The organism is Rhizobium sp. WYCCWR10014 (assembly GCF_001657485.1).
Classification (GTDB): domain Bacteria; phylum Pseudomonadota; class Alphaproteobacteria; order Rhizobiales; family Rhizobiaceae; genus Rhizobium.
The window spans coordinates 1-111,655 of record NZ_LXFU01000042.1 but is presented as its reverse complement, the minus strand read 5'-3'; the positions used below and the strand labels follow the sequence as shown (position 1 = coordinate 111,655).

At 59.5% G+C, this 111,655-nt stretch carries 86 protein-coding genes and 4 pseudogenes; 40 read left to right on the top strand and 50 right to left on the bottom strand.

What is annotated here, in order from left to right:
* Positions 1–119: 119 nt before the first annotated feature.
* From A6U98_RS37780 to A6U98_RS23505, 3 genes and pseudogenes are all read right to left on the bottom strand, one after another.
* Positions 120–215, bottom strand: a pseudogene (locus A6U98_RS37780) (CsbD family protein); the annotation flags it as partial.
* A gap of 43 nt (positions 216–258) precedes the next feature.
* Positions 259–459 carry a helix-turn-helix domain-containing protein gene (locus A6U98_RS23510; protein WP_064653254.1) on the bottom strand — a complete coding sequence of 67 codons (201 nt, stop codon included), beginning with the start codon at positions 457–459 and terminating at the stop codon, positions 259–261.
* Positions 460–877: 418 nt separating this feature from the next.
* Entirely contained in the window at positions 878–1,744 is an 867-nt protein-coding gene (locus tag A6U98_RS23505) for a transglutaminase family protein (RefSeq protein ID WP_064653244.1), read from the bottom strand.
* Positions 1,745–2,407: 663 nt separating this feature from the next.
* Between A6U98_RS23505 and A6U98_RS37775 the strand changes: the two are divergent.
* Positions 2,408–2,745: pseudogene (locus tag A6U98_RS37775) on the top strand (type II toxin-antitoxin system VapC family toxin).
* A 306-nt stretch (positions 2,746–3,051) separates the two neighbouring features.
* Here A6U98_RS37775 and A6U98_RS23500 read toward each other — a convergent pair.
* Positions 3,052–3,942: a LysR family transcriptional regulator gene (locus tag A6U98_RS23500; protein ID WP_064653242.1), complete on the bottom strand. Its 891-nt coding sequence runs from the start codon at positions 3,940–3,942 to the stop codon at positions 3,052–3,054.
* 98 nt (positions 3,943–4,040) lie between these two features.
* Between A6U98_RS23500 and A6U98_RS23495 the strand changes: the two genes are divergently transcribed.
* The gene (locus A6U98_RS23495; protein ID WP_082933977.1) at positions 4,041–4,295 is read left to right on the top strand and encodes a helix-turn-helix transcriptional regulator; all 255 of its coding nucleotides are present in this window, start codon (positions 4,041–4,043) and stop codon (positions 4,293–4,295) included.
* Positions 4,296–4,770: 475 nt separating this feature from the next.
* Here A6U98_RS23495 and A6U98_RS23490 read toward each other — a convergent pair whose 3' ends face one another.
* On the bottom strand, positions 4,771–5,454 hold the full coding sequence (locus tag A6U98_RS23490) for a YafY family protein (RefSeq protein WP_064653240.1): 684 nt from the start codon (positions 5,452–5,454) through the stop codon (positions 4,771–4,773).
* 104 nt (positions 5,455–5,558) lie between these two features.
* Between A6U98_RS23490 and A6U98_RS23485 the strand changes: the two genes are divergently transcribed.
* Positions 5,559–5,978, top strand: coding sequence for a DUF1761 domain-containing protein (locus tag A6U98_RS23485; protein ID WP_064653238.1), 420 nt, complete (start codon positions 5,559–5,561; stop codon positions 5,976–5,978).
* A 324-nt stretch (positions 5,979–6,302) separates the two neighbouring features.
* On the opposite strand, the gene A6U98_RS23480 is transcribed toward A6U98_RS23485, so the two are convergent.
* A complete protein-coding gene (locus A6U98_RS23480) occupies positions 6,303–7,010 on the bottom strand; it encodes a YafY family protein (protein WP_064653237.1) in 708 nt (235 codons plus the stop codon).
* A gap of 88 nt (positions 7,011–7,098) precedes the next feature.
* Here A6U98_RS23480 and A6U98_RS23475 point away from each other — a divergent pair, with 88 nt between their 5' ends.
* Positions 7,099–7,497: a VOC family protein gene (locus A6U98_RS23475; protein WP_064653235.1), complete on the top strand. Its 399-nt coding sequence runs from the start codon at positions 7,099–7,101 to the stop codon at positions 7,495–7,497.
* 148 nt (positions 7,498–7,645) lie between these two features.
* Here the strand turns inward: A6U98_RS23475 and A6U98_RS37770 are convergent.
* The 5 genes and pseudogenes from A6U98_RS37770 to A6U98_RS23455 all read right to left on the bottom strand — a co-directional run.
* Positions 7,646–7,764: pseudogene (locus A6U98_RS37770) on the bottom strand (NAD(P)(+) transhydrogenase (Re/Si-specific) subunit beta); the annotation flags it as partial.
* 981 nt (positions 7,765–8,745) lie between these two features.
* Positions 8,746–9,417, bottom strand: a complete 672-nt coding sequence (locus A6U98_RS23470) for a glutathione S-transferase family protein (protein ID WP_064653250.1) — start codon at positions 9,415–9,417, stop codon at positions 8,746–8,748.
* 195 nt (positions 9,418–9,612) lie between these two features.
* Positions 9,613–10,503, bottom strand: coding sequence for a LysR family transcriptional regulator (locus A6U98_RS23465; protein WP_197496432.1), 891 nt, complete (start codon positions 10,501–10,503; stop codon positions 9,613–9,615).
* 84 nt (positions 10,504–10,587) lie between these two features.
* Positions 10,588–11,331, bottom strand: coding sequence for an SDR family oxidoreductase (locus A6U98_RS23460; RefSeq protein WP_064653233.1), 744 nt, complete (start codon positions 11,329–11,331; stop codon positions 10,588–10,590).
* A 199-nt stretch (positions 11,332–11,530) separates the two neighbouring features.
* Positions 11,531–11,857, bottom strand: coding sequence for a YciI family protein (locus A6U98_RS23455; protein ID WP_064653231.1), 327 nt, complete (start codon positions 11,855–11,857; stop codon positions 11,531–11,533).
* A 349-nt stretch (positions 11,858–12,206) separates the two neighbouring features.
* Between A6U98_RS23455 and rpsU the strand changes: the two genes are divergently transcribed.
* Both rpsU and A6U98_RS38060 read left to right on the top strand, forming a co-directional pair.
* Entirely contained in the window at positions 12,207–12,446 is a 240-nt protein-coding gene (gene rpsU, locus A6U98_RS23450) for a 30S ribosomal protein S21 (protein WP_028734557.1), read from the top strand.
* 17 nt (positions 12,447–12,463) lie between these two features.
* Positions 12,464–12,592, top strand: a complete 129-nt coding sequence (locus A6U98_RS38060) for a hypothetical protein (protein WP_280950258.1) — start codon at positions 12,464–12,466, stop codon at positions 12,590–12,592.
* Positions 12,593–13,449: 857 nt separating this feature from the next.
* Here A6U98_RS38060 and A6U98_RS23440 read toward each other — a convergent pair.
* Entirely contained in the window at positions 13,450–14,349 is a 900-nt protein-coding gene (locus A6U98_RS23440; RefSeq protein ID WP_064653227.1) for a LysR family transcriptional regulator, read from the bottom strand.
* 118 nt (positions 14,350–14,467) lie between these two features.
* Between A6U98_RS23440 and A6U98_RS23435 the strand changes: the two genes are divergently transcribed.
* The 8 genes from A6U98_RS23435 to A6U98_RS23400 all read left to right on the top strand — a co-directional run bounded on the left by A6U98_RS23435 (position 14,468) and on the right by A6U98_RS23400 (position 22,355).
* On the top strand, positions 14,468–15,400 hold the full coding sequence (locus A6U98_RS23435; protein WP_064653226.1) for a ring-cleaving dioxygenase: 933 nt from the start codon (positions 14,468–14,470) through the stop codon (positions 15,398–15,400).
* A gap of 95 nt (positions 15,401–15,495) precedes the next feature.
* On the top strand, positions 15,496–16,185 hold the full coding sequence (locus A6U98_RS23430; RefSeq protein ID WP_064653224.1) for a hydrolase: 690 nt from the start codon (positions 15,496–15,498) through the stop codon (positions 16,183–16,185).
* Between the two features lie 70 nt (positions 16,186–16,255).
* Positions 16,256–16,546, top strand: a complete 291-nt coding sequence (locus A6U98_RS23425; RefSeq protein ID WP_064653222.1) for a XapX domain-containing protein — start codon at positions 16,256–16,258, stop codon at positions 16,544–16,546.
* The gene (locus A6U98_RS23420) at positions 16,546–18,528 is read left to right on the top strand and encodes an amidohydrolase (RefSeq protein WP_064653220.1); all 1,983 of its coding nucleotides are present in this window, start codon (positions 16,546–16,548) and stop codon (positions 18,526–18,528) included. The genes A6U98_RS23425 and A6U98_RS23420 overlap by 1 nt, the downstream gene beginning before the upstream one ends.
* 306 nt (positions 18,529–18,834) lie before the next feature.
* The gene (locus A6U98_RS23415; protein ID WP_064653218.1) at positions 18,835–19,266 is read left to right on the top strand and encodes a DoxX family protein; all 432 of its coding nucleotides are present in this window, start codon (positions 18,835–18,837) and stop codon (positions 19,264–19,266) included.
* A 351-nt stretch (positions 19,267–19,617) separates the two neighbouring features.
* Positions 19,618–20,526 (top strand): hypothetical protein, encoded by a 909-nt coding sequence (locus tag A6U98_RS23410; RefSeq protein WP_064653216.1) that lies wholly within the window; start codon positions 19,618–19,620, stop codon positions 20,524–20,526.
* Positions 20,527–20,769: 243 nt separating this feature from the next.
* A complete protein-coding gene (locus A6U98_RS23405; RefSeq protein ID WP_064653214.1) occupies positions 20,770–21,456 on the top strand; it encodes a YoaK family protein in 687 nt (228 codons plus the stop codon).
* Positions 21,457–21,518: 62 nt separating this feature from the next.
* A complete protein-coding gene (locus A6U98_RS23400) occupies positions 21,519–22,355 on the top strand; it encodes an alpha/beta hydrolase (protein ID WP_064653212.1) in 837 nt (278 codons plus the stop codon).
* Between the two features lie 150 nt (positions 22,356–22,505).
* Here A6U98_RS23400 and A6U98_RS23395 read toward each other — a convergent pair whose 3' ends face one another.
* Positions 22,506–23,234 carry an AraC family transcriptional regulator gene (locus A6U98_RS23395; RefSeq protein WP_245304560.1) on the bottom strand — a complete coding sequence of 243 codons (729 nt, stop codon included), beginning with the start codon at positions 23,232–23,234 and terminating at the stop codon, positions 22,506–22,508.
* Between A6U98_RS23395 and A6U98_RS37765 the strand changes: the two genes are divergently transcribed.
* The 4 genes and pseudogenes from A6U98_RS37765 (at position 23,208) to A6U98_RS23385 (ending at position 26,024) form a co-directional block, all read left to right on the top strand.
* Positions 23,208–23,600, top strand: coding sequence for a hypothetical protein (locus tag A6U98_RS37765; RefSeq protein WP_245304559.1), 393 nt, complete (start codon positions 23,208–23,210; stop codon positions 23,598–23,600). The genes A6U98_RS23395 and A6U98_RS37765 overlap by 27 nt on opposite strands.
* Positions 23,601–23,682: 82 nt before the next feature.
* Positions 23,683–24,516 (top strand): AraC family transcriptional regulator, encoded by an 834-nt coding sequence (locus tag A6U98_RS23390; RefSeq protein WP_064653209.1) that lies wholly within the window; start codon positions 23,683–23,685, stop codon positions 24,514–24,516.
* 153 nt (positions 24,517–24,669) lie between these two features.
* Positions 24,670–24,884: pseudogene (locus A6U98_RS37760) on the top strand (type II toxin-antitoxin system VapC family toxin); the annotation flags it as partial.
* A 531-nt stretch (positions 24,885–25,415) separates the two neighbouring features.
* Positions 25,416–26,024 carry a J domain-containing protein gene (locus A6U98_RS23385; RefSeq protein ID WP_064653207.1) on the top strand — a complete coding sequence of 203 codons (609 nt, stop codon included), beginning with the start codon at positions 25,416–25,418 and terminating at the stop codon, positions 26,022–26,024.
* Positions 26,025–26,558: 534 nt separating this feature from the next.
* Here the strand turns inward: A6U98_RS23385 and A6U98_RS36885 are convergent.
* Both A6U98_RS36885 and A6U98_RS23370 read right to left on the bottom strand, forming a co-directional pair.
* Positions 26,559–27,140: a L,D-transpeptidase gene (locus A6U98_RS36885; protein ID WP_156667885.1), complete on the bottom strand. Its 582-nt coding sequence runs from the start codon at positions 27,138–27,140 to the stop codon at positions 26,559–26,561.
* Positions 27,141–27,180: 40 nt separating this feature from the next.
* The gene (locus A6U98_RS23370; RefSeq protein ID WP_064653201.1) at positions 27,181–28,824 is read right to left on the bottom strand and encodes a hypothetical protein; all 1,644 of its coding nucleotides are present in this window, start codon (positions 28,822–28,824) and stop codon (positions 27,181–27,183) included.
* Between the two features lie 347 nt (positions 28,825–29,171).
* Here A6U98_RS23370 and A6U98_RS23365 point away from each other — a divergent pair, with 347 nt between their 5' ends.
* The 8 genes from A6U98_RS23365 (at position 29,172) to A6U98_RS23330 (ending at position 51,922) form a co-directional block, all read left to right on the top strand.
* Positions 29,172–35,933, top strand: a complete 6,762-nt coding sequence (locus A6U98_RS23365) for a hypothetical protein (protein ID WP_156667884.1) — start codon at positions 29,172–29,174, stop codon at positions 35,931–35,933.
* Between the two features lie 1,356 nt (positions 35,934–37,289).
* Positions 37,290–42,368, top strand: coding sequence for a hypothetical protein (locus A6U98_RS23360; RefSeq protein WP_156667883.1), 5,079 nt, complete (start codon positions 37,290–37,292; stop codon positions 42,366–42,368).
* 97 nt (positions 42,369–42,465) lie between these two features.
* Positions 42,466–44,013, top strand: a complete 1,548-nt coding sequence (locus A6U98_RS23355) for a hypothetical protein (protein WP_064653195.1) — start codon at positions 42,466–42,468, stop codon at positions 44,011–44,013.
* A gap of 602 nt (positions 44,014–44,615) precedes the next feature.
* Complete coding sequence (locus A6U98_RS23350; protein WP_064653193.1) at positions 44,616–44,984, top strand: hypothetical protein; 369 nt, start codon at positions 44,616–44,618, stop codon at positions 44,982–44,984.
* A gap of 95 nt (positions 44,985–45,079) precedes the next feature.
* Positions 45,080–46,792, top strand: coding sequence for a M48 family metalloprotease (locus A6U98_RS23345; protein WP_197496431.1), 1,713 nt, complete (start codon positions 45,080–45,082; stop codon positions 46,790–46,792).
* Positions 46,793–47,318: 526 nt separating this feature from the next.
* Complete coding sequence (locus A6U98_RS23340) at positions 47,319–49,232, top strand: AAA family ATPase (RefSeq protein ID WP_197496430.1); 1,914 nt, start codon at positions 47,319–47,321, stop codon at positions 49,230–49,232.
* On the top strand, positions 49,232–50,203 hold the full coding sequence (locus tag A6U98_RS23335) for a hypothetical protein (RefSeq protein WP_064653187.1): 972 nt from the start codon (positions 49,232–49,234) through the stop codon (positions 50,201–50,203). The genes A6U98_RS23340 and A6U98_RS23335 overlap by 1 nt, the downstream gene beginning before the upstream one ends.
* 12 nt (positions 50,204–50,215) lie before the next feature.
* Complete coding sequence (locus tag A6U98_RS23330; protein WP_064653185.1) at positions 50,216–51,922, top strand: patatin-like phospholipase family protein; 1,707 nt, start codon at positions 50,216–50,218, stop codon at positions 51,920–51,922.
* A gap of 540 nt (positions 51,923–52,462) precedes the next feature.
* Here the strand turns inward: A6U98_RS23330 and A6U98_RS23320 are convergent.
* Both A6U98_RS23320 and A6U98_RS23315 read right to left on the bottom strand, forming a co-directional pair.
* Positions 52,463–54,781, bottom strand: a complete 2,319-nt coding sequence (locus A6U98_RS23320; protein WP_064653181.1) for an ATP-binding protein — start codon at positions 54,779–54,781, stop codon at positions 52,463–52,465.
* Entirely contained in the window at positions 54,778–56,238 is a 1,461-nt protein-coding gene (locus tag A6U98_RS23315; protein WP_064653179.1) for a metallophosphoesterase, read from the bottom strand. Before A6U98_RS23315 ends, A6U98_RS23320 begins: the two co-directional genes overlap by 4 nt.
* Positions 56,239–57,175: 937 nt before the next feature.
* On the opposite strand from A6U98_RS23315, the gene zwf reads away from it, so the two are divergent.
* Entirely contained in the window at positions 57,176–58,642 is a 1,467-nt protein-coding gene (zwf, locus tag A6U98_RS23310; RefSeq protein ID WP_064653177.1) for a glucose-6-phosphate dehydrogenase, read from the top strand.
* 486 nt (positions 58,643–59,128) lie between these two features.
* On the opposite strand, the gene A6U98_RS23305 is transcribed toward zwf, so the two are convergent.
* The 13 genes from A6U98_RS23305 to A6U98_RS23245 form a co-directional block, all read right to left on the bottom strand.
* The gene (locus A6U98_RS23305) at positions 59,129–59,377 is read right to left on the bottom strand and encodes a hypothetical protein (RefSeq protein WP_064653175.1); all 249 of its coding nucleotides are present in this window, start codon (positions 59,375–59,377) and stop codon (positions 59,129–59,131) included.
* A 355-nt stretch (positions 59,378–59,732) separates the two neighbouring features.
* Complete coding sequence (gene ugpC / locus A6U98_RS23300) at positions 59,733–60,779, bottom strand: sn-glycerol-3-phosphate ABC transporter ATP-binding protein UgpC (RefSeq protein ID WP_064653173.1); 1,047 nt, start codon at positions 60,777–60,779, stop codon at positions 59,733–59,735.
* Positions 60,780–60,792: 13 nt separating this feature from the next.
* Positions 60,793–62,493, bottom strand: coding sequence for a beta-fructofuranosidase (locus A6U98_RS23295; RefSeq protein ID WP_064653171.1), 1,701 nt, complete (start codon positions 62,491–62,493; stop codon positions 60,793–60,795).
* A gap of 2 nt (positions 62,494–62,495) precedes the next feature.
* The gene (locus A6U98_RS23290; protein WP_064653169.1) at positions 62,496–63,389 is read right to left on the bottom strand and encodes a carbohydrate ABC transporter permease; all 894 of its coding nucleotides are present in this window, start codon (positions 63,387–63,389) and stop codon (positions 62,496–62,498) included.
* Positions 63,382–64,314, bottom strand: coding sequence for a sugar ABC transporter permease (locus A6U98_RS23285; RefSeq protein ID WP_003550718.1), 933 nt, complete (start codon positions 64,312–64,314; stop codon positions 63,382–63,384). Before A6U98_RS23285 ends, A6U98_RS23290 begins: the two co-directional genes overlap by 8 nt.
* A gap of 71 nt (positions 64,315–64,385) precedes the next feature.
* Complete coding sequence (locus A6U98_RS23280; RefSeq protein ID WP_064653167.1) at positions 64,386–65,678, bottom strand: sugar ABC transporter substrate-binding protein; 1,293 nt, start codon at positions 65,676–65,678, stop codon at positions 64,386–64,388.
* A 47-nt stretch (positions 65,679–65,725) separates the two neighbouring features.
* On the bottom strand, positions 65,726–66,736 hold the full coding sequence (locus tag A6U98_RS23275; protein ID WP_064653165.1) for a LacI family DNA-binding transcriptional regulator: 1,011 nt from the start codon (positions 66,734–66,736) through the stop codon (positions 65,726–65,728).
* Positions 66,737–67,137: 401 nt separating this feature from the next.
* The gene (locus tag A6U98_RS23270; protein WP_064653163.1) at positions 67,138–67,881 is read right to left on the bottom strand and encodes a ribonuclease activity regulator RraA; all 744 of its coding nucleotides are present in this window, start codon (positions 67,879–67,881) and stop codon (positions 67,138–67,140) included.
* Positions 67,882–67,901: 20 nt separating this feature from the next.
* Positions 67,902–69,065 (bottom strand): mandelate racemase/muconate lactonizing enzyme family protein, encoded by a 1,164-nt coding sequence (locus A6U98_RS23265; RefSeq protein ID WP_064653162.1) that lies wholly within the window; start codon positions 69,063–69,065, stop codon positions 67,902–67,904.
* 33 nt (positions 69,066–69,098) lie between these two features.
* Positions 69,099–70,196, bottom strand: coding sequence for an ABC transporter ATP-binding protein (locus A6U98_RS23260; RefSeq protein WP_064653160.1), 1,098 nt, complete (start codon positions 70,194–70,196; stop codon positions 69,099–69,101).
* Between the two features lie 11 nt (positions 70,197–70,207).
* On the bottom strand, positions 70,208–71,098 hold the full coding sequence (locus tag A6U98_RS23255) for a carbohydrate ABC transporter permease (protein WP_064653158.1): 891 nt from the start codon (positions 71,096–71,098) through the stop codon (positions 70,208–70,210).
* Entirely contained in the window at positions 71,095–72,054 is a 960-nt protein-coding gene (locus A6U98_RS23250; protein ID WP_064653156.1) for a sugar ABC transporter permease, read from the bottom strand. The genes A6U98_RS23255 and A6U98_RS23250 overlap by 4 nt, the downstream gene beginning before the upstream one ends.
* A 73-nt stretch (positions 72,055–72,127) precedes the next feature.
* Positions 72,128–73,606, bottom strand: a complete 1,479-nt coding sequence (locus A6U98_RS23245; RefSeq protein WP_064653154.1) for a sugar ABC transporter substrate-binding protein — start codon at positions 73,604–73,606, stop codon at positions 72,128–72,130.
* 205 nt (positions 73,607–73,811) lie between these two features.
* Between A6U98_RS23245 and A6U98_RS23240 the strand changes: the two genes are divergently transcribed.
* The 4 genes from A6U98_RS23240 (at position 73,812) to A6U98_RS23225 (ending at position 78,388) form a co-directional block, all read left to right on the top strand.
* Positions 73,812–74,522 carry a GntR family transcriptional regulator gene (locus tag A6U98_RS23240; RefSeq protein WP_064653246.1) on the top strand — a complete coding sequence of 237 codons (711 nt, stop codon included), beginning with the start codon at positions 73,812–73,814 and terminating at the stop codon, positions 74,520–74,522.
* Positions 74,523–74,576: 54 nt separating this feature from the next.
* Positions 74,577–75,743, top strand: coding sequence for a mandelate racemase/muconate lactonizing enzyme family protein (locus A6U98_RS23235; RefSeq protein WP_064653152.1), 1,167 nt, complete (start codon positions 74,577–74,579; stop codon positions 75,741–75,743).
* A 66-nt stretch (positions 75,744–75,809) separates the two neighbouring features.
* On the top strand, positions 75,810–77,171 hold the full coding sequence (locus tag A6U98_RS23230; RefSeq protein WP_064653150.1) for a mandelate racemase/muconate lactonizing enzyme family protein: 1,362 nt from the start codon (positions 75,810–75,812) through the stop codon (positions 77,169–77,171).
* Positions 77,172–77,188: 17 nt separating this feature from the next.
* Positions 77,189–78,388 (top strand): mandelate racemase/muconate lactonizing enzyme family protein, encoded by a 1,200-nt coding sequence (locus A6U98_RS23225; RefSeq protein WP_064653148.1) that lies wholly within the window; start codon positions 77,189–77,191, stop codon positions 78,386–78,388.
* Between the two features lie 144 nt (positions 78,389–78,532).
* Here the strand turns inward: A6U98_RS23225 and putA are convergent, their stop codons facing one another.
* On the bottom strand, positions 78,533–82,240 hold the full coding sequence (gene putA, locus A6U98_RS23220; protein ID WP_064653146.1) for a trifunctional transcriptional regulator/proline dehydrogenase/L-glutamate gamma-semialdehyde dehydrogenase: 3,708 nt from the start codon (positions 82,238–82,240) through the stop codon (positions 78,533–78,535).
* Positions 82,241–82,268: 28 nt separating this feature from the next.
* Positions 82,269–82,475, bottom strand: a complete 207-nt coding sequence (locus A6U98_RS23215) for a hypothetical protein (protein ID WP_064653144.1) — start codon at positions 82,473–82,475, stop codon at positions 82,269–82,271.
* A 151-nt stretch (positions 82,476–82,626) separates the two neighbouring features.
* Here A6U98_RS23215 and A6U98_RS23210 point away from each other — a divergent pair, with 151 nt between their 5' ends.
* The gene (locus A6U98_RS23210; RefSeq protein ID WP_064653143.1) at positions 82,627–83,121 is read left to right on the top strand and encodes an Lrp/AsnC ligand binding domain-containing protein; all 495 of its coding nucleotides are present in this window, start codon (positions 82,627–82,629) and stop codon (positions 83,119–83,121) included.
* 254 nt (positions 83,122–83,375) lie between these two features.
* Here A6U98_RS23210 and A6U98_RS23205 read toward each other — a convergent pair whose 3' ends face one another.
* On the bottom strand, positions 83,376–84,272 hold the full coding sequence (locus A6U98_RS23205; RefSeq protein ID WP_064653141.1) for a LysR family transcriptional regulator: 897 nt from the start codon (positions 84,270–84,272) through the stop codon (positions 83,376–83,378).
* A 94-nt stretch (positions 84,273–84,366) separates the two neighbouring features.
* Between A6U98_RS23205 and A6U98_RS23200 the strand changes: the two genes are divergently transcribed.
* Genes A6U98_RS23200 through A6U98_RS23190 form a run of 3 tightly spaced genes read left to right on the top strand, consistent with a single transcriptional unit; the run spans position 84,367 to position 86,816 of the window.
* A complete protein-coding gene (locus A6U98_RS23200) occupies positions 84,367–85,554 on the top strand; it encodes an MFS transporter (protein ID WP_064653139.1) in 1,188 nt (395 codons plus the stop codon).
* Between the two features lie 31 nt (positions 85,555–85,585).
* Complete coding sequence (locus A6U98_RS23195; RefSeq protein WP_064653137.1) at positions 85,586–86,332, top strand: SDR family oxidoreductase; 747 nt, start codon at positions 85,586–85,588, stop codon at positions 86,330–86,332.
* Between the two features lie 13 nt (positions 86,333–86,345).
* Positions 86,346–86,816 carry a cyclophilin-like fold protein gene (locus tag A6U98_RS23190; RefSeq protein WP_064653135.1) on the top strand — a complete coding sequence of 157 codons (471 nt, stop codon included), beginning with the start codon at positions 86,346–86,348 and terminating at the stop codon, positions 86,814–86,816.
* A 139-nt stretch (positions 86,817–86,955) separates the two neighbouring features.
* Here the strand turns inward: A6U98_RS23190 and A6U98_RS23185 are convergent, their stop codons facing one another.
* The gene (locus tag A6U98_RS23185; RefSeq protein WP_064653133.1) at positions 86,956–87,993 is read right to left on the bottom strand and encodes a class I SAM-dependent methyltransferase; all 1,038 of its coding nucleotides are present in this window, start codon (positions 87,991–87,993) and stop codon (positions 86,956–86,958) included.
* 180 nt (positions 87,994–88,173) lie between these two features.
* Between A6U98_RS23185 and A6U98_RS23180 the strand changes: the two genes are divergently transcribed.
* Complete coding sequence (locus A6U98_RS23180) at positions 88,174–90,171, top strand: GGDEF domain-containing phosphodiesterase (RefSeq protein ID WP_064653131.1); 1,998 nt, start codon at positions 88,174–88,176, stop codon at positions 90,169–90,171.
* Between the two features lie 397 nt (positions 90,172–90,568).
* On the top strand, positions 90,569–92,221 hold the full coding sequence (locus A6U98_RS23175; protein WP_064653129.1) for an acyltransferase: 1,653 nt from the start codon (positions 90,569–90,571) through the stop codon (positions 92,219–92,221).
* A gap of 11 nt (positions 92,222–92,232) precedes the next feature.
* Here A6U98_RS23175 and A6U98_RS23170 read toward each other — a convergent pair whose 3' ends face one another.
* Entirely contained in the window at positions 92,233–93,120 is an 888-nt protein-coding gene (locus A6U98_RS23170) for a LysR substrate-binding domain-containing protein (RefSeq protein ID WP_064653127.1), read from the bottom strand.
* Between the two features lie 112 nt (positions 93,121–93,232).
* On the opposite strand from A6U98_RS23170, the gene A6U98_RS23165 reads away from it, so the two are divergent.
* Genes A6U98_RS23165 through A6U98_RS23155 form a run of 3 tightly spaced genes read left to right on the top strand, consistent with a single transcriptional unit; the run spans position 93,233 to position 96,895 of the window.
* The gene (locus tag A6U98_RS23165) at positions 93,233–94,486 is read left to right on the top strand and encodes an aromatic ring-hydroxylating dioxygenase subunit alpha (protein ID WP_064653125.1); all 1,254 of its coding nucleotides are present in this window, start codon (positions 93,233–93,235) and stop codon (positions 94,484–94,486) included.
* A complete protein-coding gene (locus A6U98_RS23160; RefSeq protein ID WP_064653123.1) occupies positions 94,476–95,567 on the top strand; it encodes an FAD-binding oxidoreductase in 1,092 nt (363 codons plus the stop codon). Before A6U98_RS23165 ends, A6U98_RS23160 begins: the two co-directional genes overlap by 11 nt.
* Before the next feature lie 47 nt (positions 95,568–95,614).
* Complete coding sequence (locus A6U98_RS23155; RefSeq protein WP_064653121.1) at positions 95,615–96,895, top strand: Xaa-Pro peptidase family protein; 1,281 nt, start codon at positions 95,615–95,617, stop codon at positions 96,893–96,895.
* Positions 96,896–96,901: 6 nt separating this feature from the next.
* Here A6U98_RS23155 and A6U98_RS23150 read toward each other — a convergent pair whose 3' ends face one another.
* The 15 genes from A6U98_RS23150 to A6U98_RS23080 all read right to left on the bottom strand — a co-directional run.
* Positions 96,902–97,912: a GlxA family transcriptional regulator gene (locus A6U98_RS23150; protein ID WP_064653120.1), complete on the bottom strand. Its 1,011-nt coding sequence runs from the start codon at positions 97,910–97,912 to the stop codon at positions 96,902–96,904.
* A 56-nt stretch (positions 97,913–97,968) separates the two neighbouring features.
* Positions 97,969–98,967, bottom strand: a complete 999-nt coding sequence (locus A6U98_RS23145; protein WP_064653118.1) for a 4-hydroxyproline epimerase — start codon at positions 98,965–98,967, stop codon at positions 97,969–97,971.
* A 16-nt stretch (positions 98,968–98,983) separates the two neighbouring features.
* Positions 98,984–99,835 carry an ABC transporter permease subunit gene (locus tag A6U98_RS23140; RefSeq protein ID WP_064653116.1) on the bottom strand — a complete coding sequence of 284 codons (852 nt, stop codon included), beginning with the start codon at positions 99,833–99,835 and terminating at the stop codon, positions 98,984–98,986.
* Positions 99,832–100,680, bottom strand: coding sequence for a proline/glycine betaine ABC transporter permease (locus tag A6U98_RS23135; RefSeq protein ID WP_064653114.1), 849 nt, complete (start codon positions 100,678–100,680; stop codon positions 99,832–99,834). The genes A6U98_RS23140 and A6U98_RS23135 overlap by 4 nt, the downstream gene beginning before the upstream one ends.
* 5 nt (positions 100,681–100,685) lie before the next feature.
* The gene (locus A6U98_RS23130) at positions 100,686–101,831 is read right to left on the bottom strand and encodes a glycine betaine/L-proline ABC transporter ATP-binding protein (RefSeq protein WP_064653112.1); all 1,146 of its coding nucleotides are present in this window, start codon (positions 101,829–101,831) and stop codon (positions 100,686–100,688) included.
* 46 nt (positions 101,832–101,877) lie between these two features.
* Positions 101,878–102,729 (bottom strand): glycine betaine ABC transporter substrate-binding protein, encoded by an 852-nt coding sequence (locus A6U98_RS23125; protein ID WP_064653110.1) that lies wholly within the window; start codon positions 102,727–102,729, stop codon positions 101,878–101,880.
* 79 nt (positions 102,730–102,808) lie between these two features.
* The gene (locus A6U98_RS23120) at positions 102,809–104,155 is read right to left on the bottom strand and encodes an FAD-binding oxidoreductase (protein ID WP_064653108.1); all 1,347 of its coding nucleotides are present in this window, start codon (positions 104,153–104,155) and stop codon (positions 102,809–102,811) included.
* The gene (locus A6U98_RS23115; protein WP_064653107.1) at positions 104,152–105,669 is read right to left on the bottom strand and encodes an aldehyde dehydrogenase; all 1,518 of its coding nucleotides are present in this window, start codon (positions 105,667–105,669) and stop codon (positions 104,152–104,154) included. Before A6U98_RS23115 ends, A6U98_RS23120 begins: the two co-directional genes overlap by 4 nt.
* On the bottom strand, positions 105,662–106,573 hold the full coding sequence (locus A6U98_RS23110; protein WP_064653105.1) for a dihydrodipicolinate synthase family protein: 912 nt from the start codon (positions 106,571–106,573) through the stop codon (positions 105,662–105,664). Before A6U98_RS23110 ends, A6U98_RS23115 begins: the two co-directional genes overlap by 8 nt.
* The gene (locus A6U98_RS23105) at positions 106,570–107,286 is read right to left on the bottom strand and encodes a GntR family transcriptional regulator (protein WP_064653104.1); all 717 of its coding nucleotides are present in this window, start codon (positions 107,284–107,286) and stop codon (positions 106,570–106,572) included. Before A6U98_RS23105 ends, A6U98_RS23110 begins: the two co-directional genes overlap by 4 nt.
* A gap of 402 nt (positions 107,287–107,688) precedes the next feature.
* Positions 107,689–108,261: an S-(hydroxymethyl)glutathione synthase gene (gfa, locus tag A6U98_RS23100; RefSeq protein ID WP_064653102.1), complete on the bottom strand. Its 573-nt coding sequence runs from the start codon at positions 108,259–108,261 to the stop codon at positions 107,689–107,691.
* Between the two features lie 54 nt (positions 108,262–108,315).
* Positions 108,316–109,152 carry an S-formylglutathione hydrolase gene (gene fghA / locus A6U98_RS23095; protein WP_064653100.1) on the bottom strand — a complete coding sequence of 279 codons (837 nt, stop codon included), beginning with the start codon at positions 109,150–109,152 and terminating at the stop codon, positions 108,316–108,318.
* A 3-nt stretch (positions 109,153–109,155) separates the two neighbouring features.
* Positions 109,156–110,283, bottom strand: a complete 1,128-nt coding sequence (locus A6U98_RS23090; RefSeq protein WP_064653098.1) for an S-(hydroxymethyl)glutathione dehydrogenase/class III alcohol dehydrogenase — start codon at positions 110,281–110,283, stop codon at positions 109,156–109,158.
* 153 nt (positions 110,284–110,436) lie between these two features.
* Entirely contained in the window at positions 110,437–111,132 is a 696-nt protein-coding gene (locus tag A6U98_RS23085; RefSeq protein ID WP_064653096.1) for a dimethylsulfonioproprionate lyase family protein, read from the bottom strand.
* 15 nt (positions 111,133–111,147) lie between these two features.
* Positions 111,148–111,655: electron transfer flavoprotein subunit alpha/FixB family protein (locus tag A6U98_RS23080; protein ID WP_197496429.1), on the bottom strand; the 508-nt coding region annotated here is incomplete at its 5' end.

Below are 111,655 nucleotides of genomic sequence, written 5' to 3'. Positions count from 1 at the left end.
GCTGAGCCCTGTGCAATACAGAACTCAGCCCTTAAATCTAACCAGCCTTTAAACCGTCCAACTTATTGGGGTCAGTTCACCAGCGCGGGCTTAAAGTGAACTTGAGTGCTCCAATATGGCTATGCCTTATCGACGACCTTTTTCAGCGCGTCCTTGACATCGCCCTTTGCAACTTGGGCCTTGCCCTTGGCTTCCTGTAGGGCACCCTTTGTCTGTGTTCCTAGAGAAAGAAGTGCCAACGTCCAGGCGCCTGGTTCCTCAGTCGATGATCCTGTTGCGGAAAGCGGCGGCGATCAAGGCAGTGTCCTTATAAACGTTGAACTCGTCCTTTAAGCGGCCGATGTGTGTGCGCACCGTATAGACGGAACAACCCAGGATTATTGCAATTTCCTGGGCGCTTTTTCCCTCGCACATGAGCGTTAGTACTTCCTTTTCACGCGGCGTTATTCGAGGATCCATAAGCCACATATGGTGCTTCCGTTGCCCCTTTGACAGCCGGGATTGAAGATGAGGAGCGTACAGTTTGCGGCTTTGCAATAGTTGTCAATGCAGCGCTATATACTGTCACACATCTGCGCAGTGAGGGGCGCCTGAGGATTGCATATATAAGTCGGACAGAGCACCTAACCTTCCCTCTGCTGCGAGAGGGCTTACCCGTATCCCTTGATACAAAGACAGACAAATGGACCAGACCTTTTGTTCAAATTGAAGGTCCGCGGGCATACATAGATTCCTGTGAACTCGACATGGCCGTCATAGGCAACACCAAAGAGGTGCCGTCGAAGACGACGGCGGTCACGTTGTCGAACCTCCCTTGCCGTCCAGGGCATGGCGCGGGCGAGCCTGACATGGATTGCTAACTAAGGCGGGGTTTGCGTCATTTCGCTCCTGCGTTCGGGGCTGGTTGCTCAGTCGATATGGCGTCCGTCGTCCGTCCTGGAAGTTCCGGAGATCCGTCGGCATGTTCGATGGTGATGAGAACCGGACCGGCCTCCATCTCGCCGAACGGAGATGCAAAGGCGATCTCCGCTGCGTCACGCCCTACGCCGATGCGTACGAGACCGTCGAGATTCGCCTGCCGCGTGGCATCGAACAGCCACCATCGTCCATCGAGATATGCCTCGAAGACCGCGTGGAAATCCCGTGGCTCGAGGCCATAGGCGTAACAGGAGACGAACCGCGCGGGAATGTTGAGCGCCCGGCAGAATGCGATGCCGATATGCGAGAAGTCGCGGCAAATGCCCGCACGCTTGATGAGGCTCTCAGTGGCAGTCGTTTGCTCGTTCGAAGAGCCTCGCTGATAGTCGATGTTATCGTAGATCCAGTTACAGATCGCCGTGACCCTGCGATGTCCTTTGGGCATGGCGCCAAACTCCTTTTCCGCGAACGCAGAGAGGCGGTCAGACGGCACGAAGCGCGACGGCAGCAGGAATGGCATAATGTCGAGCGGGATGGCGTTCAAGGGAACCTCGTCGATCGTGTTCGGATCGGCCCGGAAGACGTCGAGCGTGACGTCGGCCTCATATCGGACGTTCAACGGGCCGGGCTGCGCGTAGAGGCTGAAATACCGGTTGTGGATGTCGGGAACGACATGGGCGCGCCGTTCGTGGCCAGGCGTGATAGTCAGCTGCTCGACCAGATCGTGGTGGCGCATGAGCTTCGCGACCTCTAGGTTGAAGATGAAGACCGTAGGCGACTTAACGTCGTACGATAGGTCGCAGCCTAGGGTGTAGCGGACGGTCATTGGAAGCCTATCGCGTGAGAGGTCCCTGCGAAACTCCGAAGGAACCGACAAGTTCCGACGCAGCTGTGAAGCCGCCGCCTCCGCGATCTATTCGAAGTCAACGTCGGCGACGGGTGTGTCGGGCCACTGGCTGTCGAGGCTCTCCATGTAGGGGACGCGGCCCCGCATGGACCTCAGCTATGGCCTATCGCGGCACCGCAATGTCGGGCCGGCTAGGTCGTAGTGCGTTGAAATCATTACAAACATGATGTCGCCATTCAGATCCGCTGTGGACTGTGTGGGCGGTTGTTTATCGATGGTAGAGATTTCAGAGCGCAAATCTCGGAAATACGTGCCCCGGACGGCTTATGCGGACGAACGCATTCTGCGCCCTCGTCTTGTTACCTAGCTGGTTGCCATGAGAGTTGCGTTGCCTCCGGCAGCCCCAGTGTCAATCGACGTCGACAATTCCTCCAGAACCAACCTGCTTCGGCCGGCCGCCCCGCCGCCTCGAGACCGCAGCGCTTGTCCGCCAGCCGTTGGCGACCCTTGCTCGCTTGGAATCGGGAAAACGCCTCATTGGCTGGGAGGAACCATGCCCGACGCCAAGGCAGCTCCGCGCCGCCGGAGCACCGCGTCTAAGTACTCGCAGACACCTTCATTTGGATTGATCATTTCCGCAATATGAATGCCGAGCTGCGTTGGGTCATCGAAGGCGATCGACTACTTTGTCACCCGAGCGTCATCGGCGAACTGGCTCTTGGCAGCCTGCGGGATCGCCGCAACGTCCTAGCCTTCTTACGGCTCAGCGCAAAGCGATCGTCGCCACCGCATGACGAAGTCATGACAATGATCGATCGACATGGCATTTTCAGCATGGGCATTGGCTACACTGATGCCCACTTGTTGGCGTCGATCCTCCTGGCGCAACGAGCAGCGTGCGGACAAGAGACAAGCGATTGCAGGCAGCCGCCGAAAAAGCGGGAGCTTCCCTGCACATACCCGTCGACAGATCCCATTGAGTACTCAGGCCGATCCTCCCTCGTCGAGAGCCGGTGTTTCAGCTATGGCAGCGATCGACATGCGCTGCTCCTGACCGGTCGAATTCTCGTGTCGACGTCCTGCCGGCCACGGCAAGGGCGCCCCTCCAAACAAATGAGCATACCAGGCGAAGGCGCGTCCGCGCCGGCGCCAGTTCGCGCACGGCTTGACCGGTTAAAAGGGCAGCCGCAGGAGGTTAGCGAAGCGCCGCTCGCAACGAGCGGGACCCGGGACCGACTGCCCCCGGCAAGCCGTTCCGCTTGAAGGGTACCCGTGTCGCCCTCACCTCACCTGCCCGGCCGCGCCAGCGACCTTGCGATATCGACGATGTCGTCGCGCGAGGCGGTTGGGTCCTCTTTATTCCAGGCAACGCCAAGCCCGATCCTGAAATCGATGCCCCTGACTGCCTTCAGCTCGAAGGCCCGGTTCGGCAAGCCCTCGGTCCATTCCGGCGCAAAGCCGATGCCGAGACCTGCCGAGACCAGCGACACCAGCGAATAGGTGTCGTCGCAGCTATAGGCGATGTTGCCGGTGAGATCGTATTCCTCGAACTTCTCGTTGAAGTACCGCTCTGTGTACGAGAGGTTCTTGCGATTAAAGGCGATGATCTTTTCCCCCCGCAGGTCGTCGATGGCGATCTCCGACTGCCCGGCCAGTGGATTGGTCCTGGCCACCGCCAGCAGATAACGCTCATGGGCGATCGAGGAGAAGCGCAACGAGCCGATGTTTTCCACCGGTCTGATGAAACCGAGATTGATCTGGCCGTTTTCCAGGCCACGGATGATATCGCCGGTATTGCCGCTTGATATATGGATGCGGATATCCGGGTACTTGCGGGCGATCTTTGCCAGAAACGCCGGCAGCACGCCGGTGGTCGCCGGATAGACGGTGCCGATCCTGATCTGCCGGATGGTCTTACCGGCCACCGCCCTGGTGATCTCGGCACTCAGATCGACCTCGCTCAGGATCCCGACGCAGCGCTCGTGGAAGATCTCCCCTGCCCTGGTCAGTTCCACCCGTCTGGTCGAGCGGATGAACAGGGGGCAGCCAAGTTCCCGCTCCAGCGCCTGCACATGATTGGAAAGTGCCGGCTGGGCGATGCGCACCTTGGCTGCCGCCCGGCCGAAATGCAGTTCCTCGGCCACCGCGACGAAATAGGAGAGCTGGCGTAGTTCCATGAGGGGTTCCACGATCGATGTGAGAATTAAGCAATTTATCTGAATTTAAGATAACTGGAAATCAGATATAATCGAAGACCCCATCTTAGGCAAGGTGGGTGAACGTGGCGAAGACGCTCGGCACGGAAAGGCATAGAGCGCTGATAGCGCTGCTGGTCGAGAAGCGGGAGGCATCAGGTCTCACGCAGACGGAGCTTGCTGACAAACTTGGCGAATACCAGTCGTTTGTCGCCCGCTTGGAAAGCGGCCAACGTCGCGTCGACGTCATAGAGTTCCTCGAGCTGGCGAGAATACTGAACTTTGATCCTTTGGACGCCCTGGGCCGACTTGTTAGAGAACCATTTAACAGCTGAGCCGCGACTCATTGCGACCTCGTGTCATCGACAGAGCCTGTAGCAGGAGAATCTTGAACAGATGCGAACCGCACACCCGTGATCTCATTGGAGCGGTGTAACGCCTATTTATGGAACTTTGATAGCGATTTTATCCTGAGCAAATAGGATGCGGTCTTTGATAAGATCATACCATCGAAACGGGATCTCCGCGGCAACCGTATTTCCAATGCATGGGTATCAGTGCTGAGGATCTGATCTCTCGTCGCGGGCGTTCATATACGGCGTGGCACGGATGTGGATCGATGGGCATTTCCCGGTTGGCGGATCAAACGCCCGGCCGAAGAAGCTATGTCTGCTGCATTAGATGTGTTCATTCTGTCGATCGGCGCTCCGGATCGCGCAGGCATCACCGGTATCAACTGATCGAGAGCCATAAAGGACACTGGCAAAGCGCACGGGAGTTTGCGACCGTTATCGATGCCGGTCGTTCGCTCTATTTCTCACTGAGCTTTGCAAGGTAATCCCGCAACAAACTCGCCCGCCGCGGACGAAAACTACCTCCGTTGCTTGAAAGGCTCTCGACCCGGTCGACCCTAAACATCCGGAAGTCATCACGCAGGCAACACCAGGCCAGAACCGTCAGGACGTGATCGCCGTACATGATGGCAAGGGGGCGAATGATGCGCCGGCTGGGGGTGTCCGCTTCATCACGATAGCCGATTTCGATTTCCTGCTCCTCCCAACACGCCTGCCGTATCGCTTGCAGATGCGGATGCGAGCCGTAGCGACCACTTGGCCGATAGACATGGGATATTGAATGCAGCAATTGCTGCTCGCGATCGTCCGGCAAGGTTGCGGCGACCTTGGCGAGCACAGCCTCGGCGGCACGCGCCAAGTCCGGGTCGCCCATCTGGCGCACTTCGCCTAGTCCCACGGTAATCGCTTCGATTTCCAGACGATCGAATGTTTGCGGCGGCAGAGCATAGTCCTCGATCAATCGATAGCCATAGCCGCGCTCGCCTTCAATTCGGGCGCCCGAGAGCCGCAACAGTTCGATATCGCGGTAGATCGATCGTACGGACACGCCACGTTCGACCGCCAGGCGTTCCGCCGTGATCGGGGGCGCCATGACGCGCATAAGCTGAAGAAGGCGCAGCAATCTATCGGGTCCGCTCATCGTCCAACTGCCGTGAAGTGTCAGTTGGGTACATCTATACCCGTTTCATCCACTTCACATAGCCATCAGCGTCCCGCGACGATATTTTAGAAAGAGAGTGAACCATGGTTTTCAGTGCATTTGCCCAGATCAGTCTCTGGGGCGTTCTCGCGGCTTCCGCGTTCGGCTTCGTATTCGGGGGCGTATATTTTGGCGCTCTGGTACCCCAATATTACGCAATCGCGCTGGGACGTGAGACCATGCCGCCCCCCAAGCTCGACATGCTGACCATCCTTGGCCCCTTCGTGTGCAATATCGTTATGATCGTCACGACGGCTGCGATCATGCACATGATTGGCGTTGTCTCGCTTACCGATGCCCTGTCGCTCGGACTGGTGATCGGCGTCGGTTATCTCCTTGCGATGTGCATGACGATCGCGATCAATCCCAATTTCCCCAGACCGTTCTACTACACAATGGTGAACGCGCCCTATCTCGTGGTCAGCAGTTTGGTGATGAGCGCCGTGCTGTTCCTGTTGCAGTAGGCCCATTATGCGCGCGAGCGCAGACGATGCATGGATTTTCGAGGTGCCGGAACAACTGCAGATGTGGTTTTAGAATAACCACGCCTGCAGTTTGCAAAGATGGTCAGGGCTACCTGAAGGTGCCTTTTCCTTTCTTGGTAGGCCGCGCTTGAAAATGAGCGGGCTTAGCCCGTCAACCCAGCCGTTGTGTCCACTTCTGTCATGCAGCCGTTTGGAAGCTGATGGTCCGCAATCCACCTTAAGCGGCCTGTCCGCTTGTATGGCGACCCACACGAAAGCGGATCGAAGTTTCTGACGATAAGGTCCGGTATTGGCCCATTGCAGTCATGGAGCGGGGCGTGAACGGGAAAGTTCGGCTTCACGCCACTGCAGCCATTGCTGTCTCAGCTTGCCTCTGGAAACGCCGATGGTCTCTTGGAGAACCTCAAGATTGAGGATGCGTTCGGTGCGAAAATGGCGAAAGGCTTGCTTCGATTCACACCACGCAATCAAGAGACAGTGCGCGTCCGCATAGCCCAAAAGCACGGGCCAAACGATACGGTGGGTTACCACGCCATTCACCGCGCAGTAGTCGAGCTGCATCTTTCGGCCCTCCCTGATCGCCCGCCTGAGCGGACGGGTGTCGAAGGTAGAGCCGTTGGTGATCTCTCCGGGTTTCAGGCCGACTGCAGGTTCGGCGATAAAGGGAAGCAGGTCGCTCGGTATTGCGGATGCGATCTTTGAGATGACATCCCGGGCGGCATTGGTGATGGCCGGGTCACCCAGCTTTTCCACCAATTGAACGCCGAGCAGGACGGCCTCGATTTCCTCCAATGTCAGCATCAGCGGCGGCATGTCGTATCGCGAATCGAGGACATAACCAAACCCAGTTTCCCCATCGATGGGGACGCGCTGGCCTATCAGGTGCGCGATGTCACGGTAGATGGTTCGTCGCGCGACCTCGAGTTCATCCGCAAGCTGCGCCGAAGTGACGGGGCGGCTCGACCTTCGAAGAATCTGGATGATCTGAAAAAGCCGTTCCGCTTTTCGCATAACTGCTGACTCCTGCTGCCACAACGCTGGCAGCAGGACTGTGTCACAAAAGCAGGCAAAGAGATTGTTACGGCTGAAGGAGAAAATTATGAAATTTGCATCCACCCGCCTCGTCGCCTCGGACATCAAAAGGATCGTGGCCTTCTACGAGCTGGTGACGGGCTACCGCGCGGACTGGCTTGCTCCCGTCTTCGCCGAGATCGTCACACCAGGCGCAGCTTTGGCAATAGGGAGCGCGGAGACGGTCGCTCTGTTCAAGGAGGGCAGTGCGGAGCCCTGCGCCAATAAAACCGCCATTCTCGAGTTCATGGTGTCAGACGTCGATGCAGAATTTGCACGGCTTAAGGATCAGGTCGACGTGGTGCACGCGCCAAAGGATTTGCCATGGGGAAATCGTACGGTCCAGTTCTCCGACCCCGAGGGCACCCGCGTCGCCCTTTATACACCCGTGACCGAGGCAGCGAGACAACGCTTCAGCGGTCGTTGATGGGCTGACAAGGTCTGCCAGAGATCAATCCTCGGCCAGGGCCCGCCCGCTTCTGACCGCAGTTGGCGCCCAGGGGCCGAGACGACACCTCCATGAAACCCGCCGGCTCGATGGTCGACGAACTTGCGCTGCAAGACCGAGGTTGATGGATCGCAGGAATCAGACCACTTACCGACTTCTTGGCATCGCCGTAGAACATCCGGGTATTCTCCTTGAAGAAGAGGGATCTTCGATACCGGAATACCCGGTCCCCTGCCCGCGCTCAGCCGCCGGCAGCGACACTTGTGACGAAAGGCTCACCGGCTCGGAAGAACTAAGTGGTCATGACGACGATGCCGATGCTGTTGCAGGTTTTCTCACATCGGTCCGCAATGGCGTCTCGTCCTACCCACCGACTAACCTGGGTGAGAACCACTCTATATGCTCAAGCGTGACCTTGGCGACCGATCCCACCTCAGGCCTTGAGGTGGAGGCGACCTGTGGGTAGAACTCGGACGAGAGAAACATAACTAAAGCGGTTCGCGCGGGTTATCGACCTTTGCGTCTTTTCAGCACCCTAAGGTCGAGCAGGTCAGTTGAGGCGTCCTACTGCAAAATTCGCGGTAAGGTAGTGGCTCGGCCGGAAATATTTTGTCGTTGATTACTTGGCGTCAGCCGGAGATGGATGCTCGTGTTGACGTGCCACTGTTCGATGGCACGAACAGCTGGCGACAGCGGCTGACAGAGCGCGGCGCTAAGCGTGGTCTTGAACCATATCGAACCTCCGACCCGACAATTAGGAAACTCGTCTTTGGGGACGCTATGCAGGCGGCAGACAGTACGTTCATCCGACTGGCTCGAACTCTGGACGGTCGCGTACTTTGTCTGGACACACCGACGCCCTGTGCCGAGCAGGCGTGAGTGTTCAACGAGGTGGTCGATAAAGCACCTGACGCGCGTCGACGAACACCGCATAGATTTCCTCGACCTCTCCGGGAATGAACTCCTCGAGAAGTACGAGTCACCCCTATTGGATCGCATCCTCCGCAGTCTAGGTTCCCACGGGCGTGATACTTACGCCCTCGGCTGCGAGTTGCCCCAGCGTCTCGCCGTGGTTTGCCTCCACAGAAACCGGGATTGATAGCCCCCCGCGCGCGGGGGGCTATCAAACCGGCGCGATCGCGTGGGCTTGCCAGACTTTCCGCTCTCGCAAATCATTGCTATCCGATAGCACTGTCCGTCCGAACAAGCATGGCGTCAGTTTTCCGGCTAGCGCGAATTACGCCAGTGCGGAGGATAAGCGCGCTCGTAACACGGGAGCTGTTCGATCCTGGCAATCCATCGCGAAACTGCGGGATATGAGGATTGAAGATCGTCAAGTCCGAGTTGGAGCGAGACGGCATCTGCGCTTTTCCCGACGCGCGCAAGGAACTGGACGCATGGGATCGCCGTGAAATCCGCGGCAGACAGCTGGTTGCCCGCCAGGAACGGTTGGACGGTCAAGAGGCCCTCCATCCATCTTAACGCTGCATGCGATTGAAGCGCCGAGGCCCTGATCCCATCTGCGTTGGTGCCAGCTTGTCCCCTGATCAACGGGCGGGAGACCCCGTCGTCCATCGGGTCGCGGGCATAATTGATGAATTCAAGTATACGCTGCCAGATTAGGCCTGCTTCCGAAGAGCTTTCCCCGAACAGTGCAGGATCCGGGAACTCGCGCTCAAGATATGCCATGATGGCGACGGACTCGTGGACAACGAAGTCGCCGTTCGCAAGGGTGGGCACTTTACCGCGGGGATTCAGTGCAAGATATTCCGGCGTCTTGCTTTCGCCCTTTGTCGGATCGAGGCGTTTGGAGACATAGGGAATTTTCTTGTACTCGAGCGCGATCATTGTCCGCCAGGAATTGGGGCTACCGCTAACCCAGTAGAATTCATAGGCCATGGAGGTCATCCTTTGTTCGGTCACCGGATAACCAAGATAGATGCTGCCGACCTGCGACATAACGTGCGACGATGCGATAACGTTTATTCGCCGGCCGAATGAATTGGCACGCTCGCGAACGGCCAAGAGGGTAACCTGTTGCAATATCCGGGTGGGTTCGGAGCATTGTCGCAGGCGCTTGTACGCCAGCGCCCTTCAGAAGTTCTTTAACAACTGCTGTAAGTAGTCGACGAACGCTCGCGCAGCGGGCTTTGCAGCCTGTCCGCTTGCAAAGAGAGCGTGGCTCTCGATCTCAGCCATTTCCCATCCCGGCAGGAGTCGAACGAGCTCTCCATTACCGATGTAACCGCGAAGAGAGGGGTAACTCGCGACGACCATGCCGAGACCCACGAGACTTGCGTTGATGCCGACTTCGCTACCGGTGATCGACAGGTCTCCAGCTGGCCTGACCGTGACCTGCTCGTCTCCCCTGTTGAACGTCCACTCGGAATTCGCGGCTGGCCCAGCAAGAATCGCACGGTGATTAGCCACCTCGTCCGGTGTGTTTGGCGCCCCGTGTTTTTCGAGGTAGCGGGGAGCCGCCGCGAGTATGAGCCGCCATCGTCCGAGCGACCGGGCAATGGCCGTCGAATCCGCGAGCTTGCCAAAACGGATCGCAACATCGACGCCTTCAGCGATCAGGTCCTGCCGCTGGTCTTCGATGATCAGTTCGACCTTGAGAGAGGGATGAAGCGCCATGAACTCCGCAAGGCTCGGCACGATGACCCGGGACGCAAAGATCGACGACGAAGCGACCCTGATGCGGCCGCGCAGTTCCCCATTACCGCGCACGTCGTGCTCTGCCTGGTCCAATGTGTCCAGCGCAATCTGCACGCTTGCGAGATAGTCTCTGCCCGCATCCGTCAACGTCACCGATCGCGTGGTCCGGACGAGCAGCGTCGCACCGAGTTGTTCTTCGAGAACAGAGATCAGACGCGACGCCGTTGGCTGCGAGAGCTTCATTTCTTTGGCGGCACGGGAAAAGCTTCCGGCGTGCGCAACGCGGACAAATAATCTCAAGGCTGCAAGTTGGTCACTCATCCACATGGACGTTAGTTTCCCCGCATCACATAAGCAACTGCAGAGGAGTGGAGGCGCCCGCGTCGGATGACATCGACGCGAGCGCCCTGATCATACCTGTGCCCAGCCGCCGTCGACCGTCAGCTCGATCCCGGTCACATAAGCGCTGTCGTCCGAAGCCAGGAACAAAGCCGGCCCCGCAATTTCCTCGCCCGTCCCCATCCGACCGAGCGGGATCAACGAAATGACATGGCCGTTGATGCCATCGACCTGTTCGGCGCTCAGTCCGGACTTTAGCAGGATATCGGTTGCAATATGGCCCGGCGCCAATGCATTGACGCGGATGCCGCGTGCCTTCAGGTCGGTCGTCCAGGTCCGGGCCAGCGAACGAAGTGCGGCTTTCGTCGCCGAGTAAACGCTGAAGTTCGGCAGCCCCTTTGAGCCGGCAATCGAGGTGTTCAATATGATTGAGCCACCATTGGGGACCAGCGGAAGAAGCTTCTGCACTGTGAAGAACGTACCCTTGAAGTTCGTGTCAACCGTCGTGTCAAAGTCGTCCTCGGTCACATCTTCGAGCGGCACGAGCTTTCCGCCCCCGGCATTGGCAAAGATGACGTCGACGCGGCCATACTTATCATTGAGATGATCGCGAAGGCGGATGGTGTCTTCGAGCTTGGAAACGTCGCCCTGGACGAAGTCTGCACCGATCTCGCGGGCGGCCGCCTCAACCGTCGAGCGATTGCGGCCGGTGATGACGACTTTTGCCCCTTCCTTGATAAAGAGGCGGGCGGTGTCGAGACCCATTCCCGTACTGCCGCCGGTGACGAGGGCGATCTTGTTGTCGAGCTTACCCATATTCGTTCCTTTCAGGTTTTCACGGCCGCCAGTGCGGCTCGTGCTCCAGAGATACGAAGGGTGGTGGTCTCCAATTAGACGGCAAAGTTGGATATGAGTTATCAACCCGCTGAATAGATCCGAACGGCAATTGAATATGAAAAAACCCTGCGGACGATCCCGCAGGGTCTTATGGACATCTGGTGCTGCCGAGTTCTGGCTAGTGAAACGGTACCCAAAGCGTCCTGATCTCGACATTAAGCAATCCGGACCGGACACCGGGATCATCCGTTCCGAGACGGGTGCCTTCTGCGAGGTCCGCGGCCCTGAAAATCGTGAACCCTCCGTCTTCGAGCTTCCCAGACAGACCGCCCTCCTCCTTCATGAACGGCCCGCTTAGGATAACCTTGCCCTCATCGTGGAGCGTGCTGACGTAGTTTACATGATCCATGAATCCAGGCTGTTCGTTATAGGGCGTGCCCTCGATCCAATTCCGGCCGGGCGTCTGGAATACAACGTAGTAGTGGGGTCCGTTCTGATCGATCATTGACGTTCTCCTTGGTTGCGTATCCGTGTTTCCCGGATCCGGTGGAGAAAACCTAAGGCTTGGGTGCCGAGGTCGGTAGCGGCTGAATTCGAATAACATTCATCCACCGGCTGAATGAATTGTCCGCACCTTGGACGGGAAAGCAGCTTGACGGTGTCGGCTGTGCGAGATCGCGATTGCATCGCCTTGAAAGGACCCTTCAATCGCTGGCAGAACTTACCTCTCGCCCCATTCGCGATCGTGCTCATGAAACAGAGACGACAGAGAATTTAGGCAAATGGTCCTCCAAGCCTTGATCATCAATGCGCGTGGATCTAATGAGGCGCGTCAGTGATCCTAGGAGTTTAGAATGCAAGTTCTGGTACGTGACAACAACGTTGAGCAAGCGCTCCGTTTTTTGAAAAAGAAGTTGCAGCGCGAGGGCGTATTCCGGGAGGCCCGACTTCGGGAGCGTTTCGAAAAGCCCTCCGAAAAACGTGCTCGTGAGAAGGCCGAGGGTATCAGGCGTGTCCGTAAACTTGCTCGCAAAAAGCTTGAGCGGGAAAGCGGTATTTCGGCCCCCAGGAAAGCAAGAGCTTCTGGTCGCTAATGGGGACCGAATGACGGATGTTTCGTCTCGCTGATGCCGCCGCTCCGCAGCGACGATGTCGGGCGATGATCGGTTCGCTGCTCTCCGACGACAATCGCCGGGTCAACGCGCAGTTCATCGAGGTATCCGGCGGTTTGGCGACCTAACTGCCATGATCGAGGGCGGTCGCCACGCTCCCATCGTTTGGTACGCTTCTCTGCAGCCAATCGACAGGCGTAAAAACCGCAGTCCGGCGCAATGCAGTCGCCGGAGGTTCCAGCATGGATACGGCCCGCTTGATGTCTGGTGGGCGTGACAATCGCAAGATTGGCAGACATGCCCCGCCCCAAACGAAGCCCGACATTGTTTGGGTCGGCCTAATAAGTGGAGCCCCGGTCACCACCTTCCGAACTGGTTATAGCTTACGCTCGGTTTAAACTGTCATGAACAGCGGTGACGTCCAAATGCGGGACTGATCCCTCTGTCTCGCTGTCAGGAAAAGCGGGTGTTGGCGGCCGTGGCTCAATCCAAGTCCAGGAAGCGGTATCTCGCCTGAGAGATCGCGTGGAAGAGGGCGATCGGTGACACGCTCCAACAGAAGTCGAAGCTCGACACCCTGAAGATCGACCGAGATCGAGCTCTTTGCGATCAGCTCGCTTCCGCGTGCCTCTAAAAACACCTCGGGAGCATGGACATGTGGCGGCGGCTGAAGCGCCTCCCCGATCTTGCTATAGCCGTGAAGCTTCGCGGCGACGACGATGCGTGCGTCGCGCAGGTCGGAAAGCTTAAGTTCGATTCCGTCGACGTCGCCATGTGTTGCCGTCCTGAAGCCGAGGGTGCCGAGCCCAGCGGCTGTTCTAGCGGACTGGTCACCGTGCCGTCGGCTCTTCGGGTATTCATCGACTTTCTCCAGGAGAGAAGCCGGCGGTCGCAGTCGCAAAAGGGTGAGATTTGATTCAGTCCCGATTGCCTGGATTGGCGCCTTCGAAGAATGCCGTTCAGTCCGGCAGGAGTTAGCGGCAACTCATTCCATAGTGGTCATGAACGCAGGGACCTGCTGCTCGAAGAACTTAGAGAAAGACGCGATGCGCGGCGGCAGCGACTGGTATGGCGGATAGTAGAGGGTCAGCCATAGATCCGGCGGCGACCAGTTTTTCAGAATATGAACCAGCCGCCCGGTGCGCAGATGCTCGGCGATATGGAATTTCGGCAGCATGGCGACACCGAGCCCGTCGGCCGCCATGCTCGCCAGGACTTCGCCGCTGTTGGCGCTGAACGCCCGCCCCGCTGAGATGTTGGCACTGCCGCTACCGTCCGACAACACCCAGTTTTCCCGCCTGCTCTCGCCGCTATATGCTAGGCAGTCGTCTGGGGTCAGCTCGCTCGGATGCTTCATTTCCATAAATCGGCTACCTGGCGCAGCCACCAGGATACGCCGGACCACGCTGATTTTCCTCCAGATCGTGAACTTGTCGGACGGCGCCGCAGAGATCCGGATCGCGAGGTCGTAGTCGTCGTCGATAATGTTGACGAGCCCGTCAGCGAGTGAAATCTCAAAACTTATCTTCGGGTACAACTCTTTGAAACCGGCCAGGATCGGGGGCAGAGCCTGCTGCCCGAACCAGGTCGGTGCACTGATCCGCAGGCGACCATGGTCAGCCTTGTGCGTGTTCATGAGGTCAGCACGTGCCTTCTCCAACGCCTCCATCGCCGGCTTAATCTGGGCTGCATAGATCGCGCCGTCGGTCGTCAATGAAACCTGCCGTGTCGTCCGCACGAAAAGCTGCACTCCCAACTCGTTCTCGAGTGCGGCAATCGCTCTGGTGACCGCCGCCGGCGTCATATCGAGCTCCCGCGCGACTTGCGCGAAATTGCGCTTTTCCGCAGCCATCAAGAACGTCCTAAGCGCCCTATAGTCGTTCATTTATTATTTCATCCTGAGCAATTCACTCGAAATCTTTATTGCAATTCCGGAGAGCAGGCAAGCGAACTAGATTTCAAGCACGCACAACGAACGACATCGGCGATGAAAGGAAAACATCATGATCAAGGATATCAAAGGGCTGCACCATGTCACCTCGATGGCTTCGGACGCCCGTCAGAATAATGCGTTCTTCACCGACGCACTCGGGCTTCGCCGTGTGAAGAAGACCGTGAACTTCGACGACCCGGCGGTATACCACCTCTACTACGGTGACGAGAACGGCACTCCCGGCACAGTCATGACCTACTTCCCTTTTCCCGACGTGATGCGCGGCCGCGCAGGCGTTGGCGAAGTCAGCGAAACGCAGTTCGCAGTCCCCAGGGGCTCGCTCTCGTTCTGGCAGGATCGACTGTCTGCAAAGGGAGCCGACAACCTGCAAACCGACACTGCCTTCGGCGCTGCCCGCCTCCTGTTCAAAGGGCCTGATGGCGAAGGGTTTGCCCTTGTCGAAGCGGAAAACGACGGTCGCAAGGCGTGGGACGGCGCCGGCATCGACGAAAGCGTCGGCATCCGCGGCTTCACCGGTGCAAAGTTCCGCCTGCATGACGCCGCTGCCACGTCCGAACTGCTCGGTTTCATGGGTTACCAGCGTGTCGAGACGGATGGCGATGTCACCCGCTTCGTCATCCCCGGCGGCAATGGTGCGGATACGATCGATCTCGAGGTTCTTCCGAAAATGCCTTTCGCAAGGCAGGGCGCGGGTTCGGTGCATCACATCGCTTTCGCCGTCGAGAACCGCGCAAAGCAGCTCGAAGTCCGCAAGGCCCTGATGGATACTGGATACCAGGTGACACCTGTCATCGACCGCGATTACTTCTGGGCCATCTACTTCCGCACACCCGGCGGCGTGCTCTTCGAAATCGCCACGAACGAACCCGGCTTCGACCGGGACGAAGACACGGCACATCTTGGCGAGGTCTTGAAACTGCCGGCACGCTACGAGCCCTATCGTGACCAGATCGAAGCCGGCCTGACCCCGCTCGCCGCCTGAGGTCGCTTTCCAACAATACGGCGGCATAACTTTCAAGACGTGCCACCTTCCCTGCCCCATTACCTACCTTCAACCTAGTCAAAGGAAGACACGAGATGTCCAGCAAGCTTCAGGTCCTCACCCCGCAGAACAGTCAGATCATCTTCATCGACCAGCAGCCGCAGATGGCCTTCGGTGTTCAGTCGATCGACCGCCAGGTCTTGAAGAACAACGTCGTCGGTCTTGCCAAAGCGGCCAAGATCTTCAACATCCCGACCACCATCACCACCGTCGAGACCGACAGCTTTTCGGGCAACACTTTCCCGGAACTGCTCGCGGTCGTTCCTGAGAACGATATCCTCGAGCGCACGTCGATGAACTCCTGGGACGACCAGAACGTCCGCGACGCGCTTGCCAAGCATGCCGCCGACGGCCGCAAAAAGGTCGTGGTCGCGGGTCTGTGGACCGAGGTTTGCAACACGACTTTCGCGCTCTCCTGCATGAACGACACCGACTATGAAATCTACATGGTCGCCGATGCCTCCGGCGGCACCTCCGTCGATGCGCACAAATATGCGATGGACCGCATGGTGCAGGCCGGCGTCGTTCCGGTCACCTGGCAGCAGGTCCTTTTGGAATGGCAGCGCGACTGGGCCCGCAAGGAAACCTATGACGCGGTCACGTCGCTGGTGAAGGAGCATTCCGGCGCCTACGGCATGGGCATCGACTATGCCGTCACCCACGTCCACGGCGGCGCCGAGCGGGTCAGCCATGGCAAGCGTATCGGCCCGAATCCCGCGAGGTAGAACCGTCATCACACCGGCAGGCCGCCGCCTGCCGGTGTGAACTGCTTCTCTCCAAGCAAGGTTATCCGCGATGAAAATCTATCTCCTGTCCCTCGGTGCCGGCCTGCTGGTGGGCGTGATCTACAGCCTGCTCAATGTCCGCTCGCCTGCCCCGCCCGTGGTCGCGCTCATCGGGCTGCTCGGCATCCTTGTCGGCGAGCAGCTCGTGCCCCTGGCAAAGAGCATCTGGGCCCGCGAGCCTGCCGCCGTCTCCTGGCTTCACCAGATAAAGCCGCACATGTTCGGGCACCTCCCGAAGGGCGGCGAAAACGTGGTGGCGGTGAACCCGCCCCATCAAGATTCGACATCGAGGAAAAGCTGATGACGACGCGCCGCACATTCCTGGGCGCAGCATCGAGCCTCGCCTTTTCGAACCTGTTTTCGACGGCCAATGCCGCCGATCCCACCAAAACCGGAGCCGCCGCCATGCACGCCGACATCGTCCTTCACAACGGCTTGATCACAACGCTTGATCGCACAAATCCGAGCGCCACCGCAGTGGCCGTCAAGGACGGTCTGTTCCTGGAGGTCGGCAGCGACAGCGACATCATGGCGCTGGCTGGGCCCGATACAAGGCTCGTCGACCTCAAGGGCAAGCGCGTGCTGCCCGGCCTGATCGACAACCACACCCACGTTGTGCGGGGCGGCCTTAACTTCAACATGGAACTCCGCTGGGACGGTGTTCGGTCGCTTGCCGATGCGATGGACATGTTGAAGCGACAGGTCGCCATCACCCCGGCTCCGCAATGGGTGCGTGTCGTCGGCGGCTTCACCGAGCATCAGTTTGCCGAAAAGCGCCTGCCGACGATCGACGAGATCAACGCGATCGCACCTGACACCCCGGTCTTCCTGCTCCATCTCTATGACCGGGCCTTGCTGAACGCTGCGGCACTCAGGGCTGTGGGCTACACGAAGGACACGCCGAACCCTCCGGGTGGCGAGATTACGCACGACGTCAACGGCAATCCCACCGGCCTGCTTCTGGCCAAGCCGAACGCCGGCATCCTTTATTCGACACTCGCCAAGGGACCGAAACTACCCTTCGATTACCAGGTGAATTCCACCCGCCATTTCATGCGGGAACTGAATCGGCTGGGCATCACCGGCGTCATCGATGCGGGCGGCGGATTTCAGAACTATCCAGACGACTATGCAGTCATCCAAAAACTATCGGACGAACATCAGCTGACCGTCCGGCTTGCCTACAACCTCTTCACCCAGAAGCCGAAGCAGGAGAAAGAGGATTTCCTCAACTGGACGGCCTCGGTCAAATATAAGCAGGGCAACGACTATTTCCGTCACAACGGCGCCGGCGAGATGCTGGTGTTTTCCGCCGCCGACTTCGAGGATTTCCGTCAACCACGGCCCGAAATGGCGCCGGAAATGGAAGGCGAACTTGAGGACGTGGTTCGAGTCCTCGCCGAAAACCGCTGGCCCTGGCGGCTTCATGCCACCTATGACGAAACGATCAGCCGATCGCTCGATGTGTTCGAGAAGGTCAACAAGGACATCCCGCTCGAGGGCCTGAACTGGTTCTTCGACCATGCAGAGACGATTTCCGATCGCTCGATCGAGCGTATCGCAGCGCTCGGCGGCGGCATCGCCACGCAGCATCGCATGGCCTATCAGGGCGAATATTTCGTCGAGCGCTACGGCCACGGTGTCGCCGAAGCCACTCCGCCGATCCGGCGCATGCTCGACAAGGGTGTCAACGTCTCGGCCGGCACGGATGCGACCCGCGTTGCCTCCTATAACCCCTGGGTCTCGCTGTCCTGGATGGTCACCGGCAAGACTGTCGGCGGCATGCAGCTCTACCCGCGTGCCAATTGTCTCGACCGTGAGACGGCGTTGCGGATGTGGACCGAAAAGGTCACCTGGTTCTCCAACGAGGAGGGCAAGAAGGGACGTATCGAAAAGGGCCAGTTTGCCGATCTCGTCGTCCCGGACAAGGACTTCTTCGCCTGCGCCGAGGACGAGATTTCGTTCCTGACGTCGGACCTCACCATGGTGGGCGGCAAGATCGTCTACGGTGCCGGCACTTTTGCCACCCTGGATGAAAGCGACATTCCGCCCGCCATGCCGGACTGGTCACCGGTTCGCAAGTTCGGCGGTTATGCCGCCTGGGGCGAGCCCGACGGTGCAGGCAAACACTCGCTGCGCCGTACGGCGATCACCTCCTGCAGTTGCGCCAGCGATTGCGGTGTCCATGGCCACGATCATGCCGGTGCCTGGACATCGAAGCTGCCTATTGCCGACCTGAAGGGCTTCTTTGGCGCCCTTGGCTGCTCCTGCTGGGCCGTCTGAGAACGCGGCCTATCGATACAAGCTCCTGTCCGGCACGATCTGGAGAGGGGCTTCCCGCAAACGAAGAGGCCAGGCGAAATGGCCGCAGCCCGGAGAAATCATGTCCGCTATTCCACTCGTTGAACCGGCTCAGCCAGCCGTTCAGATGATCGATCGACAAGACGGTCTCGCCTTTTGGCGTCGGGTCGATGGATCGTCAGCTCCTTCTCGGCAACATGGTCGCGCTGGTAAGGACAGAGAAAGCATTCAAGCTCCCGGTGATCGCTTCAACGTCGGCGCGATCACAAGTGTTTTGAGGATACTCCTATGACGACCATACATGCTCGAGAAACCTTCAGCTTCGCCGGCAAGGCCTTCGTCGCCGAATTCCTGGCATTGCTCGCGCTCTGCGCCGCCTACATCCAGGGTCCGCTGACGAAGGTTTTCGACTTCCAGGGGGCAGTCGCCGAGATGAACCATTTCGGGCTGGCTCCGGCGCCACTTTTTGCAGTCGGCGTGCCGATCTTCGAACTCGCCATGTCCGCCCTCATCCTTTCGGGGCGCTTGCGCTGGCTGGGAGCTCTTGCCCTGGCGATATTCACATTGATGGCGACATTCCTTGCCCTGCGGTTCTGGGAGATCCCGGCCGGACCAGAGCATTCGGCAGCCATGAACGGCTTCTTCGAGCACGTCGGTCTTAGCGGTGCCTTCGTCTTCGTTGCTATTGTCGACCTGCGCAAACGCGCGAGAGGAAAATAGAGCGCATCGTCCTATGCCTGCCATGATGACGTCAAATCCCTCCATCGCTGAGCCGTCCTTGCGGCCAACAAAGCCGGGCTGAGATCTTGAAAACGCACCGCGCTGGCGAGATCCACGAGGCCGTCATGCGACAGCTCGAGTATGAACTCGACCGCAAAAAAATGGCGGCGCGAAATCGCCGGTAACCAGCGATCGAAAGTACTTGCCCGGCCGGACTTTCGCGGCCCTATTATTACGAAAACGGCAATTCAATTGACGGAATTATTGCAATTGTCCACCTTTGACGCTTGGACCACTATCCCTTCACAGACAGATGCCCGCCGGAACCGACCTAACCATGAGGATGTATCCATGAGTTTTCCATCAGCTGGATTGAAATTCGCCGTCGCCGTTGCCGTAGCCACGATCATGGCCTCTTCTGCTACAGCCAGAGGGGCTGCCGGCAAGAACGTGGCGGTTGGCGCGCAATACGACACGACCCATGTCTATGTTCCGGTCACCGACGTCGATGCCTTTGCGGCGAGCTTCGTCGCCACGTTCGGCGGTGCATCGACCAAGCAGATCGTCGCCACGGTGACGCCGACACCGAGCAGCACGACCTCGCAACTGATCCAAACGCCCGCGGGCACAGTCTCGCTGTTCGGCTTCAAGACGCCGATCCCCTATCCCTTCGGCAAGGAACGGACAGGATACCTCGTGACGGACATGGACCGGGCGATCCGCGATGCTCGAAATGCCGGAGCCTCAGTCATTGTCGATGCCTTCCCTGACCCGATCGGCCGCGATGCCGTCATCCAATGGCCGGGCGGCATCAACATGCAGCTCTACTGGCACACCAAGGCGCCGGACTATCCCAAGTTCGATACGGTCCCTGAAAACAGAATATATGTTTCAAAGGATTCCGTCGGCGCCTTCATAGATGATTTCCTGACCTTCTCGAAGGGCAAGATCGTCTCCGACGACAGAAGGGCACCCGGCGTCGAGATCGGTCGCCAGAGCGACACCTACCGGCGCGTCCGTATCACATCGGACTTCGGCAACATGTCGATCCTCGTAACCGATGGCCACCTTCCTTACCCCTATGGCTATGAGACCACCGGTTACGCGGTGAAGGAGCTCGATGCAACCCTCGCAAAGGCCACCGCTTCCGGCGCGACCGTGCTCGTCCAGCCTTACAAGGCAGACAAGCGTCAGGCAGCCATCGTTCAGTTCCCCGGCGGGTACATCGCCGAGATCCACGCACCACTTGTCTCGGAATAACCGACCGCTCGGGCCTGGTGTGGCGGCGGACGACCAAGGATGCCGTCCATGTCGGTGGGACATCGAGGGGCGCTTACATCGAGGCATGCGTAGACAACGCCTTCAATACCAACCTGGCGGGTGCCATCGAGGCCATTCCTTAAGAGGTCGGCTCAACGACCCGCCAGGCCGGCGGCCACAAAAAAGCTGTCTCGGCGCCAAGCCGAGATTCTCCCGCAGCGGGACGGCAAAGGAAAAGCACGTATGAAAAAAATCTCTCTCGCAACAGTCTTGAGCTTCGACGCCGGATATGTCGATACAGCAGGCTTTCTGGCGCTTCAGGGGCTGTTCACGGCGCATGTCACAGGCAATTTCGTGACATTCGGCGCAGCCGTCGTGCTCGGCACGTCCGGGATCATCGCCAAGCTTCTTGCTCTGCCGGTCTTCTGCGCTGTCATCCTCGTAACCAGGCTGGCGAGCTTCTGGCTCGCCGGGCGCAAATACCCGGTTTTAAGCACGATGATGAGGGTGAAGCTTCTGTTGCTGGTCGTGGCGGCAGTCCTTGCGGTTTCCTATGGTCCTTTCCCGAAGGGAGACGGATGGCCGGCGATCCTGACGGGCATGGTGCTCGTGGCCGCGATGGCTATCCAGAACGCCGCCCATAAGATCCATCTGGCGAAGGCACCACCGACGACGATGATGACCGGCAACACCACCCAGATCATGATCGATTTGGCTGATGTCATTCGCGGCGAAAGCCTGGAAGCGAAAAATGCCGCTAAGAAGCGGATGATCAAGATGCTGACGAGCGTCTGCGCATTCGCCCTCGGCTGCGGTGTCGCCGCCGCGGCCTTCATGTGGCTTGGCATCTGGTGCCTTGCGATCCCGCCACTGCTCGGTCTCTTGGCGCTGATCGCCGAGATCGAGACACCGGAAGGCGACGCGAAATAGCTGCTCACCCGCGATCGGCAACCAACATTTTCCACCCCCACCTCAATCAAGGAGACAAGAGAATGGGCTACATCACCACCAAGGACGGCGTCGAGATCTTTTATAAGGATTGGGGGCGGAAGGATGCCCAGCCGATCGTCTTTCATCATGGCTGGCCCCTCTCATCGGACGATTGGGATGCGCAGATGCTGTTCTTCCTGTCTAAGGGTTACCGCGTCGTCGCCCATGACCGTCGGGGTCACGGCCGTTCGGCACAGGTTTCCGACGGACACGACATGGACCACTATGCCGCCGACGCCTTCGCTGTCGTCGAAGCGCTCGATCTGAAGAATGCCGTTCATATCGGCCATTCGACCGGCGGGGGAGAAGTCGCCCGCTACGTCGCAAAATACGGCCAGCCGGCCGGGCGCGTCGCCAAGGCGGTTCTCGTTTCCGCCGTACCGCCGCTGATGCTGAAGACCGAGACAAACCCAGCTGGCGTCCCGTTGGAAGTGTTCGACGGCATCCGTAAGGGCGTCGCCGAAAACCGCGCGCAGCTGTTCATCGACTTCCCCACCGGTCCGTTCTATGGCTTCAACCGGTCCGACGCGAAGGTCTACCCGGGCGTCATCCAGAATTGGTGGAGGCAGGGCATGATGGGCAGCGCCAAGGCCCATTACGATGGGATCAAGGCCTTCTCCGAAACCGATCAGACGGAAGACTTGAAGGCAATCACCGTTCCGACGCTCGTCATGCATGGCGATGACGACCAGGTCGTGCCGATCGATAATGCCGGCCGGCTGTCGGCAAAACTGCTGCAGAATGGGACTTTGAAAGTCTACAACGGCTATCCGCACGGCATGTTGACCACCCATGCCGATGTCCTGAATGCCGATCTTCTGGCATTCGTCGAAGCCTGATTGGTCAGTCCGGGTGCGGCTTCAGTGCCGCATCCGGACCGCGCAAAACGCGTCTGAAGCTGTTTTCACCATGATGTTATCGGCGACTTTCCTTGAAACCGAGGTCGAGTGAAAAGATCGCGTTGCAGCGCCGCTCCAACTTCAACTCGCCTAGTGCCGATTGCGTGAGCGCCACTCCGCCGGAGCCACTCCCACAGTCTTCGAGAAGGTGTCGATGAATGTGTCCTCATCAGCAAAACCGCACGTCGCGGCCACCTGCGCGATGGTATCACCGGTCCTGCTCAGCTGTGATTTAGCCCTGGTCATCCGGTACGCCGACATCCATCCGGCGACGGACTGCCCGGTTGCATTCAAGAAGCCGGAACAGAGCTCATCCACCGAAAAACCTGTGGCGTCGGCAATCTGATCGACGGTCATGTTGGCCGACAGGTTTGCGGCCATGTACGTCTTGATGCGCTTTTCCTGCAGGGGAGACAGCCGACCGCTCGTCGACAGTCGCTGCGCGGGTGAGCGTCCGTAACGATGGGCGAGATGGGCGTTCAGCGCCAGCCCTATATGAGGAAGCAACTGATCCCTGACTTCGTCCGGCATGTCAAACATCGGCATGAGTGCTCCACCAATGTTGCGGATCACCTGATCGTCGATCCCTCGGCAGGTTGCGAGGTCTTCGACGTGCGGTTCGCCTGCTTCCTCGGCGAGCTCGGCAAAGTGCGAGTTCGGGATATGAAAGGCAAGCGCCTCGAAATGACCACCAACCGAGATCGCGGCGCCATGCCTCAGACTGATGAGACAGACGGAACCCTTTGGATAGGTCTTCAAAGGTGTGACGGTCTGGTCCGCACGGATGTCGCGATGATCGACATCGACGAGATAAAGCATGACCAGGAAGGCATCATCGGCCGGGAGGAAGACGGAATGCCCCGCACCTTCATAAACGTGGTCAAGATGAACGACAGAGAGCTTCGCCTCGCGAAGAGGCCTGATAACCAGGGCCCTCGCAGCACTGATGCCAAAACATGCTGCAATCCTGTCGCTGACCGCCAACGCTTCACTCAAATGTGTCTCGATCCTCCGGGCTGGGAACGGTATAGCCCGACCGTTGCGATGCCACGATTTGCGAGTTTCTATACATCTTCGAAGCATCTATCTTGCACAAAAGCATCCTCGTCGATGAGATTCGGCGAATTTCCAGAAGGCTGCGCTGAAGGGCTGAGCCGCGAGATTGGTCAAAAAACGAAAGCTTAGCGTCTTGGTTCCTATTTCCGACAATCACGTGAAATCACTCGGCACAACGGGAACCGACACCTTCGGATGTCCACTAAAACAGTTGTCGATCAACCAGGCGCTGGCCGGTTCCGATATTGCGGTCTTTCGCAAGGGAACGAGCGTCTTGGGGCTCGATCAGGTCAAGACAACGGCAAGCGACCGGGGGTTCGTCGTTGGTGTCTCATCGATCGGCGGTCACACGCGGCGCATCCATCACCAACATCATGTGACGACCCACGACTTTGCGGAGAACTCGATCTACATTCGCGATCTGTCCGAGGCCTACAAGGCAGATCTCAGCGGTTCTTTCGATTTTCTCCTGTTCGAAATCTCGCCTGCGGCTCTCATCAGGATCGCCGATGGTGCTGAACTTTCCGGCATCAGCTCGCTCGCGGCCGAAACCGGTTCGAAAGACATCGTGCTTGCCAACCTCGCTCGGGCGGTGATCCCGGCACTCGAAAAACCGGAGGAGGCAAGCGCGCTTTTCATCGACCAGATGACCACTGCCATCGGGACCTACCTGGTTCAACGCTATGGCGGCCGGGCCGTTGCAACCCCCAACAGATCACGAAGCCTGTCGCGCACGCACGAGCATCTGGCGAAAACTCTGCTTCTCGAACGCCTTGACGGGGACATCTCGATCGAGCAAGTGGCGCAGGCCTGCAATCTGTCTCGCGGCTATTTCATTCGCGCCTTTCGCGAGACGACGGGCATGACGCCATATCAATGGCTTCTCAGCCAACGAATAGATCGCGCCCGCACCCTGCTGCGTACTTCAAATGCTCCGCTCGCCGAAGTGGCGATCGCCTGCGGCTTCGCCGATCAAAGCCACTTCACAAGGGTTTTCGCAACTGTCGTTGGCGCAACGCCCGGCAATTGGCGGCGTAACGTGTAGTCTATTTGAAACGGACCCGACCAAGGAATTACAGCTGACCGGCAGAGCAGAAGGCAGGACAATCGGGCTTGTGTCCTGCTGTTCGGTCCGCCAGACGAGCACCAGGCCGGAGCGGAAGCGAGTTTAGGATGGGGATCTTGGCAGCTTACGACCCAGAGCGAAGCGATCGTCGCCACGCATGACGAAGTCATGACAATAACCGATCGACATGGCATTTTCAGCATGGGTATCGGCTACACGATGCCCACTTGTTGGCTTCGATCCTCCTGGAGCAGCGAGCCACGTCGTGGACAAGAGACAAGCGCTTGCGAGCAGCCGCCGAAAAGGCGGGAACTGCCCTGCATATACCGGTCGAAAGATCCCATTGAGTGCTCAAGCCGATCCTCCCTCGAGAGGCGGTGTTCAGCTATAGCGGTGATCGTGCGCTGCTTCTGGCCGGTCGAATTCTCGTGTCGACGCCCTGCCGGCCACGGCAGGGCAACCTCCAAACAATGAGCATACCAGGCGAAGGCGCGTCCGCGCCGGCGCCAGTTCGCGCACGGCTTGACCGGTTAAAAGGGCAGCCACAGGAGAGTTAGCGGAGCGCCGCTCAACGAGCGGAACCCGGGACCGACTGCCCCCGGCAAGCCGTTCCGCTTGAGTGGTACCCGTGGGCATCCCTCGCCTCACCGGCCCGGCCGTGCCAGTGACCGTGCGATATCGACGATATCGTCACGCGAGGCGGTTGGAACGACAAATAGGGCTTCTGCAAAATTCCTGATTTTTTGATGCGGATGATTGTGCGAAGAGCGGACTTGCCGCAGTCGACTAAACTTGCGTGCCTAGCATGAGCTGCTGATGGTCAAAGGATCGGCGTCTGCAATCTTGTCGTGTCCGGCAGCAAAGTCGTATAACGCGCCATGACGTCTGATTCAAAGATTTTTGTCGGCCTGAGACCGACGCGAAACAAACCGGCTGAACATCGCGAATCAAGTGGCCCGAGATGCCAATGGGACGGATGCGACAAACAAGGCATGCATCGCGCCCCCGTGGGAGCGGATGCTGAGGGACTGTACCTGCTGTTTTGCCGTAGCCACGCAAAAGAGTATAGCGAAGGCTACAATTACGTGACGAAGCTCTCGAACCCCGTCACGGCCCGCTATCAGAGGGAAGCGGGAAGTGGGAGCCGCCCTAGCTGGGGAGTTAGAGTCAATCACTCTTCTGGAACGCCCCTCCCCTCCTCAATTCGCTCCGGGACCGCGAAGACGATCAATGCAAGAAAAAACGCCACTCAAAGCCAAGCGGCAAGAGTTGCCCTTCAATCCCGCAAACCTAGGGTGCTAGAAGCAAAAGCATTCCAAACGCTCGCTCTCTCACCGGACGCAACGCCGGATGAAATTAGAAGCCGGTACAAGCAGAAGCTTAAGATGCACCATCCCGACGCAAACGATGGAGATCGCGCGTCAGAGGAGATTCTGCAGGCGACGATCGATGCCTATAAAATCCTGAAGCTCAATGGCTTCTGTTAGGTGCGATACACACTGGCCGCCTTGAACGGATTCGAACCGGAAACCACCTATCCCAATAGCTATGTACTTGCTAACGCTTACCTTCTTTTCTCCCCCCGTGGCGTTGGTTCCCTTTGATGCGATCCTGGACGTACACCCCGGTTGGAGGCGACCTAACCGAGTCTTCGACGCCATACTACTAGAAGGTTTGAGGACGTCACTTCGCAGAATCGCAGCCGACGATGTTCTGATCGAAATAGCCGTTCAGGCAGCAGCTGAGGCATGATGTCCTGGCAGGGGCAAGCGGCCGCTATTGCTGCGTTGGCCAACCGTTCGCGCTCAGAAAAATCTCCTGACTGCAAGAACGCCAAGGGTGGTGTCGAAACTGCTATCCTTGGCGAACTTCAAGAGCGCCGCCCCCTATTCGAAGTCATGATCGCCACTCCATCAATAAGGGGATTAGAGGATCCTCGCGCCCCTCAATGGCGAAGCAGCGAGGAAAGCGAGGTTTGTCAATCCAAGTGCCTTTCGAGAAATTCGAGCAAGGCTGCCAGCTTAGGGAAGGACCGGCCCGTCCAACGCAGGTGGATCGCCCTCCGAGACAGATTCATCGATGATACCCTGCGGACCATCGGGGCCAACTGTCAGCGACACCCTACCTGGGAAGACGATGGCATTGTTCCTCATCGCCTGTATCAGCGCGGCAAGGTCGCTCTCTAATACACGAATGCAGCCATTCGTCGGACGCAAGTGGCTTGGCAAAGGTGTTGGAGACGCCACCTGTCGGCCGGAATGGATGAGCAGGCCTGTCCTCCCGTTCTGCCTTGCTGTCAGAGCGTCACCACTTACCGGCTCCATTACGATCACGCCAGCGGAGCCATAAACATCGGCAGGGTGATTTGTACCCGCACCGCTTTTCAACACCATAGGAAGGTTGTAACCGCCCGTCGGAGTATCGCCGAATGGTTGGGTCGAGATTCCGTCTGGATTACCATGTGCGGCTGCCGTTTCGCGTGCTCCACGTCCCAAGGCGGGAACCGGACCAAACACGCGCAGGCCAGTGATCGTGTCGAACATTTCGAGAGTGCCGGTATTTCTCCGGTTTGCGGGGAGCTTCACGCGAATTTCCAGTGACATTCGATCCTCCTCATGAATTGGATTGGGTGGGAGTGTCCATTTAGCCGTTTGGCGAAACATCCGGCTTGGCAAGCAGCTTCATCCCTAGATAGCTGCCATGGCTCAGTGCCAGAAGGCCGATGAAGGTCTCGTTCAAGTGCGGATAGGACTTGTCCTTGGCCCAGGCCAGCCAATCCTGAGCGGTCTGGAGCGTCCATAGCTCGTTTGTCACGAGGCCCACGAAGATGATCATGAGAACGAGCGTGATTACGAAATACTGAAAACGAGATATGTCGATCTCGTTGCGATTTGCAACTTCCTCGCCCCTGAAGAAATCGAGGAAACTCCAACCGTTCTGAGAGAGATTTACCTCGACGCGTCCGACATTTGTTGAATTTGGGTCAGCCATGATGCTCTGCTCTGCGTTCGGCTGAGGCGGCTGTGTGCTCTTGCTGAGAAGAATCAAACCGCTGAGCGGCGTCGTTCCGATCGAAATACCGAGAAGCGCCCAAATCGCCCAGGGATATTGTGGCAACGCGCCGACCGTCCCCGTCGCCCCGACGAGAAAAATGCTCGTCACTGAAAAAAGGCTCAGGACCAGAACGCTCCAGAAAAGAACCTGGAGGCGCGAAAGGCTCAGGCGGTTTCTGGAGTCGATCAGCACGCCAAGGACACTCCCGTAAAAGCCCTTGCCGACAACGCCTGCAACAACGGTCAAAAGCAAGACTGCGCCTAACCAAATGCCCGCAAGATTGACGAACGTCGGCACCAAAACCGGATCGTTACGAACGGCGGCGGCCACCGCATTCATGGCTTTATCGCGAACTGGGGTCCGCTCCGCCTCATCAAGCGCTGCTAGCGCAGCCGCACCTGCGATGCGCTGCCCAGTTACCTGGCGGGCACTCGTCTCAAGCGCCTCGATGTCCGTTGTCGAGGGGCCGTTGGTGATATTCGCATTGTTGCCGGTGCTGGGGCCTTGCCACCAAGCTTGCCGTCCGTCGGGTTTGAGTTTCGCCTCGGTTACAATCTGTGCGGCAATTGCATTGGCCTCGTCCGAAAGACGGGGGTCGACCGCCTTGATACTATCGGCCAAGCGCGAAGCCATACTTTGAGCAGACAGTGAGTTTTGCGATGCCGCAGCGCCTTGCCAGAACGAGTAGAGCGACACGAGCAGAAAAAGAGCAAGGCAGACGACGACCGTCAGGCTCGCCACGATCGGATTTCGAAAGTTGTTTGTCTTTGCTGTCTGTCTCGCCCCGCTCTTGGATGGGAAAAGTCCCGGTCCGACATCTTGTACGCTTTCGTATACATAGAGCTTGAATGGGGTCACTCCTCCATCGACGAAAAACGGGCCGAACTCGTCCCCTACTGGACTTGCGGTCAGTCCCCTCGCCATCGTTCGCAGCCTGTTGTCGTCCGTCGGGCGCGTTTCATTGATGATGTAGCCAAGGGTGGGGGAAGCCATCGACGTTCTGGCGCTCCGCACAGCGGCAAAACAGTCCTGCCAGGCGGACAGGATCTCGGGATCGCCGAAATCGTTCGCTGTTGGCCGCAAACCAGACCCGAACCCTTTGCCCTCACTGGCAATTAGTCCTTGAGCCAGCGCGCGGCGCGCGTAGCGCACCTGCTCCGGGTCATTCTGGTCCGCTCGCCAGCCCCGCGTCTCGGCAAACAGAATTGCAGCCCCCTCTTGATCCGTCATCATGCCCGAACCCTCCCTTGAGCGAATAGAATACAACCTACGCAATATTTGTCCTCTCGACAATTGTCGATTTCTAGTATTGATATGTCTCGAATTGGTTTTTTTGCTCGGATTTTTGTCGGCTCGTCTCGGTTTATACTGGGGCGGGAATGTAAAGCTGTGGCAGATTCCAATGCTTGACATGTGGGGGAGCAATGCCAAGTCAGACGCGAGCGACTGCCATCGCATTCATTGCGACGCGCACCGAAAGGGCTGGTGAGCCTCGGCATATCGTCGTCGGCTCTCGGCTCAGAGGCGGGACCTGCCGCCAGTTCATCGGTTTTTTTGACAGACCGGCGCTGGAAAAATGGTTGCTTGACGGCGCTCCACTCACGCCGAATGATGGTCCAAACTGTGTTTTTCAGTCCTTCAGGAAAAACGATGAGACCGGCCTTTTCGACGTGCCGTACGAACTTCCACAGTCGAGAGTGTCGCAGGCCGGCCTGTTTGCGTCTCCCGTTGAGAACTCGGGCCGCACGATCCATATCCCCGACATTACGCGGATTGCTTATTTCGTCGATGGCAGCGGCGAGACTGTGCAGCCCATTGGACCGACATGGGCGGACGCACAGCCGCGGCTCCTGCTCGATCTGGCCAATCCCGAAACCGCGGCTGCCTCAACGGGAAGCAGTATCATTATCGTCTTGCCGGCGCCCGGCACCACACGCAAGCGCCCGACCCACATCATAGTCGATCATCGCTTGCGCCATCCGCTCAATGCCCATGCGACCGGTGATGTGGTCAGCGAGCCTTCGATGAGCGCGGCTGCCCTGCAAACCTGGCACGCCAACGTCGACGATCAGTGGATCGCGCACGGCAACGAGCGCTATCCCGCGCTTGGCTTCTGGGCCGCAGGGGTTTCGGAGCGAAATCGAGAAAATAGGGCCGACCTCGCCCAGTCGTGGGGTTCGATCAGAATGCCGCAAGGTCATGGCGGTTCTCAGCCGACCTCCCTTTTTGCCCTGGCCAGCAATGCAGGCGACAAAATGGGAGGTCCGTTCACCCTGGAAGGCATGTTGCGCGGTGTCACATGGCGGCGGGCAGATCGTGCAGGCCGTGGAATCCCGGCGGTCGATGAGATCGGCATCCGTCCAAACGGCGACACGCCGCCGATACGAGGCTTCGGACTACAGCGTGTTGCCGAAAGCGAGCATTACCCACGGTCTCTCGTACCCGTCCTTTCAGGCGACTTCCCGATCGAGACGCGATCAATCGGCTCCGCCAAGCGCGCTCTCAAACTCCCATCAGGCTTTTCAATCACACCAGAGACTGCCCTGAAAGATAGACGCCCATTCCGGGCGATCGGCACGTCGCTCAATATTACACCGGGGAGCCCGATCGACTGGTTGGCGATAGGCTCACCGGTCCAATGGAACATGAGCCTGGAAATTGCTGCCGACGCACTCGATCGGGTCCCCACCTCATCGGGAGAGGCCCGGCCGCTGGAAGCCCTTCGAGACCTCCTGGCGACGCGGGCTCAGGCGCGTGCGATTGCGCGCGGCATGCCGCCATTCAGTTTCGCACCACAGTTTTCCGGATCCCCTGGGTTCAACGGCGCCCTTCTTCTCACATGGAGGCTCACCGACAGCTTGCCGTGGGCGCGAGCAATCGGAGCCAATGAGCTATCACTTGACAATCTGCAGGCAGAATTTCGCCTGTCAGGTCCTCCCGGTCGCGCCATCTGGCCTGCCCTTTCGACGCACAGCGGCAATGCATTGGCCGGTGGCAAGTTCTATAATGGGCTGAGTGCCCCTATCGAGGAGCAGACCTCGCTCGACGAAGATCTGGGTGAGGTCGATTCAACTGCGGCCGGCCGCTTTCTCGCCAAGCGCATCGCTCTGCGGATCACTGCAACGGCGAGCGACCGCGAAAGCGATACGCTCCGTATCGGATCTCTCGATCTGGAGATGCGTCGGCTCGTGGACGATGCGCCCTATCCCACCGGGGATCCATGCGTTTTCCTGACGTTGGTTCCGGCAATCTCCCTGATTGGCGGTCAGAGGGGGTTGCGCGTGCGGATCGTCGGGTCCTTTCCGGTCGCGGCCGCTCGCCCGGCTCGAACCGACAGGCCACCTGTGAATCGGGACATGGCGAGCCAGTCCGCCCAACTCGAAGATGCTCCCGACCTTCCGGTGCTTCTTCCACTCAGCACCGCCTCCTCGATCGGGATCCAAGGATGGCTGAAAATCTCGGAGAGTTTTGGCTGGGGTCTGGATCCCCAGCTGACTATGAGATTGGCTCTCAATGGGTCGATTGACATGACCACAGTGCTGGAGAGTTTTCTTCTCTTCGGGCGCATTCCGATGCAGGTCGCCCGGTTGCAGATGCCACCACTGGCCCGACGGGCAGATCCCACTGACTATCAGGTCGCAGTCTGGTCATCCGGAGCGGAAACCGGCGGAAGCTGGCGGCTTCGCGACCCGCAGGAAGCAGCGCTCATCATCCTCGGGCCCCAGGGCGTTGGCGAAGCCATGGAGAAGGGTTGCGCCAGCGATGGCTACAATGACATTGGGGTCGACGAGCGGGCCGCTTATCGGTTTACTCCACCTGCAATCTTGGAAATCGACCCGTCGCCCCTGGATTCAGGCTTTGTCGAGCCAAGCTGGAATCTCGATCGCATCTTCGGGCGCCCCGGGGTCATCGAGCCCGGGGCGCGGCTGAAGAGGGCAGCTTATGAGCTTTTCTACGGCATGGCCGGCGCCCTCAACGATCGGGGACTTAAGAACGGCCAGCTGCGGTTGTCAGATGTCGCGGCACGATATGGTGTGCCGCCCAGCCGAATGTCTCGGTCGGCCTCGGTCACGGATGCTGCTCTTGGCGAATGGATCGACGAATGGAACAGCCTGCGGCGTGTCACCTTCACCCGGCCGTTGACGCTTTCTGCTTCGCGAACTGACCGGCTGGCGGGGTTTGAGGTCGAAGGCAGCGGCGTCGACTTCCGGCTGCGCAAGAGCGCCCGTTTGAAATATCCCATTCCGAACGTTCCAGCGCCCAAAAAGGAGCCCTGGCAGCATCGACGCGAAGGCGATCCGGAACAATGGACTGCCGATGGGCATCTGGCGGGGGGTGTCGGTTGGGGGTTCGAATCTCCCAATATCGTAGAGTCGGTTTTTACCGCACCGAGGTCCAACGCCGGTCGCGTGCGTGACCTGAGCCTGACCCCTCTTGGCGGATACGGAAACGTCCGAGGTCTCTTCGACAGCCGGCGCACCGCGATCGAGGCGACCGTCGCTCTCGGTCGCACGCATTTCTTTGCCCTCGAACGGGTTGGTCGTATCGGGGCACTGTGGAACAAGGCCAAACACGTCATCATCTATCGCCGTGAGGTGGTCCCCGCAGGTCAATTCTACAATGAAGATCCGATCGGCAAGCAGCAGGACGAACATGCCGGGCGCGTAGTGGTACGCAAATGGGAGGAATATGTCGAAATCCTTCAGCCGCAGCGAAGCTATCCTGACCTTGCCGATGCCGCCGATCGGACGGGTTTCGTTCTTGGAAGCCATTTCCACTCCCAGCGTATCCGCGTCGATTCCCGATGGGGATCGGACGTCCCCGGAGCCGGCTGGATGGTTCCACTTTGGAAGAGCGTGTTCCGTACGCTGAAGGTGTCCACCGAGGATTCGCCCGCGGCAATCTATCCGATGCCGCAGATTTCGCTCGTGTGCGCCGGACGAAGCGGCCAGGAACACCAACAGGAAATCCGGTTCCCGGAAAATCTGGTCTTCTTTTCTTCGACCCGGCTGGGTGAGACGGACGACACCGATGCCTGGGCCGTGACCGAGGGTATAGACTGGGCAGACGAGCTCTGGCCAGAGGTGCCAACCGAAGGAGGATCTGGCTCGCAGCCCTACGATACCAAGCTTGCAAAGCCGGTTATCGCCCCAGCCGAGCACGGCCGGTTCGTTATGGAGCTGATCAGGGGGGAACCGGTCGCGGTCGCCCATGGTTACGATGACGAACCGCCGGTCGCTGCGATCGACTCCGTGACGATTTCCCGCGCGTCTCCGTTGAAGATGGATCAGGCCGCTCCGACCCCCAAAATCCTAGGGGCGCTCGATGAGTTGCGGATGCTTGCCAGCGACACCCGCGCGGTCGTCACAAACCTGAAGCGAGAGGTGGAGGCGGCGCCCATCGCCACCGCCACGGCCCAACAGCGTGGCGAGCTTGCCCGTCGAAGCCGCGAGGCCAAAAATACACTGGATGGTCTGAAGAAGGCGGCAGCGCGACTTAACGACGGAGGCGCGACGAGCGCGCGAAACGCCATCGATAGTCTCGATGCCCACAGCCTTGTCGAACAGGGATGTAGCGAAGTTAAACGCCTGCTGCGTATGGCGATCGACAGCCGGCTAGAAGCCGCAAAGCAGGAGGTCACCCGGTTTGCCGATCGCCTCGACATTATAATTCAGGAGGCAGACGCCAAACTCTCAAATGCCGATCAAGGGTTCGAAGAGACCGCAAAGCAGTTGTCCTTGGAGATCGACGGCGCCTTTGCCATCGCCTGGACAATGCTTGATCGCATCGAATTCGCCGGTCTCGAGGTCGGCTCGCAGGCCAGCAGCCGCATCGCTACCGTTCGTGATGAAGTCGCACGCATGTACGGCCTATTCGACCGTTGGAAGGACGCACAGGCTGACGCGTGCGATATGATGACCGCTCTCCTTGCGCAAGCCGGTACTGTGGCCGGTTCGCTTGCAGAGGCCTTCAGTCGTGAATGCCTGAGCCTTGCGGCGTCTGCCGAGGCGCTGCGAGCTCACGGGGCAACCATTCAGCTTGGCCTGGCCAATGCCATCCGCGCTGCCGAAACGCGCGCATCGGACGTCCCGGAAACCCCGCCAGCCGTCCGGCAGAAGTTTACTGCCGTCGTTTTGGGTGCAAAGGCCATCCAGCAGTTCATCGATGAGCAACTGGCTGTGGCCGATAGCGCTCTCTTGTCGTGGATCACAGTCAACGCGACGACGTGGGCGACATTGCCGGCGGATCAGATCGAAGCCGTAAAGACCGAACTCCAGGCCAGAATCATTCAGGCCAACGAGAAGATGCAAAAGCTGCAGGACAATTTTACCAAGGCGCTTGGGGAGCTTGCACACGAGGCTGCGCTGCGACTTGACAACCTGTCGGCGTTCGTGGACGCGCTTGCCAGCAAGTGGCCCAACGCGATTGCCGCCGTGCGAAGTGGCCTCGAACGCCTGCGCGCCGAAATACGCTCAGGCCTGGTACGTTGCGCCAACCTACCGTCCGAGCAGGTTAGGACCGCGCGAACGTTCCTTGTCGCCGCACGTAGCTTGGCAGCTGCCCGCCGACAGGCGGCCGAACAGACACTGACAAACGGTGCCGCCGAACTGACCGCAGGATCGATGGCGCTTGCCGAGGCCATCTGCGCAGAGCTTTCCAGTACCGTCGGCGGCTGGAAGACTGAGCTGGTCAACTTCCTGGACAGTCCAGCTTTTGATGCCATCGCTGGTGCTGCTGGACAAATCGCAGGCAAGATCGAAGCGGCAGCCGGCAGCGTTGCAGCGGAAATTGCCGCGATGGAGGCCGCAACGGATGCCGCGATCGGCAATCTCGCCAATGTGGTTGAGACGAAACGTGCCGAACTTGGCCGTCTGATCGGCGCCGCCGAACGCGCTACCAGCAAGGCGGAAAGCGTTCTTCAGAAGGGCGACCGCACCCTCTCGCTTATGCGCGCAGTCGGCGATCCGCCGAGAGTCGAAATGCTCGACTTCAACCGTCCGGGCGTCGCCTATGTCTTCAATGCGCTCGAGCAGCGCGGCGTCAGACTTTCTCCCGTCGTTGCTCAGGTCAATCGGGCTGCAAGCACCGTTGCGGCGGTTGGCCAGGCATCTGAAGCCCTCAACGATCTCCTGAGCGAATTCGGGCTACGGATCCCATTTCGCGAGCTCGGCAACAAGCTGACTCCGGATTCTCTCAAGGATTTCGATCTCTCGCGCATCTTTCCGCAGATGGGTGGCCTTGACCTACGCGATCTCCTCGGCGGCGAGAAATTTCCCGCCCTCGACGGGAAATATGGCGAAGCCATTCAGATTTCTCACGACTTCAAGCCCGAGGAGGGCCGAGCCTGGTTCGCCTGCAAGGTCAACACCCCGCTTGAGGAAACCGCTGGCAAGCCGCGTCGATTGTTCGCCCTCGGGCCGGTGCAGCTCGACCTTTTAAAGGGTCACTTCGGCGCCGATGCGCGCTTCGACGCAAGTCTTGAGCGGGGGACGTCCAAGAAGATCACGGGTGCGATCACTGGCGACTGGGAGATCACTGCTTTCGGTACACGGCTCGTTACCTTCGTCGATACCGGGCTGCGGTTCGATGACGGGGGCAGGTTCGATTTCGACGTACAGGCCGATCGCATCCGGCTTGCCGACGCGCTTCAGAGCATCGTCCAGTTGCTCAAGACCTTTGGGGGCCAGGTGGCCTCAAAGGTCAAGCCGATCGAGCGGGATGGCCGCATCGTCGGCATGACCGCGCCCTTTACTCTGTCCATCGGCGATCTGGAATTTGGCGCCTTCTCGGTCTCGGGCATCCAGATCAATTGCGAGTTCACGGTTATTGTGTCGCCGGAATTTGTGATTTCGGTCCGTACCGATGTCAATTCGAAGATGTCGCCTTTTACCCTGTCGGTCGGCACCATGATTGGAGGCGGATACCTTACCGCCAACACACATGTCGTGCCGAGCCGTGGTGAGGTAACCCAGCGCATGTCAATTGCCGTCATGGCAGGCATCGGCCGGTCGCTCAATGTGGCAGGCGTCGCCCGTGGACACGGCTACCTCCAATTCGGCATCGAGGTCGAACTCTGCTTCTCGACACGAAACGGTGGGGTAGGCGGGGCAATCATCGCTTTTGTGATTGCCAGCGGCAACCTTGTCATCCTCGGGATGGTGAACTGCAACATCACGCTGAGGCTGGAGACCCGCTACGATACGTCGGGGGGCGCCAGCGCCAGCGGCCAACTGTCGGTGCATATTCCGATTTCTTACTTCTACACATTGCATGTCGAGCGCGCCGCTGAATACCGCCTCTCGGGCGGTGGCGGGGGCAGCTACGCTGATAATTTTGCCTGAGGAACCCGGATGTCCGATATTCTGCTTCGCTGCCAGATCCGTTCCGGAGAGGCTCCCGACCACGATCCGCAGGACCTGTACATCGTCAGGATGGCATGCGCGGTTGAAGCTGCCACAGACCTGCTCCCTGGCGATCCTCTCTGGCCCTTCATCCAGCCGTGGCGATGGGAAACGCTCGCATGGCATATGGCGAAACCGGACATGACGTTCGTGGACCCAGCAACCGTCTCCGCGCATGAACGGAAAAGGCTTGAGGAGCCGGCGGCCGCCGCCGCTGAAAAATCGCTCGGTTTTCCTCCTTCGACTTCCGCACGGCGGGGTTTGCCGGGCGAGGCGACGGCTGTCACGGTTCTGAGGTCATCGCATGCACCCGACCCAGACGAGATCGAGGTCCAGCCGCTGCCCACGCATGCTGCCAGGACGTGGTTGACTGCGCTCGAAGGGCTCGGGACCGGGCCGGGGGCCTTGGCGCGCAGGATGAGCCTGGCGTCGCTTTTGCGTCCGAACCACGCCGATGTTCTCGAATGCTTCGCAGGCAGGGTAGGCTTTGCACCGGCTTTTCGATGCAACGGCACGGAGTTTATTCCGCAGAGTTGGGAAAGGGTCCGCTTCCCCGAAGCAGTAGGCCTTGACCCGACCAACCGCGAAGCCTTGCTCGTCACCTACACATCGGCTACCGGACTTCCGGTCGTCAGGGCGATAATCCTGCCGAGCCTCAAGCATACGGCCCCAGCGGTTAGCTACGTCAACGCAGGCACGCTGCAAGTCGCCCTCACGGGCGCGTCCGGCCAGACGGCGCGTTTCGATCGGGACTGGCCGGCAACTTTCATGCGTCGTGTTTCCGAGGCTTTCGACCTACCATCCCGCCTTACGGATGCTGCGGTACTCGCCGCAGTCCACCGCCCGAATCCTGCCAATCCCGGCCCCGGCGATCAGCGTGACTGGGAGGATTTCCTTGATCGGGCGCTCACCGCCTGTGCCCGTGACGCATCCGGCACCGGTACGGTGGTGACCACCGGTGGCACCATACCGGCTGTCCGATTGCTCACGTCCATGATGGTTGCGGACACGACCGGCCAACCATCCCTTTCGAGCGAAGCGCGCGACGCGATCTTGACCGCACTTGCGCCCTATGAGGAGAGGTTCGATGCTGCCGGATGGGAAATGCTTTTCGATGCGTTTCTCCGGGCTGAGGAAAAGACCGGCGCTGTCGCAAAACCGTCAGCCGTCCAGCTTGCCGCCCGCAGCGCATTGCTCGGTCGTCAAGACATCACAGCCGCCTTCCTTCTTCACCAATGGAAGGATGCACTGGCAGGGCCGGCAGGAACCGGATACGTCCTGCAACCAAACGACAAGATGCGTCTTGCCCAGGCGATTTCTGCCAGTGCTTCGACGCCAAGCTGGATAAGCCTGATCCCGCCTTTCGCCGGCGGTTCGACTGCGCCGCAGCCTTTTCACCTCAATTTTCTTATCACGCCTGTAGCGATTGCACCCGGTGAACTTCTTGTTTTGACCCTGCGTGCCGATCCAGCCAGCGCGGCGGCTGGACAGGAAGCGAACCTGATTCTGACCATGACGGGCGCCGGAGCACAGTGGTCATCGATCGCCGGTCCGTTTGGTAATTTGGTTTCTCCGGATGCTGCGGGCGCTTTGCGTATCACCGGAATGATCGAGCTCACCGATAATCACGATCCGCTGAAGCTGACACTGAATGGAGTGACACCCGATGTGTCTGTCCTTGGTAGCGGGCCGCCCTTGCTCGAGCTCACAGCTCGCCAGCCTCTTTCTGTTCGGTTTGGACCTCCTGGATTGTCTGACCTCCTTGGCAGGTCGGCTGCAATCGAGGCCGCCGGCCGCGAGCCATTCTTCACCAGCACTTTCGCTGAACGCCTTTCCAAGCTCGACCCGCAGGGATGGTTGATCCTTGGCCCACCGACCTTGGCGGGAAAGCTTGCGAGCGGCGCAGGTCTATCGCCGAGCCCAAACACCTCATTGCGCAAGAGAATGCTGGTCTCGGTCGGCGAAGCCTACCGCTCCTTCCTGGACGCCCGCATGAACCCAGCCGAATGCTGGCCTCTGTTGCCGTTTCCGAGCCTGCCAGGAGACGATGTCCGTATCACGCATCTGAAGACCGTACTCGTTGATCGCTTCAACAGCACCTATGGTGACGAGTATGCGCGAGAGTCGACCGCAATCGTGCCGCTCGACAGCGACGAAGCCGTCAATCTTCCGCTTCCCGACGCTCATCCGATTGTCGTACCCTACGATTTGGGCGATGCAATCCCCCTCAACGACCTCATTGGTGAAACCACCGGCGTCGCAGTTCTGGTCGAGGCCGACGGCCGAGCGTTCGCGCCCGACACGGCCTCAGAAGTGAAATACGCAAACACGTTCACGCTGAACGCCGCGCGCCTGGAATATGCCGGCGGCGACATCGACCAGGAACTTTGCATCGGATCGCGACCGAGTGTTCCCGATGGGGCCGATATCCGCAGTTTCTCCTATAACGCCCGCCCTCTCGTCGCGCCTTTGAGCTCCGAGATAGACCAGCTCGATCAGCGGGAAGAGCACCTCTATCGGATCATGCCGTTCTCAAGCGCGAAAGCCGAGGAGGACTGGGGCCGCCGCGTTCCACAAATGCGCTTCGGTTGGAAATATCGCTTCAGAAGCTTTCTCGTTTCCCAGGGTGGCGCCCTTCCGCCCGACCTCTGGTATAATGGCGATCCGGCGACGCTTCGCCGGCCAGCGGTCGATGAAAAGGACGGCTTTGGTGAGGCTTTCCGTTATCTTTGCCGAACGCCGGTCTCGGCACCAAGATGGGGCAAATCGCCCGCCGGTCGTCGACCTGAAGATTGCCTTCCCCTTGCCGCAGAGCTTCCCGATCTTCCGCCACCCATCGATATTTTGGAGGCGCAGACGGCCACCCACTATTTGTCCGATCAGGACGGTTCGGGTCTGCTGCCCTTTTCTTCCGCCACGCCATTGGAGATCAGGGTTTACGGATTGAGGATTGCTGACGATGGCGAGGCAGTCGTCTCGCTTCGCCGAGGCCGGCTGGGTGCATCCGGCAGCTATATCAATATCAGGATTTGCCCAGATTCCAGTCCAGCTCTCGAGACAAAGGATGGGGATTTCCTGGTTCGGCTTCCAAGGGAGCGTCGCGATACCTACGACGACGCTGATGCCGGAGAATGGCACCTCCGGCTCCTGGTCAGGCTGACGCAGTCGGCAGCTGTTCTCAGCGCTGATCTGATGATGGAAGCTGGCACATCCGAGAAGCTGGCGGTCCTCGAGCCAGACCTGGTGCACGCATTTGAACCAATCGGCACCGTTGCCAGCATCTCGATAAACACGGATCCGGGGGACATTTATCTCGCCATGACGGCACAGAAGGGGCCGGTTCGAACTGTGCCGCCGCGCGTCTGGGCCGGACCCTACCGACAGGTGTGTCCGGAAACTGCGGGCCAGCAACCTGAAATCATAGCTCTCGATAGCAGGTCGGGCGAAGCAAGCCTCGATATCAGGCCACCGGCTGCAACCTTCTCCACCTGGGTTCGTCATCTCCTTAGCGATAAGCCGCTGGTCGATACGACCCTCAACAGGCGCATCGACGCTGCCTTCAAAGCCAGCCAGCAGAAAAGGAGCGATGGGACGACGGCCGCGGTCGACCATCCTCGCGTCGTTTCCCTCTTCGTCGAGGTAGTCCCCCTCTTCCCGAGGGCACGCACGGGCGCGACGCTGCATGAGATCAGACTTCCCGACTACGGAGAGGACGATCCCGCCGGCGATCAAAAACCAGGGTTTAGGCTTCGTATTGTTCACGCGAAGAGCGTGACCTTTGATATCGACAGGCCAGTCGCGGATCTCGGGGTTAGCGGCCGCGACGTCATCGTCACACTCGCATCCGGCCATGTCGCTGAGGTCCGAGCCTACGCTGCAATCCGCGCGGAGGATTTCGATGGGCCGAAGGCGCGGTTTGCATCATCGCTTGCGCGCGGGAGACGCCGAGTGGACGGATTTATCCTGGGCCCGCCCCTGCGATTGAGGGTTGAGGCATCCGCGAATGCGGCCCTGGTCGACAGGGTTATCCCTGCGGGGGAGTGGAGAAATCGCCTTACCGCTCGTCCGGGCGACACGTTTCAAGACTGGGGCCATCCGATCGTTGACGGCAGCGGCCAATTGCAGCGCGTCGAGGCCCGTCCGATGCTTGCACCACCCGGCGATCGAAGGGTCGCCAGGATCCTGCGACTTTTCGCATCAGTGACGGTGTATGACCAGCAATGGAGCTGGCGCGGCCGGATCGGCGCGAGCGCCCCTCGGCTGCAGGACACCGCCACGCTGGAGGCGTTCGGCAAATGGTCTACGCGCCTCTTTTACGGTCGGAGCGATAAGGATGCCGAGTATGGCGAGCCAATCCCGCTTTTGCCGCAGCGAATCCGCAGAGCGGATCGTCTTGACCAGGCGCCAGCAATGCCGTTGACCCAGCGCGACCTCGGCTATCATGGCTCACCCATGCTCTGGCGGTTTTCGGCAGAGTTCCACGGTCGCTATCCAGGCGAGCTTGGCTTCGATCGCCATACGCTGAGCGGTTTCGCTTCGGACACCGAAGAAAAACGGCAGGGCCGTTGGGCGCATGTCATCGTCCAGGGTGCATTGGCCGCGGAAGGCACCGGGCCCGGGCGCCCACCTGAACAACGCCGGCCTGCCTTCGAGATCTGGCTGCCGCTGGCAGAGCAGCTACGCGAGGCGTCGGCTGCCGCCCCGGTCCTTTTGATGTTCAGCGAGCCATGGTATTCGCGCGGCAATTTTGCCGACGCGCTGCAAGTCGTCAGCATTTTGACACGCCACCCGCTTCCAACCATGTTCGAGGACAACCAAGGCCCATCGTGGACGCAGGACCAGCTCAGTATCCTGTTCGGCGACGACATAGCATTCAAATCGGCCAAACAGTATCCGAAGTTCTGGCAGAGCTGGGGGCCGGATCCGATCTTGACCGGTGCGGCCTCGCAGTTTCATGCAGTCACTCTCGCAGTTTCCGGCCCGCTTGGCTGGACGCAAAGCGAAGGCGCGATCACCGACTTCAGGCGTACGAGTTTTATATTGGAGCCGACCGCAAACGAGAAAACGGGAGATCTGCTTGCCCTGCGGCCAATGTTCCAACTCGCCCACCGCAGAATTCTCGATCCGGAGCTTGTCGACCTGCCTGCAGAATTGCTGCGGGGGTACGCCTTGTGGCAAAGCGCTATTCCAAAGGGAACAGCGAATGCGCCGCGCAGACTGCTGCAGTGGCGGTTCTATCCGCCGGCCGAACGGCCCACCGCGCCTTTTGCCGGTCAGTTGGCTGGCTTCCAGGGCGTAAGGGTGAACTGGAAGCCACCCGCGCTGCAGGATGGGGTTCCGGTCTTCATGCGGCTCGAAGACGCCGCCCCGTCCGGTGAGAACCCACGTCGGATGGTGGTGGAGTTACGGAGGATTGGGGACACAATTGATGTGCGACTTGCAATCTCGGAACCGCTGCTTGACCAGAATCCGTGGGGATGGCGCATCAACCATCTCCCACCAATGTCGCTTGCAGCGCAGCAGGACGGTGAAGTTGAAATTCAGCTCGACGTTTCCCCGACGGCTCCAGCCCAGACACTGGATGTAGGAGCTGCGCCAGACACCTACGATGTCGTCGTCTCGGCTCGGGCGTCGATGACGTCTTTATGGGAAGGTGGGATGCTTGCCCGTTTCAAGGCGCCAGCGGGTAACGGCAGCCTGCGCTTTGACTTTCCCGGCACGACCCAAGATCTCGCATCGAGGGCCAGTCTCAAACCGTTCGCCGCAAGTCCTTTTTCGGAAAGCTTCTGGACGCAGTTTTTCAGCGACACTTCGCGCTTTCGCTGCCAAGCGGTCGGATCCACCTCGCCTTTCCGCTCAAAGATCGAGGCCATGGGCATCAAGCTGTTCACGGGTGGCGCGGGCTTCACGGCTGCGGTCGGATCAAGCCACTCGGCGGTGCAAATCTGGCCACTCGTGCCCGACAAATCTGGAAGCGAACGATCCGAACCGCGCCACAGGCTGGTGGCGGTTGTAACCAAGTGGATCACCGATGCCGAGGGTCGCCGTTCGGAAATGCCGGTATTCGCATCGCCGGTACGCGCGACCGATCAGACCGGATCATATTTCAGTTTTCCGACCGATGGGTGGCCGAAGGCAGGCCGTTTGCGTCTGTTGACGGTATTTGCGACGGTGGAAGCCCCGGCGTTCGGACCAGAGACCGAGCCGACCTCGCAGAACCGCTTCGCAGTCATGGAGGAGATCCTGCGCGCAAGAAACGCCGCAGCCTCGCTGGCCGAAAAGGATATCGCTCCTTTCGACCTCGACACTGAGGATTCCGAGCTCGCCGAGGCGACGATGATCATCGTCGGCGTTTCCAAGCCACTCGAATTCTGATGCGGCTAGCATCATTGCTCTTCACAGCTTGCAATAGTCACTGGGAGATCGAGCGCAGCACTCGCTGAAAAGCCGGTAGCGTAGTTGAGGAGGGAAAATGCTAGAAGCGAAGTCGGTCGATCCTGTAGCGTGGCCAAAAGCAAAAAGCCGGGCCGCGGCGCGACAGGCTGTCATTCTTGTCCATGGGATGGGCGAACAGATCCCGATGGACACAATAAAAGGCTTTGTCACTTCTTTATCGACGTCGATCGACGAGGACGGGCGGGTCCAGACTGCGGAGATTTGGAGCAAACCCGACCCCAGAACCGGTTCGCTGGAGTTGCGGCGGCTCACAACTCGGAAATCGAAGAAGGGCGGCGCGTTCGCGAACGGCGTGCGAACCGACTTTTACGAATTGTATTGGGCGGATCTAACTGCCGGTTCCACCGTCGGCCAACTCGTTGGATGGATTCGTTACCTGCTTTTCAGGCCCTGGAGCAAAGTGCCGGCTCCCGTCCGCCCGGCATGGCTCGTTCTTTGCTTTCTTTCGTTTTTTGCTTTCGCACTGTTCATGCTCAGTTTCATCCCGGAAGCCTGCTGGAAAGCATGGTTTCCGTCCTGGTTCTCACAAAGCCTGGCAATCGGGATCGCGGGAATTCTGGGGCTTGGAGCACAGCAACTCGGGACCACAACCTTCGGTCGTGTCGTGAAATACACCAGAGCCGACCCGGACAATATCGCGGCAAGAGCGGCGGTCCGCGAGCGTGGCCTCGCTCTTCTGCGCGCGCTACACAAACGCCAGGGCGACGACAAATATGACCGTGTCATCGTCGTGGGACACAGCCTCGGATCAATTCTCGCCTACGACCTCCTCAACTATTATTGGGCTGAAAGGGAACAAGCGCGCACTTACGTGGAAGGGAGTGACACCTCCGGAAAACTTTCAGCAGTCGAAGCTGCGGCTCGGGCACTCCGCCTCGGCGGGTCAGATATACAGGAGAAGAGATCAGCTTTCAGGGTAGCACAAGCAGACCTACGCCGATCGATCTCAGCAGATGCCGTTGAGCAGGACGCGCGATGGCTGATAAGCGACCTAGTTACGTTTGGAAGCCCTCTGACCCATTCGGAGTTCCTGTTGGCATCGAGCCAGGAAGACCTCCGCCAGCGACAAGCCGTTAGGGAGTTGCCAACATGCCTCCGATCGTGGAAGCTCTCGAAGAATGGCGCGTACCGCTCACCAGAAGAGCACTGCGAAGGGGGGTGTTCAAATCCGTGCCCGATCTGCAGAAAACAATCCGCGATTATATCAAGCGCCAGAATGCAAAACCCAGACCCTTCGTCTGGACAAAATCCGCAAACGACATTTCGCAATGCTCGACGAACTGCCCGTACCGTCTGTATGAGTCAGTGCACTAGTCACCGGCAGAACCATCAAGATCGTTGCCGAGGGCAGAGACGCAACACCAGAAAACCGGCCGCTCGTGAATGTTTATCTTTCCGATGGCAGAGAAGTCGGCAAGATCCTACTCAAGGAAGGGTTCGCGCGGCCATGGCACCCGCATGTGCAGGTGAATTGGTGCGGCAGGTCAACGTCGCAACAATAGACATCGCGCAATATCCACGCGACACGAAATTAATTACACTCCGGAAAAGATTTGCACCATGAGTAGCCTTCTTCGAAGCATGGGCGATAACCTGGACTACAATAGTCGTTGTCTGAGGGGCTCCATTGCCCACAAGATCCGTATCCGTACTTGCAGCTATCATCCACTCGCTGCAATAAATGCGACGGGAGCTGCGAGCGTTTGCTATCAACGAACGCTGAAACCCAAGCGGTTTGATTCCGGTTTACAGTATTGGTGTCATTCGCCAATTCAGCTTCAACAGCAATGGCGTTAGTGGCCATAACAGCCATAAGCGCAGCAAATACGACAATGATGTATCGAAGCATTTCGATACTCCCGCTTTAGCAATGTTCATCGCATAATAACACGCGATACTTGCAAACGAAAGCGACTTTTTCGATCACTCCGTCCATTTGAGATTTGATTGTTCACCGCTACTGTCACGTTCCCTCTATCGCATGTGACAATAGCAGGATTCTAACTCACTATCTATCGCCTACCGCCGCCCACATTGCAACCTGAAGTCGATTATCCTTGACTATGATTCAATGAACTGCAAATATGTTCGACGGTTGGATCGTGTTCTTGCTCAACTTCCCACCAACTTGGCTCTCGACTTCAAAACGCTGCGCAGGGGTAGACCATGACCGATTCAGACGATGTTGCCGTGTGGCTTGCAGCCGGCGTTTTGCGGGCTAGTGACAACGAAATCGATGCTCTAAATCTCGAGGCAATGGTCGCCGACGCCGGGCCTGGCGAATTGGATAGTGTGGTCGAGAAAGCACGTCTCTCAGAGCAACGTGGTGGCGCCCTTGGAATGGAAATCGTGGGTGCAATTTTGATTCCGGTTTTGATCGAAGCTGCCCGTCAGTTTTGGAGCGCCTACCAAAAAGAGTTCGCCGAAAAAGCCGGCAAGGCGGCGGCCAACGCCACTCTGGAACAGCTCAGGGCCTGGTTTTTTTGGAGAAGCCCGAGCAGAGGACAAAGCCGCGCTGTCAGCCACGCTTGCTGAAAAAATCCGCCGAGTTGGCACCGATCGAAAACTCAAACCGGCCGATATTGATGCACTTATCGCTGCAACCTCTCCAGGCAAGCTCGAGGCGAGTCTTGCCCAAGCCTGAGGATCAAGGTTGGCCGCAAAAGGAATCCGCGCTCACCAGCGCAACATCAACTGAAATCGTCGTGCATCTTTTCGTTCTGATCGCGGTGCTGGTGCCGGTACTCACCATCTTGTTTCCGGCGATGCTCTTACTCGTTGGTGCAACGATGTTGGCGAGCGAGGCACCAGACAGCTTTCTATCCCAATGGCTAACCTCGAATCAGTATGCGTCACTCGTTGTTGCATGTATGACCACACTCCTTATCGGCGCCGTAGCAATCCTTTGGAAGGAAAGACATTCGTCGGATAGTGCACTGAAATTGCGAGAGCTCTCCGGCGTACAAGGCGAAAGGCTCCGAGAAATGGTCGGCACAATCTGGGCTGGGCTCGGTAGCGATAAGCAAGCACCTCATGTTCGGTGGTTCCCAGCACTTGACGTGGCCGCTTACGCTTTCAGCCGGAATCGTCAGCCGGAAATCCAGATAAGTGCGGGCCTGTGGCGGGCGGCAACCACTGGAGAACCTATTGCCAAAGCGATCCTTGCTCACGAAATGGCCCACATCGTCCATCACGATCCAAGGACTCTGAAGGTCCTCCAGGCACTGGTAACAGCGCTATCAGCAATAATGTTGATCACAGGCCTCTTCGCATTGATAATGTTGATCTACATTGTTACAGAAGAAATTTTTCCGTTGCTTGCCAACGGAGATGGCATAACCGCAATTTTGCTTCGGCTCCTGATTATTCTTGCCGGAGCGGCTATGGTGCTTGTGCTCTTGCCGCTCGGATGGCTCGCTTTCCGCCGACAGATTTCCTTCGTTACTTCGCTGATCGAAATCCGAGCGGATGTCACTGCTGCGGCTTGGACCGGAGGTCTCGAAGAATTTACGCAAGCCTTCGCGTCGAACGAGAATGTGGTCAAAACATCAGGCAGCGCCTTTCGTCACGCGCTTTACTCAGCTTCGTTCTCACACATCCCTCAACGGGAACGGCTGACGATACTTAGTACGCCAGAACTCGTGGTGACGCCAAAAATTGCGTTCTTCGCAATGTCCATTCTGCTGCTGTTTCTACTGCCGATTAACTTCGGAACTCCGCTCCTATTGGGAGGAGCACCCAATCATTTCGCGGTCCAAGCGTTATCGGCTGCATTCAACGCCAGCATAATCGGCATGATTGTATTGGGTTTTAAGGACAGCATCGTTTCGGTGACTAAGTCCCGCCTATTCCTGCTTTCGGCCGTGAGTTGCTTGGTTACCGCTATACCTCGAATAAACTTGGAGCCCGTGTCTTATCTGGGTATGAGTTGGTTTATGGGATTCGGCGGTCAACCTCTTGATCTGGATACACTATCCAGCGACACGGTGACCACTTTGAAGGACCTAGCCGACAAAGTGCATAGCGGTTTCCTAAACTGGGGCACAATTTTCGCAATCGTGATCAACTATTGCGCACTGCGATCTCTAACACGAAGCGCTGATGGGTCGATCAACCTCGCACTTCGCCTCGTTTCTGGGACAGCCGCCGCAATTTTTGGCTCGTTCTTGGCTGGCTACGATTCATATCGAGCCTTGCCTTTCCCCTTCGCCGAATGGCTAAACGGCCAGTTTGGAGACACGCCCCCCCTGAGAGGAATGACACTCAGTTTGCCGTTAGCGCTGGCTGCTCTTGTGGAGGCCTTGATCCACCTACTCGCGGTCAGACGTCGAACTCGCGACTGAGGGAATAAAACAGGTATCTAAGTAGGGCTTCGAATCTTGGGGTTCAAATAACATAGGAACCCATTCGTATTGAGCGTGAGTGCGCTTTGCCGATTGATATGTTCGATCTTTGCTCGTGGCAGCTATGCGGGCAGTTGACGATCCTCCGGAAGAAAGGCGCGGTTTAATACTTGAACTAACTTTATAGTTGCAATTTTGAACGAAATTATACATGTTTCAGCATGGGAGTTGGCAAGGCATGCTGATAGTCGGCACACACGCAGGTGTGTTATCGCAAAGGGTCAGCATGAATCCATGGGAGGACATCATGCGATACGTCGAGCGGGCGCCAAGTCCGTCTGCTGCCCTTGGTGGCTCGCTTGCGAGCGAGAGGCGACAATCCTTTCTCCGCTACCTGCAACTTGATTCCATGAAGCGCGAACAGACTCGTGTTCCGATCATGCAGTTCGAGTCACGGGAGATCATGCGTGATCTCTCGCACATATTTCTGGGAAAGTGCGCATTCTGCGAACAGGCACCCAAGAGCATGTTTCTGCACCGCTTCAGGCCGATGAACGATGCCGAGCCAACAATCGGAAGCGAGGAGGATGGCCGCACACGCGACGCCCATCTTTATTATGGCTGGCTGTCGGACGCCTGGATCAATCTCTATCCGATCTGCGGGGACTGCAGGCCGAAACGAACCACCTACTTCCCTGTCGCTGGGCAGAGGATGCAAATTCCTACGCCGGAAGAATATGCCCGGTTCGTGGAAAAGGGCGACGGTACGTGGCCGGAGCTTGAGATCGATGAGACAGCGCTCCTGGTTGATCCCTGTGCCGACGATATTGCCCGCCATCTCGTCCCGGGTGAAGACGGGTCGCTGCAGGCCGCAAGTCCTCGGGGCGAAGAAACGGTCAAACATTTCCGGCTCAATCGGACGCGATTGAGAAGCAGGAGAAAGCAGGCCTTCGACGACTATGCAAAACTCGAGGGCGATGGACCGAACGACACCAATGAATTCATCGGCCTCTGGCGGATCCTAAGGCGTCAGGCCGATACCGGCGACCCAGAGATGGCAGCGATCACCGCGTCTGCGAATATCGTCGAGGAAGACGACATCGCTGGAGCACGACCTCGCCTGCAGGAAATCCGGCTGACGAACTTCAAGGCGATCGAGGCCTTGTCTATAAAACTGCCGGCTGCGCCAGATCCGACCGAACGCATGGCGCAGGCCATTTTGATTCTTGGTGAGAACGCTGCCGGCAAGAGCTCGATCCTGGAGGCCATCGCGCTTGCACTCATCGGCGCCGACGCTCGCCCCGACCTGGTCGAAGAACCGGGTGGCCTGAGGCTGAATCCGAGCTTCATGGGTGCGGAGAACTTGCCACAGAAGCCATCGGCCAGGGTCAGGCTTCAGTTCGACAATAGACAGGTCTCGACACTCTCGGTCGGCGCCAAGGGCTATTCCCAAACCGGCGAGACCCGACTGCCCCTGGTCTTCGGTTACGGAGCCTACCGTCATTATGTGCGTGACCTGCATGCCTGGAAACCGTCTCGACCCGTGCTCAGCCTGTTCCATACCGATAGCCTGCTCAGCAATCCGGAGAACTGGCTTCTAGGGCTATCGCCTACGGACTATCGTTCCGTTGTCCAGGCGCTCGGGGTGATCTTCGGGGCAGCCGAGGAGATCGACGTCATCTATCGCGATGAAGCCAGGGGCCGTTGCTTCGTTGAGATGCAGATCGACGCGTCCGGCAAGAAGAGCCGGACACCGCTATCGAACGTCTCATCAGGATTTCGCACCATTCTCGCATTGTCCTGCGACATCATGCGATGGCTGATGGATCGCGACATCAATCCGAGCTTTACGACACTGACCACGGCGGAAGGGATCGTGCTGATCGATGAGGTGGAGGCTCATCTCCATCCCCGCTGGAAGATCCAAATCATGAAAGGGCTGCGCACCGCCCTGCCTGCCATGACCTTCATCGTCACGACCCATGATCCGTTGTGTCTCAGGGGAATGCGCGATGGAGAGGTCGTGGTGCTAAGCAAGGTTGCCAGGCAGCTGGTCGATGGCCAGATTCCTGTGATGGTCGACAGCCTCACCCAGTTGCCGAAGGTGTCGGCGTTGACCATCGAGCAACTCCTGACTTCGGACCTGTTCAGCCTGTTTTCCACCGACGACCCCGAGACAGAGGCAAGCCTCGCTCGGCTTGGCGATTACCTCGCGAAAAAGGATGGAAGTGCGCCGGACCAGGCCGTTAGGGCGGCGATGGATGCGATCCGAAGACAGGTGGTGGATGCCCTTCCGGTCGGCATGAGCGAGGCTGCCCGGCTCGTGCAGGAGGCCGTTGCGGACTATCTCGTTAAACGCCGCAACCTTGCCGGCAAGCTACGCGAGGACCTCCGTGACGAAACGAAGCGGCGGATCCTGACCGTCCTGGAGGGCATCTAATGCGGCGCGTCGATCGGGCCCTGGTTTCGACGCCGACGGTCCTTGTCGGCAATAAGAGCCGCGGCGGCAAGGAACTGTCGAAGGCGAAGGTCTTCTTCGAGGCGCAGGCGAAGGCAGAAGCCGCGGCAATCACTGCCGGCGCTCCGGCTCCAACCACGAAAACTAGGAAGAAGAAGGAAAAGACGTTCGATTTCAGCGCCTACTCCGATGAGGCTGTCAAGTACGCGCTCGATAAGCTGTTCTTCGGAAAATGCGCTTATTGCGAAAGCCGGTACGCCAGCCAAGCGCCGGTCGATGTCGAGCATTACCGGCCGAAGGGGCGCATCGCCGGCGTTGCCAATCATCCCGGCTACTGGTGGCTTGCGATGCTATGGGACAACCTGCTGCCAAGCTGCATCGATTGCAATCGCCGGCGTTGGCAGGACTTGCCGAGATTCCCTGAGAGCCTCGCGCAACTTCTGGCGGCCCCCGAAATGCAAGGGGTCAAGGCATCGCTCGGCAAGCAGGACTTGTTTCCAATCGCCGGCGCGGCCAGGGCGACGGCGGAGTTTCCCAGCATCGACGAGCAGCCCGATCTTATCAACCCCTGCGTGGACGATCCGGAGGAGCATCTGGTGTTCCACATCGACCGCCGCGCCCCCCTTGGCCTCGTCCTTCCAACCTTCAAGAACAACGTCCCCTCCCGGCGGGGCCTAACATCGATCCATGTCTATGGCTTGAATCGGCTTGGATTGGTCCAGGAGCGAACCCGGATCCTGCGCCAGCTCGATTTCCTGAGCCGGTTGATCGACGAAATCGGCAAGATCTCGGAGACACTGCTTGCCAGCCGTGATCAAGAGAACAAGACGATGGGCGCGCGGCTCGATCTCCTGATCAACCAGATCCTCGATGAAATCCGCGCGATGGCGGAGCCGGACCAACCCTACTCGAGCCTCGTGAAGGCTTGGTTGAAGACGCTTGAAACCAACTGAGGGAGATGGGACATGAGCGCGCCTGAACAGAGCTGCGACTTGGTCATGAAAGGTGGGATCACCAGCGGTGTGGTTTACCCGAAAGCGGCAGTAAAACTCTCGCATAAATACCGCTTTTGCAATATCGGCGGCACATCTGCCGGTGCGATTGCCGCAGTCGTTACGGCGGCGGCTGAGTACGGGCGGGCTGACGGCGGGTTCGAGAAGATCGAGGCACTCCCAAAACAGCTGTCAGCAACGCTCCTGGAGAAATTTCAGCCCCGACCGGAACTGCGACCGGTCTTCAATCTGATGCTGGCGGCCATGTCGAAAAGCATCTTGGGTACAGTCCTCGCGCTCTTCAAAGGCTACTCGATGCCAGCGCTGGCCGGCCTCGTGCCTGCCGTCATTGTTGCCGTCATGATACCGTTGATCTCGCATTCAATACCGGCGACGATCCTCGCAGTCCTCCTGCTTATGTTCCTGCTCGTGCTTTTTCCGGTGGCCACCGCAGGCTTTGTCGCCGCGCGCGACGTTGCGCGACGCCTTCCACAGGCCGACTACGGTCTCTGCAACGGCATGACCCAAGCCTATTCAGCGGTTGGACACCCTGCCCTGACCGAGTGGCTGACCGACACGATCGATCGTGTCGCCGGGCATCCTGCCACTGGGGCGCCTCTCGGCATCAAGGATCTGGAAACGCGCGGAATCAAAGTCCAGACTGTGACGACGGACATCACCTCGCACCGACCCTACGTTCTACCGATGGAGAACAATCTGCACTATTTCTCGGAACGGGAATTTCGAACTCTTTTCCCGGGCCGGGTTGTAGACGCAATGCTGACGGCGTCAAAGCAAGGATCGACAGATCTTTACCCATTCAAGATTGAAAATCTCCCGTTAGTGGTTCTGGCACGCATGAGCCTCAGCTTCCCGGCATTGATTTCTGCCGTCCCGCTTTATCGAAACGACTACACGCTCGTTGGTGTAGACGATCAGCACAAGCTCGTCCGCTGTATGTTTTCCGATGGTGGCTTGTCTTCCAACTTTCCGGTGCACTTCTTCGACCGGTTCCTGCCGTCCCGCCCGACTTTTGGCATCTCCCTTGGCGAATACAATCCCATGCGAGAAAAGCCTGGCACTACGGGCGAAACGCGGGTGGTTCTCCCCGCAAAGGCGACACAGGGACAACTCCTGCCAACGCGCGGTTTTACAGGCCTTTTCGGCTTCGTGTTCGCACTCTTCGACAGTGCCAAAGACTGGCAGGATTCGCTCCAGTCGATCCTCGCCGGTTATCGCGAACGGATCGTGACGGTCAATCTGAAGACGGAAGAGGGCGGGCTCAATCTCGAAATGCCCCCAGCTCGCATCACAGAGCTGACCAATTTTGGAGAGATCGCGGGAGACCTAATCAACAGCGACTTCGACCTCAATGAACATAAGTGGCGACGTTACCTGGTCGAAGTGCGAGCACTTGAGGAAATGTTGCGCGATTTCGCGGCTGCCTACGCGGAAGCACCCGAACCCGGCTCGCTAAGTTATGCAGCGATTGCGACCGAATATGCACCGTCCTCCTACAAGGAACTGACGGAAGAGGAACGTCACATCCTGCGGGAACGCGCGGAGGAGATCGCAGCCCTCGGCGCGAAGTTTCGGGCTTTGCAGCCGCTCGATGGGTTTGCAAATCATCTGCCAACTAGCCGCAGCAGGATTCGCTCGGTGGCCAGGATGGATTACTGAAAACGTGCCTGAGCCAAATCGCCATTGGCGCCCCCATTGACCCAGCGGCTGATCTCCGTTGCGTCGGAGTTCTTTCCAGGATTCGGAGCGACTTCCGATGCAGTGGAGGGTTAGCGAACAGCCGGAGGGAGGAGACATTGCCTCTCGCCTTGAAGGGATGTGAACCATCGGCCCGTCATTTCAAATGGCTCATAAGCTCGATAACACTTTGACAATATTGCTTTAGTTGAGTTGCTTAGATGTGACCGTAAGTTAGAGTGAACCCCTCCGGCTGGAGCAGCGAGCCTGCATTAAACTCAGCCGCCTACTGCGCAATTTGGGTTTCAGATTGCTCTGGTGATCGATATTCGAGCGCCGAGCGTAATCGCTTGGAACTGTAGACGCCCACGAATTGATTTCCGCGCATGACGTGTGCGGTTGGCTACGCTCTTGAACGGAATGTTTCGCTGATCGCGAGCCTTAATGCGATGGATCACCTTCGGCCCGAACTGTAGGACCATCGGCTTGTGATCGATCAACAGCATTACCCAGCATCCACGCTTAAATGCCCGCACTCAAAATATCGAAGCGGACGAAAAACTCTTTCGGCGTGTCGCCAACTTGGAAATTGTCTTTCAGGGCATCAGGTATCGGGATGAAGACGCGACCGTCAGTGACGATTGTCGTGGTCGGGAACATCGAACCGCCAGTCTTCGACTTTTCGATCTGCCCCTGAAGCTCGATGTCATAGTAAAGGCTTAGTGTTTCGGTTTCTTCCGTGAAGATATAGACGACACGCTGTCCTCCCCAGATGATGCGTGTCGAATGCGGACGACGAAAAAACTCAGCCTCGCTCTTCATCAGCTTATCGGAAAGACCGAGGAACATCGTGAAATTATTGAGCATCGGGTAGTGTTCGCTGGTGGTCAGAATTTTCATTTCTGACTTGACAGTATCCCTGATGATTGGCGGTGCGGCATCGTATTCGCCGTCATCCGCAGCGACATCCGACTGCGGGAAGTACAAAGGCACTTCCTCGATCCCAGGAAGCTCAGTTTCGATGCGTCCGACCTGTTCGGCCGAAACTTTCTGACTTTGGGGCCTGCGCTTGAGTCTTACCTCTTGGATCACCCGGGCAAAGCTCTTATCGCCAGCAAGCTCCTCCCCCAGAACACCTTCGACTTCTCCCCGCTCTGACAGTTCATAGCGATATAATTCGCGGTTCTTGAGCAGCAGCTTATGCAAAGCCTCTACACCGCCTTTAGTGGAACTCGGCACGTAAGGTTGGATCGAGGGATAGATGTTGACCCTCACATAATCCTTGATAAACGGCTCAAATAGCTCGTAGGCCGTCTTGTAGACACCGAGCACGGGAACGATCGACGCACTGGTCTTGGAGATCAAAACCTTAAGAGTCTCATCGATCTTTTCGACCAGCACGGTCACGTTATGGGAAATATCGGCAAAGCCCACGTCAATAGACGGCAAGAGGTAGTCATCTCGGATAGTCGAAGCAACCTTAAGAACAAATGCGAGCTCCGCAAAACTGAGGTCGTCCCTGGTGTACGTCTTGATGATCTGCGCGGAGGCGGGAACGGGTTTGATTTTCAGGATTTCAGAAACGTAGTGCGTCTGGACGCGCCGGCGCGGATTGTTCTGCGACACTTGCAGGACGGTGCAGCTCTCATTGGCAAACGTGTTTATGACACCTGATACGGTACCTGGATAGTAGAGATAATTCTGATCGGCGACCGTCGCTTTCAATTGCCCCAAAGTTATCGTTTGGCTGCCGGGGTGAGCGGCAATGGTAATATTGTCCGCGAGATCATAGCGGCTATTGGGCACTATCCAGCTCAAAAAAGCATTGCTCCGATCAGCCAGAGACGATCGACCGATCGCATCAGAGGCAGCGTATTCAGCAAGCGTGATCAATCTGTTGACCTGTTCGATGCTGTCTCGGCTGAGCGCTTCGCGCCCGGCCGTTGGATGCAGGAAGCTAAGGTTTGCGAAGCCACCGAAGCGATAGTGGCCCACTGCAGGTACCGGAGCCAAACCGAAGAATGATCGCAAGCCCATTAGCTGCCCACTGCCCTGTAAAAGAACCATGGAACCGTCGACGTCCTGTCCGCCGATCTTTATGTTGGCGACATGGACGAGAGCCTGTGCATTGGGGTCGATGCTCGTCGTAAAGGTGGCAGTCACGACCTTATCGGTCCAAGCCTTCGCGGCGATTTGCGAAAAACTACGGCTGTCGACGAAACCGTCGATATTTTCCCCGCTTATCAGGGTGTCGTTCACAACGACAGGGACCGGCAACATGCGTACATATGGGCGAAGGTAGGCGATTGCTTGTGCTTCTGAGATTACGTTCTGGCCGTCTAAGGTCGCCTTAATCGTAGTTCCGAAATCGTGATCGGTATCTATCGTCTCAAAGCTTATGCACTCCTCGCCAATCTGAAGGGATGCTAGTTCTGCCACGCTGCGTAGCACCTTTTCCTGCCCAACCGCGCGCGTCACGACCTCTAGAGAAGAGCACACACCAAAATTCGCCATCGCGCCGATGCCGAAGGTTCCAACGACGCCGGCCTTTCTGGCATTGTCAGATCTCTTTCCGCTGGAGCCTGCCTTCCAGAAGTTCTCGCGCAACGTTTCCTCTCTCATTCCGATGCCATTGTCGGTGATCGAGATTGTTTGCCCGGCGATTGCTACGGAGATCTTCCCCCCCTCCTTGAGCATCCCATCGGCAGCGAAGCGCTGGCGGACGGCGTCATAGGCATTCTGCAGATTTTCCCGCAGCATGGCGAATGGTGAATCGTAGATTTCATTCGCGAGGATCGCCAGAACACGCGAGGTGTCGACTTGGAAGACAATACCGCTCATTTTCCAAACTTTCGTTTCAAGCGCGCCGTGACGTCCTTCAGGCTTGCGTCCGAATGATTGACGACAATTTCGAGCCGGAGAAAACGCTCCACCTCATCCGCGCTAGTGCTTTGCATTAAGGCTACACCGAGCATCACAGCTTCGTTGGTGTTTTCTGGCTGTGACAGGTACTCCATTGTCAGAGCGCTATCGTCGATATGCTGTAGAGCCTCCACCAGAAGGCGCCGCGAAGTCGAGTTCTGCGCGATGGGCGCCAGTTCGGTGATTACATCTTTCCATTTTTTCTGCCCAAGAAGGTCGGACGCTCGCTCAAGGACCAGTTCCACATCCAGCGCTGCTGGTCTCTTTTCGACAGGGGGGCTGAGGTCAAAATTCAAAAATGATCCGCGGGCATCAAGGAACCGGCCGGCGGCCCAAATCGGAATGTTCTGCAACTGGTTGACCATCTGCCTGGAATGAACACGCCCGGCAGCAGCATCCGTCTCGATCTCGATGACATTGTAGCCCCTGGGGATGCCGGGACTGAGATTTGCCGGACCTGCGCAGAGTGTCCCGGCTGCTATCACCGTCATCTGTCGTGGTGCATCACCCAGTCGGAATTTCTGATCGAAGCAGTCAGTGCGATGGCGATGGCCGTGAAAGCCGATCGTCACACCGGCATCAATGAGATGCTGGACGAACCCCGCATCGAGAAAATCCTCATGCCCCACGCCTCCGGCAATATCGTGGTGCCAGCTTGCAGCAAGATACCAGCCTACGCGCGACGGACTACGAAGTTCGCGACAGGCTTCCATCAAAGCACCGGGATGTATGGCACCCACACGGTTCATCGGATCATTACGGAAACAACTGTTGAAAGCAGCGAGGCAGAAGCTGAACTGCGGAAAATCGAAGATGTCGAACTGCCGGGACGGATCCAAAGGATAGGTTCGCGCGCCCTCGTAGAACCGCTCATACAGGCGCGCAAATTGTCCTAACCGGTTATCGTAGATCGCCTGATCGTCGATCCGGAAGAACTCTAGCCTCGACCAAGACCATCGCAGTTGGCTGTTAGGTGAAAAGAGTTCAGCAACTAGCTTGTCTTTGGGACCGGCCTCGTTCGGAATCGAATGGAAGCTGCCGGAGCGGATTACTTCGCTATAATCGACATCGTGATTTCCGGGAAGGATGATGACGCGTTTACGCTCACCCGCAAAGAAGCGGTTACAAAGTTTGACGAGAAACTCAAGGGCCTGGTTGTACTGGCGTTCTAGTTCAGCGGCTGGGTTGCCCGCCGATGGTGAGACGCCATAGACAATATCCCCGCTGACAACACAAAGGTCAGGAACGCGAATAGCTGGGTCCTCGGCTGCAAACCGTCGAAAATCATTCGCAATCGAGTCCAACAGCACGTCAGGGAGGATCTCGTCCTTCAAGTTTTGATGAAGGTCGGAGATGTGCAGGATCGAAAACTTCATGCTCCCTCCCCGAGCATTCGATAGGATCCGGCGATTCGGCAAATTGGCCATCGGACAGGCAATGTACAGTCAGTGACGACGTCGCACGCCATTTCTGAGACCTCGGAATAATTCAGGTAGTCGATTTCACTTTCGCGGTCCGCCGACATACTCGCCCCCAACAAGATGCACTAAGCATCGTCGCGCCAAGAAGCGCGGTCAAGTTGCGATTCAAGAATGAATGCCCCAAAAGCGGGCGGCGGGCGAAGCATTCACAGCTATTTTCAAAGATTTGTGACGACTCATTATCCTGGCATGTAGGCGTTTGCGAGGGTTCTTTCGGTGAACGTTTCAGCTTTATTCGCAGAAATTGATCCACGCGCTCCCAAGCCCAAGCCTCTTCGGTCAGGCAGAAAACAAAAGGAACCCGGCAGGTGAATGGTGGAGCGTTTTCGTCCCTCTGGGCACCTTCGGCTTGGCCGCCTTGAAGGGTTCGAACTCGTGACCATCCTGTTGGCCTTAATACGCAGCAAGGTTCGACGGTTTGAATGGCTGGCTGGCGAGGGCGTCACCTTCGGATGGCACGCTGCCCTGACTACAAAACTCGATCTTTGACAAACGGCATTCAAAGGCAACTGATATCGGAGCCCCGAGCGCTGGCAGCGTTGAATTTGCTGTCAATGACCGCCCTGCGCCTCTGAGTTGGGCCATCTAACTAAATGAGGTGCTCAAGACCTTGGTATCGAGAAAGTCGACAAACGAGCGACCGAAGTCGCTAAGACGCGGCACTTCGGGACGGTATTGCCGCCCCCCTTGCTCCGCTACGCAATCCATGCGTCTATTTAACCTTTGAGGGGTGAGCTTCAACGACATGGCATCACGCACGAAGATAGCCGCTTCGCGGCAGCTCGGAGCTGGGGTCGACCTCCATCCCCAAGGGACAACGGAAGACTTGAGGATGAGTGTTTTGCGCAAGAATTCAACTCGGGTTGGCCCCGGCTATCCACAGGTCGTTGTGCTCGTCGGCGCAACGGGCGATCTCTCACGGCGCAAGCTACTGACCGGGCTGTTCCACCTCACCAATGCGGGCTTCATCCCAGGCTGCCGCATTATCGGCGTCTCGCTCGACGACATCGACGCGGATGCCTTCCGCACCATCGCCCGTGACTCGCTTGACAAGTTCTTGACTCGCAAGTTCTCGCAGTCCGAATGGGAAGCGTTTGCCGCATCGCTCGACTATGTCCCGCTCGCAGCAGGCGCCAATGTTCTCAAGGAAGCGGTCGACAGGGCCGAGGAAGCGCTGGGCGTCGAGACGCGGCGCGTGCATTATTTATCCGTGCCACCAAGTGCCGCCCTTCTAGCCGTGCAACTCCTCGCCCAGGCTGAGCTGACTGAACGCTCCCGTATCATCATGGAAAAGCCCTTCGGCACGGACCTTGCCAGTGCCGTTGCACTGAACAAGAAGCTGCACGAGGTGTTCGACGAGAAGCAGATCTTCCGCATCGACCATTTCCTCGGCAAGGAGCCGGCGCAAAACATCCTGGCCTTCCGATTTGCCAATGGCCTGTTCGAACCAATCTGGAACCGCAACTTCATCGACCATGTGCAGATCGACGTCCCGGAGACGCTCGGCCTTTCCACTCGCGCCGCCTTTTACGAGACCACCGGCGCCTATCGTGACATGGTGGTGACCCACCTCTTCCAGATCCTCGCCTTCATGGCGATGGAGCCGCCCACTGCCCTTGAGCCTGCGCCAATCTCGGAAGAGAAGAACAAGGTGTTCCGCTCCATGTTGCCGATTGAGCCGCGCGACGTGGTGCGCGGCCAATACATTGGCTACCGTAATGAGCCTGGCGTCGATCCCGAAAGCGACACTGACACCTTCATCGCCCTAAAATGCGCCATCGACAACTGGCGCTGGGCCGGAGTGCCCTTCTACCTGCGTACAGGCAAGCGCATGGCCGAGGGGCAGCGCATTATTTCGATCGCATTCCGCGAGCCCCCGAAATCGATGTTCCCTGCGGGATCTGGCGTGGGGGCACAGGGCCCTGACCACCTCACCTTCGACCTCGCTGATTCCTCCAAGGTCTCGCTTTCCTTCTATGGCAAGCGCCCTGGCCCGGGCTTCCGGCTCGACAAGCTCTCGCTGCAATTCGCCATGAGCGAAACCGGCCTGATTGGCGAAGTTCTGGAGGCGTATGAGCGTCTGATCCTCGACGCCATGCGCGGTGACCACACGCTGTTCACTACGGCCGAGGGTATTGAGCGGCTCTGGGAGGTTTCCCAACCTCTCCTCGATAACCCGCCGCCCGTACGCCTCTACGACCAGGGCGGCTGGGGGCCGAAGTCGATCCACCAACTCATTGCCCCGCACGCCTGGCGCCTGCCGTTCGAGCGCGCCTGGAGGGATGCGGCAAAAGGATGATTGACGGTCAAAAGTTGGAGCGATGCCGGCGGTCGGAATGGCGCCGACCAATTGCGAACAATCCCAATAAAATGACGTTGGCAGAGATGTGCAGGAAACGGAATTTCGACCGCTAATGCTCAGTTCCGGAGTGGCATTGGTGCGTGGACCTGCATTTGTGCAGATTTCGGTCTTTTGATACATCGTTTATTTCGTCGCCGCCGTCGGTACCTTGCAGCGAACGGATTTCGGGCGTCCGCAGGCGGGTGTTCGGTTCAGTCTTGCAGCCGATCACAGCCTCTGTTTGCTGAGCGGCGAACGAGCTATGCAACCCGCTGCAACGTCGTCCTGGCAAGTGCTCGCTCCAGAGCTTCGATACAGGCCGGATCGTGCGAATGCCCACCCGTCCCGTAGGATCGCTATTGCCTTGCTGATTGGCATGGCAACTTGATACCGCCGGTCGGCCGCCTGCGTAAATTGGCTGGGCTGTGGTAATCGCGTTAGCGCTCAATGATCGGGATTGCGGTCAAGAAGAAGACCCTGCAAGCGGCCGCTCCCGCTTGTGAGGGATATGTCTTTGAACAACCGCGATATGAGGCGCGGTCGCAATCCTTGCCTCTCATCGATGAGGAGGAATGACATCCTCTTTATCTCAATCGTGATCACGCCTGCATTGTCATGGCGACGATAATTCCCGGAATCCATCGCATGGAATCCATTTTCCACCGCCCAGGCGGCCATCATATCCGCGTTCATCAAGTCCTGCTTTAGGAGATGCGGACGTGCTGTCTCTAGCTGTCCCGCTCGCGCAAATCGCTTCGCAGTCCTACGGATACCGTGACTGAAACGCTCTAATCCAGCCAAATCCTTCCGAGATACCAGTTCCCACATAGGTGTTGCGAGAAAGACTCGCACGACTCAGCCTTAAGCCCCGCCCGTTTGGTGCTCTTGAAGAGATTCGAACCGTGGCAACAGATCGCCGCGCAATTGGCCAATTCGATCAACTGAAGGGCCGAACACCCAATACCAAGACGTCGCAAGGCTGGATGGCACCGGCACCGAACCACGCCCGTCAAATGACGGACGCGGCTCAGCAAGAGGCGCCGGGGGATCAGCCTATCCGATTGCCTTCGGCGGAGAAGAGGTGGATTTTCTCGGATTTGGGCGCGAGGTGAATTTGCTGGTCGGGCTTTAAATCCACCCGCCGGTGCAGCACGATGGTTGCCGTCTGCGTGCCGACACGCACCGAAAGATGGGTCTCCGCACCGGTCGGCTCGACAGTCAGCACGGTGGCCGGAATGCCCGTCTCCGCAATGTCGAGGTCCTCAGGGCGGATGCCGTAGGTGCGCGCCGCGCTTTGGCTCAATTGCGGGGGAAGCGGCAGGGAAACACCGCCTTCGATACGGAAGCCGCCGTCGCTGACGCCACCCTCGAAGAGGTTCATCGACGGCGAGCCGATGAAGGCGGCGACGAAGGTGTTATCTGGGCGGTCGTAGAGATCGAGCGGCTTGCCGATCTGCTCGATGCGGCCGGCGCGCATGACGACGATCTTGTCGGCCATGGTCATCGCCTCGATCTGGTCGTGGGTGACGTAAACGATGGTAGTGCCAAGGCGCTGATGCAGCTCCTTGATCTCGCTGCGCATGGTCACTCGCAGCTTGGCGTCGAGGTTGGACAACGGCTCGTCAAAGAGGAACACTTTCGGATGGCGTACGATGGCGCGGCCCATGGCGACGCGCTGGCGCTGGCCGCCGGAAAGCTGTTTCGGCAGGCGCTCCAGCAGGGGTTCAAGTGCGAGGATGCCGGCGGCTTCGCCCACCAGCTTGTTGATTGTCGCCTTATCGCGCCCCTGCAGCTTCAGGGCAAAGCCCATATTATCGCGCACCGTCATGTGCGGATAGAGCGCGTAGGACTGGAACACCATGGCGATATCGCGCTCCTTCGGCGCGACGTCGTTCATGACGCGGCCGTCGATGCGGATTTCACCGCCGCTGATATCCTCTAGCCCCGCCAGCATGCGCAGAAGCGTGGACTTGCCACAGCCGGACGGCCCGACGAGCGTGACGAACTCACCGTCCTCGATATCCGCGGAAACCCCGTGGATAACGGAGGCTGCGCCGTATTGCTTCTGAACCCGGTCGATTGCTACCGATGCCATTGCCTGTCCTCCCTCACAGTTTCAGTTGCCAGACGCCGGCCCCGGCGACGGCGCCGGTGAGCGTTGCCGAACGTGCGGCGGCAAAGCCCGGAATGCGCTTGGACCCCGTCCAGCGCCCGTTGTCAGCGAAGACCTCGATGGAGCCGGCATCGAGGAAGATGCGCAGGCTCGACGGTTTCGCGCCGCCGGCGACGTAACGTGGCGGCGTCATACCGGTGCGGGCGTCGAAGACAATCGCCAGACCATCGGCATCGAGTTTGACGCCTAGATCGACATCCGGATGATCGAAGGTGAGATCGAAGGCGGCGCCCGGCGCGGTGAGATCAAGCACGATCTCGACGGCGCCGGTGCCGAGCGGCACGGTCTTGCCGGCGGCAAGCGCGGTGTCATCAAGCAACTGATGGCGCAGGCTTTCGACGGCTGCGACCGGCGGGGTCAGCACGGTGTCACCGTCGAGAAGCACGCGGCGTGGCAGGGTCATGGCCGTCGGGAAATCGTCCTTCTTGGAAAAATCCGTCCAGTTGGCGAGCCAGGCGATGCCGACCGGCTCGTCGCCATCAACGAAGGCCTGGAAGGCATAGGCATCCGAACCGAAATCCAACTCCTGCACGAACTCCGCAGTGAAGGTGCGGCCGTCGAAACCGCCGACGGTGACGGAGGTGAGGTTGCGGCGGCCGGTGGCCGGGTCGCGGCTCGTGAGCAGACCGAAGATCAGCGCCCAGCGGGTTTCTCCGTTTTTGCCGGAAAGCGGCACCATGCAGGGGCATTCCGCCGCTGTCATGCCGAAACCGTCCTCGCGATGGAGGATGCCGAGGAAGGTCCAGCCATCGGCGCCTTGCGCGTCTGCGGTTTCATAGAGCAGGACCACGCCGCCCTGCCTGTCGCGGCTCCCGAGCAGCATCTTCCAGCGGCCGTCCGGGCCTTTGAAGACATAGGGGTCGCGGAAATCGGTGGTGAGGTTCAAGCCTTCAGGGCGCAGCGGCATCACGATTTCCGACGGGCCGGCGACGATGCCGTCGCGGCTGACGGCGGAAAGCTGGATCTGCTCTTCCGGTTGCCGGTCACGCACATGCTCGGTGTAGAAGACGCGGATCTCCTCGCCTTCCGGGCCGGTGCCAGGGATCGCCGAACCGGAGAAGGCGCCGCCGCGGCCATCGTCCTTTTCCGATAGATGCGCCGCCGGGAAGAGGAACATGGGCAGATGCCTCCAGCGGACGAAATCCTTCGAGACGGCATGGCCCCAGTGCATGGTGTTCCAGCGCGGCTCATGAGGATAATGCTGATAGAAGAGGTGAACGTTTCCGCCGAACCGTCCAAAACCGTTCGGATCGTTCATCCAGCCGAAGGGCGGGCGGAAGTGGTAGCTGTGGGGCACGTCGGGGGCGGCGGTGCGGGCATCGCTGTGCAGGACGCGGATGCCCTCCTTCATCACGGTTTCCGGCCGGAAGGCATAAGCGACGGAGAGCGCTGTGGTTGTCGCATCATAGGACAGCGTGGCACGACCGTCCTTCGCGAGCGTCACAGCGAAGAACTCAAATTCCCCCGTGCGGCGGGTCGAGGGCTCGCCGATGTCGTTGCCATCGACGGCGACGAAGAGCTTCGCCTCGCCGCCGGGATGGCGCGCCTTCAGCCAGAGATGCAGCACCGTGCCTTCGGGCAGCTCCGCTTCCATGGTTTCAGGTGCTGACGTTTCGGATTTTGCCTGCAGAGACATGATCAACCTTTCACGGCGGAGCCGACGAATGAACTGACGAACCAGCGCTGGAAAGCCAGATAGAGAATGAGGACCGGGATCATCATCAGCACCGAGGCGGCCATGGCGCGGTCCCAATAGATGCTGTCCTGTCCGAAGAAGGTGGCGATGGCCACCGCAATCGGCCGCGCATAGTCGGTCTGGGTGACCAGCGTCGGCCAGAGATACTGGTTCCAGCTTTCGATGCCCATGAGGATCGAGACCGTGGCGAGCGCCGGCAGGCTGAGCGGCATGTAGATTGACCGGTAGATGCGGAAGACCGATGCGCCATCCATTTCCGCCGCTTCATAGAGTTCCTTCGGCAGCTGCGCGAAGAACTGGTAGAAGAGAAAAACATAGAGCGGGCTTGCCACCCAGGGCAGGATCTGCACCGAGAAGGTATCCGTCAGCCCCGCCCGCGACATCATGACGACGAGCGGCATGATGATGCTTTCCTGCGGGATGACATAGAGGGCGACGACCAGCGCCAAGAGCGCCGCCTTGCCGCGCAGCGAGCCCCAGGCGAGAACGAAGCCCGCCATGGAATTGACGACCAGTCCCGAGACGACTGTGGCGACGAGGATCACCAGCGAATTGAAGAGATATCGGCCATAGGCCAGCTCGCCGGAGAAATGGGCGATCTCCTTGTAGTTCGACAGCGTCGGGTCGCTGACCCAGAAGGCGCGGAAGCTGCCCATGTCGGCGAGGATGCGGAAGCGGTCGTCCTTCAGGCTGGCGATCAGCAGCATGAACAACGGCGAGATCATCACCAGCGCGATGACCAGGATGCAGAGGCTCTGCACGATACGCAGGCTTCTCTTGCCGTTGCCCCTTGCGATTGCCAGCGAGACGGGCTGGGTCAAAGCGAGATCAGACATCGAAGCGCCTCAGGAGTTTGCGTTGCAGGAGCGCGATCAGAAGAACGATGACGAAGAGGATGACGGACACGGCCGATGCGTAGCCGAGTTTCTGCTCCTCGAAGCCGGCGCGCACCATGTAGTGGACAACGGTTTCGGTGCTTTCGTTCGGGCCGCCCTGGGTGAGGATCGCCACCTGCGTATAGAGCTTGAAGGCCTGGATCGTGGTGATGACCAGCACGAAGACATGGGTCGGGCGAAGGCCGGGCATGGTGACGTGCCAGAAGCGGCGCAGCGCGCTTGCCCCGTCGATGCGGGCGGCATCGTATAGTTCTTCGGGAATGCCCTGCAGGCCGGCGAGATAGATGATCATCTGAAAGCCATAGGCCTGCCAGGCTGAAAGCAACACGATGGAGAACATCGCCCAGTTGGGGTCGCCGAGCCAGTCGATCGGCTGAATCGTGCCGCCGGAAAGGAAACCGACGATCTGGTTGAGCGGGCCGCTCGGATACTGGAACAGCGTGCCCCAGATGACGCAGACCACCACCATGGAGGTGATCGCCGGCAGGAAGAACAGGCCGCGCAGCAGGTTCTGCATCGGCAGCTTCTGATGCAAGAGCAGCGCGGTCAGGAAGGCGAGGCCGCACTGCAGCGGCAGCACCCAGACGGTGAAGCGCGTGACGTTCCAGAGCGAGGTCCAGAACAGCGGATCGGTGAAGACGCGCTCGAAATTCAGGAGGCCGACGAAGCGCACCGGCGTCGGGCGCGGCACGAGCGGCTGGTTGGTCATCGCCGTCCAGAAGGACAAGAGGAACGGCGTGATCAGGAATATCGCCATAAGCAGAAAGGCAGGCGCGATCATCGCCATTTCCTGCCAGAGCCGCTTGTTGTCGCGGCGTTTGGCCGGACGCCGCAAAGCGGGCGTGGAGGTCTGTTGCAAAGTCATTGTTTCCTCCTCATCGGTCATCCCTCTCGAGATAGTCCAGGGCCGGCCGGAGCCGGCCCCGTCAAAACCCCTTACTTCTGCTCGTCGAAAGGCGGGTAGCCGGCGTTGTCCTCGATATCCTCGTCGATCTTCTTGGCAGCGGCCGTCAGCGCTTCCTGCGCGTCACCACCGTTGAAGATCTTGTCGACGGCCTGCATGAAGGCCGAGGTGATCGTCGGATAGGCCGGGTGCGGCGGACGGGCGATCGCGGTCTTGGAAGCCTGCTCAAATGCAACGGCGAGCGGACCGCCTTGCGCATAGAGCGGGGATTCGGCGGCGAAGCTCTTCAGGCCCGGATAGGCGGACTGGGTCTTGGCGTACTCCCGGTACTCCTTATCCTTCAGCAGGAAGCTCAGGAACTTGCCGGCGATCTCAGGGTTTTCCGATGTCGCGGAAATGCCCCAGATCCAGGTTCCGTTCGGGCTCACGCCCTTGTCGCCGATCTTCGGCAGCGGCATGACGACGATATTGTCCTTCATCGCTGCCGATGCCTCCGCGTAGAACCAGTGGCCGCCCATGGCGAGTGCGGCCGGCTGTCCCTCGGCGTAGAACTGGTTGGTGCCCGACGAAGTCGGTACGACCCAGCCCTTCTTCACCCAGTCCTGCATCATCGCCAGCGCCTTGACGCAGGCCTCGCCATCGAGCGTGCCGCTGGCCTTCCAAGTCTTGCGGTCGATCAGGTCGCAGCCGGCGCTTTCGAGCAGGGGGCCGTAGGCATAGGTGATCCACTCGGTCTTGATGCCATAACCTCGGAAGGTATCGATCGGCCACTTCACGCCTTCGAGCTTGGAAAGCTTTTCGAGATAACCTTCGAATTCCTCGCGGGTCCAGGCATCATCGACCGATTTCGGAATGCGGGCGCCAATGGCTTCAAGATATTTCTTGTTGCCGTAGAGCACGACCGAGGAGTCGGTGAGGCCGATCGCGTAGAGGTCCTTGTCGATCGGATAGGTGCCCTGGGCGATATTCGAATCCGTCATGTCATCGAGCAGGTCCTTGTCAATGAGCGGCTTGACGGGCTGCAGATAGCCGGACCAGACGTAATTGGCGAGGAACGGAGCATCGAGTTCCATGATATCGGGCAGCTGCTTGGCCATGACGGCGGCGCTGAACTTTTCGTTATAGGCATCGTGCGGCGCGTAGATCATCTCGATATCGACATCGGGATTGGCGGCCTCGAAGCGGGTGGCAACGTCGCCATAGGCCTTCACCCAGCCGGGATCGCCCTGGTGCATGACGTGGATGACGGTCTTCGCCTCGGCAAAACCGGCGGTCGCGACCAGCGCGGCGGACGCTAGAAGTGCGGAAAGTAAACGATTACCCATTAAAATCCTCATTTCGTATTCTCCTCCTGTTTGGCACTATTCGATGTTCAGACGGATGCCCGTTCGACCAGATGGAACGGCAGTTTATGCAGATGCGGCGGTTCGGGCTGCTCGGCCAGGAGGATCTCCATGGCAAGGCGGCCCATGGCGCGGTGCGGCAGGGCCATCGTCGTCAATGGCGGATCCAGCCGCGAGGCAAGCTCGACCTGGTTGTCGAAGCTTGCCACCGCGATATCATCCGGAATGCGAAGGCCGGCGCGGGCAAGCGCCGCATAGACTTCCATCGCCACGCGGTCGTTGCCGCACAGGATGGCGTCAGGTCGTCGACCGGAGTTCAGAAGCGCCTCCACATGAGAGGCAACAAGGCTTGGCGCGCGGTCGCTGTAGACGCTGCGGCGCACCGCCGGCAACACGCCGACCGGGTCGATGCCCGCCTCCTCAAGCGCCGCACGAAACCCCAGCTCGCGTAGCGTGCCGGCGAGAATGCCCGGCAGGTTGATGAAGGCGATGCGCCGGCGGCCGGCGACGATGAGATAGCGCACGATCTCCCGCGCGCCGCCCTCTTCGTCCGGCACCAGCGCGGTGACGCGGCCGGCAGCCTCGCGGCAGTTGATCATGACGCCGACGGCGCCCGTCAACCTGTCCGGCAGGGCGACATCCTTGTGGTACATGGCGGCATAAGCAACGGCGCGTGGCCGGAACTGCTGCACCTCGTCGAGCACCGAGCCGATAGACTGGCCGCTTCTGTGGTTGACCGCAAAGACCGCCATGCCGGCGCTGCGGGCCGCCCCGTCGAGGCCACGCACGATCTCGGTGGCGAAAGGGGAAGTGATGAGGCCGTCGGAGATGACGCCGACCAGCGGCAGCCAGCCCTGCCGCACGCCACGCGCCGCAAAGTTGGTCACGTAGCCGAGTTCTTCCGCAATGGCCTTGATCTTCTGGCGCGTATCGTCCGACATGCGGGCGGAGCCGCCGTGCAATGCGCCGGAAACCGTCTTCACCGAGACGCCCGCACGTTCCGCGATGTCAGAAAGCGATACTGCCACGATCCGCACCATCCTCCTTGGGTGATCGATTACCCAATAGTCGCAACGGACGCTTTTTGTCAAGAGGCTTTGACGCGCACAGCACACCGTTGCGAACACCTGTCTGTCAATCGGCGCACCGATACGGCACGATCACTTGCGATCTTGAATGCAGAAACACGGTCGCATTGTTGGCCGACAGGGAACCTGCGATCGCCAGTGCCTGGCCCCAGATCGAGATCGAGATCGAGATCGAGATCGTCGCAAGAGACCCCGGTGGTGGATAAGCCCAGGCCGCCATAAAAGCCCCGCCCACACGCCGACCAGGTTGCCAACCGCTGGCATCTGATGGATAACGTCAGCCAAGCCCTCGACGCGGTGCGCAAGTCGATGCGGCAGGTCGCCGCCCGCTTCGGGTAATCGGTAGGCTAACTTCAGTTCTCCAAGCGGTTTGTTTTGCGCCACACTTCGTACTCGCCACGGGCATCGTCATGCAGCGGATAGTAGCGCTGCAACGACCCGCCCTCCATAAGCTTCATCCGCGAGAACTCTTCCCAATCGTGATGCTTTTGCGATTCGTCGATCACCTTCGAGGCCATTGCGACTGGAAGCACCACCACCCCATCATCGTCGGCGACGATGATGTCGCCGGGGATGACCGTGACACCGCCGCAGGCAATCGGAACGTTGACCGCATTCGGATAGATGCTGGTCTGCACATGGTAGTTGGGAGTCCAGCCTCGTAGCCATAGGGGGAGATCCAGCTTCTCGACATTGGGCCGGTCACGCATGCACCCGTCGATTACGATGCCAGCGCCGCCTCTGCCTTTGAAATAGGTCGACATCATATCGCCAAAGACGCCCGAGCTCATGTCGCCGCGCGCGTCGACCACGACCACATCGCCCTCCTGCGCATGATAGAGCACGTGGCGGTGCAACTGCGTCTCCGGATCGGCATATTCTCCCTCGGTGAACAGGTCCGGCCGCTGCGGCATGAACTGGAGCGTCAGCGCCGGCCCGACGATCGACTTCCCGCGGTTCTGCGGTACGGGACCGACCATGTGCGGATTGCGGAAGCCCATGTGGCCAAGCGTGCCGGCAACCGTCGCCGCGCCGATTTCCTTCAGTGCGTCGATCATATCTTTGGGCGGTCGCGTAATGTCGGGCGTACGTGTCATTTTAGACTCCGATGGATGAACTACCAGTTCGTAACAGAACCGTCGCGGCGCTTCAGGTGAGGTGCTTCCCAGAACCGAAAGCTCTCCGCCTTGACCGCCTCTTCGTTGACCTCGACACCCAGCCCCGGCAGATCGCTGACCGGATAGTCGGGGCCGTCGAGCCGTGGTTGTACGGGGAAGAAGTCGGAATTGTCGAAGCCCAGTTTTGTTTCGGGCGCCCTGGTCTCGAGCCAGGCGAAATTCGCCACCGCGGCGGCGAGATGGATGGTCGCGGCCGTGCAGACTGGTCCGAGGGGATTGTGCGGCATCAGGTCCACATAATGCGCCTCGCTCCAACCAGCCACCTTCATCGCTTCGGTGAGCCCGCCGACATTGCAAACATCGAGCCGGTTGAACTGATGGATGCCGCGCTCGATGTAGGGCAGGAACTGCCACTTGCTTGCAAATTCCTCGCCGATGGCGAACGGGATGTCGGTCATCGTGCGCAGGGATTCGTAGGCTTCCGGTGTCTCGTCTCGTATTGGCTCCTCGAGGAAATCGAGCACGCCGCGGCCGAGCTTGTTACAGAAGCTCGCCGCCTCTGCCACCGACAGCCGATGATGATAGTCGATGCCGAGGACGACGTCGTCGCCGAGCGCCTCGCGCGCCTTGTTTAGCATGCTTGCTGTAGCGCCGATCGATTCGCGCGGCTCGAAGAAGTCCTTGTTGTTTTGCCCGATCGGAAAGAAGCGGATCGCCTGCCACCCCTGTGCGCGTAGTTCGCGGGCCCGTTCGATGGCAACATCGCCCTCGGCCTCGTCACCGGTCGAGGCGAAGGTGGGAATGCGGTCGCGCTGCTTGCCGCCCAGCAGATCGTAGGCCGGCACCCCCAGCGCCTTGCCCTTGATGTCGTGAAGGGCAATGTCGATCGCGGAAATCGCCGCCTGCAGAACGCGCCCGCCTTCGAAATATTGGCTACGATAGACTTCTTGCCAGATCCGACCAATCTGCATCGCGTCGCGGCCGATGAGAAACTCGCGATAGTGCTCGATCGCGCCGGCCACGGCCTTCTCGCGACCGCTCAAGCCGCTCTCGCCCCAGCCGAAGATGCCGTTGTCAGTCTCGACCTTGACCAGCATCTGGTTGCGCGTTCCTACCCATACTGGATAGGGCTTGATCGCCGTGATTTTAAGCTTCGTAGTCATCCACGCCCTCGTTTCACACGCATCCGCCTGGTCTCAGTCGGCCTTGAGGGCCATTTCTGTTTCGCCGTCGAAGAGATGCATCCGCTCCTGGTCGAACTCGAGCCAAATCTGCTCGTCGGGCGCAACGGCAATGGTCGGCGGCACGCTGACGTTGACGATGGCGCCAGACAGGAACGCCTGTACGAAGGTGACGTCTCCGGTCGGCTCCACCGTATAGGCCTTGGCAGGGATGCTTCCTGGCACCGCACTCTTGTGCAGCTTGATCGCCGAGTGACGTGCGCCGAGCACGACTTTCTTGGTTGTTGCCCTCGCGACCTTCTGGGCGTTGTATGGCGAGAGCTCGAAGTGCCAGCCCTCGGCGCTGGTCAACACAGTGTTGCCACTTGCCGTCGATGCCTCCAGCGGAACAAGGCTCATCGCCGGGCTGCCGATGAAGCTGGCGACGAACATGTTCACCGGATGGGCAAAGACCTGCGCCGGTGAATCGTATTGCTGCAGGTAGCCACCGTTCATCACCGCCATCCTGTCGGCCATGGTCACGGCTTCGAGCTGATCATGCGTCACGTAGATGATCGTCGCCTTGAGGTCCTGGTGGAAACGCTTGATTTCCGAGCGCATCTGCACGCGCAGCTTTGCGTCGAGGTTGGAGAGTGGTTCATCCATCAGAAATACCGCCGGATCGCGAACGAGCGCACGGCCGAGCGCCACGCGCTGCTGTTGCCCGCCCGAAAGTTCGCGCGGCTTGCGCTCGAGCAGCTGCGTCATGTCGAGCACGCGCGCTGCTTCCTTGACCTTCCTGTCGATCTCGTCCCTTGGCAGTTTGCGCATCTGCAGCGGGAACGCCAGGTTTTTGTAGACCGATTTCTGCGGATAGAGCGCGTAGTTCTGGAACACCATTGCGATGTCCCGGTCCTTGGGGTCCAGGTCGTTGACCACCCGGTCGCCGATGACGATGTCGCCGGATGTGATGGGGATGAGCCCCGCCACAAGATTGAGCGTGGTCGTCTTGCCGCAGCCTGAAGGGCCGACGAGCGCGACGAATTCGCCGTCGTTGACCGTCAGCGAAACGTTGTTGACAGCTTTGAAGCTGCCATAGGTCTTGACCAGATCGTTAAGGACCACGTGGGCCACCGGCAACTCCTTTAGTGCTTGACTGCGCCTTCCGTGAGGGCGCGTACGAAGTATCGTTGCAGGACGAGGAACAGGACCACGACGGGCACGCTCATCATGAAGCTGGCCGCCATCAGGCCCGGAAAGTCCGTCGTATTTTCCGAGAAGAAGCGCTGGATGCCGACCGGCAGTGTCAACTGCTCGTTCTTGGAGAGGAAGGTGTAGGCGTAGATGTATTCGTTCCACGCGCCGATAAAGGAGTAGATCGCCGTGGCGATGATTCCTGGCGTCGAGAGCGGCATCACGATCAGGACAAAGGCCTGGAAGCGCGTCGCGCCGTCGATACGCGCCGCCTGCTCGAGCTGCACCGGGATGTTGTCGTAGAAGCCCTTGAGGAGCCAGATCGCCAGCGGCAGGCCGAACGTGAGGTAGGTGAGGATGAGCGACGAATGCGTGTTCACCAGCCCGATCGCGCGCATCAGGATGAAGAGCGGCACGAGAAAGATCACGGCCGGAAACATGTTGCGAAGCAAGACGGCGAAGAACAGGAAGTTTCGGCCCGGGAAAGTGAAGCGCGAAAACGCGTAGGCCGCAGGTACTGCCACGATGACCGAAAGGATGGTCGTGGCGGTGGAGACAAAAAGGCTGTTCCAGAAGAAGCGGAGGAAGTCCTGGCCGACGCTGTTTTGCGGATCGAGCAGCTTCTGGTAGCTGGCAAGCGTGGGTTGGTCGGGCCACCATTGCGGCGGGAATTGCATGGCCGCGAAGCCGGACTTGATCGAGGTGATCAGCATCCAGATCATCGGCAAGGCGGTGTAAAGCATCATGAACACGAGGAATATGCGTCCGCCCCACCGCCATCCGTCGATGCGGATACGGCGACGGGCCTTGCCGCGAAGAGCAGTCTCGACAATCGTGCTCATGCGCTCCCATCCTTCCGCTCGTTGCCGCTCAGAGCACGGACGTAAAAGTAGCCGAACGACATCAGGATCAGGAACAGCAGCACCGAATAGGCCGATGCCACCCCCCAGCGCTGGCGGCCGAAGGCGAGTTCATAAATGTGAGTGATCCAGATATGCGATGCGTTCGACGGCCCGCCGCCGGTCATGATCCAGGGGATGATGAATGAATTGAAGTTGGCCACGGCCAGCAGAAGGATCGTCACCGTCGAGACGTTTCTCAAGTGCGGGAAGGTGACGTGCCAGAACCGCTGCCATGCATTGGCTCCGTCGACTTTTGCGGCGCGCAGCAACTGATCGGGAACCGTCTGCAGGCCAGCCATCATCATGATCATGGCAAAGGGAAACTCCCGCCAGATATTGACGACGATCAGGGAGGGCAGCACCGTGCTGACGCTGTCGATGAAATTCGGAGGCCTGTCGGCCAATCCGAGGCCGACCAGCACCGCCCCAATGATCCCAAAGTCCGAATGGTAGATCCACTTCCAGATATAGGACGCGGCGACCGCGCTGATGACCCAGGGAATGATCAGGATGGCCCGCAGGATACCGCGGCCGACAAAGTCGCGATGAAGCGCCAGGGCGCAGGCAAACCCCAGGACAAATGAGATCAAAGTGGATCCAAATGTCCAGATCAGAGTGTTCGAGGTGACTGTCCAGAACACCGGACTTGTGAGGATGGCGGTGTAGTTGTCGAAGCCGATAAAAATCTTGTCCCGGAGCTGCAGGCCAGGCGGTGTGTTGAAGAACGACAGCTCGATCGTGTAGTAGATCGGATAGGCTATGACGATGAGCATCACGGCGATCGCGGGAAGCACGTACGCATAGTCAGCGCGATGCTCCCAAATCTTTCGCAGCACGCCGGACCCGTCGGGTTGCAGTTTTCGGCGCGCCTCGGCCTTGCCAGTCAAGATGGTCACTGTGCCCTGCCCCTATTCTTCGGAAGAAACCGGCTGCAATCGAGGTGCAGCCGGTCAGATCGGCAGGCGCGGACTAGAGACCGCCGTCCGTCAGGTCTTTGACCTTCTTGGCTGCGTCGTCGGCTGCCTGGTCGACGGTCATGGCACCGGTGAGGGCATTCTGCAGCATGTCCGGGACGATGATGTTCATGATCTCGGGGGACTGTGGCAGCGCCGGGAACGGGATGCCGTATGGCAGCATGGAAGTCGTGACATCAAGGAACTTGATACTGTCCAGGCGTTCCTTCATCCATTTGGTCTTGAAGCCGTTGAGGTTCCCCGGGTTTGAGCCGGCATAGGCCATTTTCAGCGACCATTCGGGGCTCGCCCACATGCAGCTGATAGCCTTTGCAGCCGGCTCGTCGACCTTGCCGCCCTCGACATATTCGGGCTTCAGGATGTGAATGTTCGAGCCGCCAAACACGACCGCACGCTTGCCGTCGGGGCCAGTCGGAATGAGGCCGTAGCGCATATTGTCGATGACGGTCTGCGCTTTGTCCTTGTCGCTGCCCGTCGTCTTTTTCTGCAGGTCGAGCATGACGTTGTAGTCGGACGGGTGCGAGACCATCATGCCGAGCTGGCCAGCGAGGAAGAGGGGCTGGTTATCCGCCTGCTGGTTGGTGAGCGCCGAAACCGGAACCGACTTGTCGCGAACATACATATCGTAGGAGGCTTGCAGTGCCGCTTTGCTCTGCGGGCTATCGAGCTGGACCTGCTTGTAGGTCGGGTTGGCGGTAGCTTCGTCGAAGACGCCGCCGCCATAGGCCCACAGCTGCGGCATGAAGCGATACGGCGTATTGCCGGCGTTCTTGCGCGCCACGAGGCCGTAACCGGCAATGCCGAGCTTGTCGTGGATCTGCTTGGAATATTTGACGACGTCGTCCCAGGTTGCCGGAGCCTTTTCAGGATCGAGGCCTGCACGCTTGAAGACGTCGGCGTTCCAGATGAATGCCATCGTCTCGTTGTTGGTCGGGATGCCGTAGGTTACCCCCTCCCAGGTTACCGCCTTCATTGCACCGGGCCAGAAGTCGTCGGTCGAATACCCTATGTCTTCGGGTTTGAGGGGTTCCAGATAGCCCTTCGAGGCGAACTCGGTGCCGCCCAGGATTTGCAGACGCACCGCCATGGGCGCTGCATTGCCAAGGAGCGCGGTGCGGAACTTGTCCAGCAGGTCGTTATAGGTGAGGGCTTGTTCCTCGAGCTGGATGTTTGGATAGGTCTTGCGGAAGGTCTCGAAGAACTCCTTGTAATACTGGCGCAGGAGGTCGGGGTCGCCCTCGAACACGCCCTGATACCAGAAGGTCAGCCGCCCCTTGTAGTCGAGGGGGGTGACCTTGGCGCAATCGCCCGCCGTGTCAAAGTCCTGTGTGCCGGCAATGGAGCGCACATATTCCGGCGACCACTTGCTCAAGTCGACCGGCGCAGAAAGCGCAGACGCCGACATCAACGATAGCATCAAAGCAGTGGATACAGTTGCGCGCACGGCGGCACCGCCGAGTGAAATCCTCGTCATAGGCATCCTCCAGGTTCTCCCAAGCCGCTCTGCGTCGAGGCAAGCGGTCTTTGCTCCCGGCCGCGGGACTTTCCACCCAATGTATCCCTTCGACCAGATCATACGTTTTCAGATTGTAGATTGCCTGTCAATTGAAGAAATCGTACATTGTTTCGTGAAGTCTTGCGTGATATCGGACCAATATGTGTATTGATTGGGGACCGTCTTGGCCGAAACAAGCGATTTCAAAGCAAAGCCTCCCGAAGGGATCGACCCTATCGGGGCCTCCAGCGAGGGCGCCTCGCTTTATCAACTGATCAGGGAAGACATCATCGAAGGGCGGCTCGCTGCCAACGAGCGGCTTGTGGTCACCGATCTCGCCCGGCGCCACGGCACCTCAACCAACCCCGTGCGCGAGGCTCTGCAACTGTTGCGCGGCGAGGGTTTTGTTACCCTCATTCCCAACCGCGGAGCCCGCGTGCGGCCCATAGACCAGGATTTTGTTCGAGACATTTACGAGATCGGAGTCTTGATCGAGCCGGCCCTGACGCGATGGTTCGTGAATATGGCCACCGTCGAGGACATTGCTGAGCTCGAACGCATCCAGGGCCTGATTGAAGAGAACAACTTCGACGACACGTTCAGGCACAGCGAGCTGGACACCGCCTTTCACACCGTCATGTACCAAAAGCACTACAACCGCCATGCGGCAGAACTCTGGTGGAAGCATCGCGAAGTGCTTCGAGCCGTCAGCCGGCGTTTCAACTTCACGCTCGCCCGGCGTGCCGCGGTCCTTAGCGAGCATCGCGAGCTCATCGCGCATGTAAAAGCGGGAAATGCGAGCGAGGCAGCCGAACTCATTGCGCGCCATGTCGAGGGCTCCGGCCGGCACATCCTCGAACACATGCGGGCGCGTAACGCCGCTCGAGCAGGATAGAACACACGGCCCTGGAATGTCCTTATCCCGACCACTTCAACATAGGCAGTTGAGATGAAAATCACCAGCGTTCGACCGTGGCTCATCAGATCCGAGGCTTCTTATTGGGGAGAGTTTCTGTTCGTCGAAGTGACGACCGACGAGGGGGTGAGCGGCTGGGGGGAGATTACCACCACGACGAGGCTCGCCAATCGCGCCCTCTGCACGATCCTGCGGCAGATCGGCGCCGCTTTGACGGGCGAGGACCCGGCGCGTATCGAGTATCTGTGGCACAAGATATTCCGCAGCTTCACCTACATGGGCAGCCGCGGCGCCGCAGTCGAATGTGTAAGCGCCATCGACATAGCCCTCTGGGACATCCGAGGCAAAGTCTTGGGCAAGCCAATTTACGAGCTGTTGGGTGGACCGGTACGCGATGAGATCGCGCTTTACACCCATCCCAACCAGGCCAAGTTCACCAGCAAGGAAGCTGTGGTCCGGGAAATTCGAGACATCGTCGAGTCCGGCCACACCGCGCTCAAGTTCGATCCTTTCCCATACCAGGGCCGGATCGGCGATGGACAGCCGCGCGAACAGCGGGACGGCTACCTCGACGGCAGCATGACCCGCAAGGATGAGCGCGAAGCCGCCGAACTCACGGCTCTGATCCGTGAAACGGCGGGCTCTGATGTCGACATTCTCATCGATGCACATGGCCGGTTCGACGTCCCCACCGCCATTCGCCTCTGCCGGAGCCTCGAGGAGGCTGGTCAGATCGACTGGTTCGAGGAGCCCTGTCCACCCGAGAGCCTCAACGCCCTCAAGCAGGTCCGTGAGAAGGTCAGCGCGGCTATCTCGTGGGGCGAGCGCGGCCACACGAAGTGGGATTTCGTGCCGGTGCTCGAAAACAAGCTCGCCGATTACATCATGCCCGATGTCACCTGGACCGGCGGCATCACCGAACTCAAGAAGATTTCCGCCCTATGCGAAGCCTACTACATCCCGGTCTCGCCGCATGACGCCGCAGGACCAATCAACGTGGTTGCGGGAGCGCAGGTGATGATGACGGTTCCCAACTTCTACAAACTCGAAACGTCGGAATGGAACCTCGGCAAATACGATCACCTCATCGACAGACCACTCGATGTTTCGAACGGCAGCCTCAAGCTCACGCCCAAGCCTGGTCTCGGCATCGAAATGAACCGCGACTACCTTCAAAACCACGAGATAGAGCTGGATTGATTAGCAAGTCTCTATGCCGCCGCAGCCGTGCGCGCACGAACCCCGCTGACAGAACGAGGATAGATCATGCCAGAGGCAGTTGAAGCCGACGAGGCGCTCAATCGGGTGAACACCTATTCCAAGCCGTCCGACCTTCGCATTACCGACATGCGGGTAGCGGAAATTGTCGGCGCGCCGTTCACCTCCGTGCTGCTTAAGATTTACACGAACCAGGGCATCGTCGGGCTTGGCGAGGTGCGCGACGGTGCCAGCGCCACCTATGCGCTGATGCTGAAGAGCCGGTTGCTTGGCGAGAACCCTTGCGACATCGACCGCCTGTTTCGCCGGATCAAGCAATTCGGCGGGCACGGCCGCCAAGGCGGTGGCGTATCGGCGGTCGAAATCGCGTTGTGGGATCTCGCAGGCAAAGCCTATGGCGTCCCCATCTACCAGATGCTCGGGGGCCGGTTTCGCGACAAAGTGCGCGTCTATTGCGACACCGATGCCACCGTGCCCAGCGGCACCGAGACCGGCAGGCGCCTCAAGCAGCGCATGGAGCTCGGCTTCACCTTCCTCAAGATGGATCTGGGGCTGATGCAGATCGCGGATGTGCCCGGTGCGGTCGTGTCTCCTGCCGGCTCACTTGAAGGGTACCGCAACCACCCTGGCCGCGGCCCGCTGAAGACAATCGAAGAGCGGCGCGTGCGCAACGCGACCTATGACTTGCATAACGTCCCGCACCCGTTTACCGGCCTCCACTTTTCCGACAAGGGCCTCGACTTCCTTGAGCAATACATTGCCGAGGTTCGTGAGGTCATCGGCATGGATATTCCGCTTGCCATCGACCACATCGGCCACATCTCGGTGCAGAACGGCATTCGTCTTGCCAGGCGAATTGAAAAATACGTGCCAGCCTGGCTCGAGGATGTGATCCCATGGCAGTATACCGAGCAGTACCGACAACTGCAGGACTCAACCACTGTGCCGATCTGCACTGGCGAGGACATCTACCTCAAGGAGGGCTTCGAGCCTCTGCTCAAGAGCGGCGGTATATCCGTCATCCACCCGGACCTGCTCACCAGTGGGGGCATCCTCGAGACCAAGAAGATCGGCGACATGGCGCAGGACCATGGTGTCGCCATGGCTATCCACATGGCAGAAAGCCCAATCGCCGCAATGGCCGCCGCACACGTGGCGACGGCGACCGAGAATTTCATGGCGCTCGAATACCATTCCGCCGATGTCGACTGGTGGGACGATATCGTCACCGGCCTTCCCAAGCCGCTGGTGAAGGACGGCTTTATCACCGTTACGGACAAGCCGGGCCTGGGGATTGACGACGTCGTCGACGAGGTAATCTCGCAACATCTGCAGCCGGGCGTCACCGGCATCTGGCAGCCCACGGATCGCTGGGACGACGAATATTCCTGGGATCGCACCTGGAGCTGAGGCGAAAAGGAACGAAGATGAAAATCACCGATCTGCGCTGCGCCGTTATCGGCAAACACCCGATCGTTCGCATCGTCACGGACGAGGGCCTCTATGGCTTGGGCGAAGTCGAGTTCACCAAGTCCTACCTCAAGCCCTTTGTGCTGCATTTCCGCGAGGCGCTGATCGGCGAGGACCCGACCGACGTCGAGAGAGTGATGCTGAAGATCCGCCAACGCGGCTCTTTCAAGCCCTACGGCGCGGCGGTGAGCGCGATCGAGCATGCGCTGTGGGATATTGCCGGCAAGGCGGCGGGAGTGCCCGCCTATAAACTGCTCGGCGGAAAGGTGCGCGACAAGGTGCGGGTCTACAACGGCTCGATCCGCCAGAAACGCACGGGCGACCGGCCGGAAGATTACGCCGCCGACGTCAAATGGATGATGGAGCAGCCGCAGAACTTCTTCATGGTCAAGCAGGGAATCTCGTTTCACTCCAACATGAAGGACACCATCGAGGATTTCCACTACGGCGTGACGCAGAAGAAGGCCGGCTATCACGGTGCCATGGATCAGGGCGTGATCAGCGAGCGCGGTTTCAATCACATGCTCGACTGCGTGATCGCGATGAAGGAAGTGCTGGGCGACAAAGTCAGCCTGGCGCTCGACTGTGGTCCGGGCTGGATGCTGCCCGATGCGATCAAGTTCGCTCGCGCGGTCGAGAAGTACAATCTGATGTGGCTTGAGGACATGCTGACTGGCGACTATGTGCCGTGGGTCAATCCCCAGGCCTATCGGGAACTGACGATCTCCACCTCGACGCCGATCCACACTGGTGAGCAGATCTACCTGCGGCACAATTTCAAGGAACTGATCGAGACGCAGGCGGTACGCGTCATCGGCCCCGATCCAGCCGATATTGGCGGCATTGCCGAACTGAAATGGGTGGCCGAGCACGCCTACATGCACTCGATCCTGATGGCACCGCACGGCACCGCCAACGGCCTGCTGGGGCTCGGCGCGTTGATCAATGTCTGCGCCACCTTGCCTGCAAATTACATCGCGTTTGAATATCCGAGCGCCTCCGACCCCTGGTGGGAGGATCTGGTAATCGGCTTGCCGCCGCAGATCGTGAAGGACAGCATGGTGGACCTACTGGAAGCGCCGGGTCTGGGCCTCGATATCGACGCCGAAGCGGCCAGGAGATATCTCAGCGAAGAGGATGCGGGCTTCTTCGACTAAACCTCCCTCCTCACGCCAACCGTGTGGCGACGGGATCGCCGCCCGTCGACCTTATAGGCCGAGGTATCGAGATTGTATCCCGGGAAGACGGCCACTTCCGTCCGGAGTTTCGAGGGCGCATTCTCTGCGCCCTCGTCTTGTCACTCAGCCGATGGCCATAAGGCTTGCATTGCCGCCGGCAGCCGCGGTGTTGATCGACGTCGACACCTCCTCCAGCAGCCAATTCAGGCAATAGGCTTCGGGATCGCTCGCCAGTTCCTCGGTCGTCGCGGCCTGGACCAGCAGCAGCGGACCGGGCAGGTGAGCGATCTTCTGATTGACGGCCAGAACCCTGTCGCGGTCCCCTTCGACGAGGGCACCCGAGAACGGTCCGTCCTTTTCCCAATCCGACGTCCAGGAAATCCGGCTGGCGACAGCCGCCGGAAGATCCCCCAGGACTGACTTCGATAGGGAACTCGCGTCGACGACGATGTGGTTGCCGGTCGACAGGGCCGCGGCGATCTGGCGATGAAGCCCGCTTTCCGTCTGCGGCACGACGAGAATACGGCCGCGGGGATGGAGCGCGTAGAGATTGAGCTCGCCCACCGGACCGGTGAGCTCGCGTTCGAGCCCGAGCGCCGAACGGCTCGCATATCCGCGCGCTGCTTCCCCCTCGCCCGACAAGCCCTGCTTGTCGAGCCAGACGATGTAGTCGCGAAGGGCGAGGTCCGTATGAACGGAATCCTGCTGCGGCGGCACGGGCGCACGCTGCACCAGTCGGCCGATATAGAGCGGACCGCCGGCCTTCGGGCCCGTTCCCGACAGGCCGCGGCCGCCAAAGGGCTGCACGCCGACCACGGCGCCGATGATGTTCCGGTTGACGTAGAGGTTTCCAGCCTTGATGCGGCTGGTCACATGCGCGATCGTTTCATCAAGCCGGGTGTGAAGCCCGAATGTCAGGCCATAACCCGATGCATTGATGTCGTCGATCAGACGGTCGAGCCCGTTTCGCTTGAAGCGAATGACGTGCAGGACCGGTCCGAAGACCTCCCTCGTCAGGTCCGACAGCGATTTGATTTCGATGATCGTCGGCGGAACGAAGGTCCCCGCCGCGGCACTTTCGGGCAGCGGCAGTTGATCCACCTTGCGGCCTAAGCCGCGCATATGCTCGATATGCTGGTCGATCTCCGCCTTTGCACTATCGTTGATGACTGGACCGACATCGATGCTCAGCCGATCGGTACGGCCGATCGTCAGCTCGCGGAAGGCGCCCTTCAGCATGGCGAGGGTCCTGTCGGCGACATCGTCCTGAAGGCAGAGAACCCTGAGGGCCGAGCAGCGCTGACCGGCGCTGTCGAAGGCAGAGGCAATGACGTCGGCCACCACCTGCTCGGCCAATGCCGAGGAGTCGACGATCATGCCGTTCTGGCCGCCGGTTTCGGCAATCAGCGGAATCGGCTTGCCGGTCGCCGATAGCCGTTCGGCCAGCTGCGCCTGGATCATGCGGGCAACTTCGGTCGACCCGGTAAACATGACGCCTGCCGTTTCCGGAGCCCCGACCATGCCGGCGCCGAGACGGCCGCTGCCGGGCACGAACTGCAAGGCACCGACAGGCACGCCCGCCTCGTGGAGGATCTTCACACTCTCCGACGCGATGATCGGTGTGACGCCAGCCGGTTTGGCAAGCACAGGATTGCCGGCCACCAAGGCTGCGGCGACCTGACCGGTGAAAATCGCCAGCGGGAAGTTCCACGGGCTGATGCAGACGACCGGGCCGAGAGGCGCATGCGAAGGCCCCAGCGTCTTGCGCGCCTGTTCGGCATAGTAGCGCAGGAAGTCGATGGCCTCGCGCACCTCGCCAACGGCATTGGCCGCGGATTTGCCCGCCTCGCGCATGACGATGCCCATCAATGTCTTGATGCGGGCCTGCATGATGTCGGCGGCCCGCTCCAGGCAGGCGGCACGCTCTGCCGGCGGCACCGCGGCCCATTCTGGCGCATGCTCGGCCGCCATGCGTACGATGCGCGCGGCCTCCTCGACCTTTACTTCGGTCACCGTGCCGACAACATCCCGGTGATCGGCAGGATTGAGAACATCGCGCATCACCCCATCCGTGGAGCCGTCGGCAAGGATGGGAAGTGCGTGCCACGGGGCAGCAGCCGTGGAGGCGAGCGCCTCAGCCAAATCCGAAAGCGTCGCCTCGTTCGAGAGATCGAGACCATCGGAATTTGCCCGGGCGTTGCCGTAAAGAGCCTTCGGCGAGGAAATCTGGGCGTGCGGCGCGCCAACGACAGGCATGGCCGCGACGATTTCGGCGGGATCGGCAATCAGCGCCTCGACCGAGACATTCGGATCGGAGATGCGGTGCACGAAGGAGGAATTGGCGCCATTTTCCAGAAGGCGCCGAACCAGATAGGCGAGCAGCGTCTCATGTGTTCCCACAGGCGCATAAATGCGGCAGGGCCGGTCCAGCTTTTCCTTTCCGACGACCTCGTCGTAGAGAGGTTCGCCCATGCCGTGCAGGCATTGGAACTCGTATTTTCCGACAGCGAAATCAGGACCCGCCAGACGATAGATCGTGGCGAGCGTCTGCGCATTATGGGTGGCAAATTGCGGGAAGACCGCATCCGGAGCGTCGAGCAGCTTGCGCGCGCAGGCGACGTAGGCGACATCGGTGTAGATCTTGCGGGTATAGACCGGATAGTCGTCGAGACCGTCGAGCTGGGCCCGCTTGATCTCCGCATCCCAGTAAGCGCCCTTGACGAGACGGACCATGACCCGGCGCCCGGAACGGCGTGCGAGATCGATGATGTAGTCGAGGACGAAGGGGCAGCGCTTGCCATAGGCCTGCACGACGAAGCCCAACCCGTTCCATCCGGCGAGATCAGGGGCAAAGCAAAGCTCCTCGAGGAGGTCGAGCGAAAGCTCCAGGCGATCGGCCTCCTCCGCGTCGATATTGAGGCCGATATCATAGGTCTTGGCGAGAACGGCCAGCGCCTTGACCTTCGGCAGCAGCTCACCCATTACCCGGCCGGCCTGCGACCTCACGTAACGGGGATGCAGGGCCGAAAGCTTGATCGATATGCCCGGGCCGTCATAGATGCCGCGCCCGTCCGACGCCTTGCCGATGGCGTGGATCGCCTTTTCGTAATCCCGGTAATAACGCTCGGCGTCAGCGCCTGTCGTGGCAGCCTCGCCCAGCATGTCGTAGGAATAACGGAAACCGCGCGCTTCCAGCGGCCGGGCGCGCTTCAGCGCCTCTGCGATCGTTTCGCCGGTGACGAACTGCTCGCCCATCATGCGCATCGCCATATCGACGCCGCGACGGATGACCGGCTCGCCGGCCCGCGCGATCAACCGCGTCAGCGCTGCCGACAGGCTTCGGTCGTTGACCGTCGACGTCAGCTTGCCGGTGACGACGAGACCCCAGGTGGCGGCGTTGACGAACATGGATTTTCCGCCGCCGATATGGGACGTCCAGTTGCCCTCGGCAATCTTGTCGCGGATCAGCGCGTCCCGGGTTTCGGTATCGGGAATACGCAGCAGCGCTTCGGCGAGGCACATCAGCGCCACGCCTTCCTGGCTGGAGAGCGAGTATTCCTGCACCAGCCCTTCGACACCGGTTCCCTTGTGCTTGGCGCGCAGCGCCTCGATCAGGCTGCGGGCCGTGCTGCGAATGTCATAGCGTTTTGCCTCGGAGACACGCGCTGCTGCAACGAGCGGCGGCAGGCATTCGGTTTCCGGTCGGCGATAGGCTGCCGTGATGGCCTGGCGAAGTTCGGATTGCGGTCGGATCGGTGGGGCAAAGCCGGAGAACGGCGCGCCGTCGACGGGATCATGGGAGGGCGTGGAGGGGGGCGCTGCGTTCAACATGGGAGTCCCTATTCAATCGATGTTTGGTCTAGCGGATAAATGGAACAGCGGGCTCATCGTCCCAGAGCGCATAATCCGTGAAAGCGGGGCCGGAATACTCCGTCTCGCGCAGCGGGCGTGCATCTGGTCTGTCGCGCTTGAAGGTGAGCGCCGCTGCCACGGCCCTTATTGCCAGCGGCCGGTAGTGAACGAGCAGGTCGGGTTTTTGGTCATCGTCCGCTTCGTTGTCATGCATGTAAGATCCCCCGTTTTGAGGTCGACGCCGATACCGATCACAGCGCTCTTTCACCCGGCACCCAATCTATCACAGCCACAAATCGCGATCTCACTTGATTTTTACCGTTCCTAGGCCGTATGAACTTATTAATATGTCATCGAGAGTTCAAATGGCCACAGAAACTGACGTCTTTAGTGAATTGGACCAGTTCGATAAAAAGATCCTCGCCGCACTCGCCGAGGACGGAAGGCTGTCGATCACCGATCTGGCTACGCGTGTCGGACTGTCGAAGACGCCATGCCAGATCCGCTTCAAAAGGCTGATCAGCGAAGGATATATCGAAGGCTTCAAGGCCATCCTCAATCCGTCGAAAATGCAGCTCGACCATATTGCTTTCGTCGAAGTGAAACTCTCCGATACCCGCGAGCATGCGCTGAAAAGCTTCAACGATGCCATCAAGAAGATCAGCGAAGTCGAAGAGTGCCATATGATTGCCGGCAGGTTCGACTATCTCCTGAAGATCCGCACCCGCGATATTGGCCGCTACCGCCGCGTCCTCGGCGAGCGCATTTCGACCCTGCCCCACGTTGCCAACACCTCGACCAACGTCGCGATGGAGACGATCAAGGAAGGCTGGGACAAGTCCGGTTCGAGTTTTTCGTGAATGTGATCCATGGGAGGCTATGACGAGCTGCCGGTGAGTTGCCGCCGGAGGGACTGTGATATCGTCATTGCCATCGGCTGTCGCGCCAATTGCGATCACTTCGACCATTCGCATGAAGCGATGGCTAAAGCGGTTGCGGCAAGTAGCGATCCACCCACAGCCATTCAGCCATCTCTCGCTTTTCGACCGCGTGGGCTCGATTTCACCGGCACGCACTTGCCGTACTCTTTGCACCACGGCGTCTCGAGTATTGGTTACCGATGCCGGTAGCGAAAGGCTTCGACGAAGGCGGAGAAAGCAGGGGATGGATGGCGCCGGCTGGGGTAATAGAGATGATACCCTTGGAATGTTGGCGCCCAATCCGCGAGCACTTCGTTCAGTTGACCGCTGTCACAATATTGCTGGACGAGATCTCTCGGCACATAAGACAGCCCCGCGCCATCGAGAGCGGCATTGATCGCCGGCCCTATGTTGCTCATCACGAGCTGACCTTCCACACGAACGCTGAACTCGCGGCCATCCTTTTCGAACTCCCAGGCATAGAGCGCGCCTGACGTCGGAAGACGCAGGTTGACGCAATTGTGGTCCGTCAAGTCATGCGGGGTCGAAGGCACAGTGCGGGTTGCAAAATATTCGGGTGATCCGACCACGGCGTAAGAGATATCGGGTCCAATGCGAACGGCCACCATGTCGCGCGCAATCGCTTCGCCGAGCCGCACGCCGGCATCGAATTGGCGTTCCACGATATTTGTGAAACCGTTGTCGACGATGAGTTCCACGGTGATATCGGGGCATTCCCGTAAAAATGCCGGCAGCCTCTCACGGAAGACCAACTCCACGGCATCATCGGGACATACGAGGCGGACTGTGCCCGAAGGCTTGTCGCGCAGCGCGCCGAGGGCACTGATCCCGGCGGCGATGCTCTCGAAATGCGGCTGAATACTTTCCACGAGACGCGCACCGGCTGCAGTGGGAGCCACGTCACGCGTCGTGCGGGAGAGAAGCCGGACGCCAAGTCGGGCTTCGAGCGCGCTGATCGTATGGCTCAACGCCGAGCGCGTGACTCCCAGTTTCGATGCAGCGCGCGTGAAACTCCGCTCCTGAGCCACCTCCAGAAACGCACGCATTTCCGTGAACTCGTCGCGCCGCATTGTTGAATCTCCTTCATCACGACGTTCAGATTATAACTTCTAGTCGCGCAAAACCAGTCCGGCTATCTATCTGGCAACGGACAGGAGAACGTGCATGGCCGTCGAGTTGACATTGAATGAGACCTCACTGATGGACGACACGGCGACCTCATGGTCTGCTGTGACCTGTCTCTCGCTTCTCAGTTTCCTTCTGGTGGGGCTGGAATTTCTCCCTGTGAGCCTTCTGACCCCAATCGCCAGGGACCTCTCTATTTCAGAGGGACAAGCCGGATTGGCGATCACCGTGTCGGGTGTCTTCGCGGTTATCACCAGCCTTTTCGGCAATGCCTTCCTGGCGAGGATCGACCGGAAGTCTGTCGTCTTGCTCTATACGGCGGTTCTTGTTGCATCGAGTTTGGCGGTTGCCCTCGCACCCAACTTCCCTGTCTTTCTCGTCGGACGGTCCCTGGTCGGCGTTTCGATCGGCGGCTTCTGGTCGCTGTCGACGGCTATTCTGGCACGCTTGGCTTCGGACCGTGATCTGCCCAAGGCCATTGCGCTTCTGCAAGGTGGCACCGCATTCGCACTCGTCCTTGCCGCGCCGCTCGGCAGTTTTCTTGGCGGGTTCATCGGATGGCGCGGAACCTTCTTCATTACCGTGCCGATCGGAATTGCCGCACTCGTCTGGCAACTGGTCGTTCTGCCGAGGATGCCGGCGACATCAACCGTCTCGGTGGCCGGAATATTCGGGCTGCTGCGCAATCGCACATTCGCAGTTGGAATGGCGGCGACCGGCTTGGCCTTCATTGGCCAGAACGCACTGTCTATTTACCTTCGTCCGTTCCTCGAAGGCGTCACGGGATTGGAATTGAATGTTCTGTCCATGGTGCTTCTCGGCCTTGGCGTCGGCGGACTAGCTGGAACCTCCGTCATTGGCTTTGTCGCCCGGCGCCACCTCCTGCTCGTTCTCGTAGGACTGCCAGCCGCTCTTGCGTTCCTTGCCCTGCTGCTGATCGCTCTCGGGCCGTTCGCGGCGGCTACGGCATCCCTCCTCGTCATGTGGGGATTTTTCTCGACGCCGATTCCGGTCGCCTGGAATACCTGGATGGCCGCCATCGTTCCCGGTGAATTGGAAGCGGCAGGTGGACTGCAGGTGGCGCTGATCCAACTCGCCATTGCAGGCGGCGCTTTCGCTGGCGGCATGTTGTTCGACACCGCGGGATGGTGGAGCACCTTCCTTCTGGCCGCCTGCCTTCTCGCCGGTTCGGCTGTCCTCGCCGCACTCGCCGGTCGCCGTTCCTGAACCTTCAGAAACCTCACAACAGGATATCATCATGTCCCAAGGAATCGAAAACAAAGTCGTCGTCATCACCGGAGCAAGCAGCGGGCTTGGCGAAGCCACCGCCCGTCACCTTGCTGAGCGCGGCGCTTCCGTCGTCCTCGGCGCGCGGCGTAGCGACCGCATCGCTCAACTGGCTGAGGAGCTGTCCGCCAAGGGCTATAGAGCCAAGGCAGTCCAAACCGACGTCACGGATCAACATCAAGTCAAGAAGCTCGTCGACACCGCCGTCAACGCGTTCGGTCGCATCGACGTGATGCTGAACAATGCCGGCCTGATGCCACTTGCGCCGCTCGAACGGCTCAAAGTTGACGAGTGGGATCGCATGATCGACGTGAACATCAAAGGAGTGCTCTACGGCATCGCAGCGGCGCTTCCGCACATGAAGGCGCAGAAGTCGGGGCACATCATCAACGTGTCCTCCGTCTACGGTCATGTTGTCGATCCGGGTGCCACCGTCTATTGCGCGACGAAATTCGCCGTGCGCGCCCTCTCGGAAGGGCTGCGGAAGGAAGTGAAGCCATACAACATCCGCACCACGATCATTTCACCCGGCGCGGTGAGCACCGAACTGCTTGAACACATCAGCGAAAAGGACATCCAGGCGGGCACCAAGGCGTTCGTCAGCAAGATCGCCGTCAGCGCGGACACGTTCGCCCGAACGGTCGCCTTCGCGGTGAACGAACCAGATGATGTCGACATCAACGAAATCCTGTTCCGGCCGACGGCTCAACCTGTCTGACGCGAGGCGCGCTATGTCGATGACATCCAAGTTCATGAGCCGTCGCGCGGTGCTGGGCGGAACCTTGGCGGCTGCCGCTCTCCCTCTCGTGGCACAAGGGCAGGACGAGCGCGGTCCGGCAGATCCCGAGGCGACAGGCGTCAGGATCAGGATAGGCTTCAACGATCTAACCCTGACCGCGACACTCGCCGACAATCCGACGGCGCGCGATCTCGTTTCCATGCTGCCCCTGAACCTTAAGATTGAGGACTATGGCAGGAACGAAAAGATCGTCCATCTGCCGCGCAAGCTGACCGAAGAAGGCAGCGGTGCTTTCGGAAACGAGCAGCCGGGCGACCTTTGCTACTTCAAACCATGGGGTAACCTGGCCCTGTTCTACGCGGATTACCGCTGGGACGGGCTGATCCGGCTCGGCCGCTTCGACAATGGCTTCGCTCCGTTGCTGGTGCGCGGCGAGTATCCGGTCCGCATAGAACGCATCTGACAAGAGTTCCATGGGCGGAAATCTGAAATCGCTTTCCTCCCAAGCATGAAGAACCCAAAGACGATAAATTTCCGCAATTAGGAGCAACTGCCCCTTTCCAGGCGGACTAGTTCCTCTCAGGCCCGGGCCAACGTGCGACCTAGTGCGGTCTTTGGATTTCACAGTAGACAATGCTGCGGTTTGAGCCGGACCAAACCGACACCTTCACATCCGCCCCAGTCACGCTTTCACTGGCGATCAAGCCCATCTCTCGTTCTGACCGCAACAGCAGCGCCCAGTTCATAAATGTTTCCATATAGCCATCGACCTCCGTCTCCGGGGAGAAGTTGGCGAATAGGAATGTGCCGCCAGGCTTAAGCATGCTGACGCACTTCTTGGTGAGTTTTACGGCGACCGCGTCCGGCAAATAGTCATAAAGACCCGCGGCATAAACGAAATCGAACATTCCCAGCGCATGTCTTCCACCGATCAGGGATTTGACCGACCCGTTCACCGCTTCGACGGAGGTGCCGGCGAAATCGCGGGCGACGGTTCCAACGCTCATCGGGTCTTGGTCCAAAGCCACCCAGCGTCTGATCGCGCCGGCGCCGAGCGCGCGCGACAAAGGCCCCTCACGAAGATGCCCGGCGGCGATGGCGAGGACTTCGGTAGCACCAGACTGGGCCGAAGCGATTTCGTCAACGCGGCGAGCCAAAATGTCTCGACGCTCCCTTACCGCGACGGATGACGAAGCGTTTCGAGTGTAGGCGTAGATCGAGCGTCCCAAGTTGCTCGCTGACAAGACGGCGTCCTCAATCTCAGGTCTGCCATAGATGAAGTCGAGAAGGCGCGCGTCGCCAGAATAGCCGCGCGGTTTTTCAAACGACCAGCGGGTCAATGGATCTTGATGAAGATAGTGAGCAACCGGATGGGATTGCGCGATCGGAACGATGACGTCCCACACCTCCGGATGGAAGCGCCGCCGTATCTGATGCAAGGCGTCGGTAAGACGCTCGATGATCGCATTAGGCTCGACGCCGGATTTGAACTGACGGATCGACACGTCAAGGCTGAGAGCAAGCTCGGCTCTGGCAACGATCAGGTGGCCCGGATCTGGGGTAGCAACCTTCCTTGCTACCCGACGAATTTCGCCGGGCGTGACAAGACTTTCACCGTCCAAGACCAGGCTTTGTGCCATTTCGAGACCCCTTTGACATAGCCTTAAGCATAATCAACCTCGAAATAGGATGCGACTAGAATCCACACGGGATAAGGGTAATTCTACTCTTGCGGGTCAGATGCTACCCCTCTAACAAAGCTAAGCAATAAGACAAACCGGTTGCAGGTCGCCGAACGCGATTTTGGAGGGCGCCGAAGTATGGCTTACTTTTCAACATACTTTAAATGGTTGTCAGGCCGGTGTTATTGCATGATCGCGGCTTGCGCTAATGTCCAGCGCGGCGACTCAACCGGCAGCTTTTCATTCGCCGAGGCCCTCAATTCTCTGAAAACTGAAAATGATGCTGTCCGAAGACGGAGCTCGCGGCATGGTCTTTGGATCGCTGTTGCCGTTTATGTGGCCTTCGCACTTCCCGACCGATGGCTGATCCCCGATGTTGCCCCTGTGACGATCGCCGCGCGATTCGCCGTTGCAACGATCGCGCTGCTGGCGTTCGAAATCTTGCGACTGGCAAATGCGAGAACCGTCTGGCTTGACATCACCTGTGCCGCTGCACTGCTTGTAGGCTATGTGGGCTGGCTTTACCCGGCGATTGCCACCCGGGACGTCACCGCCATGTCCTACTACATGATATTCGGCGCCATCTTCATGATGGGCGCCAACCTCTTTTTCAGTTTCCCTTTTCGGCTCTCGGTGATCACCTCGAGCCTCGTTCTCTGCGCATTTTTCGTTACGATCGAGGAATTTTTTCCTTCAAGCCAAACCTACAAGCTTGCCTTCGGGCTGTTCTACATTTCGTGCTTTCTCTTCACGTCTTTCGTCAATTGGCGATTGAACGTGGAGCGTCGAAACGTGTTGCTGAACGCGGCGGAGGCTCGCCACCAGCACTGGGAAGCGTCCGAACGCGGAAGGTCACTGCTCGAGCTTTCAAATACCGACTACCTGACAGGCATAAGCAACAGACGCGCGCTGGATCGGCGGCTCGACGAATGCTGGGCCGCCTGGAAAGACGAACGCCGCGACTTCTCCGTGTTCCTCATCGACGTCGACTTTTTCAAACGCTTCAATGATCGCTACGGACATCAGGAAGGAGACCGATGCCTGACTGTCATCGCCAATGCGCTGAAGGCGGTTGTAGAGTCGTCCGATGGCATGATCGGCAGGTATGGTGGCGAGGAGTTTATCGTGGTCATGCCGGCTGCCGTTCCCAAGGTTGCGATGACTCTCGCCGAGAAGATCAGAATGGAAGTCGAGTCGCTTGCGATTGTTCATGAAGAGCGACCAGATGATATGTCGATCGTAACCGTCAGCATCGGCGTCGCCTTCACCCGCGAAAAAGTTGGAGAGAAAGTTGAACGAATAGTACGTGAAGCCGATCTCGCTCTCTACAATGCCAAAGCAAGTGGCCGAAACTGCCTTCGTAGTTTTGATCCGCTGTTGCCTCGCCCCGACGACTATGCTGGTAAACTCGTCCCGCTGCTGGCCGCCGCCATCGATCGCAAACTGGTCTCGCTCGTGTACCAACCGATCTTCGACGTGACGAACGGGAAAGCAAGAGCTGTCGAGGCTTTGATGCGCCTCAGGATGCCGGATGGGACCGCGGTTTCCCCGAAGACGTTCATTCCTGTTGCAGAACGAAGTGGCGCTATCCTCGAACTGGGCAGGTGGGCGATCGAGACGGCATGCCGGGATATACTGATGACCGACCGCATGGCTACCGTTAGCGTCAACGTGTCGCCGATACAGCTGCGTTCCCCCGGCTTTGCTGGCAGTGTCGCTGATATCCTTGCTCGGTGCGGGGTCTGCGGGTCGCGACTAGCCTTGGAAGTCACCGAGGGCCTGGACATGGATATGCAGTCGGAGGTGCTTAAATGCATTGCCGATCTCAGGGCACTCGGCGTCGAGATCTGGCTTGACGACTTCGGCTGCGGCTTCGCGGGCCTCTCTTGGCTGAGGGCAATCGAATTTCAGACGGTCAAGGTCGATAGAACCTTCCTGCACGACTGCTCGAACCCACGCGGTTTGATGATGCTTCAGGACATGATTGCTCTCATCCGCAATCGTGGAAATACGATCCTGGTGGAAGGCGTCGAAACTGCAGCACAATTTTCCCTTCTCAAGGATCTTCGCATCGACCGCGTCCAGGGCTTTCATATGGGAATGCCGGTTAGCGCTGAACTTCTGAGCGCGGCATAATTCGACCTCAAGATTTCCTGATGACTCAGCACGTTTGCAGCTGATCGGCGCTTAGCGTGTGACGTCTCTGCAAATCACGAATTCGGGCGTGAGCGTGGCAAGCCTATTCAGGCCAGCTTATCTTCTCGCCGGGCGGTAAGATTTCCGTACAGGCGATGAACCCGGGCCCCTCGGCCGAACCGACCGCCCAGCCGGCAAAGCGCCATGAGCGGTTGTGATCGCACCAGTCGCCGGGAGGCCGGAACCGATCAAAGCAATTGAGCCATTTCAACGAGGGCTGCGCCGCTATTGCCGGAAGTCTTGCTTTTGGACGAATCAGGCCGTCTGATGCAGCGAGGCACCGGATCGCTGAAGGAAGACGAATATTCGGCGGTTGAACCTGAGAATGAGGAGCAGGATGGATCACGTCAGTAGCCAGCAAACTTCGGCGAGCGAAGAAAGGGAAGCGCGCAGGCTTCAATACCTGACCTGGGAACGCATTGCGTCTGACCTCCATCATCCGGGTCACTTCGCCCGCAAGGCGGAACTCAGGCGGTCATGCGGTGCGGAGCTGGCCGAGACGTCCTACATCGCCGAGAATGCCGCGATCTTCACCGAAAGCCTGACGATGGGAGAGCGATCGTGGATCGCCGGGCATGCGCTCGTCCGCGGCCATGTGATCCTTGGCGACGATTGCACCATCAATCCCTATGCCTGTGTTTCCGGCACGGTGACGTGCGGCAATGGCGTGCGGATTGCTTCGCATGCCTCGATCGTCGGCTTCAATCATGGCTTCGACGATCCGACCATTCCTATACACCGCCAGGGTGTCATCAGCATCGGCATCGTGATCGGTGACGACGTCTGGATCGGCGCCAATTGCGTGATCCTCGATGGCGCCACGATTGGAAATGGTGCGGTGATCGCCGCCGGAGCGGTGGTTACGGGAGACATTCCCGCCATGTCGATTGCTGGCGGCGTGCCCGCCCGAGTGCTGCGGAGCCGAGGCTCGGCGCCGAGGAAAACCGGCACTGGCGACATCGAAGATCAATTGGCGAGGCTCGGCCAGAAAGCGCAAGACCAGTGGCCGGACATCCTTGCACGCTGGAAAGCGCAAGGGGTCTATGAATCGCTGGAAGCAGACGGCATCAGCAGACCGGCGATCCGGCATCTCTGCGATGCAATCGAGATCTCTGCCGGCTTCGGCCACCTGCCGCCCGACCTCGATGCGGCAGAGACCGTCGAGCGTCTCCAAGGCCTTCAGGACCGGGATACCGGCCTTTTCCCGGAAGAGCATGCGCGAATGCATGGCAAGGCGCCGAGGGATGATCCAAAGGCGCTCTATAACGTTCTTGCGGTTGGCTATGCGCTTGAACTACTTGGTTCCGGTCCACGCCAACCGATCCATGCGGTCGAGCTCGGCGCCGGGGAGCTTGACGAATGGTTGAGCGCCCTGCCCTGGTCGACCCGGGCATGGCATGCCGGCAGTGTGGTCGATGCGATCGGAACCGCCATGTACTTCAATGCCAGGCATTTCGGCATCAGGCATTCACGGCAGGCGCTTTTCGAGTGGCTGAGCCGGAATGCCAACAACGTCTCGGGGCTATGGGGGGAACCGACCGCGGCGGAAGGATGGCTTCAACCGGTGAACGGCTTTTATCGCCTGACGCGCGGCACCTACGCGCAGTTCGGCGTGGCCCTTCCCCACCCGCACACCTCACTCGAAACGGTTCACCTCAACTATCGCAACCACAAGGGCTTCATTGCCGCAAAATACAATGCGTGCAACCTGCTCGATACGATTCATCCTCTGCTGCTGATTGCCCGTCAGACCGACTACAGGCGGACCGACGGCGAAGCGATCGCGCGCAAGGTCATATCGAGGGCGCTGGATAGATGGCGGGATGGCGAAGGATTCCCGTTTGCCGACGGTGGCGAACCGAGCTTGCAGGGGACGGAAATGTGGCTTTCCGTCATTCACCTGGCGGCCAATTTTCTGGGACTGGCAGATCACTTCGCCTTCGTCCCTAAAGGCGTTCACCGAACGGCAACCGTGGGGCTTGGTTTGTGACTACGCTTCGATCAACCGTGCAATGATGCCGTCAGCCAGGCGGCGGCAAGGTCGCGTGCGTTGCTTCGCTTGGCTTTGACGGGCACGATCACGTTGTAACGATCCTCCGCGGCAAGCTCGGCGCCGTCGACCTGCACGAGGGTTCCATCTTCCAGAAAGGTGCCCACCAGCATACGCCATCCCAATGCAATTCCTTGCCCTGCGCGCGCGGCTGCGATGGTTTCGGTGTAGTGGTTGAACCGAAGCGACGGCTTTATCTCGAGGTTGGCCCCGGTGAGCGAAAACCACTGCGCCCAGCTATACCAGGAGCGATCGAGAACGTCCGTTTCGATGAATTCGTCGGCAGAGACCAGCGGGCCATCTCCGCGACGCCTGAGATAGTCGGGAGAGCAGACGGGGCAGATAACGTCGCCATGCGAGGCGATGACGGTGCTATCGCTGAAGGGTGGCACACCATATCGAATCGCCACATCGACTTCTCCGTCGTCGAGAGCGATCGGGCTGTCCTGGGATATCACCCGCACCAGAATGCCGGGGTTCGCCCGGCGGAATTCGGCCAGCCGCGGCAGCAGCCAGAAGGAAGAGAATGCAACGGTCGCTCCTATGGTCAACACGTCCTGGCTGCGTGACTGGAGCGCTTCCACGCTCTCGGCAATATCGGCAAAGCTCTTGGCCAGCGTGGCTCCGAGGTTGATGCATGCCGCTGTCGGCTCGATCGCCCGATGCTTGCGCACGAATAAGGGCTGGCCGAACTCCTCCTCCAGCAATGCAATCTGCCTGCTGACCGCCGCCTGGGTAACACCCAATTCGGTCGCAGCCGTGGTGAAGCTCTTCTTTCTGAGCACCGCCTCCAGGGTCACCAGTGCCGTCAGCGATGGGATCCGTCTTCTAAAGTGCATCACAGACCCCCCTCAACGCATGACAAAAACTTATGCGAACCTAATTTTTTATGCCGTTGAAACAGCGGCGCTGCAAGGGCAATCTCGGGAAACTCTCGCATAAGAGGTTCTGATGCTAAACAAGCTCCCATCTTCCATTTCTGCCCTTCTCGACGCTCGTGCCAACGGTCACTCCCTGCCGGCCGGTCTTTACGTCAGGGAAGACGTGTTCGAAGCGGACATCGACGTCTTCTTCCACAATCACTGGATCTGTGTCGGTCTCGATTGCGATGTTCCCGAAGCAGGTGACGCGACGGTCGTCGATATCGGCAAGACAAGCCTCATCCTTCTGCGTGACGACGACGGCGAAATTCGCGTCCTGCACAATGTCTGCCGCCATCGAGGCTCCCGCCTTCTCGATCCGGGCAAGACGATCGTCTCAAAACTCGTCTGTCCCTATCACACCTGGACATACGAACTGACGGGTGAGCTCAGCTACGCGCCTCACATGGGGAAAGACTTCGACAAGGAATGTCGCAGCCTCAAGCCCGTCACGTTCAAGTCGATCGGCGGACTGATTTATGTCTGTCTCTCCGACAATCCACCCGAGGACATCGCCATCCTCGAACAGGCCATGGTCGAGCGCCTCGCCCCCTACGACATCCGGAACGCAAAGATCGCCTTCCAAACTGACGTCATCGAGGATGGCAACTGGAAGCTCACGATGGAAAACAATCGCGAATGCTACCATTGCTCCGCGAACCATCCGGAGCTTTGCGTCTCCTTCGTCGATCTCGACTTCGGCTTCGACCCCGAAACGCTGAGCCCGGAGGATCGCGAACAGGCCGAGGAGCATTTCAGGCTGTATGAAGAACGGACCAAGGCGTGGGAGGCTGACGGCTTTCCCTCGGCTGCCGTCGAACAACTCGCCGACTGCGCCACCAATTTCCGCACCCAGCGACTGATCATCGCAGGCGCCGGTGAATCCCAGACCCACGACGCCACCGCCGCATCCTCCAAGCTTCTCGGGCAGATGACCCGCAAGGATCTCGGCGACACGCATCTTTGGGGCCACAACAGCTGGAACCACTTCATGGGCGACCATGCGGTGGTGGCAACCGTCATTCCGCTCTCGGCGGGCAAGACGCTGGTGAGAACCAAGTGGCTGGTCCACAAGGACGCCGTCGAAGGCGTGGATTACGATCTCGACAAGCTGACGGATGTCTGGGTCGCGACGACGGACCAGGACGCCGATCTGGTCGCGCGCTCGCATGCAGGCGCTCTTGACCCGGCATATCAGCCGGGGCCCTACTCCCGCTTTTCCGAGACGAACCTCGACAAGTTCGCCAGCTGGTACATCGACCGGATGCGCGCCCATGGATACTAGGAGCCCGCAGACGCCCGCAGCCAGGGCCGTCCTTGACGACGTCTGGAACCCTGAAGAAGACGACACGCTCGTCTGCCTTGACGTGCAGCAGGAAACCCATGACGTCAAGACGTTCACCTTCGCCTCCCATCAGGGCAAACGGTTCGCATTCAAGGCGGGGCAGTACTTCCTGTTCGACCTGGAACACAATGGAGACGCTGAAAACAGGTGCTACAGCATCTCCTCCTCGCCGCATCGGACGAACGCCTTCTCCGTGACGGTGAAGCGCGTTCCCGGCGGAAAGATCTCCAACTGGCTTCATGACACCCTGGCCCCCGGGGCGACCGTCAAGGCGAACGGCCCGCTCGGCCACTTCGTCAGGCCCGCGACGTCGAAACCGAAGCTTCTGCTGCTGTCTGGCGGTTCCGGCATTACCCCCGTCATGTCCATCCTGCGTGAGATCGCGGACAGTTGCGAACCCGCCGAGGTCGTCTTCATGCATGCCGGCCGGACGCCGCAGGATCTGATCTTTCGCGACGAACTGGCCTGCATCGCCCGCAGGCTGAAAGGCCTTCGCCTGCATTTCCTCCCGGAGACCGTGGCCGGCGAGCCGTCCTGGCCCGGTCTGACCGGTCGTATTTCGAAAGACTACATGCGGCTTGCGGTTCCCGATATCGCCGAGCGAACCGTGATGTGCTGCGGCCCCGCCCCGTTCATGGCCGCCGCGCGCGGCATTGCCGCCGAACTCGGTGTCGCCGGCTCGAACTACCTGGAGGAAAGCTTCGACGCCGCGGTCATCGACGAACCCGAGATCCCCGCGGTTCATGAGGCAGCTGCCAAGGTCTTTCAGGTCACCTTCTCGAAACAGGCCCGCAGCATCGACGTCGCCGGCGACCAGAGCGTGCTCTCATGCGCGAAGAAGTCAGGCGTCAGGATCCCATCGTCCTGCGCGAATGGCGTGTGCGGCACCTGCAAGTCGAAGCTTACGTCAGGTACGGTCGACATGAACCACAATGGCGGAATTCGTCAGAGGGAAATCGACGCCGGCTTCTTCCTGCCCTGCTGCTCCAAGCCGCTTAGCGATCTCGTCATCGAGCGCTGAGCGTCCGGTAACGTCGCGTCATTCACCGACAACAGGGATTCACTGAAATGTTGCGAGAGGAAAGCGTTTCCGCCGAGCTGACCGGCCCGACGGTCTTCAAGGATGAGCGAAAGCAGGCATATCTCAATCCCGAGGGAGCGGATCGGCCTCTTATCAGTCCTTTGCCGGCCACGACGCTCGATCTGGCTCGCCGCTATCGTCTGGAGCGCCTGCGCACGAAGATGCGCGAATGGGATTGCGGCGCCCTGCTCCTCTACGATCCCGTCAACATCCGATATGCCTTCGATTCATCGAATATGAGCATCTGGACGATGCACAACGCCTCGCGCTACGCTCTGATCCTGGCCGATGGTCCGGCCATGCTTTTCGAATTCGAAGGCGCCGAACATGTCAATGACGAGCTTCCCGGCATCGACGAGATCCGGCCGGCGAAGTCATGGATATTCTTCACGGCCGGGAACCTTATGGAACCCCGGCTGAAAGCCTGGGCCGAGGAAGTCGCGGACCTCATAAAGAGCAACGGCGGCAACAAGCGCGTGGCGGTGGACAAGCTCGAACCCGCCGGCGCGTTCGAATTGCGGGAACGCGGCTTCATGCTCTTAGACGGTCAGGAGCTGGCCGAGCGGGCGCGATCCATCAAAAGCGCTGACGAAATCGAGCTGATGAGATGGACGATCCGTGTCTGCGAAGCAGGCATGGCGCGGATGTACGAGGCATCCGAGCCCGGCCGCACCGAAAGAGAGATCTGGGCCGAGCTTCACTTCGAAAACGCACGTAGTGGCGGCGAGTGGCTCGAGACCAAGCTCCTGACCGCAGGCCCCAGAACGAACCCCTGGTATCAGGAATGTTCGGACTATGTGGTCAAACGCGGGGAGATGATATCCTTCGACACCGATATGATCGGACCCTACGGCTATTGCGCCGACCTCTCGCGCTCGTGGACAGCAGGGCACGTCGCGATGAACGCCAAGCAGAAGCAACTCTACGCCGCCGCCAGGGATCAGATCGAGCACAACCTCGCCATCCTGAAGCCCGACATGACGTTTGAAGAGTTCAACGCGCTGTCGTGGCGGATTCCGGAGAAATACCAGCCTTATCGATACACCCTTGCTCTGCACGGAACCGGAATGGCGGACGAATGGCCAGGGATCCTTCTGCATCCGGATTTCGACCCTGAATTCAGCGGCCTCATCGAGGAGGGCATGGTGCTCAACGTCGAGAGCCTGATAGCCGAAGCCGGATCTGAAAGCATCAAGCTTGAAACCCAGGCTCTGATCACGGCAAGGGGCGCGGAGCGGCTGGACACCTTTCCGTGGGAGGATATCTGAATAAGCTCAATGCGTTCTCGAAGCGGCACGATGCTGTGAGGGGGTCTGCCCGAATGTGCGTTTGAAGGTTCGCGTGAACTGCGAGGCATTTTCAAAGCCGACATCCAGCGCGATCTCGATCAGTGGCGCCTTCGACTGGGCCAGGATCGATTTCGCCCGCTCCATGCGAACACGATTATAGGCCTTGGCAGGAGACATTCCCGTCTTGTCGATGAAGATCCTCTCCAGTTGCCGCCTTGACAGGCCAACCGTGGCGGCAAGCTTCTGTATAGACATGCTGCCATCGACGAACTGTTCCATCGTAATCATCGCCGCCTTGACGCGGGCGTCGTCATAGTTGTCGTAGAGCGGACGCCGGGGCTGTATGTCCGCTGAAGTCCGGGCCTTTTCGATCTGAAGGACCTCCAGCGCATTTCGTTCGGCGTCGCGGCTGATATATTTCCTGACCAGCAACGCCGCCATGTCGGCGGAACTGCTGCCGCCGGCGCACGATCCGCGCTGGCGATCGAGATTGAAGAGCCGGTCGGACCGAACGCTAAGGTCGGGAAACCGCTCCCGAAACTCCTTGTAATGCAGCCAGCTCACACAGGAATCGTGCCGCTTCATCAGACCTGCCGCAGCAAGGATGAACGAACCCGTGCACACGCCAATCAGCGGCACCTTCTTGGCGTCCGCCTGCTTGAGAAAAGCGATGGTCTGCTGGTCGACAGGGTTCTCCACCGTCAGAAGGCCGCCGACGACGACGATGTAGTCGAACCTCGACGGATCGACGAAATCGGATGTCGGAGCAACCTGGACGCCGCAACTCGCGGTGATCAAGTGCCTCGTGCTGCCGATCACCTGCCAGTCAGCAAGGACCCTCCCGGAACGATCCTGCTCGTCGCTGGCAAGCCGCAGCGTGTCCACGAAGAGCGCAAAGGCGGACAGCGTGAACGATCGCGCCAGAACGAAGCCGACCTTGAGCCGGCCAGCCGACTTCGCGTCGGCGTCTGCCTGTCGATGCTGCTCAGGTCGCATAGTCATCTCCTTGCCGGCTCTTTCCGCGCCGTCTGTCTTTTCAGACGCAAACGCGCTCATCGGATCTGAAAGCCATGCGCCAGCGGATCCCGATCGTCAACGAAAATGGTGTTGTGTCCGATGACGCGTGCCCAGCCTCCGATGCTGGGAAGAATACCGCTATAGGGCCCAATGCGTGCCTTGGCTTCGACCCGGCCCTCGAAGACGGTTCCGATGAGGCTTTCATGCCGGTATCTCGACCCGACGGTAAGCCGTTCCTTCCCATAGAGCTGGGCCATGCGGGCGGAAGTGCCAGTGCCGCCCGGCGAGCGATCGATGGCCTTCTCGCCATAGAAGACCGCGCAACGCCCATCCGAGGTGTCGTTCACGGGGCGGTCACACCAGATGGCGTGATGCACGCCGCGAATTCTCGGATCGTCGGGATGAACGGGATCGCAAATTTCGGCAAGCGCTGACCTGAGCTTCTGGCTGCAGCCGACGATATCCGATGCGGTCATGCCGTCGAGCCCACTCCAGTTTTCTTGCGGTTCGATGACCGCATAATAGTTGCCGCCATAGGATATATCGACGCGCAGGCGGCCCATTCCCGGCACATCGACCTCGACATCCGCCTCGTGCAGATAGCTTGCAACATTGTGGAGACGAACGGATTCGACATATCCGCCCTTTTCCTCATAGGTGACATCGACCCTTCCCGCAGGCGTCTCGATGGCAACCCTTCCCGGCACCCGCGGCTTGACGAGCCCCTCCTCGATCGCGGCGGTCACGACGCCGATGGTGCCGGCGCCGCACATCGGCAGGCAGCCGCTCACTTCGATGAAAAGAACGGCAAAATCGCAATCCTCCCGGTAGGCTGGATAGATGATCGCCCCCGACATGATGTCATGCCCCCTTGGCTCGAACATCAGCGCCTTGCGCACCCAGTCGTGATCCCGGACAAAAATCTCCCGACGCTCACTGATCGGCGCATGCGGAAGCAGCGGTCCGCCTCCGGCGACAAGGCGCACGGGATTTCCTGACGTATGCGCGTCGATGCAGAAGAAGCTGTTTCTCATCTTTTGGTGTCCTTGCTCATCTTGTCTTCGGCAGCCTGTTACGGTCGAGCAGGCCGCGGGACAGCCGGTCGAGCAGAAGGGCGACTGCGACGATCGCCAGGCCCGCCCGCAGGCCAAGCCCCATCTCCATGCGCGTCAGGCCGCGCGTCACTTCCGCGCCGAGACCGCCGGCACCGACGAGACCCGCCAATACGACCATCGCCAGCGACAGAAGGATGCATTGGTTGAGCCCGACCAGGAGTGTCTGCCTGGCCAAGGGGATCTCGATCTTCCAAAGCACCGAACGAGGCGGCGCGCCGATGGCGCTGCCGAGTTCCACGAATTCTCTCGGCACCTGGTTGAACGCCAAAGTGGTCAGGCGAAGCATCGGCGGAATGCCATAGACGATGGTGGCGATGATTGCCGGCACACGTCCAAGGCTGAAGATCATGACTGCTGGAATGAGATAGACCCACGGCGGCACGGTCTGCATCACGTCGAGAACCGGACGAACCATCGCCTCCAATGTCTTGTGGCGCGAGCACAGGACGCCGATCGGGAAGGCGATGAGCACGGAGATCATGACCGCGACGGTGACCAGAGAGAGGGTCTGCATCGATGCCGTCCACAGCCCCATGAGGAGACAAAACCCCAGGCAAAGCCCCGCAAGGATCGCGGCGCGCGGACCGACGGCGACGAATGCCAGGATGACGACGATCGCGATAAGCCCATAGGGCGGCACGAAGAGGAGGGCCGCTTCGAATCCGGAAAGAACAGCTTCGATCAGATAGGTGATCGCCGCAAACAGCGGATGAAGGTTGGTGTTGAGCCAATCGACTGACGGCGCCAGGAAAGCACCGGGCGAAAACTGCAGGATGGACGGGTTCATGACTTCCTCCCTGTTCCCAAGCGAGCCGCGCTCTGGGTTATTCGGTCAAGCACCATGGTCAGAACCACGATGGCGATCGCGCCATTGATAGATGTCGCGATGTCGAGCGTTCTGATCGCGCCGTAGATCGTCTCGCCGAGCCCGCCGGAACCGACGATGCCTGCGATGACGACCATGCCGAAGGCCATCATCAGGCTCTGGTTGATCCCTGCCATGATGCTTGGCAGCGCGAAGGGAAGGCGGATCTTGAAGAACATCTGCGCCGGTCTGATCCCCAGCGCCTCTCCAAGCTCGATGAACTCCCTGGGCGTCATCCGGATACCGAGAGACGTCAGGCGGATTGCCGGCGGCACGGCGACGATCACGGTCGCGATCAATGCCGTCGCCGGGCCGTAGCCGAGCAGGGCGATCGCCGGCAGCAGGTAGATGTATGGCGGAAGTGTCTGGATCAGATCCAGGCCGGGCTCCATGAATTGATCGAGGGCGGGGAAGAAGCCGGCGGCAATGCCGATCGGGATGCCGATCACCAGGGCGAGTGCGGTCGCGGTCAATACCAGCGCCAGGGTGCTCATCGTCTCCGGCCAGAGCCCCATGGAAAAACAAAGCGCCAGTGCCGCGCCGCTGAGCACGGCGAACCAGATATTGACCAGTCGCCAGCCGACGAGCGCCACGATCAGCGCGACCAGGTAGAAAGGCGGAAACTGCAGGAGCCAGAGGATCCCGTCATAGAGCCCTTCGAGAACCTGTCTGATGGAATCGAAAAGGAATTCGCCGTTGTCGCTCACCCACTCGAGCGCGGCGTCCGTCCATTCATCAAAAAGATCGGTGAAGCCTGAACTATCCATGTCAATCAGCTCCAGTTGTGGGACGCCGCCGTGAGATCGTGGGTGGACGTCCCCTTGACGCCCATCAGGAGGCTGCGGGGCGTGACCACGCCGACGATCTGATCATTGTCGACGACGGCGATGGCATCTCGCTCCGACTGCATCGTCAATGTGATGAGTTCGTCGATGTCGGCATCCGGCGTCGTGCGCGCCAGCGACGCGATGTCGGAATTCGGCGCGCTCTCATGGAATTCGGCGACGCTGCGCATGACGGAATGCGCCTTGATCAGATGGAGGCGGGATATGCCGGCGACGAATTCGGCGACATAGGCATCCGCCGGGTTGAGGATGATCTCCTCGGCCGTGCCGGTCTGGATGATGACGCCGTCCTTCATGATCGCAATGCGGTCGCCGATCCGGATCGCCTCGTCGAGATCATGGGTGATGAAGACCGCGGACTTGCCCAAGGCTTTCGTCAGTTGCCGGAATTCGTCCTGAAGCTGACGCCGGATGAGTGGATCGAGCGCGCTGAACGGCTCGTCCATCAGAATGATCTCGGGGTCGGAAGCGAGTGCGCGGGCGAGCCCGACGCGTTGCTGCATGCCGCCGGAAAGCTCGTTCGGATATCGATTCACCCAGTCGGCGAGGCCGACCTTCTCGAGCGCTGCAACGGCGGTCTTGTTTCGCTCCGGCTTGGCAATTCCCTGAACCTCGAGGCCGAAGGCTGCATTTTCCAGGACTGTGCGATGCGGCAACAGAGCGACGCTCTGAAACACCATGCCGATGTTCCTAGCGCGCATCTGCCGGAGATCGACCGGCGACAGGGCGGCGAGGTCGCGTCCCTTGACGAGGACTTTCCCAGAGCTCGGCGTGATCAGCTTGTTGAGAAGGCGGATGAGCGTCGATTTTCCGCTTCCCGACAATCCCATGATGCAGAAGATTTCGCCGCGCCGGACCTCAATGCTCGCGTCGGACACGCCGACGACGCAGTTGAACTCCTTCAACACCTCCTTTTTGCCGAGGCCGCGCTCCTTGATCGACTTCATTGCCGCGGCGGACTTGTCACCGAAGACTTTCCAAAGGGATTGGCAGTCGATCAGGACATCATTGATATCGGCATTTATGGTTTTCATAGCGATCCCCTTTGAGCCATTCGGCGCTGGCTTCTTCATTAGGTTTCAGGGTGGCCGCCCGACGGATCGGACGGCCACGACGCGTTTAGTTCTTCTTGATGTTTTCCCAGCGCTTGATCAGGTCGGCATGCGCGCCGATCCAATCCTGCACGGCCTGGTCCATGGTCTTGCCTTCATTGACCGCGCCGTTGATGGCGGTGATGTCGGCGATCGGTACGTAAACGCTGGCCATTACTTCACGCGCATGCGGGTTCTCTTCAGAGAAGCCCTTGTGGCCGATCCAGTAGTAGCTCTGCGGCGGCGGGAATACGCCCTTCGGGTCCTTGAGGTACTTGACCTCGTACTTCTGAACCATCCAGGACGGCTCCCAGATCGTCACCGCAATCCACTCCTTGCGATCATAGGCGGACTTCAGCGCCGCCGTCATCGCGGCGGTGCTGCCTTCGACGAGCTGGAGCTTGAGGCCGTAGTCCTTGACTGCGTTCGAGGTATCGCGCATCAGGCCGGAACCCGGTTCGATACCGATGATCTTGCCGCTGAACTTGTCGGCGTTTTCATTGAGCTGTTCCAGCGAGTCGATCGGGACATATTTGGGAACCGCAACGCCCTGATAGAGGCCGTGCGAAACGGGCGAAATCTTTTCGAGGCGGTTCTTGTTCTTGTCCCAGTAGTCCTGCGCAACATAGTCCGTCTGCGAGCTGAGAACCTGGATGTCACCCTTGGCGAGAGCGGCATAGGCGATGCCCCACTCGGAGAACTCGGTCACCTTGACCGTATAGCCGGCGTCTTCGAGAACCTTCTTGGTGATACCGGTGATGGGCGTCAGGTCCTCCCAGGACATCGTACCCATGGTGATCATCTTTTCTTCCGCGCGAGCAGGAAGGATGCTGACCCCGATCATCGCAGCGGCGCAGAGCGCCCTCCACAAATTTTTCATTGTTCTTACTCCTGTTTTACGTTCCCATTCTCATTGAAGTCTGCGAGCGGGCAGTCTTCATATTGCGCGGGCCGAGGGATCATCCCTCGCGGCCTGCACGCAATTCCTGCAAACGGATCATCGCGTTGATGCCCAGCCAGGCGAACGGCTCCGGCGGGAGCCTCGAAGGCTCAGGGTGATCCATGTATTGTTCGAGATGCCGGGAGGCCGTTCGGGTCGCCAGTTCCGCCGCCATCATGCCGGCGAGCGTGCTCTTGACCGTTCCAAGCCCGTTTTCGCAGCATGCGGAAAACAGTCCTGCTTCGATCTCGCCGAAGGCGGGCACGTGGTTCCGGCTGAGGCACAGACGACCTGCCCAACTATGTTCGAAAGGGACATCGGCGAGACCCGGGAACCGCGCGTCGAGCGCGTCTCGATGGGCCTTGGCCATCTTGCCCATGCGCCAGTCCGACGCCTCCAGCTTGCTCTCGTAGGTGTACTTCGTGCGGATTACGATCCTCGACTGGCCAGCGGAGGTAATCTTGCGAATCGTAGCGCCCATCGCATCTGCCGGGAGCAGCGCCCACTTGTCCTGCCCCGAGGCTTTCTGGCCGAAGTCGTTTGCTGGAAACGGCGCTGTCATCGAGGCATAGGCAAAGATGTGCATCAGGCGGCCGCGATAGTGCCCGAAATCGTCGATGTGGCCATTGACCCCGAGGATCACCTTTGGAGCACTGACCTTCCCTCGGTTTGTCATGGCGGCCCAGGTGCCGCTGTCTTGCTTGAGTGAAGTGACAGGAGAACGCTCGAAGATACTGACCCTGCCCGACAGGCCCGCCGCAAAAGAGCGGATGTAATCGGCGGGCTGGATAAGCACCGCTCCGGGCGTGTAAAGCCCGCCGGTGTAGTAATCCGATGCGGTGATCTCCCGCATCTCTTTCGCGTCGAGAAACGTATAATTCTCTCCAGCGCCCCTCAGGGATTCTCCGAAGCTCCGGTTGAGCCTCATGCCACGAGCGGTGGCCGCGGCGTTGATCTTGCCCGCCGGGTCGAATGTCGCGCGCGACATCCCGTATTCCTCCGCCGCTTGCGCGGCAAAGCCTATCGCTGAGCGGTTCTGGGCCATCTCCAGCCGAGTGGCTTCCGCCTCTCCATTCGAATACTCCCCGCCTGAAAGGTTGTGCGGAACGTCGATCATGAAGCCGGAATTTCGGCCCGACGTCCCCTTCCCCACTTCGCTCGCATCGAGGATGACGATCTTGTCATCCGGCCGAAGTTCGAGAAGACGGCGGGCCGCCGAGAGGCCAGCAAACCCCGCGCCGACGATCAGCCAGTCCGCGGTCACATCGCCGTCGAGGGTCCGGACCGGGAAAGGGCGTTGGCTGACCGCCTCCCAGCCCGAGACGCCATTCTCAACAGGCAAACGTTTGACCGACTTCTGGATCATCGGATGGTCTCGTCGACCGAGCGTTCCGAGACGTCGATCCAGATGGTCTTCAGTTCGCAGTAATTGTCGTGGGCGAAGACCGACTTGTCGCGGCCGCCGAACCCGGACTCCTTGTAGCCGCCGAACGGCGTGCTGGCGTCGCCTTCTCCAAAGCAGTTGACGGTGACGACGCCGGCGCGGATCTCGCGCGAGAGCTTGATGGCGTTCCTCAGGCTGCCGGTATAGACGGACGCCGTCAGTCCGTAATTCGTGTCGTTGGCAAGAGTGATTGCTTCGGCAAGCGAATTGAAGGTGGTAACAGACAGCACCGGCCCGAAGATCTCTTCCTGGAAAAGACGGCTGGCAGGCGTAACACCCTCGACCACTGTCGGTTCGATAAAGATGCCGCCATGCGTTTCACCGCCATGGGTGACCGTCAGCTTCTCCTTCCTGGCGTCGTCGAGGAAGGATTTCACCTTCTCGAAATGGGCCTTGCTGACAAGCGCGCCGATGCGGTTTGCAGGGTCCAGCGGATCGCCCGTCTTCCATTCGCGCATATAGGCGCCGATGCGCTTCAGCAGCTCGTCCTTGACCCTGGAATGGACGATGAGACGCGACGTGGCCGAGCAGTTCTCGCCCATGTTCCAGAAGGCGCCGTTGACGACCTGCTCGGCAACGAGGTCCAGGTCTTCGGCGTCGTCGAGAACGACCGCGGGGTTCTTGCCGCCGCATTCGAGCACGACGCGCTTGAGATTCGAATCCGCTGCATAGCGCAGGAAGCGCCGGCCGGTGGGCGTCGATCCGGTGAAGGCCACCATATCGACATCCATGTGCATGCCGATCGGTTCGCCGACCTCCTTGCCGCCGCCGGTCACGACATTGAACACGCCGGCTGGAATGCCCGCTTCATGGGCGAGCTCGGCGACGCGCAGCGTTGTGAGCGTCGTCTCCTGTGCAGGCTTGACGATAACCGAGCAGCCGGCAGCGAGCGCCGGGCCGATCTTCCAGGCCAGCATCAAAAGCGGGAAATTCCACGGAAGCACGCATCCGACGACGCCGACCGGCTCACGCACGATCATCGTCAGTGCGTTGGCGCCGACAGGAGCGGTGTTGTCATAGAGCTTGTCGATCAGTTCGGCGTGCCAACGGATCGTATGAATGGTGTCGGGAACATCGACCGTCTGGCATTCGCCGACCGGCTTGCCACTGTCGAGGCTCTCCATGACGGCGAGCTCATGACGATTGTCCTCCAGCAGCCTGGCGAGCTTGAGGAGCACCGCCTTGCGTTCGCCCGGCGAACGCAGCCGCCAGCGGCCGTCGTCGAAGGCTTGCTTTGCCTTGGCGACGGCGGCGTCGACATCGGTGGCATCGCATGCGGCAATCTCGGCGAGAACCTCGCCCGTCGCGGGGTTCGTCGAGGTGAACGTCTTCCCGGAATTGGCCGGTCGAAATGCGCCGTCGACGAAGGCATTCGTCGGAAACTGAAGGCTGGCGGCGATCGCCTTGTATTCGGAGGCGGTCAAAGGTTCATGCATGATTTGCTCCCGAGGTGATCTGGCCAACCGTGCACTTCAACGTGGCGACGACGGTCTGGAGGGTTCGTTTTTCTTCGGAGTTGAGCGGACGCAGCGGCGCGCGGACCGATCCGACATTCAGCCCGATCAACTCGCATCCGTGCTTGATCGATTGGACGAACTTCCCGCATTCCAGGAAATCCATGAGCGGCAGCATCGCCGTCATGATCGCGCGGCCCTTGTCGAAGTTCTTTTCGAGGACGCAGGCTTCGTAGAGGGCGACGTGTTCGCGCGGGAGGAAATTGGAGCCGGCGCAGACCCAGCTCTTCGCACCCCATGCGAAGAATTCGAGCGCCTGGTCGTCCCAGCCGCAAGACAGCGCAATATGCGGAAATTTCCGGGCAAGCAGGTGCAGATTGCCCATATCGCCGGAGCTTTCCTTGATGGCGATCACGTTCCTGGATTTGCCGAGGCGGGAGAAATACTCCTCGCCCATCACCACGCCCATGCGGGCCGGATAGTTGTAGAGCATGATCGGCAGGTTCGCCGCACGGTCGACGGTCAGGGCGTGGACCGCGTTCTCACGCTCGGTCGGCAGCGCGTATGGCGGTGACGACACCAGAATTGCATCCGCGCCGATTTCCTTCGCCGCCTTTGCGTATTCGACCGAATCTTCGGTCCGTGTGGCGCCGGTTCCGATAATGAGTGGCAGCCGCGTGCCGATGACCTCCCTCGCATAGGCCGCGAGTTCAAAACGCTCCTGGCTGCTCTGGGCGTAGTATTCGCCCGTCGAGCCGCCGACGATGATGCCGTGGACGCCCGCCTCGATCAGCGACTCGAGCACCGCGGCAAATCCAGCCCTGTCGATTTGGCCATTCTGATCAAGCGGCGTCACCGCCGGCGTATAGATCCCCTCAAACTTCACGACGATTTCTCCAGGAGTTGGGTGGCGGGGCCGCCGAGGAAGGCGTCCGCCTTGAGGCCTTGCGGAGCGATGAACATTTCCATGTTCTCGCGGGACAGTTCCCAGTGTTCGAAGACGAGGTCGACGACGGCATTCTCGTCCTGAGCGCCGAGTGCATCGATGAAGCTGTCATGATGGCCGACGGCCACTTGAAGCCGCCGCTTCATGTCTTCGTTCCTCGGCCGGAAGAAGGTGTGGCCGATACGCGCATGATCGATGAGCAGGCGGCCCAGGCTCGGCTGCAGATAGACGTTGCCCGACATCTCGCCGAAAATTTCGTGAAAGCGATTGTTCTCGAGGACCATCGCCAGAGCGTCCATGTTCTCGCTGGCGGCGCGGAACCGCTCCTGGGTCTGCTTCAGGTCTAAAAGCTGGACAGGCTTGAAATTCTGTACGGCGAGACGGCCGATCGCCGCATAGATCATCGGTGCGACGAGAAAGAAATTCCGCAGGGTGGAGTGGTTCATCGGGATGACCCGCGCACCCCTATTCTCGCGGATGTCGATATAGCCCTCACCGGCAAGGCGCCGGAATATGTCGCGGACCGGCGTCCGGGAGACCCCGTATTTTTCGCTCAAACTGGCCTCGTCCAGATCGGCGTCCGGGTCCAGCTCCATCGTCAGAATCTGCCGTTTCAGATCTTCGTAGAGATTGCTCTTGGGTGTCTTTGCCATCGTCGCTCTCCGGCCGCTGGTTGCTCTACGCCGTGAAGATGGCACGCCGCCCAGGACGAGTCAACAATTGTGTACTTTGGGTACACAATTGATATTTCTTAAATACACAATAATTCCAGGCAAGGCGGTCCCGATGCCCGTTGGGCGTCATTTCAAAACGCGAGCCATGATCGGCGCTCCGCGGCGGCGGCCATCGCGAAGTCTCTTTCCAGGCGGATTATGGTGGCAGGTCGGTGAGAATTTCTCTGCAATCGAGGTTGATGCAGTGCGCATCGACGTTGATCATCAGGCCTCGGAAGCCTGAGCCGCCGGCAAGCCGGCGCACGGCCATCACGGCGTATCTCGATATCCGGATAGGGGCGGCGTGTCGGGGAGCGCCGACCTGGCGCCCCCCGGAGTCCGTCACGCGGCCAGGGCGCCGCTTTTCTTGGCGGTCCAGGTTGCGATGTAGTCCATAAGGCCAGGGTTTAGGCAATCGTAAGGCTCGAGGCCTGATGTCCTCAACTGCGCCCTGACGGCGTCCATCTTAGCAGGGTCGAAGCCGCTTTCGATGATCGACGACACGAAGGCGGCAAAGCCCGGCTTCGCCCAGCCGCTTTCCTGAAAGCGTTCCGGATGGATGAACGACAATCCCTGGAACGGATGTTCGCGCACGACCGGCCCATACATATGCACGCCGCATTCCTTGCAGGCGGTGCGCTGGATCAAGGCTGTGGAATCGACGACGGCGAGCTTGTCGCCATTCTCCTGAACTTCGACACTTTCGGTTGGAGCGACCGCCACGACCGAAAAGACTGCACCTTCGGGCTTCCAGCACTTCGTGCAGCCGCAGGCATGATTGTGGGCGATATCGCTCTTGATTTTTACCTTCACGGGATTGCTGGCGCACTTGCAGACGAGCGTCCCGCCTGCGAAAGCAGCGTCAGTCGCCCGAAAGCCTGAATCCACTGCCGGATGTATGGCTATGCTGGTCATGGGTTTCTCCTCCCCTTCTGGGCCGCTTGCGATATGCCCGGCCAAGCTCTGCAATCAGTCTCCCAATCTCCGCGCGTGCCAGCGCAGATGGTCTTCCATGAAGGTCGAAATGAAGAAGTAGGAGTGGCCGTAGCCTTCCTGCATGCGAAGCCGCAGGCTGATGCCGGCCGTCTCGCAGGCTTGCCTGAGCTCTTCGGGGCGCAATCCATCCTCCAGGAAGCTGTCCGCCGTCCCTTGGTCGACGAGAAATTCCGGGAACCGGTGCCCGTCTTCGATCAGCGAGCAGGCATCATATGCCCGCCAGGCCGTGTCATCCGATCCGAGGTATTTCTGGAATGCCGGCTTTGACCAGCCGGAGACCGATGGATGGCTGATCGGCGCGAAGGCCGAGCAGCTGCTGAAACGTTCGGGGTTCCTGAGCGCAATCGTGATCGCGCCATGTCCGCCCATCGAGTGACCGAAGATGCCTTGCCGGTCCATGTCGACCGGAAACTCGCCCGCGATAAGCTTCGGCAGTTCATCGACGACGTAGCTGTACATCCGATAGTTCTGTGCGAATGGCGGCTCGGTGGCATCGACATAGAAGCCGGCGCCCTTGCCGAACTGCCAATTATCCGGTTCGTCCGGGACGGCATCGCCCCGCGGACTGGTGTCGGGGCAGACGATGATGATGCCGAGTTCTGCGGCAAGACGCCGATACTCTCCCTTTTCCATGACGTTGGCATGGGTGCAGGTCAGACCGGAAAGGTACCATAGAACCGGCAACTTCCGTGCTTTGGCCTGCGGCGGCAGGAATACCGCAAAGGTCATGTCGCAGTCGCAGGCGTCCGAGCGATTGATGTAAACGCCCTGGGTGCCGCCATGAGAATTTTCGGTCGAGATCGTCTTCATGGCTCAGTACACGACCACGCCGCGGATGCTCTTGCCGGAATGCATCAGCTCGAAGCCCTTGTTGATGTCTTCGAGCGGCATGGTGTGGGTGATCATCGGATCGATCTGGATCTTGCCCTGCATGTACCAGTCGACGATCTTCGGCACGTCGGTGCGGCCGCGGGCGCCGCCGAAGGCGGTGCCCATCCAGTTGCGGCCGGTAACCAGCTGGAACGGACGGGTGGAGATTTCCTGGCCAGCGCCAGCAACGCCGATGATGATGGACTTGCCCCAACCGCGATGGGAAGATTCCAGCGCCTGGCGCATCACCTTGGTGTTGCCGGTGCAGTCGAAGGTGTAGTCGGCGCCGCCGATCAGGTCGCCGTGGCGCTTCGTCAGGTTGACGAGATAGGGCACGATGTCGTCACCGACCTCCTTCGGATTGACGAAGTGGGTCATGCCGAACTTTTCGCCCCAGGCCTTGCGGTCAGGGTTGATATCGACGCCGATGATCATGTCGGCACCGGCGAGCTTCAGACCCTGAAGAACGTTGAGGCCGATGCCGCCGAGACCGAAGACGATCGCCGTCGAGCCGATCTCGACCTTGGCGGTGTTGATGACCGCGCCGATGCCGGTCGTGACACCGCAGCCGATGTAGCAGATCTTGTCGAACGGCGCGTCGGGATTGACCTTGGCAAGGGCGATCTCCGGCAGCACGGTGAAGTTCGAAAAGGTCGAGCAGCCCATATAGTGATGGATCTTGTCCTTGCCGATCGAGAAGCGCGAGGTGCCGTCCGGCATCACGCCCTGGCCCTGGGTGGCGCGGATCGAGGTGCAGAGATTGGTCTTGCGCGAGGTGCAGGAATAGCATTCGCGGCATTCCGGGGTGTAGAGCGGAATGACATGGTCGCCCTTCTTCACCGAGGTGACGCCCGGACCGACATCGACGACGATGCCCGCGCCCTCATGGCCGAGGATAGCAGGGAAGAGGCCTTCAGGATCGGCGCCCGACAGGGTGAAATCATCGGTGTGGCAGATGCCCGTCGCCTTGACCTCGACCAGCACTTCGCCGGCTCGCGGCCCCTCCAGCTGCACGGTCATCACTTCGAGCGGTTTTCCTGCCTGAACGGCTACGGCGGCGCGAACGTCCATTTTGATATCCTTCCTCTTAAATTGAATTCTGATGCTGCATATTCCGATAGACCGGCTTGTCGCCGATCTGCTTGGCTGCGTTACCGCCGAGACTTCAAGCTCTCGCTTTCGGGCTTTTTGTTCATCTCGGACCCATTGTCGCCAAAGACCCCATCACGTCTCCCGCTCAACCTGGCACCAGACCGCCAGCAACGGCCGGGCCGTGCATCTTATCGCGAAGGATTGCCCGGCGTCGTTAGCAAAGACCGTGCCGATACCGGCAGAGAACCATTGGGAATTGCCAAGGCAGATTTCACCCGGCGAAAGCAGAATGAAAGCGCGGGGCTGCGTCTGAACATGATCGGGAAATCGTGTGTAGCGATCCATATAGATCACGCCGACCCTGAGATCGGCGCGTTCTTCCATGCCGCCGGGACCGACCAAGACCGCGTGGGAGTGCGTGTTGCCAAAATTCAGGCTTGCGAACGGACCCGAGCGGCCGCGTCTCCAGAGCAGCTTATCGGCGAGGCTCTGGAACTGGCCGGCGATCGCCTCGTATTTCCGTCCCGATTTTGCTAGATGGCCGATGGCATCATTCAGCCCTTCCGGCGCGCCGGGAAGAGGCCCGCCCTCCGGACGCACCTTGCCGGTCTTGAGCAGCCTCTGGAGAACCTTGCCCGCGACGAAGCTGGCAACGGCAGGAGCCTCCGCCGACAGCATCAGCCCGCCGACATCGTTGAGGAATTCCTGCAGCGGCCGAGAGCGCCTCTCCCTCCCGATGTCGTGCAGCCGTATATATGCCGGCTTTTCATCATCGTTCAGGAGAAGGTCGGAACCAGGTTTGTTTGGACGTCCCACGAGGCGCGCCACGTTCGGTCTCCCTCGCTAGAGCGCCTTTTGCAATTCCGGCAGGGCGTCGAAGAGATCGGCGACCAGTCCGTAGTCGGCGACCTGGAAGATCGGTGCCTCCTCGTCCTTGTTGATGGCAACGATGACCTTCGAATCCTTCATGCCGGCCAGATGCTGGATGGCACCTGAAATGCCGCAGGCAATATAGAGCTGCGGCGCCACCACCTTGCCGGTCTGGCCGACCTGCCAGTCGTTCGGGGCATAGCCGGCATCGACGGCAGCGCGCGATGCACCGACGGCAGCGCCGAGCTTGTCGGCGAGCGGCAGGATGACCTCCCTGAACTTTTCCGCCGAGCCGAGTGCCCGGCCGCCGGAGATGATGATCTTGGCCGAGGTCAGTTCCGGACGGTCGGAGGCCGACAGCGCGTCCCTGACGAAGGTCGACAGCCCCGGATCGGAAACTGCCGGGATTGCCTCGACCGTGGCCGAGCCTCCCTCCGGTGCGGAGGCGAAGGATGCGGTGCGCACGGTGATCACCTTTTTG

Bases quoted from the DNA above. Each gene is read 5' to 3' on its own strand.
- A6U98_RS23510 (WP_064653254.1), bottom strand. From the start codon at position 459: ATGGATCCTCGAATAACGCCGCGTGAAAAGGAAGTACTAACGCTCATG.
- A6U98_RS23505 (WP_064653244.1), bottom strand. From the start codon at position 1,744: ATGACCGTCCGCTACACCCTAGGCTGCGACCTATCGTACGACGTTAAG.
- A6U98_RS23500 (WP_064653242.1), bottom strand. From the start codon at position 3,942: ATGGAACTACGCCAGCTCTCCTATTTCGTCGCGGTGGCCGAGGAACTG.
- A6U98_RS23490 (WP_064653240.1), bottom strand. From the start codon at position 5,454: ATGAGCGGACCCGATAGATTGCTGCGCCTTCTTCAGCTTATGCGCGTC.
- A6U98_RS23485 (WP_064653238.1), top strand. From the start codon at position 5,559: ATGGTTTTCAGTGCATTTGCCCAGATCAGTCTCTGGGGCGTTCTCGCG.
- A6U98_RS23480 (WP_064653237.1), bottom strand. From the start codon at position 7,010: ATGCGAAAAGCGGAACGGCTTTTTCAGATCATCCAGATTCTTCGAAGG.
- A6U98_RS23475 (WP_064653235.1), top strand. From the start codon at position 7,099: ATGAAATTTGCATCCACCCGCCTCGTCGCCTCGGACATCAAAAGGATC.
- A6U98_RS23470 (WP_064653250.1), bottom strand. From the start codon at position 9,417: ATGGCCTATGAATTCTACTGGGTTAGCGGTAGCCCCAATTCCTGGCGG.
- A6U98_RS23465 (WP_197496432.1), bottom strand. From the start codon at position 10,503: ATGTGGATGAGTGACCAACTTGCAGCCTTGAGATTATTTGTCCGCGTT.
- A6U98_RS23460 (WP_064653233.1), bottom strand. From the start codon at position 11,331: ATGGGTAAGCTCGACAACAAGATCGCCCTCGTCACCGGCGGCAGTACG.
- A6U98_RS23455 (WP_064653231.1), bottom strand. From the start codon at position 11,857: ATGATCGATCAGAACGGACCCCACTACTACGTTGTATTCCAGACGCCC.
- rpsU (WP_028734557.1), top strand. From the start codon at position 12,207: ATGCAAGTTCTGGTACGTGACAACAACGTTGAGCAAGCGCTCCGTTTT.
- A6U98_RS38060 (WP_280950258.1), top strand. From the start codon at position 12,464: ATGTTTCGTCTCGCTGATGCCGCCGCTCCGCAGCGACGATGTCGGGCG.
- A6U98_RS23440 (WP_064653227.1), bottom strand. From the start codon at position 14,349: ATGAACGACTATAGGGCGCTTAGGACGTTCTTGATGGCTGCGGAAAAG.
- A6U98_RS23435 (WP_064653226.1), top strand. From the start codon at position 14,468: ATGATCAAGGATATCAAAGGGCTGCACCATGTCACCTCGATGGCTTCG.
- A6U98_RS23430 (WP_064653224.1), top strand. From the start codon at position 15,496: ATGTCCAGCAAGCTTCAGGTCCTCACCCCGCAGAACAGTCAGATCATC.
- A6U98_RS23425 (WP_064653222.1), top strand. From the start codon at position 16,256: ATGAAAATCTATCTCCTGTCCCTCGGTGCCGGCCTGCTGGTGGGCGTG.
- A6U98_RS23420 (WP_064653220.1), top strand. From the start codon at position 16,546: ATGACGACGCGCCGCACATTCCTGGGCGCAGCATCGAGCCTCGCCTTT.
- A6U98_RS23415 (WP_064653218.1), top strand. From the start codon at position 18,835: ATGACGACCATACATGCTCGAGAAACCTTCAGCTTCGCCGGCAAGGCC.
- A6U98_RS23410 (WP_064653216.1), top strand. From the start codon at position 19,618: ATGAGTTTTCCATCAGCTGGATTGAAATTCGCCGTCGCCGTTGCCGTA.
- A6U98_RS23405 (WP_064653214.1), top strand. From the start codon at position 20,770: ATGAAAAAAATCTCTCTCGCAACAGTCTTGAGCTTCGACGCCGGATAT.
- A6U98_RS23400 (WP_064653212.1), top strand. From the start codon at position 21,519: ATGGGCTACATCACCACCAAGGACGGCGTCGAGATCTTTTATAAGGAT.
- A6U98_RS37765 (WP_245304559.1), top strand. From the start codon at position 23,208: ATGATCGACATCGACGAGATAAAGCATGACCAGGAAGGCATCATCGGC.
- A6U98_RS23395 (WP_245304560.1), bottom strand. From the start codon at position 23,234: ATGCTTTATCTCGTCGATGTCGATCATCGCGACATCCGTGCGGACCAG.
- A6U98_RS23385 (WP_064653207.1), top strand. From the start codon at position 25,416: ATGACGTCTGATTCAAAGATTTTTGTCGGCCTGAGACCGACGCGAAAC.
- A6U98_RS36885 (WP_156667885.1), bottom strand. From the start codon at position 27,140: ATGTCACTGGAAATTCGCGTGAAGCTCCCCGCAAACCGGAGAAATACC.
- A6U98_RS23370 (WP_064653201.1), bottom strand. From the start codon at position 28,824: ATGATGACGGATCAAGAGGGGGCTGCAATTCTGTTTGCCGAGACGCGG.
- A6U98_RS23360 (WP_156667883.1), top strand. From the start codon at position 37,290: ATGCGTCTTGCCCAGGCGATTTCTGCCAGTGCTTCGACGCCAAGCTGG.
- A6U98_RS23355 (WP_064653195.1), top strand. From the start codon at position 42,466: ATGCTAGAAGCGAAGTCGGTCGATCCTGTAGCGTGGCCAAAAGCAAAA.
- A6U98_RS23350 (WP_064653193.1), top strand. From the start codon at position 44,616: ATGACCGATTCAGACGATGTTGCCGTGTGGCTTGCAGCCGGCGTTTTG.
- A6U98_RS23340 (WP_197496430.1), top strand. From the start codon at position 47,319: ATGTTTCTGCACCGCTTCAGGCCGATGAACGATGCCGAGCCAACAATC.
- A6U98_RS23335 (WP_064653187.1), top strand. From the start codon at position 49,232: ATGCGGCGCGTCGATCGGGCCCTGGTTTCGACGCCGACGGTCCTTGTC.
- A6U98_RS23330 (WP_064653185.1), top strand. From the start codon at position 50,216: ATGAGCGCGCCTGAACAGAGCTGCGACTTGGTCATGAAAGGTGGGATC.
- A6U98_RS23320 (WP_064653181.1), bottom strand. From the start codon at position 54,781: ATGAGCGGTATTGTCTTCCAAGTCGACACCTCGCGTGTTCTGGCGATC.
- A6U98_RS23315 (WP_064653179.1), bottom strand. From the start codon at position 56,238: ATGAAGTTTTCGATCCTGCACATCTCCGACCTTCATCAAAACTTGAAG.
- zwf (WP_064653177.1), top strand. From the start codon at position 57,176: ATGAGTGTTTTGCGCAAGAATTCAACTCGGGTTGGCCCCGGCTATCCA.
- A6U98_RS23305 (WP_064653175.1), bottom strand. From the start codon at position 59,377: ATGAACGCGGATATGATGGCCGCCTGGGCGGTGGAAAATGGATTCCAT.
- ugpC (WP_064653173.1), bottom strand. From the start codon at position 60,779: ATGGCATCGGTAGCAATCGACCGGGTTCAGAAGCAATACGGCGCAGCC.
- A6U98_RS23295 (WP_064653171.1), bottom strand. From the start codon at position 62,493: ATGTCTCTGCAGGCAAAATCCGAAACGTCAGCACCTGAAACCATGGAA.
- A6U98_RS23290 (WP_064653169.1), bottom strand. From the start codon at position 63,389: ATGTCTGATCTCGCTTTGACCCAGCCCGTCTCGCTGGCAATCGCAAGG.
- A6U98_RS23285 (WP_003550718.1), bottom strand. From the start codon at position 64,314: ATGACTTTGCAACAGACCTCCACGCCCGCTTTGCGGCGTCCGGCCAAA.
- A6U98_RS23280 (WP_064653167.1), bottom strand. From the start codon at position 65,678: ATGGGTAATCGTTTACTTTCCGCACTTCTAGCGTCCGCCGCGCTGGTC.
- A6U98_RS23275 (WP_064653165.1), bottom strand. From the start codon at position 66,736: ATGGTGCGGATCGTGGCAGTATCGCTTTCTGACATCGCGGAACGTGCG.
- A6U98_RS23270 (WP_064653163.1), bottom strand. From the start codon at position 67,881: ATGACACGTACGCCCGACATTACGCGACCGCCCAAAGATATGATCGAC.
- A6U98_RS23265 (WP_064653162.1), bottom strand. From the start codon at position 69,065: ATGACTACGAAGCTTAAAATCACGGCGATCAAGCCCTATCCAGTATGG.
- A6U98_RS23255 (WP_064653158.1), bottom strand. From the start codon at position 71,098: ATGAGCACGATTGTCGAGACTGCTCTTCGCGGCAAGGCCCGTCGCCGT.
- A6U98_RS23245 (WP_064653154.1), bottom strand. From the start codon at position 73,606: ATGACGAGGATTTCACTCGGCGGTGCCGCCGTGCGCGCAACTGTATCC.
- A6U98_RS23235 (WP_064653152.1), top strand. From the start codon at position 74,577: ATGAAAATCACCAGCGTTCGACCGTGGCTCATCAGATCCGAGGCTTCT.
- A6U98_RS23230 (WP_064653150.1), top strand. From the start codon at position 75,810: ATGCCAGAGGCAGTTGAAGCCGACGAGGCGCTCAATCGGGTGAACACC.
- A6U98_RS23225 (WP_064653148.1), top strand. From the start codon at position 77,189: ATGAAAATCACCGATCTGCGCTGCGCCGTTATCGGCAAACACCCGATC.
- putA (WP_064653146.1), bottom strand. From the start codon at position 82,240: ATGTTGAACGCAGCGCCCCCCTCCACGCCCTCCCATGATCCCGTCGAC.
- A6U98_RS23215 (WP_064653144.1), bottom strand. From the start codon at position 82,475: ATGCATGACAACGAAGCGGACGATGACCAAAAACCCGACCTGCTCGTT.
- A6U98_RS23210 (WP_064653143.1), top strand. From the start codon at position 82,627: ATGGCCACAGAAACTGACGTCTTTAGTGAATTGGACCAGTTCGATAAA.
- A6U98_RS23205 (WP_064653141.1), bottom strand. From the start codon at position 84,272: ATGCGGCGCGACGAGTTCACGGAAATGCGTGCGTTTCTGGAGGTGGCT.
- A6U98_RS23200 (WP_064653139.1), top strand. From the start codon at position 84,367: ATGGCCGTCGAGTTGACATTGAATGAGACCTCACTGATGGACGACACG.
- A6U98_RS23195 (WP_064653137.1), top strand. From the start codon at position 85,586: ATGTCCCAAGGAATCGAAAACAAAGTCGTCGTCATCACCGGAGCAAGC.
- A6U98_RS23190 (WP_064653135.1), top strand. From the start codon at position 86,346: ATGTCGATGACATCCAAGTTCATGAGCCGTCGCGCGGTGCTGGGCGGA.
- A6U98_RS23185 (WP_064653133.1), bottom strand. From the start codon at position 87,993: ATGGCACAAAGCCTGGTCTTGGACGGTGAAAGTCTTGTCACGCCCGGC.
- A6U98_RS23180 (WP_064653131.1), top strand. From the start codon at position 88,174: ATGGCTTACTTTTCAACATACTTTAAATGGTTGTCAGGCCGGTGTTAT.
- A6U98_RS23175 (WP_064653129.1), top strand. From the start codon at position 90,569: ATGGATCACGTCAGTAGCCAGCAAACTTCGGCGAGCGAAGAAAGGGAA.
- A6U98_RS23170 (WP_064653127.1), bottom strand. From the start codon at position 93,120: ATGCACTTTAGAAGACGGATCCCATCGCTGACGGCACTGGTGACCCTG.
- A6U98_RS23165 (WP_064653125.1), top strand. From the start codon at position 93,233: ATGCTAAACAAGCTCCCATCTTCCATTTCTGCCCTTCTCGACGCTCGT.
- A6U98_RS23160 (WP_064653123.1), top strand. From the start codon at position 94,476: ATGGATACTAGGAGCCCGCAGACGCCCGCAGCCAGGGCCGTCCTTGAC.
- A6U98_RS23155 (WP_064653121.1), top strand. From the start codon at position 95,615: ATGTTGCGAGAGGAAAGCGTTTCCGCCGAGCTGACCGGCCCGACGGTC.
- A6U98_RS23150 (WP_064653120.1), bottom strand. From the start codon at position 97,912: ATGCGACCTGAGCAGCATCGACAGGCAGACGCCGACGCGAAGTCGGCT.
- A6U98_RS23145 (WP_064653118.1), bottom strand. From the start codon at position 98,967: ATGAGAAACAGCTTCTTCTGCATCGACGCGCATACGTCAGGAAATCCC.
- A6U98_RS23140 (WP_064653116.1), bottom strand. From the start codon at position 99,835: ATGAACCCGTCCATCCTGCAGTTTTCGCCCGGTGCTTTCCTGGCGCCG.
- A6U98_RS23135 (WP_064653114.1), bottom strand. From the start codon at position 100,680: ATGGATAGTTCAGGCTTCACCGATCTTTTTGATGAATGGACGGACGCC.
- A6U98_RS23130 (WP_064653112.1), bottom strand. From the start codon at position 101,831: ATGAAGAAGCCAGCGCCGAATGGCTCAAAGGGGATCGCTATGAAAACC.
- A6U98_RS23125 (WP_064653110.1), bottom strand. From the start codon at position 102,729: ATGAAAAATTTGTGGAGGGCGCTCTGCGCCGCTGCGATGATCGGGGTC.
- A6U98_RS23120 (WP_064653108.1), bottom strand. From the start codon at position 104,155: ATGATCCAGAAGTCGGTCAAACGTTTGCCTGTTGAGAATGGCGTCTCG.
- A6U98_RS23115 (WP_064653107.1), bottom strand. From the start codon at position 105,669: ATGCATGAACCTTTGACCGCCTCCGAATACAAGGCGATCGCCGCCAGC.
- A6U98_RS23105 (WP_064653104.1), bottom strand. From the start codon at position 107,286: ATGGCAAAGACACCCAAGAGCAATCTCTACGAAGATCTGAAACGGCAG.
- gfa (WP_064653102.1), bottom strand. From the start codon at position 108,261: ATGACCAGCATAGCCATACATCCGGCAGTGGATTCAGGCTTTCGGGCG.
- fghA (WP_064653100.1), bottom strand. From the start codon at position 109,152: ATGAAGACGATCTCGACCGAAAATTCTCATGGCGGCACCCAGGGCGTT.
- A6U98_RS23090 (WP_064653098.1), bottom strand. From the start codon at position 110,283: ATGGACGTTCGCGCCGCCGTAGCCGTTCAGGCAGGAAAACCGCTCGAA.